Annotated in this window: 100 protein-coding genes, 2 tRNA genes, 3 rRNA genes and 2 pseudogenes (1 of these 107 cut by a window edge); 54 read left to right on the plus strand and 53 right to left on the minus strand. The window is 66.5% G+C overall.

Annotated elements, in window-relative coordinates:
* From FAZ98_RS28570 to FAZ98_RS28580, 3 genes and pseudogenes are all read left to right on the plus strand, one after another.
* On the plus strand, window positions 1–1,335 hold the full coding sequence (locus FAZ98_RS28570) for a sensor histidine kinase (protein ID WP_158956619.1): 1,335 nt from the start codon (window positions 1–3) through the stop codon (window positions 1,333–1,335).
* A 58-nt stretch (window positions 1,336–1,393) separates the two neighbouring features.
* Window positions 1,394–1,795 (plus strand): annotated as a pseudogene (locus tag FAZ98_RS28575) (response regulator); the annotation flags it as partial.
* A gap of 38 nt (window positions 1,796–1,833) precedes the next feature.
* Window positions 1,834–2,835, plus strand: a complete 1,002-nt coding sequence (locus FAZ98_RS28580; protein WP_158956623.1) for a response regulator — start codon at window positions 1,834–1,836, stop codon at window positions 2,833–2,835.
* A gap of 65 nt (window positions 2,836–2,900) precedes the next feature.
* Here the strand turns inward: FAZ98_RS28580 and FAZ98_RS28585 are convergent, their stop codons facing one another.
* From FAZ98_RS28585 to FAZ98_RS28605, 5 genes are all read right to left on the minus strand, one after another.
* The gene (locus tag FAZ98_RS28585; protein ID WP_158956625.1) at window positions 2,901–5,501 is read right to left on the minus strand and encodes a hypothetical protein; all 2,601 of its coding nucleotides are present in this window, start codon (window positions 5,499–5,501) and stop codon (window positions 2,901–2,903) included.
* Window positions 5,502–5,564: 63 nt separating this feature from the next.
* Entirely contained in the window at window positions 5,565–6,038 is a 474-nt protein-coding gene (locus tag FAZ98_RS28590) for an HrpB1 family type III secretion system apparatus protein (RefSeq protein ID WP_233272998.1), read from the minus strand.
* Between the two features lie 13 nt (window positions 6,039–6,051).
* Window positions 6,052–6,324 (minus strand): hypothetical protein, encoded by a 273-nt coding sequence (locus tag FAZ98_RS28595; RefSeq protein ID WP_158956627.1) that lies wholly within the window; start codon window positions 6,322–6,324, stop codon window positions 6,052–6,054.
* 97 nt (window positions 6,325–6,421) lie between these two features.
* Entirely contained in the window at window positions 6,422–7,132 is a 711-nt protein-coding gene (locus tag FAZ98_RS28600) for a hypothetical protein (protein ID WP_158956629.1), read from the minus strand.
* A 174-nt stretch (window positions 7,133–7,306) separates the two neighbouring features.
* Window positions 7,307–7,543: a hypothetical protein gene (locus FAZ98_RS28605; protein ID WP_158956631.1), complete on the minus strand. Its 237-nt coding sequence runs from the start codon at window positions 7,541–7,543 to the stop codon at window positions 7,307–7,309.
* On the opposite strand from FAZ98_RS28605, the gene FAZ98_RS28610 reads away from it, so the two are divergent.
* The 3 genes from FAZ98_RS28610 (at window position 7,542) to FAZ98_RS35475 (ending at window position 10,281) form a co-directional block, all read left to right on the plus strand.
* Complete coding sequence (locus FAZ98_RS28610; protein ID WP_158956633.1) at window positions 7,542–7,982, plus strand: HrpB1 family type III secretion system apparatus protein; 441 nt, start codon at window positions 7,542–7,544, stop codon at window positions 7,980–7,982. The genes FAZ98_RS28605 and FAZ98_RS28610 overlap by 2 nt on opposite strands.
* An 11-nt stretch (window positions 7,983–7,993) precedes the next feature.
* Window positions 7,994–8,791 carry a DUF3455 domain-containing protein gene (locus FAZ98_RS28615; protein WP_158956635.1) on the plus strand — a complete coding sequence of 266 codons (798 nt, stop codon included), beginning with the start codon at window positions 7,994–7,996 and terminating at the stop codon, window positions 8,789–8,791.
* A gap of 425 nt (window positions 8,792–9,216) precedes the next feature.
* Window positions 9,217–10,281: a response regulator transcription factor gene (locus FAZ98_RS35475; RefSeq protein WP_199272474.1), complete on the plus strand. Its 1,065-nt coding sequence runs from the start codon at window positions 9,217–9,219 to the stop codon at window positions 10,279–10,281.
* Between the two features lie 73 nt (window positions 10,282–10,354).
* On the opposite strand, the gene sctC is transcribed toward FAZ98_RS35475, so the two are convergent.
* The 10 genes from sctC to FAZ98_RS28670 form a co-directional block, all read right to left on the minus strand.
* The gene (gene sctC, locus FAZ98_RS28625) at window positions 10,355–12,208 is read right to left on the minus strand and encodes a type III secretion system outer membrane ring subunit SctC (RefSeq protein WP_199272475.1); all 1,854 of its coding nucleotides are present in this window, start codon (window positions 12,206–12,208) and stop codon (window positions 10,355–10,357) included.
* 41 nt (window positions 12,209–12,249) lie between these two features.
* On the minus strand, window positions 12,250–13,713 hold the full coding sequence (locus FAZ98_RS28630; protein ID WP_158956639.1) for a helix-turn-helix transcriptional regulator: 1,464 nt from the start codon (window positions 13,711–13,713) through the stop codon (window positions 12,250–12,252).
* A 147-nt stretch (window positions 13,714–13,860) separates the two neighbouring features.
* The gene (sctT, locus tag FAZ98_RS28635; RefSeq protein WP_233272999.1) at window positions 13,861–14,727 is read right to left on the minus strand and encodes a type III secretion system export apparatus subunit SctT; all 867 of its coding nucleotides are present in this window, start codon (window positions 14,725–14,727) and stop codon (window positions 13,861–13,863) included.
* On the minus strand, window positions 14,724–15,221 hold the full coding sequence (locus FAZ98_RS28640) for a type III secretion protein (RefSeq protein WP_158956641.1): 498 nt from the start codon (window positions 15,219–15,221) through the stop codon (window positions 14,724–14,726). Before FAZ98_RS28640 ends, sctT begins: the two co-directional genes overlap by 4 nt.
* 7 nt (window positions 15,222–15,228) lie before the next feature.
* Entirely contained in the window at window positions 15,229–16,617 is a 1,389-nt protein-coding gene (gene sctN, locus FAZ98_RS28645) for a type III secretion system ATPase SctN (RefSeq protein WP_158956643.1), read from the minus strand.
* Window positions 16,614–17,465: a type III secretion system stator protein SctL gene (gene sctL, locus FAZ98_RS28650; protein ID WP_158956645.1), complete on the minus strand. Its 852-nt coding sequence runs from the start codon at window positions 17,463–17,465 to the stop codon at window positions 16,614–16,616. Before sctL ends, sctN begins: the two co-directional genes overlap by 4 nt.
* Window positions 17,450–18,226, minus strand: coding sequence for a type III secretion protein HrpB4 (locus tag FAZ98_RS28655; RefSeq protein WP_158956647.1), 777 nt, complete (start codon window positions 18,224–18,226; stop codon window positions 17,450–17,452). The genes sctL and FAZ98_RS28655 overlap by 16 nt, the downstream gene beginning before the upstream one ends.
* Window positions 18,227–18,234: 8 nt before the next feature.
* Complete coding sequence (gene sctJ / locus FAZ98_RS28660; RefSeq protein WP_158956649.1) at window positions 18,235–19,059, minus strand: type III secretion system inner membrane ring lipoprotein SctJ; 825 nt, start codon at window positions 19,057–19,059, stop codon at window positions 18,235–18,237.
* Between the two features lie 8 nt (window positions 19,060–19,067).
* Window positions 19,068–19,457 (minus strand): type III secretion protein HrpB2, encoded by a 390-nt coding sequence (locus FAZ98_RS28665; RefSeq protein WP_158956651.1) that lies wholly within the window; start codon window positions 19,455–19,457, stop codon window positions 19,068–19,070.
* A 13-nt stretch (window positions 19,458–19,470) separates the two neighbouring features.
* On the minus strand, window positions 19,471–20,130 hold the full coding sequence (locus tag FAZ98_RS28670) for an HrpB1 family type III secretion system apparatus protein (RefSeq protein ID WP_158956653.1): 660 nt from the start codon (window positions 20,128–20,130) through the stop codon (window positions 19,471–19,473).
* 460 nt (window positions 20,131–20,590) lie between these two features.
* Here FAZ98_RS28670 and sctU point away from each other — a divergent pair, with 460 nt between their 5' ends.
* From sctU to FAZ98_RS28735, 13 genes are all read left to right on the plus strand, one after another.
* A complete protein-coding gene (gene sctU, locus FAZ98_RS28675) occupies window positions 20,591–21,664 on the plus strand; it encodes a type III secretion system export apparatus subunit SctU (protein WP_158956655.1) in 1,074 nt (357 codons plus the stop codon).
* A gap of 13 nt (window positions 21,665–21,677) precedes the next feature.
* A complete protein-coding gene (sctV, locus tag FAZ98_RS28680) occupies window positions 21,678–23,810 on the plus strand; it encodes a type III secretion system export apparatus subunit SctV (protein ID WP_158956656.1) in 2,133 nt (710 codons plus the stop codon).
* Window positions 23,811–23,820: 10 nt separating this feature from the next.
* The gene (gene sctP, locus FAZ98_RS28685) at window positions 23,821–24,432 is read left to right on the plus strand and encodes a type III secretion system protein SctP (protein ID WP_158956658.1); all 612 of its coding nucleotides are present in this window, start codon (window positions 23,821–23,823) and stop codon (window positions 24,430–24,432) included.
* A 31-nt stretch (window positions 24,433–24,463) separates the two neighbouring features.
* Window positions 24,464–25,630, plus strand: a complete 1,167-nt coding sequence (sctQ, locus tag FAZ98_RS28690) for a type III secretion system cytoplasmic ring protein SctQ (protein ID WP_158956660.1) — start codon at window positions 24,464–24,466, stop codon at window positions 25,628–25,630.
* Window positions 25,614–26,267, plus strand: coding sequence for a type III secretion system export apparatus subunit SctR (sctR, locus tag FAZ98_RS28695; protein WP_158956662.1), 654 nt, complete (start codon window positions 25,614–25,616; stop codon window positions 26,265–26,267). Before sctQ ends, sctR begins: the two co-directional genes overlap by 17 nt.
* Window positions 26,268–26,277: 10 nt before the next feature.
* Entirely contained in the window at window positions 26,278–26,541 is a 264-nt protein-coding gene (gene sctS / locus FAZ98_RS28700) for a type III secretion system export apparatus subunit SctS (protein ID WP_158956664.1), read from the plus strand.
* Between the two features lie 46 nt (window positions 26,542–26,587).
* Window positions 26,588–27,613: a hypothetical protein gene (locus FAZ98_RS35480; RefSeq protein WP_199272476.1), complete on the plus strand. Its 1,026-nt coding sequence runs from the start codon at window positions 26,588–26,590 to the stop codon at window positions 27,611–27,613.
* A 115-nt stretch (window positions 27,614–27,728) separates the two neighbouring features.
* On the plus strand, window positions 27,729–29,045 hold the full coding sequence (locus tag FAZ98_RS28710; RefSeq protein ID WP_158956666.1) for a secretion protein: 1,317 nt from the start codon (window positions 27,729–27,731) through the stop codon (window positions 29,043–29,045).
* A 14-nt stretch (window positions 29,046–29,059) separates the two neighbouring features.
* A complete protein-coding gene (locus tag FAZ98_RS28715) occupies window positions 29,060–29,308 on the plus strand; it encodes a type III secretion protein (protein ID WP_158956668.1) in 249 nt (82 codons plus the stop codon).
* A 174-nt stretch (window positions 29,309–29,482) separates the two neighbouring features.
* Window positions 29,483–29,704, plus strand: a complete 222-nt coding sequence (locus FAZ98_RS28720) for a hypothetical protein (protein WP_158956670.1) — start codon at window positions 29,483–29,485, stop codon at window positions 29,702–29,704.
* Window positions 29,705–29,807: 103 nt separating this feature from the next.
* Window positions 29,808–30,263, plus strand: a complete 456-nt coding sequence (locus tag FAZ98_RS28725) for a CesT family type III secretion system chaperone (protein WP_158956672.1) — start codon at window positions 29,808–29,810, stop codon at window positions 30,261–30,263.
* Between the two features lie 261 nt (window positions 30,264–30,524).
* Complete coding sequence (locus tag FAZ98_RS28730; protein ID WP_158956674.1) at window positions 30,525–33,386, plus strand: winged helix-turn-helix domain-containing protein; 2,862 nt, start codon at window positions 30,525–30,527, stop codon at window positions 33,384–33,386.
* Between the two features lie 102 nt (window positions 33,387–33,488).
* The gene (locus tag FAZ98_RS28735) at window positions 33,489–33,974 is read left to right on the plus strand and encodes a RidA family protein (RefSeq protein ID WP_199272477.1); all 486 of its coding nucleotides are present in this window, start codon (window positions 33,489–33,491) and stop codon (window positions 33,972–33,974) included.
* Between the two features lie 57 nt (window positions 33,975–34,031).
* Here FAZ98_RS28735 and FAZ98_RS28740 read toward each other — a convergent pair whose 3' ends face one another.
* Both FAZ98_RS28740 and FAZ98_RS28745 read right to left on the minus strand, forming a co-directional pair.
* On the minus strand, window positions 34,032–34,841 hold the full coding sequence (locus FAZ98_RS28740; protein WP_158956676.1) for a peptidoglycan DD-metalloendopeptidase family protein: 810 nt from the start codon (window positions 34,839–34,841) through the stop codon (window positions 34,032–34,034).
* A gap of 192 nt (window positions 34,842–35,033) precedes the next feature.
* Complete coding sequence (locus FAZ98_RS28745) at window positions 35,034–36,773, minus strand: IlvD/Edd family dehydratase (protein ID WP_158956678.1); 1,740 nt, start codon at window positions 36,771–36,773, stop codon at window positions 35,034–35,036.
* A gap of 285 nt (window positions 36,774–37,058) precedes the next feature.
* On the opposite strand from FAZ98_RS28745, the gene FAZ98_RS28750 reads away from it, so the two are divergent.
* From FAZ98_RS28750 to FAZ98_RS28790, 9 genes and pseudogenes are all read left to right on the plus strand, one after another.
* Window positions 37,059–38,009, plus strand: a complete 951-nt coding sequence (locus FAZ98_RS28750) for an ABC transporter substrate-binding protein (protein WP_407672175.1) — start codon at window positions 37,059–37,061, stop codon at window positions 38,007–38,009.
* An 84-nt stretch (window positions 38,010–38,093) separates the two neighbouring features.
* Window positions 38,094–39,608: a sugar ABC transporter ATP-binding protein gene (locus FAZ98_RS28755; protein WP_158956682.1), complete on the plus strand. Its 1,515-nt coding sequence runs from the start codon at window positions 38,094–38,096 to the stop codon at window positions 39,606–39,608.
* A pseudogene (locus tag FAZ98_RS28760) lies at window positions 39,605–40,677 on the plus strand (ABC transporter permease); the annotation flags it as partial. The gene FAZ98_RS28755 and the pseudogene FAZ98_RS28760, both read left to right, overlap by 4 nt.
* An 18-nt stretch (window positions 40,678–40,695) precedes the next feature.
* Window positions 40,696–41,841, plus strand: a complete 1,146-nt coding sequence (yjfF, locus tag FAZ98_RS28765; protein ID WP_158956686.1) for a galactofuranose ABC transporter, permease protein YjfF — start codon at window positions 40,696–40,698, stop codon at window positions 41,839–41,841.
* Window positions 41,842–42,071: 230 nt separating this feature from the next.
* Window positions 42,072–43,178, plus strand: a complete 1,107-nt coding sequence (locus FAZ98_RS28770; protein WP_158956688.1) for a sugar ABC transporter substrate-binding protein — start codon at window positions 42,072–42,074, stop codon at window positions 43,176–43,178.
* 88 nt (window positions 43,179–43,266) lie between these two features.
* The gene (locus FAZ98_RS28775) at window positions 43,267–44,277 is read left to right on the plus strand and encodes an ABC transporter permease (RefSeq protein ID WP_158956690.1); all 1,011 of its coding nucleotides are present in this window, start codon (window positions 43,267–43,269) and stop codon (window positions 44,275–44,277) included.
* Entirely contained in the window at window positions 44,277–45,110 is an 834-nt protein-coding gene (locus FAZ98_RS28780; protein WP_158956692.1) for an ATP-binding cassette domain-containing protein, read from the plus strand. Before FAZ98_RS28775 ends, FAZ98_RS28780 begins: the two co-directional genes overlap by 1 nt.
* 54 nt (window positions 45,111–45,164) lie before the next feature.
* Entirely contained in the window at window positions 45,165–45,890 is a 726-nt protein-coding gene (locus FAZ98_RS28785) for a FadR/GntR family transcriptional regulator (protein ID WP_158956695.1), read from the plus strand.
* A gap of 83 nt (window positions 45,891–45,973) precedes the next feature.
* A complete protein-coding gene (locus FAZ98_RS28790; protein WP_158956698.1) occupies window positions 45,974–46,342 on the plus strand; it encodes a DUF1493 family protein in 369 nt (122 codons plus the stop codon).
* A gap of 52 nt (window positions 46,343–46,394) precedes the next feature.
* On the opposite strand, the gene araH is transcribed toward FAZ98_RS28790, so the two are convergent.
* The 7 genes from araH to FAZ98_RS28825 all read right to left on the minus strand — a co-directional run bounded on the left by araH (window position 46,395) and on the right by FAZ98_RS28825 (window position 55,361).
* Complete coding sequence (araH, locus tag FAZ98_RS28795; RefSeq protein ID WP_158956700.1) at window positions 46,395–47,414, minus strand: L-arabinose ABC transporter permease AraH; 1,020 nt, start codon at window positions 47,412–47,414, stop codon at window positions 46,395–46,397.
* Window positions 47,415–47,482: 68 nt separating this feature from the next.
* The gene (gene araG / locus FAZ98_RS28800; RefSeq protein WP_233273000.1) at window positions 47,483–49,051 is read right to left on the minus strand and encodes an L-arabinose ABC transporter ATP-binding protein AraG; all 1,569 of its coding nucleotides are present in this window, start codon (window positions 49,049–49,051) and stop codon (window positions 47,483–47,485) included.
* A gap of 49 nt (window positions 49,052–49,100) precedes the next feature.
* Complete coding sequence (locus FAZ98_RS28805) at window positions 49,101–50,105, minus strand: arabinose ABC transporter substrate-binding protein (RefSeq protein WP_158956702.1); 1,005 nt, start codon at window positions 50,103–50,105, stop codon at window positions 49,101–49,103.
* Window positions 50,106–50,156: 51 nt separating this feature from the next.
* On the minus strand, window positions 50,157–51,086 hold the full coding sequence (locus FAZ98_RS28810; protein ID WP_158956704.1) for a Gfo/Idh/MocA family protein: 930 nt from the start codon (window positions 51,084–51,086) through the stop codon (window positions 50,157–50,159).
* A 20-nt stretch (window positions 51,087–51,106) separates the two neighbouring features.
* The gene (locus FAZ98_RS28815; RefSeq protein WP_158956714.1) at window positions 51,107–52,036 is read right to left on the minus strand and encodes a dihydrodipicolinate synthase family protein; all 930 of its coding nucleotides are present in this window, start codon (window positions 52,034–52,036) and stop codon (window positions 51,107–51,109) included.
* 101 nt (window positions 52,037–52,137) lie between these two features.
* Complete coding sequence (locus tag FAZ98_RS28820) at window positions 52,138–53,517, minus strand: MFS transporter (RefSeq protein WP_158956716.1); 1,380 nt, start codon at window positions 53,515–53,517, stop codon at window positions 52,138–52,140.
* Between the two features lie 92 nt (window positions 53,518–53,609).
* Window positions 53,610–55,361 carry an IlvD/Edd family dehydratase gene (locus FAZ98_RS28825; RefSeq protein WP_158956718.1) on the minus strand — a complete coding sequence of 584 codons (1,752 nt, stop codon included), beginning with the start codon at window positions 55,359–55,361 and terminating at the stop codon, window positions 53,610–53,612.
* A gap of 146 nt (window positions 55,362–55,507) precedes the next feature.
* Here FAZ98_RS28825 and FAZ98_RS28830 point away from each other — a divergent pair, with 146 nt between their 5' ends.
* The 4 genes from FAZ98_RS28830 to FAZ98_RS28845 all read left to right on the plus strand — a co-directional run bounded on the left by FAZ98_RS28830 (window position 55,508) and on the right by FAZ98_RS28845 (window position 59,130).
* Window positions 55,508–56,479, plus strand: a complete 972-nt coding sequence (locus FAZ98_RS28830; RefSeq protein WP_158956720.1) for a LysR substrate-binding domain-containing protein — start codon at window positions 55,508–55,510, stop codon at window positions 56,477–56,479.
* Between the two features lie 81 nt (window positions 56,480–56,560).
* Window positions 56,561–57,412, plus strand: a complete 852-nt coding sequence (locus FAZ98_RS28835) for a class I SAM-dependent methyltransferase (protein ID WP_158956722.1) — start codon at window positions 56,561–56,563, stop codon at window positions 57,410–57,412.
* Window positions 57,413–57,462: 50 nt separating this feature from the next.
* Window positions 57,463–57,855, plus strand: a complete 393-nt coding sequence (locus FAZ98_RS28840) for a VOC family protein (protein ID WP_158956724.1) — start codon at window positions 57,463–57,465, stop codon at window positions 57,853–57,855.
* 84 nt (window positions 57,856–57,939) lie between these two features.
* Window positions 57,940–59,130 carry a tyrosine-type recombinase/integrase gene (locus FAZ98_RS28845; RefSeq protein ID WP_158956726.1) on the plus strand — a complete coding sequence of 397 codons (1,191 nt, stop codon included), beginning with the start codon at window positions 57,940–57,942 and terminating at the stop codon, window positions 59,128–59,130.
* A gap of 340 nt (window positions 59,131–59,470) precedes the next feature.
* On the opposite strand, the gene FAZ98_RS28850 is transcribed toward FAZ98_RS28845, so the two are convergent.
* The 6 genes from FAZ98_RS28850 to FAZ98_RS28875 all read right to left on the minus strand — a co-directional run bounded on the left by FAZ98_RS28850 (window position 59,471) and on the right by FAZ98_RS28875 (window position 64,884).
* Window positions 59,471–60,211: a 3-ketoacyl-ACP reductase gene (locus FAZ98_RS28850; protein ID WP_158956728.1), complete on the minus strand. Its 741-nt coding sequence runs from the start codon at window positions 60,209–60,211 to the stop codon at window positions 59,471–59,473.
* Window positions 60,212–60,709: 498 nt separating this feature from the next.
* On the minus strand, window positions 60,710–60,970 hold the full coding sequence (locus FAZ98_RS28855) for a hypothetical protein (protein WP_233273001.1): 261 nt from the start codon (window positions 60,968–60,970) through the stop codon (window positions 60,710–60,712).
* A 105-nt stretch (window positions 60,971–61,075) separates the two neighbouring features.
* Complete coding sequence (locus FAZ98_RS28860) at window positions 61,076–63,040, minus strand: AI-2E family transporter (protein ID WP_199272478.1); 1,965 nt, start codon at window positions 63,038–63,040, stop codon at window positions 61,076–61,078.
* 196 nt (window positions 63,041–63,236) lie between these two features.
* Window positions 63,237–63,389: a hypothetical protein gene (locus tag FAZ98_RS28865; RefSeq protein WP_158956730.1), complete on the minus strand. Its 153-nt coding sequence runs from the start codon at window positions 63,387–63,389 to the stop codon at window positions 63,237–63,239.
* A 10-nt stretch (window positions 63,390–63,399) separates the two neighbouring features.
* On the minus strand, window positions 63,400–64,044 hold the full coding sequence (locus tag FAZ98_RS28870; RefSeq protein WP_158956732.1) for an MlaC/ttg2D family ABC transporter substrate-binding protein: 645 nt from the start codon (window positions 64,042–64,044) through the stop codon (window positions 63,400–63,402).
* Window positions 64,045–64,374: 330 nt separating this feature from the next.
* The gene (locus tag FAZ98_RS28875) at window positions 64,375–64,884 is read right to left on the minus strand and encodes a hypothetical protein (protein WP_158956734.1); all 510 of its coding nucleotides are present in this window, start codon (window positions 64,882–64,884) and stop codon (window positions 64,375–64,377) included.
* 123 nt (window positions 64,885–65,007) lie between these two features.
* Between FAZ98_RS28875 and FAZ98_RS28880 the strand changes: the two genes are divergently transcribed.
* From FAZ98_RS28880 to FAZ98_RS28905, 6 genes are read left to right on the plus strand one after another with little or no spacing between them, the layout of a single operon-like run.
* Window positions 65,008–65,874 carry an STAS domain-containing protein gene (locus FAZ98_RS28880; protein ID WP_158956736.1) on the plus strand — a complete coding sequence of 289 codons (867 nt, stop codon included), beginning with the start codon at window positions 65,008–65,010 and terminating at the stop codon, window positions 65,872–65,874.
* A 23-nt stretch (window positions 65,875–65,897) separates the two neighbouring features.
* A complete protein-coding gene (locus tag FAZ98_RS28885; RefSeq protein ID WP_158956738.1) occupies window positions 65,898–66,260 on the plus strand; it encodes an STAS domain-containing protein in 363 nt (120 codons plus the stop codon).
* 19 nt (window positions 66,261–66,279) lie between these two features.
* Window positions 66,280–66,705, plus strand: coding sequence for an anti-sigma regulatory factor (locus FAZ98_RS28890; RefSeq protein WP_158956740.1), 426 nt, complete (start codon window positions 66,280–66,282; stop codon window positions 66,703–66,705).
* Window positions 66,690–67,859 carry an ATP-binding protein gene (locus FAZ98_RS28895; RefSeq protein ID WP_158956742.1) on the plus strand — a complete coding sequence of 390 codons (1,170 nt, stop codon included), beginning with the start codon at window positions 66,690–66,692 and terminating at the stop codon, window positions 67,857–67,859. The genes FAZ98_RS28890 and FAZ98_RS28895 overlap by 16 nt, the downstream gene beginning before the upstream one ends.
* Window positions 67,828–69,216, plus strand: a complete 1,389-nt coding sequence (locus FAZ98_RS28900) for a sensor histidine kinase (protein WP_158956744.1) — start codon at window positions 67,828–67,830, stop codon at window positions 69,214–69,216. The genes FAZ98_RS28895 and FAZ98_RS28900 overlap by 32 nt, the downstream gene beginning before the upstream one ends.
* Window positions 69,213–70,745, plus strand: coding sequence for an ATP-binding response regulator (locus FAZ98_RS28905; RefSeq protein WP_158956746.1), 1,533 nt, complete (start codon window positions 69,213–69,215; stop codon window positions 70,743–70,745). The genes FAZ98_RS28900 and FAZ98_RS28905 overlap by 4 nt, the downstream gene beginning before the upstream one ends.
* Window positions 70,746–70,887: 142 nt before the next feature.
* On the opposite strand, the gene FAZ98_RS28910 is transcribed toward FAZ98_RS28905, so the two are convergent.
* Together FAZ98_RS28910 and FAZ98_RS28915 are read right to left on the minus strand one after the other, a co-directional pair.
* Window positions 70,888–71,853 (minus strand): chemotaxis protein, encoded by a 966-nt coding sequence (locus tag FAZ98_RS28910; protein WP_158956747.1) that lies wholly within the window; start codon window positions 71,851–71,853, stop codon window positions 70,888–70,890.
* Window positions 71,854–72,003: 150 nt separating this feature from the next.
* Entirely contained in the window at window positions 72,004–74,322 is a 2,319-nt protein-coding gene (locus tag FAZ98_RS28915) for a putative bifunctional diguanylate cyclase/phosphodiesterase (RefSeq protein WP_158956749.1), read from the minus strand.
* 348 nt (window positions 74,323–74,670) lie between these two features.
* Between FAZ98_RS28915 and FAZ98_RS28920 the strand changes: the two genes are divergently transcribed.
* From FAZ98_RS28920 to FAZ98_RS28950, 7 genes are all read left to right on the plus strand, one after another.
* Window positions 74,671–75,378 carry a hypothetical protein gene (locus FAZ98_RS28920; RefSeq protein ID WP_158956751.1) on the plus strand — a complete coding sequence of 236 codons (708 nt, stop codon included), beginning with the start codon at window positions 74,671–74,673 and terminating at the stop codon, window positions 75,376–75,378.
* Between the two features lie 342 nt (window positions 75,379–75,720).
* Window positions 75,721–76,896 carry an HPP family protein gene (locus tag FAZ98_RS28925; RefSeq protein WP_158956753.1) on the plus strand — a complete coding sequence of 392 codons (1,176 nt, stop codon included), beginning with the start codon at window positions 75,721–75,723 and terminating at the stop codon, window positions 76,894–76,896.
* Between the two features lie 95 nt (window positions 76,897–76,991).
* Window positions 76,992–77,405 (plus strand): MarR family winged helix-turn-helix transcriptional regulator, encoded by a 414-nt coding sequence (locus FAZ98_RS28930; RefSeq protein WP_158956755.1) that lies wholly within the window; start codon window positions 76,992–76,994, stop codon window positions 77,403–77,405.
* A gap of 13 nt (window positions 77,406–77,418) precedes the next feature.
* On the plus strand, window positions 77,419–79,290 hold the full coding sequence (locus tag FAZ98_RS28935; protein WP_158956757.1) for a chloride channel protein: 1,872 nt from the start codon (window positions 77,419–77,421) through the stop codon (window positions 79,288–79,290).
* A gap of 332 nt (window positions 79,291–79,622) precedes the next feature.
* Window positions 79,623–80,234, plus strand: coding sequence for an ANTAR domain-containing response regulator (locus FAZ98_RS28940; RefSeq protein WP_158956759.1), 612 nt, complete (start codon window positions 79,623–79,625; stop codon window positions 80,232–80,234).
* A 91-nt stretch (window positions 80,235–80,325) separates the two neighbouring features.
* A complete protein-coding gene (locus FAZ98_RS28945; protein WP_158956761.1) occupies window positions 80,326–81,462 on the plus strand; it encodes a CmpA/NrtA family ABC transporter substrate-binding protein in 1,137 nt (378 codons plus the stop codon).
* Between the two features lie 169 nt (window positions 81,463–81,631).
* Entirely contained in the window at window positions 81,632–82,510 is an 879-nt protein-coding gene (locus tag FAZ98_RS28950; protein ID WP_158956763.1) for a LysR substrate-binding domain-containing protein, read from the plus strand.
* A gap of 76 nt (window positions 82,511–82,586) precedes the next feature.
* Here the strand turns inward: FAZ98_RS28950 and FAZ98_RS28955 are convergent, their stop codons facing one another.
* From FAZ98_RS28955 to FAZ98_RS29000, 10 genes are all read right to left on the minus strand, one after another.
* Window positions 82,587–84,002: an MFS transporter gene (locus FAZ98_RS28955; protein WP_158956765.1), complete on the minus strand. Its 1,416-nt coding sequence runs from the start codon at window positions 84,000–84,002 to the stop codon at window positions 82,587–82,589.
* Between the two features lie 104 nt (window positions 84,003–84,106).
* Complete coding sequence (locus FAZ98_RS28960) at window positions 84,107–85,546, minus strand: NAD-dependent succinate-semialdehyde dehydrogenase (RefSeq protein WP_158956767.1); 1,440 nt, start codon at window positions 85,544–85,546, stop codon at window positions 84,107–84,109.
* Entirely contained in the window at window positions 85,543–86,577 is a 1,035-nt protein-coding gene (locus FAZ98_RS28965; protein ID WP_158956769.1) for an aldo/keto reductase, read from the minus strand. The genes FAZ98_RS28960 and FAZ98_RS28965 overlap by 4 nt, the downstream gene beginning before the upstream one ends.
* Before the next feature lie 13 nt (window positions 86,578–86,590).
* Complete coding sequence (gene fae / locus FAZ98_RS28970) at window positions 86,591–87,100, minus strand: formaldehyde-activating enzyme (RefSeq protein WP_158956771.1); 510 nt, start codon at window positions 87,098–87,100, stop codon at window positions 86,591–86,593.
* 248 nt (window positions 87,101–87,348) lie between these two features.
* Window positions 87,349–87,642: an antibiotic biosynthesis monooxygenase family protein gene (locus FAZ98_RS28975; protein ID WP_158956773.1), complete on the minus strand. Its 294-nt coding sequence runs from the start codon at window positions 87,640–87,642 to the stop codon at window positions 87,349–87,351.
* An 85-nt stretch (window positions 87,643–87,727) separates the two neighbouring features.
* A complete protein-coding gene (locus FAZ98_RS28980) occupies window positions 87,728–88,846 on the minus strand; it encodes an NAD(P)/FAD-dependent oxidoreductase (protein ID WP_158956775.1) in 1,119 nt (372 codons plus the stop codon).
* 142 nt (window positions 88,847–88,988) lie between these two features.
* Window positions 88,989–90,104, minus strand: a complete 1,116-nt coding sequence (locus FAZ98_RS28985) for a porin (protein WP_233273002.1) — start codon at window positions 90,102–90,104, stop codon at window positions 88,989–88,991.
* Window positions 90,105–90,254: 150 nt separating this feature from the next.
* Window positions 90,255–91,598 carry an MFS transporter gene (locus FAZ98_RS28990; protein WP_158956777.1) on the minus strand — a complete coding sequence of 448 codons (1,344 nt, stop codon included), beginning with the start codon at window positions 91,596–91,598 and terminating at the stop codon, window positions 90,255–90,257.
* Between the two features lie 113 nt (window positions 91,599–91,711).
* Window positions 91,712–92,071 (minus strand): protocatechuate 3,4-dioxygenase, encoded by a 360-nt coding sequence (locus FAZ98_RS28995; protein WP_158956779.1) that lies wholly within the window; start codon window positions 92,069–92,071, stop codon window positions 91,712–91,714.
* Window positions 92,068–92,922 carry a gallate dioxygenase gene (locus FAZ98_RS29000; protein ID WP_158956781.1) on the minus strand — a complete coding sequence of 285 codons (855 nt, stop codon included), beginning with the start codon at window positions 92,920–92,922 and terminating at the stop codon, window positions 92,068–92,070. Before FAZ98_RS29000 ends, FAZ98_RS28995 begins: the two co-directional genes overlap by 4 nt.
* A 440-nt stretch (window positions 92,923–93,362) precedes the next feature.
* Between FAZ98_RS29000 and FAZ98_RS29005 the strand changes: the two genes are divergently transcribed.
* Window positions 93,363–94,064 (plus strand): GntR family transcriptional regulator, encoded by a 702-nt coding sequence (locus tag FAZ98_RS29005; RefSeq protein ID WP_158956783.1) that lies wholly within the window; start codon window positions 93,363–93,365, stop codon window positions 94,062–94,064.
* A 40-nt stretch (window positions 94,065–94,104) separates the two neighbouring features.
* Window positions 94,105–95,364 carry a LysR family transcriptional regulator gene (locus FAZ98_RS29010; protein WP_158956785.1) on the plus strand — a complete coding sequence of 420 codons (1,260 nt, stop codon included), beginning with the start codon at window positions 94,105–94,107 and terminating at the stop codon, window positions 95,362–95,364.
* A gap of 171 nt (window positions 95,365–95,535) precedes the next feature.
* Here FAZ98_RS29010 and FAZ98_RS29015 read toward each other — a convergent pair whose 3' ends face one another.
* On the minus strand, window positions 95,536–96,204 hold the full coding sequence (locus tag FAZ98_RS29015; protein ID WP_158956787.1) for an O-methyltransferase: 669 nt from the start codon (window positions 96,202–96,204) through the stop codon (window positions 95,536–95,538).
* Between the two features lie 197 nt (window positions 96,205–96,401).
* On the opposite strand from FAZ98_RS29015, the gene FAZ98_RS29020 reads away from it, so the two are divergent.
* Entirely contained in the window at window positions 96,402–97,121 is a 720-nt protein-coding gene (locus FAZ98_RS29020) for a TetR/AcrR family transcriptional regulator (RefSeq protein ID WP_158956789.1), read from the plus strand.
* Between the two features lie 70 nt (window positions 97,122–97,191).
* On the opposite strand, the gene FAZ98_RS29025 is transcribed toward FAZ98_RS29020, so the two are convergent.
* The 3 genes from FAZ98_RS29025 to FAZ98_RS29035 all read right to left on the minus strand — a co-directional run bounded on the left by FAZ98_RS29025 (window position 97,192) and on the right by FAZ98_RS29035 (window position 100,626).
* On the minus strand, window positions 97,192–99,396 hold the full coding sequence (locus FAZ98_RS29025) for a tetratricopeptide repeat protein (protein ID WP_158956791.1): 2,205 nt from the start codon (window positions 99,394–99,396) through the stop codon (window positions 97,192–97,194).
* Between the two features lie 155 nt (window positions 99,397–99,551).
* Entirely contained in the window at window positions 99,552–99,797 is a 246-nt protein-coding gene (locus FAZ98_RS29030) for a hypothetical protein (RefSeq protein WP_158956793.1), read from the minus strand.
* Entirely contained in the window at window positions 99,745–100,626 is an 882-nt protein-coding gene (locus tag FAZ98_RS29035) for a hypothetical protein (protein WP_158956795.1), read from the minus strand. Before FAZ98_RS29035 ends, FAZ98_RS29030 begins: the two co-directional genes overlap by 53 nt.
* A 79-nt stretch (window positions 100,627–100,705) precedes the next feature.
* On the opposite strand from FAZ98_RS29035, the gene FAZ98_RS29040 reads away from it, so the two are divergent.
* The 4 genes from FAZ98_RS29040 (at window position 100,706) to rpoD (ending at window position 104,861) form a co-directional block, all read left to right on the plus strand.
* Window positions 100,706–101,056 (plus strand): XRE family transcriptional regulator, encoded by a 351-nt coding sequence (locus FAZ98_RS29040; RefSeq protein WP_158956797.1) that lies wholly within the window; start codon window positions 100,706–100,708, stop codon window positions 101,054–101,056.
* 352 nt (window positions 101,057–101,408) lie between these two features.
* Window positions 101,409–101,846, plus strand: a complete 438-nt coding sequence (locus FAZ98_RS29045; RefSeq protein ID WP_158956799.1) for a GFA family protein — start codon at window positions 101,409–101,411, stop codon at window positions 101,844–101,846.
* A gap of 23 nt (window positions 101,847–101,869) precedes the next feature.
* Window positions 101,870–102,457: a class I SAM-dependent methyltransferase gene (locus FAZ98_RS29050; RefSeq protein WP_158958564.1), complete on the plus strand. Its 588-nt coding sequence runs from the start codon at window positions 101,870–101,872 to the stop codon at window positions 102,455–102,457.
* 424 nt (window positions 102,458–102,881) lie between these two features.
* A complete protein-coding gene (gene rpoD / locus FAZ98_RS29055; protein WP_158958566.1) occupies window positions 102,882–104,861 on the plus strand; it encodes an RNA polymerase sigma factor RpoD in 1,980 nt (659 codons plus the stop codon).
* Between the two features lie 502 nt (window positions 104,862–105,363).
* On the opposite strand, the gene rrf is transcribed toward rpoD, so the two are convergent.
* The 5 genes from rrf to FAZ98_RS29080 all read right to left on the minus strand — a co-directional run bounded on the left by rrf (window position 105,364) and on the right by FAZ98_RS29080 (window position 110,665).
* A 5S ribosomal RNA gene (rrf, locus tag FAZ98_RS29060) occupies window positions 105,364–105,477 on the minus strand.
* A gap of 203 nt (window positions 105,478–105,680) precedes the next feature.
* Window positions 105,681–108,558, minus strand: a 23S ribosomal RNA gene (locus FAZ98_RS29065).
* 310 nt (window positions 108,559–108,868) lie between these two features.
* A tRNA-Ala gene (locus FAZ98_RS29070) sits at window positions 108,869–108,944 on the minus strand.
* Between the two features lie 46 nt (window positions 108,945–108,990).
* Window positions 108,991–109,067, minus strand: a tRNA-Ile gene (locus FAZ98_RS29075).
* Window positions 109,068–109,133: 66 nt separating this feature from the next.
* A 16S ribosomal RNA gene (locus tag FAZ98_RS29080) occupies window positions 109,134–110,665 on the minus strand.
* The 16S, 23S and 5S rRNA genes sit together here with 2 tRNA genes alongside, the layout of an rRNA operon.
* A gap of 60 nt (window positions 110,666–110,725) precedes the next feature.
* Between FAZ98_RS29080 and FAZ98_RS29085 the strand changes: the two genes are divergently transcribed.
* Window positions 110,726–111,034, plus strand: coding sequence for a hypothetical protein (locus tag FAZ98_RS29085; protein WP_158956801.1), 309 nt, complete (start codon window positions 110,726–110,728; stop codon window positions 111,032–111,034).
* A gap of 165 nt (window positions 111,035–111,199) precedes the next feature.
* On the opposite strand, the gene FAZ98_RS29090 is transcribed toward FAZ98_RS29085, so the two are convergent.
* The gene (locus tag FAZ98_RS29090; RefSeq protein ID WP_407672156.1) at window positions 111,200–111,448 is read right to left on the minus strand and encodes a hypothetical protein; all 249 of its coding nucleotides are present in this window, start codon (window positions 111,446–111,448) and stop codon (window positions 111,200–111,202) included.
* Window positions 111,449–111,567: 119 nt separating this feature from the next.
* On the opposite strand from FAZ98_RS29090, the gene FAZ98_RS29095 reads away from it, so the two are divergent.
* Window positions 111,568–112,005, plus strand: coding sequence for a hypothetical protein (locus FAZ98_RS29095; protein ID WP_158956803.1), 438 nt, complete (start codon window positions 111,568–111,570; stop codon window positions 112,003–112,005).
* 12 nt (window positions 112,006–112,017) lie between these two features.
* Here FAZ98_RS29095 and FAZ98_RS29100 read toward each other — a convergent pair whose 3' ends face one another.
* On the minus strand, window positions 112,018–112,999 hold the 3' portion of the coding sequence (locus FAZ98_RS29100) for an ABC transporter permease (protein ID WP_233273003.1). The gene runs 62 nt beyond the window's last position; the window shows 982 of its 1,044 coding nt (coding positions 63–1,044); the start codon falls outside the window, past its right edge — the gene reads right to left on this strand; its stop codon occupies window positions 112,018–112,020.

The following is a 112,999-nucleotide window of genomic DNA, read 5'->3' on the forward strand; positions in this document are numbered from 1 at the left end:
ATGAGTACGAGTCAACTGCAGTCTGGCTATCAAACCGAGCTGGCGGATTTTCGCGTCACGTTCAGCCGTGGCGGCGCCTATACCGCCATCGTGCTCGTGCTGCTCGGCGTGGGGCTCGACTACGCGCAGTATCCGGAGTGGCTCACGCCGTTCGCGGCCGCGCGCTTCGTGGTGTCGCTGCTGATCGGCGGGATCGTGCTCATGCTCAACGGCGACTCGGGGCGGCGGCTCGCGCCCTGGCTCACGCTCTCGTGGCTGCTGCTGCCGCAGATCATGATCTCGTGGATGATCTGGCAAACCGACGGCGTGCTGTCGCCCTATTACATGGGCCTCACGCTCGCCATTTTCGCTTCGGGCATCGCGTTGCCATTCGGCTTGTGGCAGAACCTCGTGTTCGGCGTGCTGTCCTGCTTCTTCTACCTGCTCGCCTGCGTGTTCCATCCAGGCGGCATCGCTTCGATCGGCACGATGACCGTCAATCTTCTGCTCCTGCTGTTCGCCGCCGCCGCCAGCGCCGTGTACACGTTCTTCAACGAGCGGGTGCGCTTCATGCTGTTTCGCCTGAAGGCGGAAGTCTCGGCGAAAAACACCGAACTCGAAGTCATCAACCAGCGGCTGCTCGACATCAAGGGCCAGCTGTTGCAGCAGGAAAAGATGGCGGCGATCGGTACGCTCGCCGCGGGCCTGCTGCACGAGGTCAATAACCCGGTCAACTTCTGCCTGATGGCGATCGAAGTGGCCATGGAAGAACCCGTCGCCAAGACCGAGGCCGGCATTCAGGAATGTCTCGTCGATGCGCGCCAGGGCATGCAGCGCATCCAGCACATCGTTTCGGACCTGAAGACCTTCGCCTACCGCAAGCCCGGCGCCGACGCCGAAGTGGGCACGCCGTTCCTGTTCGAGAAGGCGCTCGATTCGGCGGTGCGGCTGGTCGGCCACGAGCTGCGCGGCGTCGCGGTCACGCGCGAGCTGCCCGACGACACGCTGGTGCTCGGCGACGAAGCCGCCATCATCGGCGTGCTGATCAATCTGCTCTCCAACGCCGTGCTCGCCATGCGCAAGGCGGGCACGCCGAAGCCGGCCATCCACGTGTCCGTGAAGTGGGTCGACGAGCGTCTGCACGTGAACGTGCGCGACAACGGCCCCGGCATCGCCGACGAGCATCTCGCGCGCGTGTTCGAGCCGTTCTTCACGACGCGCGACGTGGGCCAGGGCCTGGGCCTCGGGCTGTCGATCAGCTATGCCGTGATCGAGCGTCACGGCGGCCTGCTGTTCGCCGAGAGCGAGCTGGGAAGCTGGGCCGCGTTCAGCTTCGACCTCTCGCGCGCAACCTGATGCCACCGTATGCGCCCATGACTGCGCCGATGAACCGACGCGCGAATCGAGATCCCTCATGAACCCGTCCAGCGACGCCACCCCAACCGCCCGGCCCACCGTGCTCTACGTCGACGACGAAGCGCTCGCGGGCAAGTATTTCGCGCGCGCGGTCGGCGCCGAGTACGACGTCCTGCTCGCCACGAGCTGCGACGAAGCCATTGCCGTTCTGCACGACAACGCGCAGGTCGCCGTGCTGCTCACCGACTTCCGCATGCCCGGCCGCGACGGCGGCGAGCTGCTGGAAGCGGTCGCGCACGACTACCCGCGCATCGTGCGCATTCTCGTCACCGCCTATACCGACATCGACGTGCTGCAAGAAAAACTCAAATCCGGTGCGGTGTTCCGCATCCTCGAAAAGCCGCTCAGGCCCGCCTCCGTGCGCGATACGCTGCAACTGGCGTTCGAGCGCTACCACGAATCCCCCCCTATCCAGGGTCAAACGCACAGGAGTTGTTGATGAACGAAGCGAAAGCCACCCAGGAGTCGGCACCGGCGATCATCTTCGTCGATGACGAGGCCACGGCCGTGAAGTATTTCCAGCGTGCGATCGGAAGCCTGGCGCCGGTACTGACCGGCAGCTCGGTGGAAGAAGGCAAGGCGCTGCTGGACGCGCACGGCGACAAGGTGGGGGTCCTTGTCTCCGACCAGCGCATGCCGGGCGAATTCGGCAACGAATTGCTGCGTTACGCGAGCGAGCGTTATCCGCATGTCGTGCGGATTCTGACCACCGCCTATTCGGAAATCGATCAGACCGTCGCGGCCGTCAACCTCGGCCACATCCATCGCTACATCAAGAAGCCGTGGGACATCACGGCGCTGCGCATGGAGCTGAAGCAGGCGCTCGAACTCGCCGACCTGCGCAAGGAACGCGACCAGTTGCTGCGCGAAAAGCTCGGCGTGCTGCAAAAGCAGACGCTCGCCACGCGCATCGGCCTCGTGCGCACGCTCGCCGCCGCGCTGATCGGCCCGGAACGCTTTCAGCCGGTGGAGACGTACCTCGCCGCCGCCGTGCTCGCCGACGTGCAGGGCAGCGAGCCCGACTGGCTGGTGCTCGACTATTCCGATCTGGTCGCCGCCGAAAGCGCGCGCAACGGTTCGTTCGGCCATCTGATCGCCGAAAATCTGGCGGCGCTGCGCAACCGTCACGTGGGATCGACGGTCGGCAACGCGGTCGCGGCCGTGGCCGACACGCTCGAAGCCGCGGGCCTCAAGGTGCGCCGCGAAGGCGACGGCATCGTGCTCGAGGAACGCACCGCGTTCGCGGAGTTCCTGGGCGAGCCGGCCAGCAAGGCGGTCTCGGTGCAGCACGCGGTGTGGCTCGCGAGCCTGCTCTGGCTCGACGGTCTCGACTTCGCGCTGGAGCCGGTGCGCAAGGGCGAAGCCATTGCGTTGCTGCCCGCGCAGCACAAGACCGAATTCCCCGTGGATCGCCTCGCCACCTGGATCGAGCAGTTCTAGGCGGAGCGCGTCGCACCGCCAGCCGCGATGGCCGCCGCTGCATAACGGCGGCCATCTTGCATTTCTCAGTGCCGGCGCAGCACCGCGCGCATGTCGCGGATGTCGCCCGCCTCGGGCTTGCCGTCGTACTTCTGCGCCGCCACGGTGGCCGCGCCCGTGCGATTGGGATCTTGCGCGATCTCCGTATCGATCTTGCGGCGGATCAGCGCGTGGATCGCCACGTTCGCCTCGCTGCGGCGCATGCCCACGTCGCGCATCAGGTCGTAGGCGCTGCGCAGCGAAGGATCTTCCTTGACCGAACTCGCGAGCCGTTTGGTCTTGTCGCGCTGCGAAAGCCCCGGCTCGGTCAGATTGCGATGGAACGCTTCGAGGTTGCCCTCCTTCTCCGTGGCGAACTCGTTCACGTGATAGTCGACCACCTCGTAGGCGTGCTTCGCGGCAATATCGGCGCGGCCCTTTTTCGCTTCCGTCGATTTGGTTTCGTCGATGTGCTTGCCCGTGAGCAGGCTGCGGAACAGCACTTCGTCGGCCTCGCTCTTCGCGTTGGCCTTGAGCGCGGCCTGCGCGCCGTCGATGGCTTCCTGCGGCGTCGAAGACGAATAGGCCACGTCCTTCATGTCCATGCGCTTCGTCAAGAAGCGATCGTTGATGTCGCGTTCCTTGTCGTCGCGCATGCGCTGCTTGAGGCCGCGCACGCCCTTCGCCAGGTCGAGCGCATTCGCGAAGCCGAGCGAGAGACCCGCGCTTTTCGCGCCGATAGCCGCCGCCGCGCCGGGCGCCGCCGCGATGCCGAGCGTGCCGCCGAGCACCGCGCCCGCCGAGGCGAAGCCCACGGTGTTGCGCGTGAGTTCGTAGGTCGCGCGGTTGCGCCGCTTGCCCGCCACTTCGTCCTTGATATAGGCGGTGAGGAACACGTTCTTCGCGTGCGCGGCCGCTTCCTTGTGCTCGGGCTTGTCGCTCGCCGCGAGCTTCGCGACCTTGTCCATGTCGTACACGAACTTGCCCTTCTTGTCCTTCGTGAGGATCAGCGTGTCGAGCTGCGGGTCTTTCTGGAAACGCTCGACGTCTTTCGCGAGCATGCTGTCGAGCTGCTTTTCATAGCGCTTGCCCTTTTGCACCGAAGCCGCCAGCGCGTGGCCGTTCATCGCGCCGAGCATGGCGTCGTGAATGCCGCCCACGCCCGCGCCCGTGCCGAGCAGCGCCGCATTGGCCTCGCCGTGAATGCCCGCCGCCGTGGCGTTGAACAGATTGCCGAACGGCCGGATACCGACCGCTTCGATCGCGGTGAAGCCCGGCTTGCTGCGGTCGTACGCCTGACCGATATCGCGCTTGCGCGGCGGCACGACGAATTTCGGATCGGCCGGGTCCTTGAGTTTGGACGCGTCCTTGACGGCTTTATCGGTGTCCTTGGCCCAGTCTTTGGTGTCGGTCTTGAAGTCGAATTCGGCGAGCTGATACGACTCGGTGGCCTTGGCCGCGGGCTTCGTGCTCGCGCCCGGCCGCCATTTGCCGATGGAAGCGAGCTTCGCGAACGGCGCGGAGCCGGTTTTCTCGGCGCTCGGGGTCGCGGTCCCGGCGGTTTTGTGGTTCGTGGGCGGGGGGCTCGCGGGGGGCTGCGTGCTGGCGCGAGTGCCGGTGGCGGTTTTCGTTTCCACCGCTGACGTTTTGGGCGCGGCGGTTTCCGTCGATGGGGCTTTCGGCGCGGCCGCGCGCACCGACTCGAAATGCCCGTGCTGATCCCACACCACGCCGCGATGTGTCGGCGGTTTGGCGGCGGCGTCGTCGGCGCGCAGCGTGGCGATCTGCGTAACGGGGTGTTGGTCGTCGATACCGGCCTGCACCACGCCCACCTGCAGATCCACGCCGTACTTCTTGTTGACGAGCGAGACCAGGTCGCGGCCGTGGCCGCCGTTGCCCATGTCGAGCAGCAGCATCTTGCCCGCTTCGTCGGGACGCTTGCTGTCGAAGGCGGCGCGAATCTCGCGCGCGGCCTGATGGCGCTCACCTTGATCGAGCTTCGGCGCGGCAATGTCGAGCAGCGAATAGATCGCGCAATTGTTGCTGCGGCCCGAGTTGTGCACGACTTCGAGCCCGAGCCCTTGCAGATGCGACTCGAACTTCTGGTTCAGCGAGGCCGTGGCGCGATACTGTGCGTCGCGCTGCTCGGGCGTCACGTCGGGAACGACCACGTCGTCGGACTTCGTGGTTTTCGCCGCGGAGTCCTTCCCGGCGTCCTCGCCAGTTTCTTTGCTGCTTTTCTTGCCGATCGCCTCGCCCGTTTCATCGTCGACAAGGATTTTGACCGGCGGTTTCGTCACGCCGAGGCTGGTCCCGGACGCATGGCTGTGCGTGGAGGCCGTGCTCGACGTACGCGCGAGGCTCGCGCGCGGCGACGTAGGCGCGCCCTCGAAACCGAGCTTCGCGAAGGCTTCCGAAGACGCCGTGCGCGGCGTGCCCGCGCTCGCCTTGTGGCCACCGGGCAGATGACTCGCGAGCTTGTGGCGCGCCTTCGCGAACGAGCCGATCTGCAACCCCGAAGCCGGCATCGCCGTGGGCGCCGTCTTCTGCTGCGGGGTTTTTTGCGGCGAAGACTTCGCGGTGTCGTCGGTCTTGACGGAGGTCGTCGCGGTCTGCACCTGCGTGTGGCCGCTGCCGAGTTTGAACATGGTGTGCTCCTTTGCAGCCTGGGGTTGCAGCCCGAATCACGCGCCGTCGCGTGAACCGCGCGCTCAGACGGAATGGGGCTCGTGCGATGCGGCTTCGCGGCTATCGTCGGCCGGCTCGTCGCTTTCGTGGCCCAGCAGTTGGCGCATGGCCTTGCGCACCCACGGATCGGCGCTATCCACATGCGCGCTCGCGTAGGCGTGCCAGAGCGGATCGCCGAGCATGCGCAGGCACAGCGCCTTGAGGTCGGGGCATTGCTCGTCGGGCAAGCCGTTCACGAGCTGCCACGCCTCGTGCGCGCGGCCGCGCTGCAACGCGATCATCACGGGGAACGCGAGCACGTCGCGGCTCGCGGGGCAGCGCTCGTGCAGTTGCGCGAGCACGCCTTCGGCTTCGTCGAGGCGGCCCCCGCAGATATGCGCGACGACCTCGCGCGCGAGCGCCGTGGCATCGGGTTCGGCCACGGCCGGGTTCACGTTCGCGCCCGCGGCTTCGCTTGTTCGAGCGAGCGCGTTCGCATCCATCGTCGCCAGGCTCATCGCGCGCCGCTCCTTACGCCACCGTGGACAACGCCTGCACGGCCGCGACGCCGCCGTTCATCATCGTCGTGGCCGCGAGACCTTCGGGCGTGAGCGTGGCCGCGCCACCCGCCGCCTGCGCCGCGCTGCCCGCGATCTGCTCGACGCTTTCCAGCGCTTTCTGCGGGTTCAGCGTGAGCAGCGACTCGCCGAGCTTGCCCGCGCCTTCCACCGCGTGCAGCGCGCCGCCCACCACGTCCTTGGCGGCATTGCCGATGTCGTGAAACAGACTGCCGATCGGATTCATCTGGATTCCTTATGAAGTCGTCATGAAAACAGGGCGATACCGCGAGCGCGACGCCATCCAGGCGAGTGGCGCGGCGCGCTCGTGCGTCACGCCATCGTCAGAAGTCGTTCTGCTGATTCAGGTCGCCCGCGCTCACCGTGACTTGCGCCGACGAGAACGTGACGTTGCCGCCGTCGCCGGTTTCGGGCTTCACGCCGCTCATCATCGCGCCGAGCGCGCCCTTGCCGCCGTCTTCGAGGCGCTGGATTTCCTTGGTCGCGCCCGAGTTGAACGACACCGAGCCGTCCTTGTTGATCTGGCCGACGGAGTCGCCGCTGCCGTTGTAGAGCGTGCCGTTCGAGTCGGCTTGCAGATGCAGCGCCTCGCCGCCCGCGCCCGTGTTGAGCTTGACGTCGTGCAGGCCCTGACCTTGACCCGTGCCGCCCACGCCGCCGCCGACACCGCCCGCGCCACCCGTGCCGCCACCGACACCGCCCGTGCCGCCGCCCGCGCCGCCGCCGTAGTTGCCGGCCGTCTGACCGCCGCCTTGCGAGCCGCCGCCTTGTTCGAGCGACTGGATGTCTTGCAGCAATTGCTGGACGCCGCCGAGTTGACCGGCGTCGGCCGAGCCCTGGCCCGCGCCGCCCGTGCCGCCGCTACCCTGGCCGCCGCTGCCCGAGTTCTGGCCGCCGGTCAGCAGCTGCTCGATGTCCTGCAGGATCTTGGCGATCGAGCTGCCGTCGTCGCCGCCGACGTTGCCGCTGCCTTGCGTAAAGCCCGAGACGCCGCTCGACGAATCCAGGTAGGCCGATGAAATCGAGTTGCTCATGCTGATTGCTCCCGCTGAAGAGTGTTGGATCGAATGCTGAATCGAAACGAACCGTCGACACGGGTCGAGCGCGCGTCAGTTCAACGCACAGCGTAGAAGCGCGTCGCGACGAACAGTGCCGCCGACGCGAAGCGAAGTCGCGCGAGCCGAATCCGCATGACCGCAATGCCAGTTTCAGGGCGCGGCACGCGATGGCGCGGGCGCGGCACGGGCATGGCACGCGCTCGCGAGGTTCGCGGGCCTGGCCGTGGCTTCGCGCGGCGCAGGCGGCGCGCGCCGGGCTTCATCGACAATCGACGGCGTTCGGGCTTGCGGCCGGGGCGCGTAGCCCGAGGCGCGTAGCCCGCCGCGCGCCACCAGAATGTCGTGCCATCCCGCGCCTTTCGCGCATTGCGCTTTCGGAGCCATCATGTCGAATCAACTGCTCGTGTCGAACGCTCTACTCGCGGTGTTTTCCTGGGGCGTGCGTTGCGGCGCGCGCGCCGAACTCGAAGAGATGCTGCAAGCGGTGCGCGTGCTGCAACCGCGCGGCGCGATTGGCGACGTGTGCGAGGCGCGCATGGAGATCGGCGCGCGCAACTGGCTCGCCGCCTCGCGCATCCTGCGCGAAGCCGACGCGCGCGGCGACGGCGGCCCGATCGTATGGGCGCTGCACAGCTGGTGCCTGCATGCGCTCGGCGACGTCGAATGGCAGCGTCTCGCGCATGCCGTGCTCGACAGCGGCGACGCCACCGCGATGGCCATCGTCGACCGCTTCCTGCCGCATGCGCAGGACGACGCGCACGAGGGTTATCGGCATGACGATGCGCGCGCACGCATCAACGAGGCGCTGAGCGTGGGCGCGCTTTGAGCGCGTCCGGCGTGGGAGCGAAGGTCGTTGGCTCGAAACGGGGATCGCAGAGCGCGTGGCACCCGGTTTCCAGCAAGACTTCGTATCGCGCCGCGCATGCGCTCCCCGATACGGCGACTCACGCGGCTTCGCCCGCCGCCGCTTTTTCGCACGGCCTGACCCGCCTGCACGCCGCCGCGCTCGCGTTCGTTTGCGCGAGCCTCGCCGCCTGTGCGAGCGCGCCGCGCCCCGTGACCGACTACAGCCTGCCGGACATGCTGCGCGCCGGCCCCGAGCAGCATCTCGACGACGTGCTCACCGCGCACGGCCAGACCGTGTACGAGTGCCGCGGCTCCGGCACCGAGCGTTACTGGATCCGCGAAGGCGATCTGGCAACGCTCGTGGATACGGGACGCCGCAGCGTGGGCACCGTCGCGCCGGGCGGCTATTTCCTCGCCTACGACGGCAGCCAGGTGCGCGTGCGCCGCGACGCGCATACGCAGGTCACGGCGGGCACGCTGCCGTGGGCGCGCCTGATCGCCCAGGACAACGCGCGGCGCCGCTTCAACGCCGCCGCGCACGGCCGCTTCGCGCGCACCGACGTGGTCGCGCGCCTGCACACCACCGGCGGCCTGCCGCCCGACCCGCTCTGCGACCGCGAAGGCGGCACGCTGCTCGTGCCCTATTCCGCCGATTACCTCGTCTACAGCCCCGCCTACGTGCCGCGTTCCGCGCCGCACTTTGCCCCGCCACTTCGCCCTCGTTCCTCGCAGCATTCCCGCCCGATCCGTCCCTCGACGGTTCCTGACGTTCTGCCCGCACAACGGTAACAGCCACCTCCACGATCCTCAAATTGTGTAAGCGGTTGGATTACATCGTGTAAGACTTTGTAGGAAAGCCAAGCCCAGCATGGGGCGGCGGCCTACGAGCGCCACACGTTGGCTCGTCGTATGAACATTTGCCCGTATGTGGGACGGGGTCGAAACGGTGAAACTCCCGGCAACTTCCGCCAATTTCCGCGCTATCCCGGTTTCTTCACACGATTGCAGCGCAGCAAACGCGCCGTGCAAAACACTCTTCAATGCGTATTTAACAAAATGTTACGTACCTGACCGGGGAGTCCTCATACCTTTCGTCTGCCGGGGCGCATTTCGCTCCGGCCTCACAGCGACCGTGAGACAAGACCATGAGCAACGGAAGGTTCAGCTTGCCGAGGACACTATTGAAAGTCGCACTATTCACTCATGACCCGCGCATGGTTCAACTCGTGGAGTCGTCGCTTGCCGCCGAGGGCGTCGAGTGCGCGCGTTACGGCGAGGAAGTCGATCTCGCCCGCGCGCTCCACCGCGAAGAATTCGGCGCGATCGTGTTCGACGCCAGCGCCGGCCTCGATCCGTCGCATCCGGTGCTGGCGCGCCGCGCGTGCTACGGCGACCGGCGCGCGCCGCTGGTGGCGATCGGCGACTTCTGCGCGCGCGACGACATGCACGCGGCGCTCAGCGCGGGCGCCGACGACTTCGTGCTGATGCCCGTCGATCCGCGCGAGTTGCGGCTGCGCGTGCTGCTCGCGGCGCGTCGCTTCAGCACGCGCGGCGTTGCCGCCGACCTGGCCCGCGACGAGGACGACGAACTCGAAACCGGCGTGTACCGCTTCAGCCGCCGCGACGGCCGCGTGCATATCGACGGCCGTGCCGTGCATCTGACCGCGCGCGAATTCGCCATCGCCTGGGTGCTGTTTTCGCAGCAGGGCAGCTATGTCACGCGGCGCGCGCTGGCCGCCGCCGTGTGGGGCAGTTCGGAGGAAATCGCGGGACGCACGCTCGAGCAGCACATCTACAAGCTGCGCAAGAAGCTCGCGCTCGACGGCGCGCACGGCGTGGTGTTGCGCACGATGTACGCGCACGGGTATCGCATCGAACGCGTGTTGCAGGAGCCGGTGAAGCTGTCGGCGAGGGTGCCGGCGAACTTGTCGCCGAACTTGTCTCCGAACGTGCCCGCGAGCGTCCCGGCGCCCTCGCCTGTGACGGCGCGCGCAGAGGAGCGCGGCAAAGAGCCCGCGTGCGTAGCGACGCCCGGCGTAGCGACGCCCGGCGCACCGACGCCCCGCACCCCCACACCCGCCACGGGCCACGCGAGCACGCCGCCGCGTGTGGAGCGCGAACTCACGCGCGCGTCGTGCCTCAACGCCGCGGGCACGATCAAGCTGCACGCGAGCAGCAGCGAAACCGCGCGCAACGCTCAGCCGTGGCCGCCGCAAAACGAAGCCTGCGACGCGTGGCCCGCGCTCGTCGCCCATACGCCGCGCCGGCGCAGCGCCTGATTCGGGCACTGCGCCGGCGTTATCGGCACATCGACAGCCAGCGACGTTCAGCGGATTCGCCTCCGCCTCGACATCAGTACTCGATCACGTGCGGCGACAGCAGAACGAGCCGCTCCATATGGCTGTTCTGGTTCTCGCGATAGCGAAACAGCCCGCCCACCAGCGGAATCTTCGAGAGCACCGGCACGCCGCTCTGGCCGTTCGACGAACTGTCCACGCGATAACCGGCGATCAGCAGGCTCTGCCCTTCGTTGATGACCGCTTCCGTGTTGATCGTGCTCGTGGTGATGACGGGAATGTTGTCCACCTGCTGATCGGTGGTCTGACCGTCTTCCACATGCACCTGGAGCTTGATCTGCGTCTGGCCGTTTTCGTCGACGACCATCGGCAGCACACGCAGCGACGTGCCCGTCGAGATCGCATAGAGATCGCCCGACGTGTAGCCCTGCACGCGCACGTAGAACTTCTTCTTGTTGTCCATGATCGCTTCGACGTTGTCGAGCGTCGCGACTTTCGGGCTGGCGTCGATGCGCGCGAGGTTGTTGTCTTCGAGCGCGTTCACGCGCGCCATCAGATAGCGCCCCGCGTCGCCGAGCACCGCCGTGAGCGAGATGCCCGCGGGCGTGGTGTTGACGATCGTGTTGCCGCTCGAATCCGTGCTGCTGAACGTGGGGTTCAACTGGCCGTTCGCGTAGCTGTTGGCCGTGGTGCTGCCGGTGCCGGTTTGCAGGTCCACGTGACTGTTATGCGCGCGCCAGTCCACGCCGAGCTGCTTGAGCGCGGAATCGTCGATCTCGATGATGTGCGCTTCGATCTCCACGAGCTTGCGGCGCACGTCGAGTTGGTCGATCAGCGTTCGATACTGGCCAATGCGCTGCGGCAGGTCGCGAATCAGCACGGAGTTCGTGCGCGGGTCCGCCTTGATCACGGGCAGCACGCTCGCGCCCGTGGGCATCGCGCCGGTGCCGTAGCTCGCGTTGCTCATGCCGCCGTAACCGTAAGCACCGCCATAACCACCGCCGTAACCGCCGCCGCGCCCGCGCCCTTGCGCCGCCGCCTGGCCGCCCGCGCCCATCATGGCGGGCGGCAAGGGCGGCTGGATCACGTCGCCGCCACCGCCGCCGCTGCCCGCATCGGCGAACGGCGAGCCGCCGCCATTGCCGCCCGAGGCGTCGGTCATGGGCGTCTGGCGCTCCATGCCCGGCGTGACGTTGTTGGGGCCGTCCGCGCCGCCGTCGCCGCTGTCCTTGCCGGGGTGGTACATGCCCGCGAGCACGCGCGCCACGCCCGGCACCGTCACGGTCTTGCCGTCGATCACCACGTTGTGGTCGTCGGCCCAGCCATGCTTGAGCTGGAACACGCGCACCTCGGTGCCGGTGCGGCGGTTCGCGTTCTGGTCGAGCCGCGAGGCGAGATCGGCCACCAGCGCCACGTACTGCTTCGGCCCGGTGATGAGCGCCGCGCCCGAGGAGGGATCGTAGATCACCGGGAAGCGCGGATTGTCGAGGCCCATCTGCGTGAGCGTCGCGCGCAACTCGCGCGTGCCCGCGAAGTCGAGATGGATCATCTGGCGCGTCATGTCGTTGGCGCTGCTGATCGTCAGCACGCTGCCGTCGTAGAACCAGACAAAGCCGAAGGTGGCCGCGAGCGTGTCGAGAAAGCGTTGCGGCGACATGTCGAAGTTGCCCGACACGGCGCCCGTCACGTCGGGCGCGACCGCCGCCGCGATGCCCTGGCTCGCGGCGAAGTCGCGCAGCACGTCCTTGAGTTCCTTGCCGTCCACGGCAATGTGCACGGTCGCGGTGCGGAACGGCACTCGCATGGCCCACGCGTTCGCGCCGCAAGTGGCGAGCGCGAGGCAGAGGCACAGTCTGAAACAGGCGAGGAGATGCACTCCCCGCCGCTTTCGAAGCGCGGTGTCTATCATGGGTTCGTCGTCGATGCGGTTGAGAAAGGAACGCGCCGGCTTCAGCGCTTGAGCGTGTCGGAAGGCGCTTCGTTGAACTGGCGCCGATACCCGTTCACGAGCGTCGAACGGTTCTGCACGCCCCAGCGGTTGGCCGCCGCGAGCACGTCGTGCTCGCCGTGCGCGGCGTTGCGCTGCAAGTCGCGGCGAATGCGCTCCATGCGCTTTTCGCGGATGATTTCCGTGGGCGTCGAGCCAAGGCTGTTGCGAAACGCGCTCTGCAACGCGCGCTCCGTCACGCCGATCTCGGCGGCCACTTCGCGCACGGAGAGATCGCTGCGATCGAGGTTGTCCATCAGATAGCGATACGCGCGCCGGTATTTCGCGGGCAAACGCGCGCCCACGTCGTCGAGTTGCGGCGTCTGGCGTTGCGCGCGATGCGCGAGCGAGGCGAGCATCGTGGCCGACTCGCGCAGGCATTGCATGGCCGCGAGCGCGTAGCGCCGGTACAGTTGCGCCGCTTCCTCGTCGCGGCCTTGCGCGCCGCGCGCCTTCGCGAGGCAATACAGATACTCCAGATGCCGGTGATCCTGCGCCGCGCGCAGGTCGGCGGCGATGGGCGCGAGCATGGTTTCGGCGAGTTGCGGCGTGCCGCTCGCGAGACTCGCGAGCGCGATTTCGAGGCGCACCGCGTACTGATACGCGTGCAGGCCGTTCGCGGCGCTCCAGTTCAGATGCGCGAGCGCGGCGGCTTCCGCGCCGGGTTGCCCGAGCGCGAGGCGGCGCAGCGCGTCGAGATACGTAATACGCGCGCGCAGCAGCGGCGAACGCGTGCGCTGTGCGCGGCGCGCCAATGCGTCCGTGCCCACGAAGCCGGATTCGCGCACGGCGCGTAGCGCGAACGCGCCGGTCGCGCCGGACTGCCAGTACACGTGGTCGGAGAGTTGCGCGGCCGTGCGCAGGTCGTGCTGGCTCGCGAGGTCGTAGCGCAACGTGTCGATGATGTCGCGCCAGACTTCGGCGCGATCCGCCTCGTCGCGATGGTCGCGATCGTCGGCATCGTCGGCCGCCGCCTGGATCAGCGTGTCGAGTTCGTCGAGCCACTGCACGGCTTCGCCGTGCTGGCCCGTTTCCAGCAGCACGCAGAGCGCGCCGAAGCGCCCTTCCAGCGCCTGGGCGGGCGTGAGCCGTTCGTCGTCCACGAGACGCATGAAGCACGACATCGCCGTGCCGAAACGCTGGCGGAAAAACGCCTGCCAGCCCGCGTTGCGGCACGAGGCGGCGCGCATGTCGCGGCGCGAGCCGCGCATGAGCTTTTGCGCTTCGCGGTAGGAATCTTCGGCGTCCACTTCGATGCCGAGCAGGGTCTGCAAGTCGGCCTGAAGCTGCAGGCAGGGCGCGGCGCAATGGTGCGCATGCGCGACGGCTTCGGCAATGCGTCCTTCGTGCAGCATGTCGAGCTGGCCGCGCGGCGCGCTCGTGGACGACAACGCGGAAACAAGCGGGAAATACAGGCTGGAAAACATTCAGGACTCCGTGTTGACCGCATGCGGATGCGCGCAATCGCGAACGCCCGGGCTCGTGCCTGAACGAACGCAAACGATTGCATCGCGACGGAGTCAATGTAGCCGGAGAACTGCGTTGAGATTCTCAACAAAGCGCACAGTCACGCTTCATTTGAGCAATGTTGAAGAAGCCGCATCCTCATGCGCGCCGGGTCGCGGTGGCGCCTTGTGCGTGCCCTGGATGCCGGACGCCTCGCGCATCTGCGCGGCGAACATGCGCAGGTCGAGATGATCGCGCACCTCGTTCACGAAGATGCCCGCGAACAGCGCGAGCAGCACCACGGCCACCGCGCCCTTGATCGGCTGGCTCAGCGCGCCGAGTTCGAGTTTTTGCGCCGATTTCGCCGCGATATTCACGCCCAGGTCGATCAGCACCATCACGAACAGCAGCGGCGCGGCGAGCTTGGCGATCATTTCCATTAGCGTGTCGGTCTGGCGCAGCACGAACACTTCGAGGAAGTCGGTGTCGAGCGGTCCCGGCGAGGCCACGGGCCACCACTGGTACGACTCGTAGAGCGCCTGCAGCATGAAGTTCATGCCGCCGAGCGTCCAGAACGCGACGATCGCGAGCTGGCTCATCAAGGTGCCCGAGGGCGTGGACTTCTCCGAGCGCAGCGGGTTGGTGATCTGCGCGTTGTTGTAGCCCGTGAGGCTGTCGAGATACATGCCCGCGCTTTCCGCCACCCAGAACACCGTGGAAGCCGCAAAGCCCATCACCGTGCCGATCAGCGCCTCGCGCAAGCCCGTGATGAGCAGCGTCGTGCCCGTGAGCGTGCTCGCGAAATCCGCGGGCTGCGCGAGCGCGATATAGAAGCTGAAAATGAGCGCGACGCCGTTGCGCACCGGCCCTTGCAGCGTGCCGTCTGCCGTGGGCGGAAAGAGCGTCATGATGACGAACAGGCGAATCGAGCACACGCCCAGCACCATCAGGTCCTGGACCAGCATCGGGCCGTAGAGCAGAAACGCGTCGTTCATGCGTGGCGGCGCCTCGCGAGCATCTGTTCTTCGGCGGCTTCGTCCTCGGCGTCGAGCGCGGCGGCTTCGAGCACGCCGGCGAGCGTCTTCGCGCGCTCGCGGCACACGTCGATCCGGCCGCGATTGAGCGCGATGGCGCGCCGCGCCGCGTCGGCTTCGGCGTCTTTCGCGGCCACGGCGGCGCGTTGCGCTTCGAGGTCGGCGAGCGCCTGCGCGGTCTGCGCGTCGAGGCTTTCCAGATAGCGGCGGCACGCCTCGAAGTCGTCGAGCGAAAAGCGCGTCTCGCCCGTCATCATGCGCGCGATGCGCATACGGTGATCGGCGGCCACGGCTTCGAGTTGCGCCACGCGCGCGGCGGTCTCGTCGGCCTGCGCCTGCGCTTCCCCGCGCTCGCGGCGGCGCGCCTCCAGCGCCGCGCGCAGGTCCGGCTCCTTGCGCTCGCGGCGCTGGCTCGCGCGTTCGAGCGCGACGATGCGGCGTTTCGTCGTGTTCATGCGCGCGTCACGAAGGTTGCGCGAGTTCCGCCAGCCGGTCGGCGGTTTCCTGCGGATCGGCGTAGGCATCGGTGGGCTGGCACAGGAACGCGATGATCGCGTCGATCTTCGCGATGGCCTCGTCGGCGAGCGGATTCGAGCCCGCCTGATATTCGCCCACCTGCAACAGCATTTCCACGTCGCGATGCTGCGCGAGCAGCGAGCGCAGCCGCGTGGACGCCGCGAGGTAGTCGCGCGTCACCACTTGCGGCATCACGCGCGAGAGGCTGCCGAGCACGTCGATGGCAGGATAGCGGTTCTTCGCGGCAATCTCGCGCGAGAGAATCAAATGGCCGTCGAGCACGCCGCGCACTTCCTCGGCGATCGGGTCGCTGCCGCTCTCGTCTTCGGCAAGCACGGTGTAGAGCGCCGTGATCGAACCGGTTTCGCCCATGCCCGCGCGTTCGAGCAGGCGCGGCAACTCCGCGAAAATCGACGGCGGAAACCCGCGCCGCGCGGGCGGCTCGCCCGCCGCCAGCCCGATCTCGCGCCCGGCGCGCGCAAAGCGCGTGAGCGAATCCATCATCAGCAGCACGCGCTTGCCTTCGTCGCGAAAGTGCTCGGCGATCGCCGTGGCCACGTAGGCCGCCTTGGCGCGCTCGATCGACGACCGGTCCGAGGTCGCGCATACGATCACGGTGCGCGCCATGCCTTCCGGGCCCATGATCAGTTCGACGAATTCGCGCACTTCGCGCCCGCGCTCGCCAATCAGCGCGATCACGTTGACGTCGCATTGCGCGCCGCGCGCGAGCATGCCGAGCAAGGTGCTCTTGCCCACGCCCGCGGGCGCGAAAATGCCGATGCGCTGGCCCTCAGCGAAGGTGGTGAGCGCGTCGATCACGCGCACGCCCGTGGGCATCGGGTGTTCGATCATGCGGCGCGTCATGGGGCTGGGCGGATCGGCGAGAATCGGGCGGCGGCAGGCCTCGTCGATGTCGAGTTCGCCGAGTCCGTCGATGGGCTCGCCCAGACTGTCGATCACGCGCCCGAGCAGCGCGTCGCCCACTTTCACGCTCATCGGACGGCCGAGCCCGACCACGCGCGTGGCGCGCGAAACCTGTTCGAGCCGCGCGAACGGCGAAACCAGCGCGTAGTCGCGCGTGAAGCCGATCACTTCGCCGTGCTGGAGCAGCGTGCCGTCGGGCGCGCGCAGCTCGCAGAGTTCGCCGAGTTGCAGATCGAGGCCGCCCACCTTGATGAGCGTGCCGATCACTTCGAGGATCTTGCCGCTCTGGCGCACGCGCGTGCTCGCGCGCAATTCGCGGTCGATGGCGTCGGTGAGGCGCGTGAGGTCGGCCTGGGCGCGATCGGGCGCCGGGTCCGGCTCGCGCGGTGGGAAACGATCGGGCGCGTTCATGCGGCGGGTTCGGGTTCAAACGCGGGGTCAACCGCGGATTCAGAAGCGGGTTCAGAAGCGGGCCCGGCGGCGTCACGTGCCGCGGCGGCTTCGTGCGCCGCGTTCGGATCTTGCGGCGCGTGCGCCTCGTCGCGCACGGAGGCCTTCAACGCCCGCGCGATGGCCGCGCGCATGGTGCGCAACTGCGTGGTCACGCCCGCGTCCACGAGACCGAGATCGGACTCGCACAGGCAACTGCCAGGTGCGAGTTTCGCGTCGGCGACCACGCGCAGCGGCAGCGGCCGGCCGAGTTCGCGCCAGCGGCTGCCGAACGCCTCGAACGCGGCGCGCGCGTCGTCCAGATCGTCGGGATGCACGGCCACATGCAGATACGTCGAACCTTCCACGATACCGTCCACGGCCGCCAGCGCGCGCTCGAACAACGCGCCCGCGCGTTCGCTGCGCACGATCTGCTCGACCGCCATCGCCACGATCTCGGCCATGCGCGCGCGCATGGGTTCCTGCGCCGCGCGCGCCTCGCCGGCCGCGTGCGCGATGCCCGCGAGCCATTCGGCCGCGCCCTGCGCCACGCCTTCTTCGTAGCCGCGTTGCGCGGCCCGTTCGTAGTCGTCGCGTGCCGCTTCGATCAGCGCCTCGGCTTGCGCGCGCCCCGCTTCGACAATGCGCGCGGCTTCCGCGTGCGCCGCTTCGAGCCGCTGCTGCGCGTCGTGTTCCGCCTGCGCATAGGCGTCGCTCAATTCCACCAGCGCGCCGAAGGTCTCGCGCGGCACGATGTCGCCGTGCACGCCGAAGCGCGGCGCCGCGGTATCGACGGATGCTTCGTCATGACGGCTCAGCCAAATAACCATGCCCACTCCGGCAACAGTTCGGGAAGCTGCGCAATGAGCGCGCGCGTGCCGTTCGCATCGATCTCGCGCGGCACCTGCGCGACCCAGCGCGGCGCAATGGCGGGCGTGCGCGGCAAGGCGAGGCGCAATAGCGGGCACGCGGGTGCACGCGTGTCGCCGGCCACATCACCCGTGCCGCCCGCACCACGCCCATCGCGCTCGATCAGCGCGAGGCCTTCGAACGCGAGCGCATCGGCGTCCAGCGTGGCGAGCGGCGCCATCGCGAGACGCGCGATGTCGGGCGCGCTCGCGCGTTCTTGCGGCGTCTCGCGCGCGAGACGTTCGAGCGCCACGCCGGTCCATTCCTGCACGCTCGCGCGCGCCCGTTTATCGACGATCCGGCGCAGCTCCGCGCGGCGAAACCGCAGCGCCCGCAAGCGCAGCACGTTCAGCCCCGCCGACGCGGGCAGCGCGTCGAAGCACGCGGCATGCTGCGCGCGGCCGAGCGCGTCGAGATCGGGCAGCGCATAGCCCGCGTTGTCGATCAGCGCGAGTCCGCACGCGCCAGCGCGTTCGCGCGGAATCGCTCGCGCCAGCGCCACGGCCTCGGCTTCGGCGAGCCCGAGACCGTGCGCGAGCCACGCGGGATGCATCCACGCGAGCGCGTCGCGCGCGTTTCGCTCCCACGCGCGCAACGCTTGCGCGAGCCGCCTAGCGGGCGTCATCTGCGTGGAAAGCGGCGCGGACTGCGCGAATGCCGATGCGGACGCGGCGTACGACATCGGCTAACTCACGCTTGCTCGCCGCGCTTCTTGCGCAGCGACGTGAGATCGGCGAAACGGCCGCCCAGCACTTCCACGGCGGGCCGCAAGCCATCGGACAGGCGTTGCTTGAGCGTATGGCGGCGCACCAGCAGACCCACGCCCGCGGCGAGCGCGAGAGCCAGCGCCATGCCGCCGCCCGCGAGCCACGGCACGAGGCCGCGTGCGTTGTGCGTGGGCGCGATGCTCGCCACGTCGACGGGCTCCGCCGGAATGGCCGTCACGCTCACCTGATCGTACGACAGCCCCTCCACGCTATGCACCACGAGGTTCTTGATCTGCGGCGTGAGCGCGCCAATGTCGGATTCCGGCCGGTATTTGATGAACACCGCCGCCGAAGAAGGCTTCACGTGCTCGGCCAGCGGATCGTTGTTCGGCAGCACGATCTGCACGCGCGCGTAGAGCACGCCGTCGATGTTCGAAAGCGTGCCCGAGAGTTCCTGCGAGAGCCCGTAGATGAAGCGCACGCGCTCCTCGGTGGGCGTGGAAACGAGACCGTCCTTCTTGAACAGATTGCCGAGATCGTCGAAGCGGCTGTGCGGCAGGCCGCGCTGCGTGAGGATCTGCATGGCGCGCACCATGTCGGCGTCCTCCACTTCGAGCGTGAAGGTCTTGCCGCCGTCGGGCGTGGTCTTGTCGGCACGCACGCCATGCTCGATCAGCGCGACCGTCATCTCGTTGACGTCCTGCTCGCTGAGCTTCGCGTACAGCTCCTTCTTGCACGAGCAAAGCAGCGCGCAGATCGCACACAGCAGCACATGGCGCAGACGCAAGCGCGGCATCGTCACTGTCATGGCGCGCGTTACTGGTTCTTCATCAGCGTTTCCGCCGACGATTTCGACGACGACACCACGCTCATCTTCGCCTGGAAGTCGAACTGGACCTGGTACATCTCCATCGCGGCCCGCGCCGACTCGGCGATCACCTGCTTCACGTCCATGGTGCCGGCCTGCTGCGAGAACTCGGTGATGTGCGCCATGGCCTGTTGCGCCGCCACGTCGTGCGTGGCCACCATCTGCGTGAACACGCTCCCCTCGCTGCCGTTCGCGTTCGCGCTGGGCGGCGCGAGTTGGGGCGCGTCCATCATCGCCTGGAACTTTTGCGCGGCCGCTTCGTGCGCGGCGTCGTTGCCCGTTTCGTTCATGCCGGACAGCGCTTCGCCAATCATGTGATTGCTGATCGCGTCGTTCATCGCGGTGGTCTCCTCAGGCGCGCAGAAAGGCGAATTGCGCGTCGAACGCGACATCGGCTTTCGGGGTTTGCGGGGCAGTTTGCGTACAGCCGATGGCGTCCTGCTTGCGCGCTTCGGCTTCGCGCGCTTCCTCGGCGAGCGACTGGCACGACTCGGGAATCACGAACTCGCCGCCGCGATAGTCGCGCATGGCGTGCTGCAAATCCTCGCGCGCTTCGAGGGCGCGCACGAGCGCCAGCGTCTGCGCATTCGGGTTCGCCTCGAGCGCGCTATGCGCCCACTGGCGCCAGCCGGGCTCGCCGCGCGAGGCGAGGCAGTAGGCCATCATCGCCTTCGCGTAGGCGAAGTCGGGCGCCTGGTCGATCACGGCGCGCAGCGCGTGCGCCGCGTCGTCCCAACGGCCATGGACGATATGCAGCACGCCGTCGAGCATGCCGATCTCGGTGACCTTCGGGCGGAACACGCGCAGCGCGTCGAGCACGAGTTCGACGTCGAGCGTGTCGCCAACCGCCTTCGGGAAATGGGAGAACAGCGCGGCGGAGGCCGTCTCGATCAGACCGCACACGACCTCGTGGCTGCACTGGAGATAGGCGGGAAGCGCGCCGGCATCGGCGCCCTGGTCGGAACGGGTGAGCGGGCTCGCGCTGGACCGCGCGGACTGGCCTGGGAGCATGGCGTAAGACCTCCGGGTTGGGATGGCCGCGGCGCTTCACATCGTCGCTTCGCATCGTCGTCGAGCCACGTTCGAGCGGCGTTCGCCGGCTCGATCGTGCAGGAAGGCCGCGAATCGGGCGCCGCGCGGCACTCGTGAACCTTAGCAACGCCAACCGTGCGCGCTTTGCCGCCATGCGAAGCGGAACGCGCGCAAACGAAGCGGCGGCTTGGCGTCGCGCTTGCGGCAAATTTGTGGCGCATTCGCGGCGCATTTGTGGCAAGCCGATGTCGATGCCGCCCGCGGCGCGGCCCAACACGGCTTCGCCTGCGCGCTCGGCGCTTCGCCTCGCCGCGGCGCCCCGTCGTACCGCGCGCCTAACATCGAGCGAGCCTGTCACGGCAATACCGCGCGGGCGTCACGCCGCACGGCGCCCGCGCGGCGCCTTCCATCACCGCAACCGAGACCGCCAGCGCCCGCGATGAGCGACGAAAAGACCGAGCAGCCAACCGACAAAAAGCTGCGCGACGCGCGGCGCGACGGCGAAGTGTCGAAGAGCACCGACCTCGTCGACGGCGTGCTGCTCGCAGCCGGCGTGATCGCGCTCGCGGCGGGCGGCGGCGCGCTCGTGGATGCCGCGCGCTCCTCGCTGCAAATCGCGCTGCGCTTCGTGGGCGGCGATCACGACATGGTCACGCTCGCCGTGGCCTTGCAGCAGATCGGCTCGCGCGTGATCGGCGCCGTGGCCGTGCCGGTGGGCGTGGGCATGCTCGCCATCCTGCTCGCGCTCATGCCGCAGGTGGGCTTTCAGATTTCGATGAAGCCGGTCTCGTTCAACCTGCAGGCCGTGAGCCCGATGGCGGGCTTCAAGAAGATCTTCTCGGTGCGCGCGCTGATCGACCTCGCGAAGATGCTCATCAAGGGCGCGACCGTCGCGCTCGTCATGTGGCAGACCGTGAAAGGCTTGATGCCGATGGTGGTCGGCTCGCTCTATCAGCCCTTGCCCGAACTCGCGCGGCTCTTTTCGCAGATGGTGCTCAAGCTGTTCGGCGTGGCCGCCGTGGTGTTCGTGATCCTCGCCGCCGCCGACATCAAGCTGCAAAAGTGGCTCTTCATCCGCAGCAAGAAAATGAGCAAGGACGAAGTCAAGCGCGAGCACAAGCAGGACGAAGGCGACCCGATGATCAAGGGCGAGCGCCGCCGGCTCGCGCGCGAACTGGCCGCGAGCGCGCCGCGTGCGCGCGTGGGCGCGGCGAGCGTGATGGTGGTGAATCCCACGCATTACGCCGTGGCGATTCGCTACGCGCCCGCCGAAAACCCGCTGCCCGTGGTGATCGCCAAGGGTTACGACCTTGAAGCCGCCGCGCTGCGCCGCGAAGCGCAACTCGCCGACGTGCCCATCGTCGGCAATCCGCCCGTGGCGCGCGCGCTCTACAAAGTCGAGCTGGGCGCGCCCATTCCCGAGGAGCTGTTCGAAACGGTCGCGGCCATTCTGCGCTGGGTCGAATCGCTCGGCGGGAAGGCGAACACCGCCGCCAACGCTGTCACGTCCTAACCGAGGTCCGACGATGCTCAAGACGCTCAAACTGCCCGCAGGCGGCGAAATCGCGCTGCTCGCCTTGATTGTCGCGATGATCTCGCTGATGATCCTGCCGCTGCCCACGCTGCTCATCGACATCCTGCTGAGCTTCAATCTCGCCATCAGCGTGACGCTGTTGATGATCACGCTCTACGTGCCGAGCATCGTCTCGCTCTCCACGTTTCCCACGCTGCTGCTGTTCACCACGCTGTACCGGCTCTCGCTCAACATCGCCTCGACGAAATCCATTCTGCTGCACGCCGAGGCGGGCGACATCATCGACAGCTTCGGTCAGCTCGTGGTGGGCGGCAACCTCGTGGTGGGCATCGTGGTGTTCACGATCATCACCGTGGTGCAGTTCATCGTGATCGCCAAGGGCTCGGAGCGCGTGGCCGAAGTGGGCGCGCGTTTCACGCTGGACGCGCTGCCCGGCAAGCAGATGAGCATCGACGCCGACCTGCGCGCCAACAATCTCACGCCCGAGGAGGCGCGCCGCCGCCGCGCGACGCTCGCGCTCGAAAGCGCGCTGCACGGCGGCATGGACGGCGCGATGAAGTTCGTGAAAGGCGACGCCATTGCCGGGCTCATCATCACCGTGGTCAACATCGTGGCCGGGCTCGCGGTGGGCGTGGCGTATCACGGCATGACGGCGGGCGAGGCCGCGAACCGCTTCTCGATCCTCTCGATCGGCGACGCCATGGTCTCGCAGATTCCCTCGCTGCTGCTCTCGGTCGCGGCGGGCGTGATGATCACGCGCGTGGCCGACGAACGCGACGACAAACATCTCTCGCTCGGTGCGGAGATCGGCCGCCAGCTCACCGGCAACCCGCGCGCGCTGGTGTTCGCCTCGCTCATGCTGCTCGCGTTCGCCGCCGTGCCGGGCTTTCCGTGGCCGCTGTTTCTGCTGCTCTCGGGCGCGCTCGGCTTCACCGCGTATCGCCTGAGCAAACGCAAGCCCAATAGCGGCGCGCCCGTGAGCGAAAGCCTCCAGTCGATGCAGCGCGCGGGCGCGAAAACGGGGGCGCCCGCGATCCTGCCGCACGCGCCCGCCTTCGCCGCGCCGCTGGGCGTGCGGCTCGCGCCCGATCTGGTCGCGCGCATCAATCCCGCGGCGCTCGACCGCGCGTTCGAAAGCGAGCGCGCGCACTTGCAGGAAGAGCTGGGCGTGCCGTTCCCCGGCGTGACGATGTGGGTGTCCGACCGGCTCGAAGCGGCCACCTGCGAATTCCTCATGCACGACGTGCCGCAACTCACGCTGCGGCTCGAAGCGGGCAAGGTCGTGCTGCCCGACGTGGGCGCACAAGCGGCGGCTGCGGCGGCTGCGGCGGGAAATGCGGCGCCGCCGGCGGCTTCCGTGGATGGCGAAGCGAGCGCGAATTCCACCGCGCTCATCGAGCAATGCGACGTGGGTGTGCCGCTCGTCGCGAACGGCGCGGCCACTTACTGGATCGACGAAAAAGCCGCGCCCGCGAATGCGCGCGTGTGGCGCGCGGAACAACTGATCGCGCATGCGTCCGTCGCGCTGCTGCGGCAGAACGCGATGCAGTTCGTCGGCGTGCAGGAGGTGCAGTACATCCTCGAACAACTCGGCGCGGATTATCCGGGGCTCGTGGCGGAAGTGCAGAAGGTGCTGCCGCCGCAGCGGATCGCCGACGTCCTGCGCCGTCTGCTCGAAGAACAGGTGTCGATCCGCAACGCGCGCAACATCATGGAAAGCCTGATCGCGTGGGGCCCGAAGGAAAAGGACATGCTGATGCTCACGGAGTACGTGCGCGGCGACCTCTCGCGCTTTCTCGCGCATCGCGCGGCCAACGGCGCGAAGCAGTTGCCCGTGGTGCTGCTCGACGTGCCCGTGGAGCAGCACATTCGCCAGGCGATCAAGCAGACGCCCACCGGCAACTATCTCGCGCTGCCGCCCGACCAGGCGAAGTTCCTCGTGGAGAGCATTGCGTCGTATGCGGGCGCGGCGCCGCGCGCGGGCATCGCGCTGGTCACGTCGATGGACATTCGCCGCTACGTGCGCCGCATGATCGAGGCGCAGCTCGGCTGGCTCGCGGTGTATTCGTACCAGGAGCTGGGCGCGCATCTGGAGTTGCAGCCGCTCGGCCGCGTGACGATGTGAGCGCCGGGCGATGACGAAGCTGCACCGCCCCGCGCGCATCATCGCGCCGCTGCCCGGCGAGCAGGAAGGCGCGCCGCCGCCGCGCGCGCGTCGCGTGGACTACGCCGCGCTGCTGCGGCGCGCGCGCGTGCCGGACCCCGCTCACGACGACGCGCCCACGCACGACCGGCACGACCCGGACGACGAGGCCTTCGGCGCCCCCGAAGACGACGACGCGCGCCACGACACCGCGAGCGAGCGCGGCGGCAAGCCGCGCGAAGCCGCCATGGCGGAACGCATCGGGTCCGTGTGTTCGCCTATCGTCGATGCGGTGTATCGGCAGCAGGCGCGCTTCATCGACCTGACCGGTCGTATCGCGCGCGAAGTGGCCGCGTTCTGCGCTAATCGTGCGATCAGCGGCGCGGGCAACTGGGAGATGAGTCTCGCGCTCGACCCGCGCATTCTGCCCGCCACCACGCTGCATCTCGCGCTTTCGCCCCGCTGTTTGCAGCTTCGTTTCGAGACCCAGGACACGTCGAGCCGGCAGTTACTCTTGCAGCACACTCGCCTGCTCGAGCGCGAACTCACGACGCTGCTCGACGCGTGGGGCGAGCCGCGCGAACTCGATATCGGCATTCACTGACTCCGCTTCCTCACCCGCATTCACATCGCTCATGGCCCTTGCGTTCACCGACACCGTCTCGCCCGAATCGCCCCGCGCCGCGCCGCAGCGGCCGCGCGAGCCGAAGGGCGGCGCGCTGGCGCGCGGCCTCGCGCAGGTCAGCGCGGCGCAGGCGCAAGGCGCGCGCGTGCTGTTCGACGCGCGGCTCGACGCGCTCGCGGCACGCATCGGCGGCGTACAAACGTGGCACGCGGAACCCGCGGCCGCCACGCCGGCGGATTTCGCCGCGCCCGGCCGCATCGTGCTCGCGCATGTCGCGGGCACGCTCGCCATCGACATCGATCTGCAACGTTACCCCGCGCTACGCATCGCCGCGGCGGCGCAAGCCGCGCAACCGCTCCGGCAAGCCGTGGCGGCGGCCCTGCTCGCGCCGCTCGCCGAAGCGCTCACGGCCGCCGGTTGCGGCGCGTGGCGCGTGCAGAGCCTCGAAACGGGCGCGCCCCGCATCGACGACAAAGACTGTCTCGCCGCGCGCGTGAGCGTCACGTTCGCGGAGCATCGGCATGAAGCGCGCCTGCATGCGCATCCGGCCATGCTCGCGTTGTTCGCGCGCCGTCTTGAACAAACCGCCGTAGTCACGCCCGAACACGCGCCCGCGGCGAGTTGGCGCGTGCCGGGACGCATCGCCATCGGTGCGCGCCGCGTCGCCATTGCCGCGCTCGAAAAGCTGCGCCCCGGCGACGTGCTGCTGCGCACGATGCCCGCCGCGACCGAACGCGCGCTCGCCGAAGGCCGCGCGTTCGACGTGCGCGCCGCCTGGGGCACGGCGGGCCTCGTGCGGCTCGCCGCGCGCGCCCAACTCCACGAATCCACGCTCGCCATTACCGGAACTCCCACCATGAACGACGAAGCCCAGCAGGCCGACTACGACGCGGCGCCATCCGCCGATTTTTCCAGCGACATGCGGGGCGAACCGATCGAGATCGGCGAGCTCGATCTGCCGGTGCAGTTCGAACTGGACAGCGTGGCGCTGCCGCTCGCGCAACTCTCTTCGCTGCGGCCCGGCTACGTGATCGAGCTGGACACGCCCGTGACCGACGCGCAGATCCGTCTCGTCGCGCACGGCCAGACCATCGGTTACGGCGAACTGATCGCCGTAGCCGAGCATCTGGGCATTCGCATTGTCAGCATGGCGCACGGCGATGGTTCAGTTCGGTGACCTCACGGGGCTGCTGCTCGTCGTTCTGGCGATCAGCATTCTCCCGTTCGTGGCGATGGTGGTGACGTCCTACATGAAGATCGTGGTCGTGCTCGGGCTGCTGCGCAACGCGCTGGGCGTGCAGCAGGTACCGCCGAACATGGTGCTCAACGGCGTGGCGATCCTGGTCTCCGCGTACGTGATGGCGCCCGTGGCGATCGCGGCCACGCATAATCTGCAGGGCACCAACACGCAAGGCCAGTCGAGTTCGCAGGCGGTCATGGATGCGTTCAGCGCCGCGCGCGAGCCATTTCGCCAGTTCCTCGCCAATCACGCGAACGAACGCGAAAAGCGCTTCTTCCTGCGCTCGGCCTCGCTCGTGTGGCCCAAGGAACAGGCGAGCCAGCTGAAGGAAACCGACCTCTTCGTGCTCGCGCCGTCGTTCACGCTCAGCGAATTGACCGACGCGTTCAAGATCGGCTTTCTGCTCTACATCGCGTTCATCGTGGTGGATCTCATCATCGCGAACGTGCTGCTCGCCATGGGGCTGAACCAGGTGCAGCCCACCAACGTCGCGATCCCGTTCAAGCTGCTGCTGTTCGTGGTGATGGACGGCTGGTCCACGCTCATTCACGGACTCGTGCTGACCTACAAGTGAGGGACCGCTCATGGATCTCGATTCGCTCACCGGCGCCACGGCGCAAGGCATGCTGCTGTGTCTCTATTGCTCGCTGCCGGTCGTGATCGTCGCGGCGCTCGCGGGGCTCGCGGTGTCCTTCATCCAGGCGATCACGTCGATGCAGGACCAGACGCTGCCGCACGGCGTGAAGCTCATCGCGGTCGTGGTCACGATCATCATCGCGGGACCGTTCGCGGCGGCGGCCGTGCTGCACTTCGCGAACCAGATGATGCGCACCGCCCTGCCGATATGAGCGCACTCGCGGCTGCCGGGCTTCCCGCTTTCGCTGCGAACCGCCTGTGAGCGGCGTGGGCAACGCCGCGGCCGCCGCGCGCACCGAAGCGCTCGCGCAGACCGAGCGCACCCGCGAGGACCGCGCGCAGGACACGAAGCACGCCGACCACCAGGCTTCGCTGTATCGCGGGCAAACGACTTTCGCGCACGCGCACCAGGCGCACGCGAAACTGCTGGCCAACAAGGCCCGCGCGAACAAACTACGCGCGAAGCTCGCGCAGGCGCGCAAGCAGCAGGCCGCGAAACGCGGCAAGTTCGCCGCGCCGCGCAAGACCACCGCGCAGGCGCTGCGCCCCATCCGCATGCAGGCCACCTTGCTGCGCGGCATGCAGCCGCGCACGCACGGCCAGCGCGTGACGCGCGACGGCGGGCGCGGCGGACAAGGCGGCAGCGGCGGTCATGGCGGACAGGACGGCCAGCAGCGGCAAGGCCAGGGCCGCGGCCAACGCGACGGGCGCGACCGCCGCGACGGCGTGGCGCGCTTCGCGGAGCAGACGCGTGGCGTACCGACGCCCGGCGTAGCGACGGTCGCTTCCCCGGCAACGCGTGCCGCCCACGTCACGCAAGCCATGCAAGTCACCCAGGCCACGAATGCCGCGCAACCCGGCTCGCACCTGCCGGCGCACGCGGGCCACGACGCCCATGCTTTCGCCGATGCCTGCTGCGACGCGCTGCTGAATCTGCGCGCGCAACTCGCCGCGCAACCGCAAGCGAGCCTCGACACCGCCTTGCTGCATCTCGCGCGCGACGCGCTCGCCACGCGGCTCGCGCACGGCGCACTCGCGATGCCGGCCGAGGCGATGTTCGCGCGCCTCGCCGAATTATCGGCACAACGAAACGCTGCCGCGCAATCCCGAACGACCGCACCCGCACCGGCGCGCGCCGACTCGACCGATCGCCTCGGCCGCTTCCATTTGCTCGCGGGTCTGCATCTGCTGATGATGACGCGGCCGCTGCGCGAAAGCGCCGCCGCGCGCACGGACAGCACGCTGGCCGCGCTCGATCTGCGCACGCGCGCACGCGATGCGTGATGAAACGTACGCTTCGCGTGCCCGCTGCCCGCTTCGCGTCGCCGCCAGTTGGGCCCAATTACGCTCGCTACAGTGAAAGCATCGAAAGTGAGCGCCACGCGCAACACGATCCGCCATGAAACTGCTACGCATCCTCACGGGCCATCACGCCGGCGCGCAAGTGGTCCTCACGCCGGGCACGTACAGGATCGGCACCGACGACGATGCCGACATCCAGCTCACCGACTGGCGCGGCGCCGACGCGCGGCTCACGATGGACGAGAGCGGCGCGGTGTGCAGCGAACGGCTCGAAGCCGAGCCGCTCGCGCCAGCGGCTGACGACGCGCAAGGCGCGGAGGCCACGGCCAGCGCCGCGCCGCCCACGCTGGACCCGTGCAAGACCTGGATGATCGACTTCGTGCCGATGCAGTTCGACGACACGGTGTTGTGCATCGGCTGGGCCGACGCCGAATGGCCGAGCGATCTCGCGCTGCTCTCGACGCTGCTCAACGCGCCGGTGCAAGCGCAGCGCGAAGCCGAAGACGCGCAACGCGGCGCGCAGCGTGCGAGGCGCCGCCGCTATGCGGGCATCGCGGCCGCGTGCGTGGCCGTGAGCGTCGCGGCGGGCGGTATCGCGTTCGCGCTCACGACCAATGTGAGCCGCGCCGCGCTCGCGCCCGCCGACGTCCTGCTCGGCCAGCGCCTGAATCGCGAGTTGGCGCAGGCGCACCTGAGCGAACTGCACGCGGTGCCCGACGGTGTTGCCAACGGCGACGGCGCGCCGCGCGTGATCGCCACCGGCATGGTGCGCTCGGCGAGCGAGGACTACATCGCGCGCCAGCTGTTCGAGCGCATGAAGCCCGGCGTCGTCGCGCCGCGCTACGGCATTGCCGACGAAACCGCGCACGGTATCAGCGACGCGCTCGGCATGGACGGCGTGAAGGTGAGCTACGACGGCAATGGCGTGTACACGCTCTCGGGCGCGGTGGCCGACCGGCCGCGCGTGGAGGCGGCGCTCGCCCGCGTGCGCGGCGACTTCGGCAAGCGCGTGAAGACGATCCGCGTGGCGCTGACCGAGGTGAAGCCGAGCGCGCCGGCCACGGCCAAAGGCACGTATATCGCGCTCGTGTCGTCGGGCGACGTGCAGTACGCGCAAACGCCCGATGGCGTGAAGCATATCTACGTCGCACCGGATGCGGCGAGCGATGCCGAAGCGGCGTCCGCGCCGGTGGCCAATGCCGGTCAGAACACGGCGTCGGCGGTGGCATCGACATCGGCAGAAACAGCGACATCGACATCGACGAACGCCATGAACGACGCAGCACCCGCAACGAACGCAGCGACGAACGCAGCAATGAACGCAGCGACGAACGCAGCAACGAACGCCGCCGGCGCGCAAGCCGCGCCGCCGCCCCCGCCGAGCCAGGACGCCTTCGTGCCCCTGCCGCATTGAACCGGAGAAACCGCATGTACCAAGCGATCGAACGTCACGCCGACGACTTCAACAACCTCCAGGCGCTGCTCGCCGATCCCGCCGCGTTCGAGCGTCTCGTGGCGCTGGAGCGCGCGCTCAAGGAGAGCGCGCAGGCGGTGGGCGACGCCCAGGGTGGAACCGATCTCGACCGCAGCAATCGCGCGAAGATTTATCAGGGCTTGCTGGCCGCGAGCCGCGTGATCGCGCAACTGCGCGAGCAGGATCCGACGCAGCCGAACTGAGCGCGCGCTTTGCGCGCCGGACCGGCTTCATCCCATTTCGCGCTTTCGTGGCGCGGAAAACCACGGCGCGGGCAGCCTCGCTCCGCCGCGGTCTGCAAGGCGAGGTTCAGCGGCCGGCCGGGCGAGCGGCCAGCAGCGAACCGCCATTCTTTCTCAACTGAACTGGAGCACACCATGGGTGACATTTCCTCGACGACGGGCAACGTTGCAGCCAGCGGCGGCGGTGCGGCAAGCAGCGGCATCAGCACCGACGCCATCACGGGCCAGATCGCCGCTCAGGCACAACAAAGCCTGGAGATCGCACAGGCTCAGGCGCAAGCCAGCGTCAAGCAGGCCGCCGGCGAAGCGCTCAAGAGCGGCGCGTCGGGTCTGAAGGACGCGGCCAAGGCGTCGTAACCGGCGTCGTTGCGGCGGCAAACCTGCTCCGCAACCGCATGTAATTGCCCTCTGGCATGCGCCGGCCGCTTCGCGGCTGGCGCGCATTTTTTTGGCGGTGCCAATGAGTTCGGACCTCTATGCCGCGCTGGTCGGCGAACTGTGCGCCGCGGTCGGCCTGCCCGACGCCGATCATGTGCTGGACACGCGCTCGATCGAGGTCGAAGGCTTCGACGTGCGTCTCGACCACTTCGACACCGACGAAACCGCGCTCTACGTCACCTTCCAGTACGGCGCCGTCACCGCGGGCCGCGCGCTCACCGTATTCCGCCTGATGCTCGAGGCGAACCTGCTGATCTACGCGCAGGACCAGGCGCAACTGGGCATGGACAGCGACACGGGCGGCGTCGTGCTGATCGTGCGCGTGTCGTTCGCCGACGACCTCGACGGCGAAGCGCTCGCCGACATGCTGTCCCACTATGCGGACCACGGCCGCTACTGGCGGCAAAACATCATCGAAGCCAGCGACGAGCGCTTCGAAGGCATCGCGGCGGGCGAGTTCGTCTGGCTGCGCGCGTAAGCCCCGCCCGCAAGCCCGCCAGCGCCACTGCGCATGACATTTTGATGACCTTCCACGAGGCCGTGCCCGGCGCGCACGGTTTCGAAACATGTTCGCTTCCAATATGCGATAGTCATGGCGCTCTCGCCAGCGAACGTGCCACACAGCTGCATGAAAGAACGAACAACGATGCCAGGGAACGCGCAACGGATCACGCGATTCGCCCGCTTTGCGGTCGACCACGCGCAACGCGCGCTATATATCGAAGGACAACTTGCAGCCGTGAGCGACCGGGCGATCGGCGTGCTGATCGCGCTCATCGACGCGCACGGCAAGATCGTGCCCGTCGGCGACCTGTTGCGCGACCACGGCGCGCTGCCCGCGATGGAAGCGACCACGGCGCAGGCGCTCGTCTCGCAACTGCGGCGCGTGCTGGGCGACGACCGCGACCTGATCGAAACGGTGCCGCGCCGCGGTTACCGGCTCGCCACCGAGTGGTACGAGATTCGCGACGGATTCGGGCTGCAAACCGAAGTCGCGGACGCGCTCGCCGCGCCCGCCGAACCGCCGCCCGCCGCACCGTCTTCCCCCGCCGCGCTCGCGAATGTCACGGGTATCACGCACCTCACGCATTTCGCGGAGCGTGCGAACGGCCTGAGCGATAGAAGCGGCGTTAGAAGCGTCGAGACAAACGAGCGAAGCGGTACGAGCGGCGAACGGGGCGAAAGCGCCGCAGCCCGCCTGTTGCCGCTGATCGGCCGCGACGCCGAACTGTCCGAACTGCTCATGCGCGTGCAGCAGCACCGCATCGTCACCTTGCTCGGCGCGCGCGGCGCGGGCAAGACGCGGCTCGCGCGCGAGGCGTTGCCGCGCACGGCCTCGCGGTTCGGCGAGCACGTGTACCGCGTCGATCTGGGCGGCCTGATTCTGCCCGGCCGCGTCGCGCAAACGCTCGCCGCGCAACTCACGCAGCGCGCCGACCTCGCACATGCCGTGGAAACGTTCGCGCATACGCCCGCGCTCATCGCCATCGACAATGCCGACGCCGTCGCGCCCGAACTGGCCGGCGTGATCGAAACCCTGCTCGCGGGCACGCGCGCGCACTTCATCGTGTGCGCGGAGGCGCCGCTGTTCGCGACCGGCGAATACCTGCTGCCGCTCGCGCCTTTGCGCTTCGCTTCGTATCACGGCGACGCGTTCGCCGATACGTCCGCGCCATCGGATGCCGGCAAGGTGTTCGCACTGCAATTGCGCGCGCCGGAACCGCCGCAGGCGTCGGGACACACGTATGCCGATACCCATGCGTTCGGCGACAGCCACGCGCCCGCTTTCGCGCAGACGGAAGCGATCGGCCGCGCGCTGTCAGGCAATCCGCTCGCCACGCAACTCGCCGCCGCGCAGATCGTGGCGCGCGTGCGCAGCGGCGTGACGCTTGCGGCCGCGCTCGCCGACTGGTCCGCGCAGTTCCGCGCCATGCTGTTGCGCCGCAACGGCGCGCCCGACGCCGCGTTACGTCCGGCCGAAGCCGTGCGCGCCGTGATCGCGTTCGCCTACGACGCGCTCGACGCGAACGCGCAGGCGGCCGTGCGCTACCTGAGCCTGTATGCGCAACCGGTGGCGGCCGCGTGGATTCAGGCACGCATGACGGCCTCGGAAATTCGTTTGGACTTCGAAGCGTTCGAGGCGGCCGTGCAGGCGGGTCTCGTCATCGAAACGCAAGAAACGCTGCGCGCTCATGACGCCGCTCATCACGCCGCACCCGCAAGCGCCGGGCTCGCGTTCGATCTGCACGACGCCGTGCGCGACTTCGCGCTCGCGCAGTGCGCCGCGCGTTCCGCGCACGACGATTACGCGAGCGCCGCGCTGCTGCACGCCGAATGGCTGTGCGTGCGGCTCGCCGCGCGCGATGGCGAGGCGCCGCTGGTCGGTCAGTTGCGGCGCGCGCTCGCCTGGTCGTTCGAAACCGGCCGGCTCGATCTCGCGGCACGGCTCCTGCAAGCTTCGCCGCGCGCGTGGCGCGAAGCCGGCCTGTTCGGCGAGCAGGCCTGGTGGATCCAGCGCCTGCTCGATCACGCGCATGCGCGTACGGTGCTGCGCGTGCGCGATCACATGCATCTCGCGCTGGCGTTGGCGCAAACGCGCCAGTACGAACGCCCCTCGCAAACCTCCACGGAAGCGGCGGCGGACTGGTGGCGCGTCTACGATCTCGCGACCGCGTGCGCCGACGACGACACGCGCCTGCTCGCGCTCTCCGTGCTGTTGCAGCGCACACTGCTGTCGGGTTTCGGCGACGAACGCCCCGACCTGCTCGCGCCCGTACGCGAACGTATCGCGCGCGAATGCGAAGGCGCGTCCACGCACCCCGGATTCACGCTGATGCGCGGCGCACTCATGACGCTCGAAGGCCGTCACAAGGACGCCATCGCCATGCTCGCGCCCGCCTCGCGCGACGCGCCGGGCCACGACCTGCTGAGTTACGGCGACGCCTCGCACGGCGCGCACTACATTACGTCGATCGCGCACAACGCACTCGCGATTTCGTTGTGGCTCACGGGCGCGCGGCCGCAATCGCATCCGGTGTTGCGCGAGGCCATGACGAGCGCGCGACGCCAGTCCGATCCGTTCGCGCGCTGCGCGGCGGCGGCACTCGGTTGCGTGCTCTCGCTGGTGGAAGACAATCATGCGCGCCTCACGCAGCAATCGCGCGTGCTCATGACCGTCGCGAAGGAAAACCGCTTCGCCGCGTGGGAAGCGCTGGGCCGCAGCTTCTATCTGTGGACACAAGCGGTCTCCGAGGCATCGGGCTCGGGCGCCGCCGCGAAAACGCTGATCGACTGCGCGCTGCGCAATCTCGAACACGCGCACGCGACGCTCGTCGACCTGCTCGTACTGGAACGTTTCTCGGCGATCGCCGTGCGCGAGCTGGGCGCGAACGCGCTGCTGCGCCTTTATGAACGCATGGTGGCGGGGCTCGACAGCGCGGGCCGGCGCTGGCTCATGCCAAACGCGCTGCGCGTGGAGGCACGCTTGCGTCATTGCGCGGGGCTGCCCAAACAGGATGTGGACGAAGCACTCGGCCGCGCCCACGACGAGGCGCTGCGGCAAGGCATCGCGCGCGACGCGCGCAACAACACCGGGCCGTGACGCGCGCGTTTGCGATTGCTGGGGCGTGAGATCTCGCGCGGCATCGGTCGCTGCATCGGCTACACTTTCCAGCACATTTCCTTCTTCTTTACGGACCCGCCCGTGACCCACCCGACCCGTGACCACACCCTGCGCGCCATCGCCGCCGAGTTCGGCTACGACCCGGACGCCGCGATCCAGATCGGCGGGCACTACGCGCCCATCGTGATCGACGGCGACCTCGCCTGGATCTCCGGCCAGATTCCCCGCGTGGGCGACGTGGTGCGCTTCACGGGCGTCGTTGGCGCGGAGCTTTCCGTGGACGACGCGCGCCGCGCCGCCGCGATCTCCACGCTGCGCGCGCTCTCGCTCGTGTTGCAGCGCTGCGGCACGCTCGACGTGATCGCCGCGGTGCCGCGCATCACTGTCTACGTGCGCAGCGCCGCCGATTTCACGCAGCAAAGCGAAGTTGCCGATGGCGCGTCCGACCTGCTCTTCGCCGTGCTCGGCGAGGTGGGCGTGCACACGCGCACCTCGGTCGGCGTCGTGCAGTTGCCGAAGGGCGCGGCGGTGGAAATCGACTTCACGTTCCGGCTTGGGGCCACGTAGAAAGTCGGCATCGGCATCGGCATCGGCGTCGGCGTCGGGATTGATTCGGATATCGAATCAATTCACCCACGGCGTAAGTGGTCCCGAATCGGCGGGCAGATACGCGAGCGGGTCCACTGCCTGGCCGTTTTCGCGCATCTCGAACTGAAGCCGCCCTTCGCCCTTGTCGTCCGGGTCTTTGCCGTGCACACCCATTTCGGCGAGCGGCGCGCCGCGCGCGACCGTCGCGCCTTCCGCAACCAGCAGGCGGCGGTTGTTGCCGTAAGCCGTCACGAAATGATCGTCGTGCTTGACGATCACCATCAGGCCGTAATCCTTGATCTTGTCGCCCGCGTAGACCACGCGGCCGGCCGCCACGGCCTTGACCGGCGTGCCCGCGCGCGCTTCGATTTCGATGCCGCGCGCACCGTGCGTGTCGAACTCGCGCACCACCGTGCCGCTCACGGGCCAGATGAAGCGTTTCGATGGGTCGGCGTTGGCCTTTGCGTTCGCCGCGGTTTTCGTTTCGATCGTCGCATTCTTCGAACCGGCCACTGCGCTTGCCGCTTTCGAGCCGTTGCCCGCAAGCGGCCCCACGCGCAGCATCTGGCCAGCAAGCAAGGGCTCCGAGGTCGTCATGCCGTTCCACTGCGCGAGGTCCGCCTCGCGCCGGCCGAACGCACCCGCGACGCTGGCGAGCGAGTCGCCGGGTTGCACGCAGTAGTACCCGGCCGACGCGCTCACGCACGCGTGCGCCTGGTAGGTCGGCAGGTTGAAGGAATTGTCGGTGGCGCAACCGCTGGCGAGCAGCGCCGCGAGCGCGGCGGCAACCAAAAAGCCCGGGAAGCCGAGGCCGCTCTGGCCCCGAGGCAGGCATCGTCGTGTCATGGCGAATCTCCGCGATCCAGAATGAGTCAAGAGGAATCGCCGGCCTTCCGGCCGGCAAAACCCGCTTAACGCAGACCATAGTCGCGCGTTGACCGCCTGACTCGCTTCCTGACAATGCTTGACACACGCCCACGCCGAGCGCGAAACCCAGAGCCAGCCTTCGCGAGAATACCCGTAGGAATACGTCGAAAATCAGTGCGAGTGACTCGGTACGTCGGCACCGCGACAGCCCACGAGAAAGTCGAAATCGCAGCCTTCGTCCGCTTGCAGCACGTGCTCGACGTAGAGCTTGCGATAACCGCTTTGATCGGCGGGATTCGCCTGTTGCGCGGCCTTCCATGCGTCGAGCCGCGCGCGCATCTCGTCGTCGCCGATCTCCAGATGCAACGTGCCGCGTTCGCAATCGAGTTCGATCCAGTCGCCGTCACGCACGATCGCGAGCGGGCCGCCCGCGCGCGCTTCGGGCGCCACGTGCAGCACCACTGTGCCGTACGCCGTGCCGCTCATGCGCGCGTCGGAAATGCGCACCATGTCGGTCACGCCTTCGCGCAACAGCTTGGGCGGCAAACCCATATTGCCGACCTCGGCCATGCCCGGATAACCCTTCGGTCCGCAGTTCTTCATCACGAGCACCGAGTCGGCGCTCACGTCCAGATCGGGGTCGCCGATGCGCGCCTTGTAGTCGTCGAAATTTTCGAACACCACGGCGCGGCCACGATGCTTGAGCAACGTTTGCGTGGCCGCGGACGGCTTCAGCACCGCGCCGTTGGGCGCGAGATTGCCGCGCAGCACGCACAAGCCGCCGTCGGCCACGAGCGGCGTGTCGAGCGGGCGAATCACCTCGGCGTTGTGAATGGGCGCCTCGCGCACGTTCTCCCAGAGCGTCTTGCCGTTGACGGTGAGCGCGTCCGGATGCGGCAGCAGGTTCGCTTCGCCCAGGCGCCGCAGCACCGCCGGCAAACCGCCCGCGTAATAGAACTCCTCCATGAGGAAACGCCCCGACGGTTGCAGGTCGACTAGTGTGGGCGTGCCGCGCCCGATGCGCGTCCAGTCGTCGAGTTCGAGCTTCACGCCGATACGGCCCGCGATCGCTTTCAAATGGATCGCCGCATTGGTCGAACCGCCGATGGCCGCATTGGTGCGGATGGCGTTTTCGAACGCCGCGCGCGTGAGGATCTTCGAGAGCTTGAGATCCTCGAGCGCCATCTGCACGATGCGCATGCCCGACATGTGCGCGAGCACGTAGCGGCGTGCATCCACGGCGGGAATGGCCGCGTTGTGCGGCAACGAAACGCCGAGCGACTCGGCCATGCACGCCATGGTCGAGGCGGTGCCCATGGTGTTGCAGGTGCCCGCCGAGCGCGACATGCCCGCTTCCGCGGACATGAATTCGTGTATCGAGATCTTGCCCGCCTTCACCTGTTCGCTCAGTTGCCACACCACCGTGCCCGAGCCAATGTCGCGGCCTTCGTGCTTGCCGTTGAGCATCGGGCCGCCCGTCACGACGATCGCGGGCACGTCGCAGCTTGCCGCGCCCATCAGCAAGGCGGGCGTGGTCTTGTCGCAGCCCACGAGCAGCACGACCGCATCCACGGGATTGCCTCGTATGGATTCCTCAACATCCATGGAAGCCAGATTGCGCGTGAACATCGCCGTGGGCCGCAGATTCGATTCGCCATTGGAAAACACGGGGAATTCGACCGGAAAGCCCCCGGCCTCGAACACGCCCCGCTTCACGTGTTCCGCGATCTTGCGGAAATGCGCGTTGCACGGCGTGAGTTCCGACCACGTATTACAGATGCCGATGATCGGTTTGCCGTCGAACTCGTGATCGGGAATGCCCTGGTTCTTCATCCAGCTCCGGTACATGAAGCCGTTCTTGTCCGCGGTGCCGAACCACGCAGCCGAGCGAAGCCTCTTGCGGGTGTTCATGGCGTATGCCCACTTAGTGAGAAAGATTAATAAATAGCATGACTATTAACACGCGAATGATCGGGAAAACGCTAATCGCGACCCCGCTTTCGCTTGCATATAGTTTGGCTATTGAACCAGGCAAGCAGAGGTTCGCCGCGTGCTGAGAGGCGCGGTGCGAACCCATGGATGGCGCGATTTCCCGTGCTACTGTCCAGCCGTGATGGACGCGAGATCAGCGCCGTGAATGACAGAAATACAACGCGCATAGCGACATCGGAGACACGCATGAAACTGGCAACTCGCATGGTAAGCGGATTCGTCGCCGCGGCGGCCGCTTTTTCCCTGGCCGCGGGCGTCGCCCACGCCGACGATAAACAGATCACGCTGGGCTTCGCGCAGGTGGGCGCCGAAAGCGCCTGGCGCACGGCCAACACCGTGTCTGTGAAGGCGGCCGCCAAGGACGCCGGCATCAACCTCAAGTTCTCGGACGCGCAGCAGAAACAGGAAAACCAGATCAAGGCGATCCGCTCGTATATCGCGCAAAAAGTGGACGTGATCGCGTTCTCGCCCGTGGTGGAATCGGGCTGGGAACCGGTGCTCCAAGAAGCGAAGCGCGCGAAGATTCCCGTGATTCTCACGGACCGCAACATCGACGTGAAAGATCAGTCGCTCTACGTGACGATGATCGGCTCCGACTTCATGGAAGAAGGCCGTCGCGCGGGCAAATGGCTCGAAGCGCACTACAAGAACAATCCGGGCCCCATCAATATCGTCGAGCTGCAAGGCACCGTGGGCTCCGCGCCCGCCAACGACCGCCACGGCGGTCTGATGGAAGTGATCAAGAACGATCCGAAGTTCAAGATCATCGCGTCGCAAAGCGGCGACTTCACGCTCGCGGGCGGCAAGCAGGTGATGGAAGCGTTCGCCAAGACGTATGGCAACAAGATCAACGTGGTCTACGCGCATAACGACGACATGGCGCTCGGCGCGATCCAGGCCATGGAGGAAGCAGGCATGAAGCCCGGCAAGGACGTGAGCGTGGTGTCGTTCGACGCCACCAAGGGCGGCTTCGAGGCGATGATCGCGGGCAAGATGAATGTCGACGTGGAATGCAGCCCGCTGCTCGGGCCGCAGCTCATGAGTGCCGTGAAGGACGTGGTCGCGGGCAAACAGCTGCCCAAGCGCATCGTGACCAACGAAACCGTGTTCCCGATGGACGTGGCGGCGCAAACGCTGCCCTCGCGCAAGTACTGAGTTCGATTCGCTTCCGCCCGCGCGCTGTTTCGCATTCCTGATCGACAGGAGCCTGCGGGCGGCGCGCCACTTTCACGGTTGCTCATGAGCGCTGCTCCCTTACTCGAAACTGTCGGGCTGTCCCGAACCTTTCCCGGCGTGCGCGCGCTCGACCGGGTCGATTTTCGTCTGTTCCCCGGCGAGGTGCACACGCTGATGGGTCAGAACGGCGCGGGCAAGTCGACGCTCATCAACGTGCTCACCGGCGTGCATGCGCCCGAGGCCGGCGAGATTCGCCTCGCGGGCGCTGCGGTGCACTTTTCCACGCCGCAGGACGCCGAAGCCGCCGGTATCCAGACGCTTTATCAGGAAGTCAATCTCTGCCCGAATCTCTCGGTGGCCGAGAATATCTTCGCGGGCCGCCAGCCGCGCAAGCGCGGTTTGATCGACTGGAAGACGATTCACCGGCGCGCCGAAGCCGCGCTCGCGCAGCTCAATCTCGCGCTGGACGTCACGCAGTCGCTCGACACCTACCCGATTGCAATGCAGCAAATGGTGGCGATTGCGCGCGCCGTTTCTGTCGATGCGCGCATTCTCATTCTCGACGAACCCACCTCGAGCCTCGACGAAGGCGAGGTCGCGCGCCTGTTCGAGGTGCTGCGCAAGCTCAAGGCGTCGGGTATCGCCATTCTGTTCGTCACGCATTTTCTGGAGCAAACCTACGCGATCTCCGACCGCATCACCGTGATGCGCAACGGCGAACGCGAGGGCGAATATCTCGCCGCCGAGTTGCCCGTGCAGACGCTGGTCGCGAAGATGGTCGGCCTGAACGCGAGCGAGCGGCTCGCGCAACAGGACGACGTGCAGACGAATACAAACATTTCGGACGCCGAACCGTTTTTGAGCGCACACGGCGTCGCGCGCCGCGGCGTGCTCGCCCCGCTCGATCTCGACGTGCGGCCGGGCCAGATTCTCGGCCTCGCCGGTCTGCTCGGCTCGGGCCGCACGGAAACGGCGCGCCTCCTGTTCGGCGCCGACCGCGCCGACGCGGGGGCCATGCGCATCAACGGCAAAACCGTGAAGCTCGCCTCGCCGCGCGACGCGGTACGCCACGGCATGGCGTATTGTCCCGAGGACCGCAAGAAGGAAGGCATCGTCGCGGAGCTGTCGATCCGCGAGAACATCGTGCTCGCGCTACAGGCGCAACGCGGCTGGTGGCGCATGATCCGGCGCGCGAAGCAGCGCGAACTCGCCAATGCCTACATCGAACAACTCGGCATCAAGGCGCGCGACGCCGAACAACCCATCGGCCTGCTCTCCGGCGGCAATCAGCAAAAGGTGCTGCTCGCGCGCTGGCTCGCCACCGAACCGCGCCTGCTGATACTCGACGAACCCACGCGCGGTATCGACGTGGCCGCGAAGTTCGAGATCATGGACCGCGTGCGCGCGCTCTGCGCGAAAGGCCTCGGTATCCTGTTCATCTCTTCCGAGATCAGCGAGGTGGTACGCGTGAGCGACCGCATCGCCGTGCTGCGCGACCGCCGCAAGGTCGCCGAACTCTCGGGCGCGGCGCGCAGCGAGCACGAAGTCTATGACCTCATCGCCGGAGATCGCCGATGAATCGATCGAACCGTCCCGCGCTGCCGGCCTTGCCCCGGTGGCTCGCGCTCGTCATCAAACATCCGCTCGTGTGGCCCGCGCTCACGCTGATCGTGCTGTTCGCCGTGGACGTCGCGCATCGCGCCAATTTTCTGTCGATCACGCTGCTCGGCGGTCACCTGTTCGGCGCGCCCATCGACATCCTGATGCGCGCCGCGCCGCTCGTGGTGGTCTCGCTCGGCATGACGCTCGTGATCGCCACGCGCGGCATCGACATCTCCGTGGGCGCCGTGGTGGCGATCGCGGGCGCGGCGGCCGCCACGGTGCTCGCCGACGATCCCTCGCGCGTGGGTCTCGCGTTCGGCGCGGCACTCGCCGTGGGTCTGCTCGCGGGCGCGTGGAACGGCTTGCTGGTGGCCTTCGTGGGCATGCAGCCGATCATCGCCACGCTCATCCTGATGGTGGCCGGGCGCGGCGTCGCGCAACTGCTCACGGGCGGGCAGATCATCCCCATCGGCGCAACCGGCTATCTGTTCGCGGGCGGCGGCTATCTGGCGCTCGTGCCGTGCGCCGTGTGGATCGCGCTGGCCGTGACGCTGCTCACCGCGCTCATCGTCAATCGCACCGCGCTCGGTTTGTTCATCCGCTCGATCGGCGTGAATCCGGTGGCCGCGCGGCTCGCCGGTTTGTCGTCGCAAGCGGTGGTGTTCGGCGCCTACGTGTTTTGCGGCGTGACCGCCGCGATCGCGGGCATCCTGATCAGCTCGAACGTGCGCAGCGCCGACGGCAACAACGCGGGTCTGCTGCTCGAACTCGACGCGATCCTCGCCGTGACGCTCGGCGGCACCTCGCTGCTGGGCGGGCGCTTCAGTCTCGCGGGCACGGTGCTCGGCGCGCTCATCATCCAGACGCTCACCTACACCACGTATTCGATCGGCGTGCCGCCCGAAGCGACGCTCGTCGTCAAGGCCGTGGTCGTGTTGCTGGTCTGCCTGATCCAGTCGCCGGCCGCGCGCGCGTTCGCGCTCGCGCAACTGAAACGCCTCGCGCTCGCTCGCCGCGCGCGGGCTTAACCTCCGGGTCAACACCCTGTGAACGGGAATCGAGCATGACTGATCCTGCGGCTTCCTCTTCCGGCGCACGCGCGGCCTTGCGGCGCGCCTTGCGTCCCGCCGCGCGTTTCGTCGATCCGCGCGTGCTGCCCATCGTCGTGACCGTCGTGCTGTTCGTCGCGCTGTTCGGCTTCGGCTCGGTCATGTATCGCGGCTTCTTCTCGTTGCAGGTGCTGTTCGGCCTGCTCGTGGATAACGCGTTTTTGCTCATCGTCGCCATCGGCATGACGTTCGTGATCGTTTCGGGCGGCATCGATCTCTCGGTGGGCGCCGTGGTCGCGCTCACCACCATTCTGTGCGCCGTGGGCACCGAGAAGCTGCACTGGCCCGTGTTCGTGGTCGTGCCGCTGGTGCTGCTGTGCGGCGCGCTCTACGGCGCGGCCATGGGGGCGCTGATCCACTTCTTCCGCCTGCAACCGTTCATCATCACGCTCGCGGGCATGTTCCTCGCGCGCGGCACCTGCTTTCTCATCACCACGCAATCGATACAGATCAACGACGCGGGCTTTCACGCGCTCTCCGAATTCACGATTCCCGTGGGCAGCGGCTCGCTCACCACGGGTTCGCTCACGGCCATCGCCATGCTGATCGCGGGCATCGTGATCGCGCATTTCACGCGTTTCGGCCGCAATGTGTATGCGATCGGCGGCAACGAGCGTTCCGCGCTGCTGATGGGCTTGCCGGTCGCGCGCACCAAGATCGGCGTGTATGCGCTCTCGGGGTTCTGCTCGGCGCTCGGCGGCGTGGTGTTCACGCTCTACGTGCTCTCGGGCTACGGCTTGCAGGCGCAAGGCATGGAACTCGACGCGATCGCCGCCACCGTGATCGGCGGCACGCTGCTCACGGGCGGCGTGGGCTACGTGATCGGCTCGGTGTTCGGCGTGGGCATACTCGGCACGATCCAGACGCTCATCACGTTCGACGGCACGCTCAGTTCGTGGTGGACGCGCATCGTGATCGGCGCCCTGCTCTGCGCGTTCTGCCTCATGCAGCGCGCGACCGAGCGCCACGCCGCGCGGCGCAAGTCCACCGGCACGGGACGCGGCGCGCCGCGCGCGCATTCGCGTGCGCAAACGGCGCCCGGCGACGAAGTCAAACTCGCCGCGCCGCCGCCGGGACTGCACGAAGCGAAAGGTGCTTAAGTGGCGCGAGTAAGCTCGTTGTCATCGAGGTTTGATGACGATGTTTTCGTTACGGGTATACATGGATTAGGAGCCCTGAACGCCCTGCACTAAGATTTTTGCGGTACCGCTCCGGCGCCAGGTTTTCATACGTCCGCCATCCACCGGTACTGTCCACTATCTGCACATCTGCACACGCTTCGACATTTAAGTCGTACCCATCGACCACGAAGAGAAGACCGGAGGAAGACATGGCGCAGGATCGGGATGACGCAAAAGACAACAAAGGCAGCTTGATCGACACGGGCCGGCGCGGCCTCATGCAGGGCGCGGGCCTCGGCGCCGCGCTCTCGCTGATGGGCGCGGTGGGCGGCGGCGGACTCATTTCGCAGGCGCAAGCCGCCGAAGCGGCATTTCCCGCGCACAAGAAATGGAAGATCGTGTTCGTGAATCACGTGACCACGAATCCGTTCTTCGTGCCCACGCAATACGGCATTCAGGACGCCTGCTCGCTGCTCGGCATGGACTACCAGTGGACCGGCTCGGCCACTTCCGACGCGGGCGAAATGGTGCGCGCCGTGAACGCCGCGATCGCCGCGAAAGCCGACGCCATCGCCGTGCCCATCGTCGATCCCACTGCGTTCGACAAACCCATCCAGGCGGCGCTCGACGCGGGCATTCCGGTCTTCGCCTACAACGCCGACGCGCCGCGCGGCAAGACCAGCCCGCGCCTCGCCTATATCGGCCAGGATCTGTATCTCTCGGGCTATCAGATGGGCGAGCGCATCGTCAGTCTGATCGACAGCGGCATGGTGGCGCTCTTCATCGCCACGCCGGGACAGCTCAACATCCAGCCGCGCCTCGACGGCGCGAGCGACGCCATCAAGAAGTCGGGCAAGAAAATCGACATTCAGACCGTGGCCACGGGCGCGACCGTCAACGAAGAACTTTCGAAGATCAAGTCGTTCTACCTCGGCCATCAGGACCTCAAAGGCATGTTTGCCGTCGATGCCGGCAGCACGCAGGGTGTCGCGCAGGTCATGAAGGAATCGAACCTGCCTTCGAAGGGCGTGCACGGCGGCGGCTTCGACCTGCTGCCGCAAACCATCCAGTTGATCCACGAAGGCTTCCTCGACTTCACCATCGACCAGCAGCCGTACGTGCAGGGCTTTTACACGGTGGTGGAAGCGTTCACGTTCCTCGCCTCGGGCGGTCTCGTGGGTCCGGCCAACATCAACACGGGCCTGAAGTTCGTGACGAAGGACACGGTCGAGCCGTATCTGAACACGTCCACGCGTTACGAAGGCAAGACCACCAAGCCGCAGATCGTGCCGATGAAAGGCGCGATCAAGTCGTAACCGGCCGTTCGATTCGTCGCGCCCGCCAACCGGGCGCGATCCCCAGCGTGACTAACCGCGCGATTGACCGCGCGACCAACCGGGCGTCATGAACACAGTGAACGAAACCAGCAAGGCAGACGTTGCCGCGCGGGCCCAGCGCCCGCGCGGGCAATGGCTTTCGGCATGGGCGCCCGAGTTGCGCATCCTGCTCGTGGCGGTGCTGCTCGCCGCCTACTTCGAGTTCCTCAACCACGACTTCCTGCTCACCAACGCGAGCCTCGTCAATCTTTCGCAGTTCATCGCGCCGGTGGCGATCATCGCGTTCGGCGAGATCATGCTGATGATCGGCGGCGACATCGACCTCTCGGCGGGCATGGTGTTCGCGTTCGCGCCGTTCATCATGGTGTTCGCGAACGACGCGGGCGCGCCGATGTGGCTCGCCGTGATCGCGGGACTCGTGGCCGCCGCCGTGATCGGCTTCGTGAACGGCGCGGTGACCGTGTGGCTGCGGCTGCCCTCGTTCGTCACCACGCTCGGCACGCTCTTTCTCATCAACGGCATCACGCTCACGCTTTCGCGCGGCACGCCGGCCGCGACGCCGGGCTCGCCCGAGTTCGCCGCCGTGATGGGCGCGTGGGGCTATAGCGAGATCATCTGGACCGTGGCGCTCGCCGTGGTCATGCACGTGCTGCTGCGCGACACGCGCTGGGGCCTGCACACCCAGGCGGCAGGCGCGAACCCGCTGGGCGCGAGCGAAGCCGGTATTCACGTGAACCGGCTGCGGCTCGGCAATTTCGTGCTCGCGGCCGTGCTCGCGGGTTTGACCGGCATTCTCGAAGGCTTTCGCATCACCTCGATCGACCCGCAGGCGGGCGGCAACCAGATCATGTTCCTCGCGGTGGCGGCGGCCGTGATCGGCGGCACCCCGCTCACGGGCGGCTCGGGCACGATCGTGGGCGGGCTGATCGGCGCGGCCGTGCTCGGCATTCTCAACGACGGCTTCACGCTCATCGGCATCAACGCCTTCACATTCAACATCATCCTGGGCGCCGCGATTCTCGCCGCGATGGTCTTCAACATTCACGTGGGGCGCATTCGCCGCCGGGGAGCCCGCTGATGGACGAATCGCAAGCTTCCACGCCCGACGGCGCGGCACCGGTATCGGCCGCGGCCACCGCCGACGCGCCGCTCGCGCTGCGCGGCGACAAGCTGGTCAAGCGCTTCGGCGCGGTCACGGCGCTCGACGGCGTCTCGCTCACGCTCGGGCGCGGCGAAATTCTCGGCATACTCGGCGACAACGGCGCGGGCAAGTCCACGCTCGTGAAAATCCTCACGGGCTTTCATCAGCAGACGGGCGGCACGCTCAGCATCGACGGCGAGGAAACGCTGCTCAAATCCGTCGATCACGCGCGCGCGCTCGGCATCGAATGCGTTTATCAGGATCTCGCGCTGGCGAATTCGCTGTCGATCTACCACAACATGTTTCTGAACCGCGAGATCGTGCGCGGCGGCCCGTTGCGCCTGTTCGTCGATCACAAGCAGATGCGCGAGCGCGCGGCGCAGTTGCTCGAAGACATCGGCGTGCACGTGCCTTCGGTGGATCTGCCCGTGGAGCGGCTTTCCGGCGGGCAGCGCCAGGCGATCGCCGTGGCGCGCGCCGTGCATTCGAACGCGAAGATCCTTCTGCTCGACGAGCCGCTGGCCGCGATGGGCGCACGCGAAGCGGGCCTCATCATCGATCTCGTGATGCGGCTGAAGGAAAAGGGCGGGCTATCGATTATCATGATCATGCACAACTATGCGCAGACGCTCGATATCGCGGATCGCATCATGTTGATGCAGCGTGGCCGCGTGACGTACGAGCAGCGCAGCGCCAATACTTCGGTGGCGGAGCTGATGGACATCGTGCGGCGGGAATATCGGGCGATGCGCGCCACGAGCGCGTCCTAGCCAGTCCTATCATCGGGAGAGGCCCTCCCCGGGATGACACCCGGCCGGGCCATCATGGATTACCGCAATCTAGAGAAACGCAAGAGCATGCACGCGCGCATCGTGCAGGAGCTCGGCATGCAGATCGTGGGCGGCACGCTGGCGCCGGGCCAGCGCCTGCCGCCCGAGCCCAGCCTGTGCGAAACCTATGGCGTGAGCCGGCCCGTGCTGCGCGAAGCCACGCGCGTGCTCGTGGCCAAGGGCCTGGTGGTGTCCAAGCCGCGTGTGGGCAGCGTGGTGCGCCCGCGCGAAGAGTGGCACATGCTCGACCCCGACGTGCTGTTCTGGACCGTCAACAGCATTCCCGAGGGTGAGTTCTTTCGCTCGCTCATGACGGTGCGGCAGATCATCGAGCCGGCCGCGGCGGCGCTCGCCGCCATTTCCGCCACCGACGAAGACATCGCGCGCATCGGCGCCGCGTATGCGCGCATGGAAGACGCGACCACGGCGCAGGCCCTGCTCGAACCCGACCTCGAATTCCACCGCGCGATCATGGGCGCCACGCACAACGACATGCTCGCGTACATCGGCAACATGCTCTCGCTCGCGCTTTCCGAGTCGATCAAGCTCACGAGCCGGCACCCGAACACGCATGCGCTTTCGCTGCCGCGTCATAAGGCGATTTACACGGCGATCGCGCATCGCGACGCGCTGGCCGCGCGGCAAGCGAGCGTGGTGCAGCTCGATAACGCCAAAGCCGACGCGAACTCCATTTTGGGTGGGGCGGCGTTGGAGACTTGAGCGTCGGTTATTCTGCGCGAGATCATGGATTCGAGTGCCCAGCAATCCTAAGCTTTCGATCTTTCATTGAAGGGGAAAGCGAAATGGCCAGTGTTGAACCCGTGGTAACGCCCGAATGGACGCATCTCGAGGCATTCCTCGCCGAAGCGCCCATCGACGCTCTCGTCGGTCAGCGCGACGTGCGGCCGCAGGCCGACCTCTATCGCGACCTCGACATGGATCACGAAGACATCGCACGGTTCCTTGCGCTCTGGGCGGAACGGTTTTCGATCGACATGTCGGAGTTCGACTTCGACGCCTACTATCCCGCGGCAAAACTCACTACGCCCGCCTATTTCGGCATGGTGATGAAGGCGTCGTTCAGCCGCAACGCGCGCGCCTGTCTCGGGGGACGCCCGCTCACCTTGGGTGCGCTCGAATCCGCCATGCGCGCGCAGCGCTGGAATCACTGAAACGTAAAAAAAGCGCGCGGCCCCACCGCTCCGTCGGGCCGCGCGAACACCCTCACACCGCCCGCTTGCTGCGCCGGAACTGATCGAACAGCACGGCCAGCAACAGGATCCCGCCGCGAATCAGGTACTGATAAAACGTTGGCACGTTCATGAGGCTCATGGCGTCCTGCACGGCGCCCATGATGAGCACGCCCACCAGCACGCCCGAGATGGTCGCCACGCCGCCCGTGAGCGACACGCCGCCCAGCACGCACGCCGAAATCACGCCCAGTTCGAGCCCCACCGAAGTCTTCGGGTCGCCGAGGCTCATGCGCGAGGCCAGCATCACGCCCGCGAAGCCGGTCACCAGCCCTTGCAGCACGAACACCGTGATCTTGATGCGCGTGACGGGCAACCCGGCGAGGCGCGCCGCTTCGCTGTTGCCGCCCACCGCCAGCACGTTCTTGCCGAACACGGTTTTCTTCAGCAGAAAGCCGAACAGCACGAAGCCGACGATATTGCTCCAGATCGGGAACGAAATGCCGAGAAACGAGCCGCCGCCCAGATCGAAGAAGCGCTCTTCCGAGATCATCACGGCGTCGCCGTTCGAGGTGAGGAAGGCAAGACCGCGCACCGCTTCCATCATCGCGAGCGTGGCGATCAGCGAGTTGATCCTGAAGCGCGCGATCAGCACGCCGTTGACGAGCCCGACCGCGCCGCCCGCGAGCACGCCCGCGCCAATGCCGAGCAGCACGCTATGCGATTGCGTGATGACGGTCGACGCCACCACGCCCGCGAACGCCACGATCGAGGCGACCGAAAGATCGACCTCGCCGAGCGCGAGCACGAACATCATGGTCACGGCAATCGAGCCGATCAGCGTGACCGAGAGCAGCAGGCCCTGAATGTTGCGGGTCGTGAGGAAGTCGGGCACCGTCGCAGAAAGCACCGCGAACAGCACCACGAACACCACCACGATGCCCGACTTGTTGATCATGTCCCACGCGCGGGCGCGCTGGGGCGTCATGGCGCCCGCGGGCGCGGTGGCTTCGTTCACGGCAGGCGTGCCTTGTGGCTGCATGGCTTCACTCATCTCGGGTTCGTCGTTACGGGTTAGCCGCGCAACGGCATGCGCGCGCGGCCGCACAACATAAAAGGGGCTCAGCGCGGCAGCGCCATCTTGATCAACTGGTCGGGCGTGGCGTCGGCCTTCTGCACGCTGCCCGCCAGGCGGCCTTCGCGCATGACGATGATGCGGTCGGCCACGCCGATCACCTCGGCGAGATCGCTCGACACCATGATCACGGTCTTGCCCGCTTCGGCCAGTTCGTAGAGCAGGTTGTAGATTTCGGCGCGAGCGCCCACGTCGATACCGCGCGTGGGCTCGTCCATCAGAAACACTTCGATACGCTCCGCCAGCCAGCGCGACAGGATCACCTTCTGCTGATTGCCGCCCGAAAGCGTGCCGATCGCCGTGTCGCCATTGCGCGTCTTGATCGCGAGCTTCTGGATATAGTCGTGCGCCAGCGCCTTCTCGCGTTTCGCGTCCAGCAGAAAACGCGCGGGGCTGAAATGGCGCCGTGCGCTGATATTGAGGTTGTCGGCCACCGAGGCGATCGCGACGATGCCTTCCTGCTTGCGATCTTCGGGGCACAGCGCGAGGCCCGCGCGCACGGCATCGCGCGGACTCCGGAACTGCACGCGCTTGCCGTTCAGTTCCACGTGCCCGGCGCTCGCGCGCGTCGCGCCGTAAATCAGCTTCATCAACTCGGAACGCCCCGCGCCCACGAGCCCGAAGAAGCCGACGATCTCGCCGCGCCGCGCCGCGAACGACACCGGTTCGGCGAGTCCCGGCCCGAGCAGGCCTTTCGCTTCGAGCAACACGTCGCCCGCTGCACGCGCACGATAGCCGTACACGTCTTCGATCGAGCGCCCGACCATCGCCGCGATGAGCCGGTTGCGGTCGAGATCGGCGACCGACTCGAATGTCTCGATGCGCTTGCCGTCGCGAAACACCGTCACGCGGTCGCACAGCGCGTCGACTTCGTCCATGCGATGCGTGACGTAGACGATGGCGCGGCCGTCCGCCCGCAGCGCGTCGATAATGCGAAAGAGGTTCTCGGTCTCGCGCGCCGAAAGCGAACTCGTGGGCTCGTCGAAAGCGATTACACGCGCGTCGCGCATCAGCGCCTTGCCGATTTCGATCATCTGACGCTGGCCGATCGACAGATTCTTCACGGGCGTGCGCGGGTCGATGCGTTCGCCGAGGCGCTGCAACTCGTCCATCGCGCGCTGCACGAGCGTGGTTTCGTCGAGCACGCCGAGGCGATTGGGCAGTTGCCCGAGCATCAGGTTTTCCGCCACCGTGAGCTCGGGCACGAGATGCAATTCCTGATAGATGATCGCGATGCCCGCATCGAGCGCCGCCTTCGTGGTCGTGAAGCGATGCTCCACGCCGTTCAGGTGCAGCGTGCCTTCCTGCGGCTGATTTACGCCCGAGAGCACCTTGAGCAGCGTGGACTTGCCCGCGCCGTTCTCGCCCATCAGGCCATGCACTTCTCCCGCGCGCACGTCGAGCGAGACACGATCGAGCGCGCGCACGCCCGGAAAACTCACGGTGATGCCCTCGAGTTCCAGGTACGCGCGCTTCCCCTGTTGTGCCTGCGCATTTGCGCTCGTGTTCGCGTTCGCCTGCGTGGGCGCGCTCGCGTGAGTCATGGTGTCAGTCATTGCATCCGTGCCTTTTACCCATACCGGTCTTCGAACTGGTTAGCTATCCTTAGATACCCAGTTCGCTGCGCACGGCCGTCCAGTTGTCGCGCGTCATGAGCTTGCCCGTGGTCTGCGTGTCCGCAGGCGGCGCTTTGCCGTTGCGGATCCAGTCGACGAGATTCTCGGCGCTGTCCTTGCCGTGATTCGTCGAACTCACCGCGATCGTGCCGTAAAAGCCCGTGGGCTGCTTCTTCTGGAACTCGGCGAACGCTTCGCCCGCGCCGTTGATACCCACGCCGATCACGTCGGCCGAAGGAATATGCAACTGCTCGGTCGCGCGCACGGCGCCCAGCACGCTTTCCTCGTTGAGCGCGAACACCACCCATTTCTTGATGTTCGGATGCTGCGCGAGCACCGGCGAGGCCGCGTTGAAGCCGCCTTCGTCGTCGGTGGTCTTTTGCGGCGCGTCGAAGATGTTTTCCTTCTTGAAGCCGCCCGCGAGCAGCGACTGCGTGGCGCCGTCGGTGCGCAGTTTGGCGGTAGGCAGTTCGTAGTCCGTAATACGCAGCGCGCCCACTTCTTCCGGCTTCCAGCCGCGCTTCTTCATTTCGTCGCTGATCGCCTGACCGACCTGATTGCCGATCTTGAACGCCGACATGCCCAGATGCGGCACGTTGCCGAGCGGCTTGCCCGACGAATCGACGAGCTGGTCGTCGACGGTCACGAACTTCATGTTGTAGCGTTTCGCGCGCGCCTGGATCGCCGGTCCGAGACGCACGTCGGGCGCGCAGATCACGAAGCCCTGCGCGCCTTGGGCGCCGAGATTGTCGATGGCGGCGAGCACCTTCTCGCCGTCCGGCGTGCCGATGTTGACGACCGAGAAGTTCTCCTTCTGGCCGAGCGCCGTCGCGGCTTTCTGCTCGTTGATGAACCATGCCTGTTCCGGCATCTTCACGAGAAAGCCGATCTTCACGGGCGAGTCGGCATGCGCCGCCACGTTCATGCCGAGCGGGGCGACGCACATCGCCGCGAACGCGGCGCGAAGGGTCAGGCGGCGGATCTTGCTGGTCATGCTGTTGTCTCCTCTGGTGTGATTTGTGGTGTTGCGTGGGTGTTGCGATGTCTAGTGTCCGAACGCCTCGACTTCGACGTGACGGCCGAGCAGGAACGCGTCCGCCACGAGGCGCAGCGGGCGCACGTCCACGTCGTCGGTGCCATGCGCGATAAGCCAGTGGAAGCGCTCGTAGAGCGCCGCGTATTCGCGCTCCGCCTCGAGCGTGACGGCTTCGCCCGCGATCTTCAGCGTCTTGCCGCCTTCGGCGATCGAGAGCAGACCGTCGGTGGTTTCCACGTCGATTTCCCATTGCTCGACGGGGCCGTGACGCCAGTCGAATTCGGCACGCACCGGCACGCCGTCCGTATCGACGCAATCGAGTTCCGCCGCGATGGGCGTCGAGCAATCGCTCGGCACATGCAGCGTCGCGCCTTGCAGCAGCACTTCGCGCGGCAGGATGCGCGTGACGATGGAGAGCGCGTTGATGCCCGGGTCGAACACGCCCAGGCCGCCCGGTTCCCAGATCCACGCCTGGCCCGGATGCCAGCGCCGCACGTCTTCCTTCCAGCGCACGTGCACGGCACGCAGGGTGCGATCGGCAAGCCACGCGCGCGCGGGTTCGACGGCGCTTGCACAGCGCGAATGCCACGTGGCGAACAGCGTGCGGCCGCGTTGCTGCGCCAGTTCACGCAGCGCTTCCACTTCGCTCACGCTCGCGCCGGGCGGCTTTTCGAGCATCACGTGCTTGCCCGCTTCGAGCGCGGCGCGCGCCTGCGCGTAACGCACCTGCGGCGGCGCGCACAGCGAGACCGCGTCGAGATCCGGTTCGGCCGCGAGCAGCGCGCCGATGTCCTTGTAATTGCGCACGTGCTCGACTTGCGCGTTGCGGCTCGCGCTCGCCACGAGCTCGAAACCGGGATTGGCGGCAATGGCCGGCAGATGCTGGTCGCGCGCGATCTTGCCCACGCCGACGATGCCCAACGTATAGGACGCTTTCATGCGATGTCTCCCGGAATGGTTTACTTGCCCCAGCGCAGCACGAGCGGATCGAGACGGCGCGCGATGTCGATCAATTCGGCGCGCGTCTCGGGGTGCATCGCCGGCAGCGGGTGACGCGGCTTCTCGCACGCGATCACGCCGCCTTCCTGCATCAGCGACTTGCAGGCGAGCAACCCGGCCTGACGGTTCTCGTGATTGATGAGCGGCAGCCACTTCTGGTAGAGCGCGAACGCCTCGTCGATGCGGCCTTCGCGGTGCGCCTCGATGATCGGGCGGATACCGTCGGGGAAACCGCCGCCCGTCATCGAGCCGGTCGCGCCCGCGTTGAGATCGGCGAACAGCGTGATGCCTTCTTCGCCGTCCCACGGCCCTTCGGCGGCGGCGCCCGCGAGACGGATCAGCTCGCGCAGCTTGTTGGCCGCGCCCGGCGTTTCGATCTTGAAGTACGCGACCTGTTCGATCTCGCGCGCCATGCGGGCGAGGAACGCGGCGGACAGCACCGTGCCGCTCGCGGGCGCGTCCTGGATCATGATTGGAATGTCGATGGCGTCCGAGACGCGCGCGTAGAAGTCGTAGATGTTCGGCTCGGGCACGCGGAACGTCGCGCCGTGATACGGCGGCATCAGCATTACCATGGCCGCGCCCTGCTCCTGCGCGCGACGGCTGCGCGCGGCCGCGACCTGGGTGCCGTAATGCGTGGTCGTGACGATCACGGGCACGCGGCCCGCCACGTGTTCGAGCACGGTGCGCGTGATGACTTCGCGTTCGTCGTCGGTGAGCGAGAACTGCTCGGAGAAGTTCGCGAGAATGCACAGGCCGTCCGAGCCCGCGTCGATCATGAAATCGACCGCGCGCTTCTGGCTCGCCAGATCGAGTTCGCCGGTCTCGGTAAAGGTGGTCGGCACCACGGGGAAAATGCCCCGGTAGCGGGGCGTGCTGCTCGTCGTCATGTCGTCAGTCCTGCTTCGAAAAGAGTGGAGGCCGGGCCTTCATCGTTCAACGCGTGGCGGTCGCTCGTGTCGCGCATGTCGCTCGTCTGGTCAGGCGCGCTTCAGCGCGCTTCGCCAGCGAGATCGCCCGCGCGACGCGGCGGCGTGCGCAAGGCCGCGCGCACCGCGAACGTCACGAGCGCCGCGAACACGAGCGTGGCCGCGAGAAAGTAAAGTCCGGCTGCGAGGCTGCCCGTCGCATCCTTGATGATCCCGATACCGTAGGGGCCCAGATAGCCGCCGAGGTTCGCGAGCGAGTTGATCGCCGCGATGCCCACGGCCGCGCTCGCGCCCGTGAGGAATTCGCCGGGCAGCGCCCAGACCACGGCCTGGATCGAGTAGATCGAGAATGCGGTGAGGCAGATGAACAGCAATTGCAGCGCCGGCGCGTGCACCCACGCGCTCGCGGCCATCGTCAGCGCCGCGACGCCCGAGACCACGACGATGTGGCCGTAACGCTCGCGATGCCGGTCCGAATGGCGCGGCACGATCAGCAAACCCGCCACCGCGAACAGATACGGCACCGCGGAGAGCAGGCCCGCCGTGGCATCGCTCACGCCGAACGCCTTGATAATGGTAGGCAACCAGAGCGACAAACCATAGATGCACAGCGGAAACGGCAGGAACAGCAGCGCCAGCAGCAGCACGCGGCGATCCTTGAGTACGCTGAACGGGTTGCGATGCGTATCGGGTTGCGCATCCAGCCGATACGCATGCTGGTCGCGGGCGAGTTCGCGTTCGATCCAGCGGCGTTCGGCGGCGCCGAGCCAAGGCGCATGTGCAGGCGCTTCGGGCAGCAGGCGCAGCGTGGGCACGCAGAGCAGCACGGCCGGCAGGCCGCTCACCACAAACAGCGTCTGCCAGTTCGAGAGACCGAAAAAACCGTGCGTTTCGAGCAGCGCGCCCGCGATCGGACCGGTGACAATGCCCGCGATTGGCTGCGCGAGCACGAGCAGCCCGATCACGCGCGCGCGATGGCGCAGGGGAAACCAGTGCGTGAGGAAGTACAGAATGCCGGGATACAAACCGGCTTCGGCGGCGCCCAGCAGGAAGCGCAGCGCGTAGAAGCTCTTCGGGCCGCTCACGAGCGCCATCGCCATGGTGATCGCGCCCCACGTGAACAGGATGCGCGCGAACCACACGCGCGCGCCGAAGCGCGACAGCGCGAGATTGCTCGGCACTTCGCAGAGGAAATAGCCGACGAAGAACAAGCCCGCGCCGAGTCCGTACGCCGCATCCGACAAACCGATCGCCGCGTTCATGTGCAGCTTCGCGAAGCCGACCACGGTGCGATCCACGTAGGCGACCACGTAGATCAGCGCGAGGAACGGCACGAGCCGCCGCGCGATCAGGCCGACGATGCGCTGGTCTTCGGTGCTATCACTGACGTTCTTGCTGGCGCTTTCGCCTGGCGCGTGGCTTGACGCGTGCGGGGTCGTCATCGTGTGTTGTCTCCTGTCGATCAGCGTTGGCGCTTCGGCGCTCACCCTGATCTCATGCAAAGCTTTTTTTGCGCGTGAGCCGAAGCGTCACGTCAATGCGAATGCCGCGGCACCGCCGCGCCGCGCGAGCCGACGAGAAAGTCCAGGTCGCAACCCTCGTCGGCTTGCAGCACGTGATCGACGTAAAGACGCGCGTAGCCGCCTTTGCCCAGTTGCTCCGCCACGCCCGGCGCGGCCGCCGGATCGACGTCGCTCAAGCGGCGCGCGAGTTCCTCCTCGCCGATCTCGAGATGCAGGCGCCCGTTCTCGCAATCCAGCTCGATCCAGTCGCCGTTACGCACGGCCGCGAGCGGGCCGCCCGCCGCCGCCTCGGGCGCCACGTGCAGCACCACCGTGCCGTACGCCGTGCCACTCATGCGCGCGTCCGAAATCCGCACCATGTCTTTCACGCCCTGGCGCAGCAGCTTGGGCGGCAGGCCCATGTTGCCGACCTCGGCCATGCCCGGATAGCCGCGCGGGCCGCAGTTCTTCATCACCAGAATGGAGTCTTTGTCGACGTCGAGCGACTCGTCGTTGATCGTCGCCTTGTAGTGGTCGAAGTTTTCGAACACCACGGCGCGACCGCGATGCTTGAGCAGTTCGGGCGTGGCCGCCGAAGGCTTCAGCACCGCGCCGCGCGGCGCGAGATTGCCGCGCAGGATGCAGATGCCGCCGTCGGCGATGAGCGGATTGTCGATCTGGCGAATCACCTCGTCGTTGTAGTTCGGCGCCTCGCGCACGTTGTCCCAGAGCGTCTTGCCGTTGACGGTGAGCGCGTCGGGATGCGGCAGCAGGTTCGCTTCGCCCAGGCGCCGCAGCACCGCCGGCAAACCGCCCGCGTAATAGAACTCCTCCATCAGGAAGCGCCCCGACGGTTGCAGGTCGACGAGCGTGGGCGTGTTGCGGCCAATGCGCTGCCAGTCCTCCAGTTCGAGCGGCACGCCAATGCGCCCCGCGATCGCCTTCAGGTGGATCACGGCATTGGTCGAGCCGCCGATAGCCGCGTTGGTGCGAATGGCGTTTTCGAACGCCGCGCGCGTGAGGATCTTCGAGAGCTTGAGATCCTCGAGCGCCATCTGCACGATGCGCATGCCCGACATGTGCGCGAGCACGTAGCGGCGCGCGTCCACGGCGGGAATGGCCGCGTTGTGCGGCAACGAAACGCCGAGCGACTCGGCCATGCACGCCATGGTCGAGGCGGTGCCCATGGTGTTGCAGGTGCCCGCCGAGCGCGACATGCCCGCTTCGGCCGAAAGAAAATGATGCAGGTCGATCTCACCCGCCTTCAGCGACTCGTGCAGTTGCCACACGGCCGTGCCCGAACCGATGTCGCGGCCTTCGAGCTTGCCGTTGAGCATCGGGCCGCCCGTCACGACGATGGCGGGCACATCCACGCTCGCCGCGCCCATCAGCAACGCGGGCGTGGTCTTGTCGCAGCCGCACAGCAGCACGACGGCGTCGATCGGATTGCCGCGAATCGCCTCTTCCACGTCCATGGAGGCGAGATTGCGCGTGAGCATTGCCGAGGGACGCAGGTTCGACTCGCCGTTGGAGAACACCGGAAACTCCACGGGAAAGCCGCCCGCTTCGTAGATGCCGCGCTTCACGTGCTCGGCGAGCTTCCGGAAATGCGCGTTGCACGGCGTGAGTTCCGACCACGTATTGCAGATGCCGATGACCGGCCGGCCGTCGAATTCGTGATCGGGAATGCCCTGATTCTTCATCCAGCTCCGGTACATGAAGCCGTTCTTGTCCGTGGTGCCGAACCACTGTTGCGAGCGCAGTTTGGGTTTGTTAGCCGACATCGTGTGCGTATTGGGGAGCTAGGAATTCCGGCACAGTCTAGGGACATCTCTGATAACCTTCTAATGAAAAAATGGACGCTTCCGATATCGAAATCGGCATTGGTATAAACGCTAAGAACTATTTGGGAAACATGCTGGAGATGAGCATGCTGGAGACAAGTCCCTGGTACGTGCGCTCGCGTCTGAAGACGCGCCAGTTGCTGCTGGTGGTGGCGCTGGCCGAAGAGGGCAACATCCATCGCGCCGCCGCGGCGCTCAACATGACGCAGCCCGCCGCGTCCAAGCTGCTGCGCGAACTCGAAGACACGCTCGGCGCGGTGCTGTTCGAGCGCATGCCGCGCGGCATGAAGCCCACGCTCTACGGCGACGCGCTCATCCGTCACGCGCGCGCCGTGCTCGGCAGTCTCGACCAGGCACAGGAAGAACTCAGCGCGCTCAAGGCGGGGCGGCTCGGCCACGTGGCGGTGGGCGCGATCACCTCGCCGGGCGTGCGCGTGTTGCCGGCGGCCGTCGCGGCGGTCAAGCGCAGCCACGCGAACCTGCGCGTGAGCGTGGAGATCGACGCGAGCAACGTGCTGCTCGAACATCTCGCGCAGGACAAGCTCGACATCGTGCTCGGCCGCCTTTCCGCCGAACACGACAAGCTGCAACTCAGTTACGCGCCGCTCGCGGGCGAACCCGTGTGCGCGGTGGTACGCCCCGGCCATCCGCTGCTCGCCGCCGATGCCCCCGCCGCTTCCATCACACTGGCCGACATCGCGCGCGCCGCGTGGGTCGTGCCGCCCGTGGGCAGCGTGCTGCGCCATCGCTTCGAACTCATGTTCCAGCGCGCGAGCCTCGCACCGCCCTCGAACGTGGTGGAAACGCCAGCGCTGCTGTTCATCACGCGCGTGCTGGAACAAAGCGACATGATCGCCGTGCTCACCGAGGACGTGGCGCGCTACTACGCCGCGCACGGCATGGTGGCGATCCTGCCCGTGCCGATGGATTGCCAGATGGACGACTTCGGCGTCATCACGCGCGCCGACCGCTTGCTCACGCCCGCTGCGAGCGTGATGATCGCGGCGGTGCGCGAAGTGAGCGCGGGACTCTACGGCACGGCGCCCGGCGCGCGATAATCGTCGGCACGCCACGAACCCTCGACGCAACCGCATCGACGAACCGACATCGACACATCGGCACGACGCCCGGGAGGAGATATGTCAGCAGGCCAACCCGACAGCACCGCGATCCGCACCGCGCTCTGGCGCGCGCTGCACGTGCAGGTGGACGACGCGCCGCCCGTGCTCGCCGACGAAATCGGCATGCAGATCGCCGCACCCGAAACGCTCTGGCGCGAACGCCCCGACATGCATCCGGAAGGCACGCGCGGCTATCGCGCGGCCATCGTCGGGCGCGCGCGCTTCGTCGAGGATCTGGTGGCCGAGCGGGTCGCGCAACACGGCGTGACGCAATACGCGATACTCGGCGCGGGTCTCGACACCTTCGCGCAGCGCCGCCCCGAGATCGCTTCGCGCATTCACGTGTACGAGGTCGATCAACCGGCCACGCAAAACTGGAAGCGCGAGCGGCTCATGGTGCTCGGTTTTCGCGAGCAGACGTGGCAGGTGTTCGTGCCCGTCGATTTCGAAGCGGGCGAAGCGTGGTGGGAACGCCTGCGCTGGGCGGGTTTCGACGCGCGGCAGCCGGCCGTGATCGCGTCCACCGGTGTATCGATGTATCTCACGCGCGCGGCGAATCTCGCCACGCTGCGCCAGATCGCGTCACTCGCGCCCGGCACCACGCTCGCCATGACGTTCCTGCTGCCGCTCGACCTCATCGCGGAGCCGGAGCGTTCGCGGCACGCGGCCGTGTACGAACGCGCGCGCGCCGCGGGCACGCCGTTCGTGAGCTTCTTCGCCCCCGACGAGATGATCGCGCTCGCGCGCGAAGCGGGCCTGAGCACGGCGCACGTGGTGTCCACCGCCGACCTCACCGCGCGTTATTTCGCAGGCCGAAGCGACGGTCTGCGGCCGGCGAGCGGCGAGTCGATCCTGGTGGCGACGGTGTAAAGCGCCGCGCGCGTACAATGGCGTGTTTTCGCTTCACCGGGAGCCTCAAAATGCGACGCGAAGGCGTGACCTATACGCTGCATCACATCGGCATTCCGACCACGCAAACGCTCCCCGGCGAGCGCTACGCGGCCAAAGCCGGCATGTACACCACCGACGATCTCAGCGGTCCCGTGCCGATCCAGTGGCATCGTTTCGAGGCCAATTCGCCGCTGCATCCGCTCATGCGCGCGCAACCGCACGTGTGCTTCAAGGTGAACGACCTCGCGGCGGCCATCGCCGGCCACACGGTGATACTCGGTCCGTACGAGCCCATCGACGATTACCACGTGGCCGTGATCGACAATGCGGGCGTGCCCGTGGAACTGATCGAGACCACGCTCACCGACGCCGAAATCTGGGGCCGCGCGAGAAGCGGCCAGCACGCCAGCCTCTATCGTTGAGCGGCCACCCCGCCGCTTTCTGAATCCGCTTTATCGACGTGCCGCGCGGCATCACTCGCGCGCCGCGCCTGCCGCTTTATCGCCATGCACACTGCCCTGCTCGCGCCGCGTCCGATCGAGACGCTCGAACTTCCCGCCGATCTCGACGGCCACGACGGCGCGAATCGCGCGAACGGCCGCATGCAGATCGCCGCCGCCAACGACCTCGACGCCGTGCGCGCGTGGCTCGCGCGCGTTGCCGACTCGAAATCGACCTTCGAGAACTATCGCAAGGAGGCCGAGCGGCTGATGCTCTGGTCGATCGCGCAACTCGGCAGGCCGCTCTCCTCGCTCACGCACGAAGACCTGCTCGCGTACCAGCGTTTTCTCGCCGATCCGCAACCGGCCGAGCGCTGGGTCGCGGGCGGCGGCCGCAAGCACGCGCGCGGCGACGTGCGCTGGCGCCCGTTCTACGGACCGCTCTCGGCCGCCAGCCAGCGTCAGGCGATGGTGATCCTCAACGCGCTGTTTTCGTGGCTCGTGAGCGCGGGGTATCTCGCGGGCAATCCGCTTTCGCTCTCCCGCCAGCGCGCGCGACGCGCCCCGCCGCGCATCACGCGCTATCTCGAACGCGACCTGTGGGGCGAGGTGAAGGCCTACGTGGAAAGTCTGCCGCGCGAGCGCGCCCGCGAACGCGAGCAGCACGGCCGCGCGCGCTGGCTGCTCACGCTGCTGTATCTCGGCGGCCTGCGCATTTCCGAAGTGAGCGTGAACACCATGGGCGACTTCTTTTGCCGCCGCGACGCCGCGGGCAAGGAGCGCTGGTGGCTCGACGTGCTCGGCAAGGGCGAGCGCCGCCGTCTCGTGCCCGCGACCGCCGAACTCATGGAAGAACTCATGCGCTACCGGCGCGAGCGCGGTCTGCCCGCGCTGCCTTCCGCCGACGAAACCACGCCGCTCGTGTTGCCGCTCGGGCGCAAGCTCGATGCGCCGATCAAACCGCTCACGCGCGCCGCGCTGCACACCGTCGTGAAGGGCATTTTCGCGGGCGCGGCACAGCGTCTGCGCGAGAGCGCCGCGAGCGACCACGAAGCGCGCGCGGCGCAACTCGAACGCGCGTCGGCGCACTGGCTGCGCCACAGCGCGGGCTCGCACATGGCCGACGGCAATCTCGACCTGCGGCTCGTGCGCGACAATCTCGGCCACGCCTCGCTGTCCACCACGAGCCTGTACCTGCACAGCGACGACGACCGCCGCCATAGCGAAACCGACCAGCGTCATCGCATCGACTGGTGACAGGCGCGTGAAGCCGTGCGAAATAAACCTGTAAAACAGGGGTTTTTCCGCACTAAACGATTCGCCCAACCCGCCGTTAACTCACTTATGGAGCACGGCGGCGAGTCCCAAACGACTTGCGGAAGCGTTGGCGGGCCCCATACCCTGTCCCTCATTGCAGGGACCACGCAGAGTCGAACTTGGGCGCCGGAAAGCATGCTTCCCGGCGCATTTTTCTTTGGGCTGCCGTTTTCGTGCGCAAAAAATGAAACGCGGGAGCCGGCATGCCGCCGCTCCCGCGTGTGAACGCTCGTTGTGCGCGCAATCGTCTGCACCATGCAGGCGAGCGGCGCGAAGCGCGTCAGCTCATGTGCAGACCGCCGTTGAGCGAGAAGTCGGCGCCCGTGGAGAAGCCCGCTTCTTCCGACGCCAGCCACGCGACGATCGACGCGATCTCGTACGGCTCGCCGAGGCGGCGCACCGGAATGCTGTCGACGATCTTGGAGAGCACTTCGGGCTTCACCGCTTTCACCATGTCGGTGCCGATGTAACCCGGCGACACCGTGTTGACGGTCACGCCCTTGGTGGCCACTTCCTGCGCGAGCGCCATGGTGAAGCCGTGAATGCCGGCCTTGGCGGTGGAGTAATTCGTCTGACCGAACTGGCCTTTCTGACCGTTCACCGACGAAATGTTGACGATACGCCCCCAGCCCCGCTCGATCATGCCGTCGATCACCTGCTTCGTGACGTTGAAGAGGCTCGTGAGATTGGTGTCGATCACGGCCGTCCAGTCTTCGTGCGTCATCTTGCGGAACACGACGTCGCGCGTGATGCCCGCGTTGTTGACCAGCACGTCGATCTCGCCGACGTCCTTCTTCACCTTCTCGAAAGCAGCCGCGGTGGAATCCCAGTCCGCCACGTTGCCTTCCGACGCGATGAATTCGTAGCCGAGCGCTTTTTGCTCGTCGAGCCAGCGCGCGCGGCGCTGCGAGTTCGGGCCGCAGCCCGCGACCACCGTGTAGCCGTCTTTGCAAAGACGCTGGCAGATGGCAGTTCCGATGCCGCCCATGCCGCCGGTCACGTAGGCGATACGCTTTGCCATAGATCCTCCTGTTTGCTTGAAGGGGGTAGGGAGATGCAAGGGACTCTGGAGGATGAGTCAGTTTGACGACCGCCAACTGGCCGAGCGATGGGGATTAACCCTTAACGCGCATAACGCCGCAATTTGGGCCACATCGCCGCCGTTGGAACGTTGCAGCGTAGCAGCGGGCCGTGACGGACACAAGGCGGTCACACGCACGACGCATAGGCTTTTATGTTTACCGCCGGTTACCCGCGCATTACCTGGCATACCTCAACATTTCTCAAATCGGCCGGCGTGTGACGCGCGCGATTCATGCCGCATCGAGCAGCACGACCGTGCGGCGCTTTCCCGTGAAGGAAGCCGCGTGTCGGGTTCATGGCGAGCGCGAAGCAAGCCGTAAGAAAGCGAGCCGCCGATGTGAAACGGCCCGCATCGAACGACGATGCGGGCCGTTTGTATGTTGTGTGCCCGTAAGCGATCAGACCGGGCTTGCCGGATTGGCAAAACGCGTGCGCCTCACAGTCCGGCGGCGAGCCGGTCGCCGAAGGGGTCGGCGAAACTCGACGACAAACCCGCGCCGAAGTCGAGCCGGCCCATCGCTTCCAGCAGCGAGCGGCCGGCCGTGGTCAGCGCGAGCTTGCGATGACCTTCCTTCCATTGTTCGAGCGCGACGAGCTGGCGCTCGAGCAGCGTGTCCAGTTCTTCGCGGTTCATGTCGATCTGGTCCGGCGAATGGCGGACCAGCATCAACGTGGCAAATTCATGCGGGCTAAGCAACGTTCTCTCCCAGTAACTCTCAATGCCGCAACCAGGGGCGATGGGCCGTCGATGGGTCGCAAAGGCCGCACATCATGGGGCGCCAATGTGACGCCGTCGTGACTGTCACAATTTCACCCTGGCCCTGGTCTGGCCGGTAATTTGTCCGCGCGTGACTTCCAGTTTCGGCGCCACGGCGCCGCTCGCGACGGCGAGCGCCGCCGCGCAATCGTCCACGAGGTCGCGCAGCGAGGCCGGAAACATCGTTTCGGGGTCGTCGGCGATGCCAGCGCCGTCATCGCGCTCGGCCGCGCCCACGCCAACCACGATGGTCGCTTCCTCCGCGCGCTCGCGCAGCCGCCGCACGAGATTGCGCATATACGGCGGCGATTCGGGCGCGTCGAGCGACACCACGCAGATGGCCGGCGAACGCTGAGCATTCACCATGCCCGCCCGTGTCGCGCGGACTTCGTCGTAGGTCGTCGCGCTGTTCGGCACATTGCGGCGCGCGAGCAACTGCCCGACGATCGCCACCGCCACTTCGTCGAACGCGCCGCGGCCGGGCACGCACAGCACCTCGCCCGCGTCGGGCGCGAGCGCGAATTCCTCGGCTTTCGCGCCGCCCTTGCGCTTCGCGGCTTCGTTGGCCCTGCGCGCCTGCTCCTCCTCGGGCGTGGCGTGCCGCGAGTCGTCGACGGATTCGAGGTCTTCGATGATGTCGAGCAGCGCCTGATTGATCCGCGCGATCTGTTCGGCGGGCAGCACGCCGCGCAGCGCGTCGTTGCGCGCGAAACGCAGGCCCTCGAACACGACCTGCTCGTAATAGTCGATGAGCGGCATTTCCGTGAGCAGACGGTCCGCTTGCAGCAGCGCCTCGTGCGGATCGTCGGCGAGCAGACGCTGATAGCAGGTTTGCGCGGGCGTGAGCGCGGGCTGGTCGCCGAGCAGGATCGTCAGAAAATTCAATCGATCCACGTAACGGCCGAGCGTGACGATGCACAGCGTGAGCGGCGTCGAGAGCACGAGCCCGATCGGCCCCCACAGCCAGCTCCAGAAGATCGCCGCCACCACCACGGCGAGCGGCGAAAGCCCGGAGCGGCGGCCGTACAGCATCGGCTCGGCGAACTGCCCGGCCACCACGTCGACGACGATGAAGAAGATCAGCGTCCACACCGCCATGGTCCATTGCGGCTGGATCGCGGCGGCGAGCAGCGTGGCCATGATCGCGGCGATCCAGATGCCGATATACGGCACGAAGCGCATGAGCGCCGCCACCGCGCCGAACAGCAGCGCGCCCGGCACGCCGATGCCCGCCAGCCCCACCGCGATCACCGCGCCCACCGTCACGTTCACGCCGAGCTGCGCGACGAAGTAGCGCGACAACCGCTCCGAGGCGTCGTTGATGGCCGTGGTCGTGCGGTGCAGATCGTCGGAGCCGAACACGCTGATGAGCCGGTCGCGCAAATCCTCGCGCTGAAACAGGATGAAGATCGTCACCACCAGCACGATGAAGCCGGTTTCGAGCGGCGCGACGGCCGGCGCGAGCGCGCGCTGCGCGAGTTGCAGCGGCGTGGGCGCGGGCGTGTGCACCTCCACGGGCATCGGCTGCTGCGGCTGATTGCGCGCCGCGCGCCCGCGCGGCTGCGGCGGCGCGGGCGGCGACGTGGGCGTCACGCGCTGCAGGGCGGTGGCGGCGCGCGTCATCAGCGAGTCGGCGCGGCCCACGGTTTTTTCCTGCACGGTCTGCACTTTCTGCTCGATTTCCTGCTGATACTGCGGCAGATCGGCGGAAAGCTGGTAGATCTGCGCGGCGATCAGCGCGCCCACGCCAGCGAGCGCGAGCACCGTGACGAGCACGGCCACGCAGATCGCCAGAAATTGCGGCACGTGAATCCGCCGCAGCGTGGTGACGAGCGGCGCGAGCAGAAAGCTCAGCAGCACCGAGAGCGTGATGGGAATCAGCACCGCGCGGCCGAAATACAGCCCGCTCACCACGATCACGCCCGTGATGATGGAGGCGAGACTGTGCAGCGTGGGCGGGCTCGGCGGAAACACCCGGTTGCGGCGGCCCTGCGGCGGCAGGAAATTCATGTCGATGGTCGATAAGAGGAAGGGAAACCGCGCCCGCGCGGCACAGGCGCCTGCGCGCGCGAAGGATCGGGCAAAGGAATGACAGACAACGCCACGGACGCCACAGCGCGCTCAAGCAGGCCGCGCGCCTGGAAGATCCGGTCAATGGTAACTGCGAGCCTACCGCGTGCGCGGTTTCGAATCGCCGCCAGAAAGGTCACACCTGTAACGGAATGCTTCCGCGGACGAAATTGGCGAACAAATCGGCAGATGAATCGGCAGATGAATTGGCAAACAAATCGGCAGACGAATGCGGCGCACGAAGGCTGTTATCCGCGCGCGCCGCTTTCCATTCGCGATCGAGGCGCATGGCGCCGCGCTTACTGCGGTTTGCCGCCGCTGAGTTCCTGATTGCGTGAGGTCAGGAACTGGATCAGGCCGTCCACGCCGCCCTCCTGAATTTTTTCGTTGAACTGCGCGCGATAGGTCTGGATCAGCCACGCGCCGAGCACGTTGAGGTCGTAGAGCCGCCAGCCGTCCGGCGTCTTGTACAGGCGATAGTCGATCTCGACGGGCTTGCCGCTGGTTTGCGCGAGCGTGCGCACGACCACGTCGGTGTCGCCGGGCTGGTTGCGCATCGGCTGGTAGTCGATCTGCTGGTCGGGCCGGAGCTGGGCGAGCGCGCCCGCGTAGAGATGGATCAGCAGCAACTGGAACTGCTGCTCGATCTGCTGTTGCTGCGCGGGCGTGGCGGTGCGCCAGTGGCGGCCCATCGAAAGCTGGGTCGTGCGCTTGAAGTCGACGTACGGCAGGATGTCGCGATCGACAATGCCGCGAATGCGCGGAATGTCGTCGGGCGCGATCGACTGGGTGCGCACCTCGTCGAGCACCTGCTGCGTCGCGCTCTTGATGAGCGCCTGCGGGTCCGCCTGATCCACGTTCGCGGCGAAGGTCGTGGCGGCCCCGAACGACAGGCAGCCGGCGATGAATGCGGTGAGCACGGTCGAGCGAAGGAGCCTGGTCATCGATCTGTCCTGTTCAAGCGGTGGCAAGGGGAATAAACGAAAGCGGCAATCGCGAAAGCGCGGTCCCGGCGGGGCTTTGGGCGGGAACGTAACGTAATGCGCGTGACGTAACGTGGGGTGACGCGAAACAGCGGTCAGTCTAGCGTCTGAGGATAAAACGGGCGTTCGGGTCGACATGCCGAAGCGGCGCGCGGGCGGCTTCCCACGCGCCGTGTGGCGAGTGGCGCACGGCTAGTGGCGCACGGCGAGTGGCGCACGGCAAATGGCGCGCGCCGCGCCCTCGTCGCCGCCCTCGCCGCGATAGCGCCAAACCCACCAAACGCCTGGCCGTTACTGGCGCGGCAGCTGCGAACGGCCGCGCGTCTCCGTGCTGGAAGCGCCGCCGGCCGGCTCGGCGAAGAACGCCTCCAGGCCGAACAGCCACGCGATGCAGAACGACAGCCCCGAGAGCGCAGCCGCGCCCCAGTGAGCGCGCCCGGTTTCTTCCGGCCTGTCGTCGTAGGCGGCGGGCGACAAAAACGCACTCGCGACCGAGACGGGCGTCGCCGCGTTCAGCGTCGAATCCTGTCCCGTCATGACAGCGGAAGTAGCCTTGGAATCCATCATTGATCTCCCCGGATTTTTCACCGTTTGTTTTTTGGTGCAAACCTTAGAGCAAGGTACGTACCAGCTGTTCGCACCGCCTTCCGTGCGCTTGCGCACGCAGCTCAAACCGGCTTGCCTCAACGCGAACATGTAAAAACTACAAGCGCGCCTGGAAAAAGCGGCAAAGCCCCAAGACAACGCGCTTTGCGCCGATCGACAAAAGCCTCGCCCGGGGGTTTCGGCGCCCTTCGCCATCGCAAACTTTTTTCCCGTGAGTAATAGCTTCAATCCGGTCGATGGTGTAAGGTGCAGCGGTTCATCTCGAAACGAGAAACGCCACACGCCTGTGAACCGTCCAGGACACGCTCAGGAGCTCGCATGAAAACACCCGAACAGGCCCGCCTCGTGGAAGTCCTCGGTCAGCATCGCGACACGCTGCTCACCGAATGGCTGCGCCTGCACCTGCCGATCGCGCTGCGCCGCGGCCTCGCGATGGAAAGCGAGATCCGCGAGCAGTTCGCGGCTTTTCTCAACGTGTTCGTCGACACGTTGCACAAGTCCGACACGCTCGACGCCACCCGGCCCGAATGGGAAGCGGTGCGTGCGTTCCTCGCGGAAATGTCGGCGCATCGTGCGCGTCAGGGCTACACGCCCGCCGAAACCGCGACCTTCGTGTTCTCGCTGAAGGAGCCGCTCTATGCGCGCCTGCGCGAGGCGTTCGCGGGCGAACCCGCCGCCCTCGCCGACGTGAGCTGGCAAACCAATCAGCTGCTCGACGGGCTCGGTCTCTACACGACCGAAGTGTTCCAGAAGAGCCGCGAGGCGATCATCGCGCGCCAGCAGGAAGAACTGCTCGAGCTCTCCACGCCGGTCGTGCAGTTGTGGGACGGCATCCTCGCGCTGCCGCTGATCGGCACGCTCGATTCGTCGCGCACCCAGGTGGTGATGGAAAGCCTGCTGCAGAAGATCGTCGATACCGGCGCGGGCCTCGCGATCATCGACATCACGGGCGTGCCGACCGTCGACACGCTGGTCGCCCAGCATCTGCTCAAGACCGTGGCCGCCGCGCGCCTGATGGGCGCCGACTGCATCATCAGCGGCATTCGTCCGCAGATCGCGCAGACCATCGTGCATCTGGGCGTCGATCTCACCAACGTCACCACCAAGGCCACGCTCGCCGACGCGTTCGTGATCGCGCTGCATCGCACCGGCGCGAGCATCGTTTCGCCGAAGACCACCGCCTGACGCCCACGCGAGGACCGCGCACGATGGACCGTATTCCAATTTTGCGCCTCGGCGACTGCCTGATCGTCACGATTCAGGTGGACATGCACGACCGGCTGGCAATCGCGCTGCAGGACGACCTCACCGAGCGCATCGTCAAGGAGTCGGCGAAGGGCGTGCTGATCGACATCTCGGCGCTCGACGTGGTGGACTCTTTTATCGGCCGCATGATCAGCAACACGGCCGCGATGGCGCGGGTGCTCGACGCGCAGACGGTGGTCGTCGGCATGCAGCCTTCCGTGGCGATCACGCTCGTCGAACTCGGCCTCACGCTCGACGGCGTGCGCACCGCGCTCGACGTCGAAAAGGGCATGGCGCTGCTCAAGCAACGCCAGCGTCTGCGCTAGCACGGCTCTTGCATTCGCCATGAATAGCTACGACACGACAGGGCGGCTCGCGGCGCAAGTGAGCCTGCGCTCCGACCAGGAGATCGTCCGCCTGCGGCAGGTCGTGCGCGACGCGGCCATCGCCCAGGGCTTTTCGCTGATCGAGCAGACCAAGTTCGTGACGGCGGCGAGCGAGATCGCGCGCAACACGCTGCAATACGGCGGCGGCGGCGACGCGCGTCTGGACGTGCTCACGAACGGCGTGCGCGTGGGCCTGCGGCTTACCTTCATGGACCAGGGGCCGGGCATCGCCGACATCCCGCGCGCGCTCACGGACGGTTTCACGAGCGGCGGCGGCCTGGGTTTGGGCCTCGGCGGCTCGCGGCGCCTGTGCGACGAGTTCGCCATCGACTCCGCGCCGGGCAGCGGTACCACGGTCACCATCACAAAATGGAAAGTACGCTAGACGGCGCCTCCGGTTCGGCCGGAGGCACCCACCGCTCCTTCGAGATCGGCGACGCCAGCAGCGTCGCCTATGCCCGCCGCGGCGCGGCTGAAGCCGCGCGCGTGGCCGCGCTCAACGAAACCGACGCGGGCCGCGTGGCGATCGTGCTGACCGAGGCCGCCACCAATCTTCTCAAGCACGCGGGCCACGGCGAATTGCTGGTGCGCGCGCTCGACGGCGGCGTGGAAATCATCGCGCTCGATCGCGGCCCCGGCATGGCCGACGTGCGCGCCGCGCTCGCCGACGGTCATTCCACCGCCGGCACGCCCGGCACGGGACTCGGCGCGATCCAGCGCCTTTCCAATCAACTCGCCATCTACTCGCAGCCGGGCGCGGGCACCGTGCTGCGCGCGCTCGTGCAAAAGGGCGGCATGCACCCGATGCTGCCGCGCGCGGCGGTGGCGCAGACCGGCCCGGAAATCGGCGCCGTTTGCGTGCCCTACCCCGGCGAGGAAGTCTCCGGCGACGGCTGGCAGGCCGAAGCCGACGCGAGCGGCATTTCGCTCGCCGTCGCCGACGGTCTCGGCCATGGCGCGGAAGCGCACGCGGCCGCCGTGGCCGCGCTCGACGTGCTGCGCCGCCGCGCCGGCCTTCCGCCCGCCGAGTTGATGGAACTCTCGCACGCGGCCCTGCGCGCCACGCGCGGCGCGGCGCTCGCACTCGTGCGCCTCGACCTCGCGCGCGCCACGCTCGCGTTCTGCGGCACCGGCAATATCTCGGCGGTCGCCTACGGCATGGGCAAACCGAATCTCGCCCAGCTCAACGCAAACGCGAGCGAATCGCGCCTCGCCCCGCCCGCGCACGGCCCGAGCGAGCGCGACAGCTATCAGATCGTGTCGCGCAACGGCATCGTCGGACACACGATGCGCGGCACCCAGGAGTTCGAGCTGACGTGGAGCGCCAACGCGCTCCTGATCCTGCACTCGGACGGTATCGGCACGCGCTGGGATCTCAGCGCGTGGCCGGGCCTCGCCAACCAGCCCGCCGTGGTGATCGCGGCCGTCCTTTACCGCGACTTCGCGCGCCGCCGCGACGACGCCACCGTCGTCGTCGTGCGCGCCCGCCCGGGAGTACAGTTGAATCATGAACACGCCTTTGCTGCGCATCCGGCTTGACTCCGCAGAGGACGTCGTCGCCGCTCGCCGCCGCGCGCGCGAACTGGCGGCCGGCTTCGGTTTCTCGCGCCTCGACCAAACTCGCATTGCCAGCGCCGTCTCCGAAATCGCCCGCAACGCCCATGAATACGCGGGCGGCGGCGAAGTGATGTTCGCGCTCGAAGGCGAGCGGCCGCGTCTCGCGCTGGCCGTCGAAGTGCGCGACCGCGGTCCCGGCATGCGTCATCTGCAGAGCGTGCTGGACGGCACCTACCGCTCGCCGCACGGCATGGGCGTGGGCATCACCGGCAGCCGCCGTTTGATGGAGCGCTTCGAGATCCGCTCGCAGCCCGGCGCGGGCACCACCGTGAGCATGGCGCGCGCGCTGCCCGCCGATCGCGGCGACGTGTCCGGCCCCGAGGTCGAGCGCATCGTGGGCGAGATCGCCACGCGCACCTTGCGCTCCGACTCGCTCGACGAAGTGCAGCAGCAGAATCGCGAACTCGTTTCCACGCTCGAGGAGTTGCGCGTGCGTCAGGACGAACTCGCGCGCCTCACGCAGGAACTCGAGGCGACCAATCGCGGCGTGGTCGCGCTTTACGCCGAACTCGACGAACGCGCCGAGGAACTGCGCCGCGCCGACCTCATGAAAACGCGCTTTCTGTCGAACATGAGCCACGAGCTGCGCACGCCGCTCAGTTCGATCCGCGCGCTCGCGAATCTCCTGCTCAACCGGCTGGACGGCGATCTGGGCGTCGAGCAGGAGCGCCAGGTCAAGCTGATTCTGGCTTCGGCGGAAACGCTCGGCGAAACCGTCGACGACCTGCTCGACCTCGCCAAGATCGAGGCGGGCAAAACCGACGTCGTGCCCGCGTGGTTCGATCCCGCCGACCTGTTCGCGGCGCTGCGCACCATGCTCACGCCGCTTTTGAATACGCCGCACGTCTCGCTCGAATTCGCCGCCACCGCGGCATTGCCGCGCCTTTACACCGACGAGCCGAAGCTCACGCAGATCCTGCGCAACTTCGTCTCGAATGCGCTCAAGTACACCGAGCGCGGCCACATCCGGGTGGGCGCGCGATGCGACGCGCAAGGCGAACGCATCACGTTCTTCGTTGCCGACACGGGCATCGGAATTGCTGCCGAGCACCACCAGATCATTTTCGAGGAGTTCGGCCAGGTGCAGAACCGTCTTCAGCAGCGCGTGAAGGGAACGGGCCTCGGCCTGCCGCTGTGCCGCAAACTGGCCGCGCTGCTCGGCGGCGAAGTGAGCGTGGACAGCGAACTGGGCGTGGGTTCCACGTTCCAGTTGGACCTGCCCGTGCGTTTCACGGCCAATGAAGACGACGCGCGCGCGACCTCGGGAGACGCCGCATGAGCGCGCTCGCCACCCTCATCCTCAATGTCGACGACAACGAAGGCGCGCGTTACGTGAAGTCGCGCGTGCTGCGCCACGCCGGTTTCGCCGTGATCGAAGCCGCGACCGGCCAGGGCGCGCTCGACGCGGTACGCGAACACGCGCCCGCGCTCGTGCTGCTCGACGTGAAGCTGCCCGACATCAGCGGCATCGAAGTGTGCCGCATGATCAAGGGCGACGCGCAGACCAACTCCACGCTCGTGCTGCAAACCTCGGCCGCGGCCGTGGAAACGCGCGACAAGATTCTCGCGCTCGACGGCGGCGCCGACAGTTATTTGACCGAGCCCGTCGAGCCGGCCGAACTGATCGCCAACGTGCGCGCGCTGCTGCGCCTCTATGCCGCCGAAAAAGCGCTGCGCGACGCCGACCGCCGCAAGGACCGCTTTCTCGCCACGCTCGCGCACGAATTGCGCAACCCGCTCGCCCCGATCCGCAACGCCATCGAACTGCTCGATCCGCGCCACGGCGCGAACGATCACGTGCGCGCCGACGCGCGTCAGATCGCGAGCCGCCAGGTCGAGCACCTGGGCCGTCTCGTCGACGATCTGCTCGACGTGTCGCGCATTTCGCACGGCAAGATCGCGCTGCAGATGGACACGCTCGACTTGCGCCACATCGTCGAAATGGCGGTGGAAACGAGCCGGCCGTTTCTGGAAGCGAAGGCGCAGCATCTGTCCGTCGAAATCGACTGCGAGCCTTGCCATGTAATGGGCGACGCGATTCGCGTGGCGCAGATCATCAGCAACCTGCTGTCGAACGCGGCGAAATACACCACGGAAGGCGGCCAGATCGCGCTGCGGCTCGACTCGAACGAAGGCGAAGTGGCCATACGCGTGCGCGACAACGGCATCGGCATCGCCCCCGACGAACTGCCTTATGTGTTCGATCTCTTCATGCAGTCGCGCGAGGCGATCAAGCGCGCGGACGGTGGGCTCGGCATCGGTCTCGCGCTCGTGCGCGAACTCGCGGAACTGCACGGCGGCACCGTGGGCGCGCATTCGGACGGTCTGGATCGCGGTTCGGAATTCACGGTGCGGCTGCCCCTCGCGCTCGCGCCGCACGGCGTGGCATCGTCCACGCCGGTCGACGGCGCCGCCGCGCAGCCCGGACCCGCCGCGCCGCCGCGCCGCCGCGTGCTGATCGCCGACGACAATATCGACTCGGCGGCTTCGCTGCTCATGCTGCTCGAACTCGAAGGCCACGATGTGCGCGTGGCGCACGACGGCCCCGGCGCGCTCGCGCTCGCGCGCGAATTCCTGCCGCACGTGGCGATTCTCGATATCGGTTTGCCGGGCATGGACGGCCATGCCGTGGCGAAGGCGCTGCGCGCGCAACCGGACACGGCACGCGCGCAACTGATCGCGCTCACGGGCTACGGCCAGGACCGCGACCGCCAGGCGACGACCGAGGCGGGGTTCGACCGCCACCTCGTGAAGCCGGCGCCGTTCGACGAAATCCTGCGGGAAATCGAAAGCGCGCCGCTGGACTGAGCGGCCGCGCCCGCGAAGAACGCACGCGGCGCGGCGTGGGCTTGCCCCACGCCGCGCCGCGGATTGCGCGCAAATTGCGCACGCGCTTCGAGCAAGACAACGGCAATAACGCGGGCAATACCGCGTCCTTGCGCCCTCAGCGTCAGGCGTACGCCGACTTCCCCGTCAACGCCTTGCGGATCGCGCCCGCGAGATCGCCGGCCGCGAACTTCGCGACGTAGCCGCTCGCGCCCGCGTTCTTCACATGCGCCTCGTTCGCCGTGCCCGAGAGCGACGAGTGGATCACCACCGGAATGTCGGCCGTGCGCGGGTCCGCCTTGATCTTGCGCGTGAGCGTGAAGCCGTCCATCTCCGGCATTTCCAGGTCGGTCAGCACCAGCGCCACGCGGTCCTTCGCGCGTACGCCGTCGCGCTCCGCGGATCGGGCGATCGCGTCGAGCTGGTTCCAGGCCTCGAGCCCCGTCTTCGCGATCGAATACTCCAGCCCGAGCGCCGTGAGGCTCTGGCCGATCAGTTCGCGCGCGAAGCCCGAATCGTCGGCGGCCAGCACCTTCGCGCCCGCCGGCATGATGGCCTTCTCGCCCACTTCCTCGGGCTCGACGCTCTTGTGCTGGGCCGGGAACACGTCGCGCAACACCTGCTCCACGTCCACGACCTGCACGAGCTGCTTGCTCTCCGGGTCGGCCTCGAGCCGCGCGATACTCGTCACGCGGTTGCCGAGCGTGACGTCGGCGGCGAGCACCTGGCTCCATTCGAGCCGCACGATCTCGTCCACGCTTTCCAGCGCGAAGCCTTGCGTGGTGCGCGCGAATTCGGTCACGAGCAGGATGTTCAGGCCCGTGGCGGGCTCGCAGCCCATCAGTTTCGGCAGGTTGATGACGGGCATCACCTGACCGCGAATATTGGCCGCGCCGAGCACGTATTCGGACGACGCCGCGATGGGCGTGATCGTCGGCATGCTGAGAATCTCGCGCACCTTGAACACGTTGATACCGAACGCCTCGCCGACACTGCTGCCGGGCGCCGCGCCCAGGCGAAACAGCAACAGCTCGAACTGGTTCGTGCTCGTGAGGCGGGTTCGTTCGTCGATTGCGAATCCGCTTTCCATGGTTTCCTCGTGTCGCGTTGCGTGGGTCAAGGTGAAGTCGTCGGTCGTGTCGCGGCAGGGCGCGCCGCGCGCCGCCGCGCCGCTCATGCGCGGCGCGTCTCCTGCCCGGGTTCTACGGCCCGGCGCGGGAAATCTTGAGGCGGCGGCGCATCAGCCGTCCTCGCGCGACCAGCGCGGCGCGCGTTCTCGCAGCATTGCCGCGCACGCCTGCGCGCTCACCGGCTTGCCGAACAGATAGCCCTGCTGGCGCTCGCAGGCGAGCGAGCGCAAGAACGACGACTGCTCGGGCGTTTCCACGCCCTCGGCCGTCACGCGCATGCCGAGCGAATGCGCCATCGCCACCACGGCCTGGGTGATGGCCACGGAATCGCGGTTGCCGGGCAAGCCCGCCACGAAGGTGCGGTCGACCTTGAGATGGCGCAGCGGAAAACGCGTGAGATAGGAGAGCGACGAATAACCGGTGCCGAAGTCGTCGACGGAAATCCGCACGCCGATCTCGTCGAGCGCGCGCAGGATCGGCAGCACGCTCTGGCTGTCGCTCATCAGAATGCCTTCGGTGATCTCCACTTCGAGCCCGTCGGGCGCGAGGCCGCTGCGCGCGAGGCAGTTCTGGATGCGCTCGACCAGCCCTTCGCCGATCTGGCGCGGCGAAAAGTTCACGGCCATCACGAAGTCGGGCGCGAACAGCCGCCGCCACTGCGCGGCCTGGCGGCACGCGTGTTCGAGCACCCATTGGCCGATCGGCACGATCATGCCGGTGTCCTCGGCCACGGGAATGAACTCGACCGGCGAGACCGCGCCCAGTTCCTCGCTTTCCCAGCGCAGCAGCGCCTCGGCGCCGATCATGAGACCGCTCTGGCCGTCGACGATCGGCTGGTACGCGAGCCGCAACTCGCCCGAAGCCAGCGCGCGGCGCAGCCCGCGCTCGACCTGGAAGCGCCGTTGCAGGCGCTGGCGCAATTCGTTCGTGAAGAACTGGAAGTGGTTGGTGCCGCGCTGCTTGGCCGCGTACATGGCGGAATCGGCGTTGCGCATGAGCGCGGCGGCGGTGCGGCCGTCTTCGGGATAGCGCGCCACGCCGATCGAGGCGCCGAGGTAGTACTCGTTGCCCGCCACCGCGAACGGCGCGCCGATGGCGTCGAGCACGCGCTGCGCGAGCGCGCGCAGTTCGTCTTCGCCGTGAAAATGGCACACGGCGATCACGAACTCGTCGCCGCCCACGCGCGCGAGCGTGTCGCCCTCGCCCACGCAGGCGGCGAGGCGGCGGCCCACGTCGCGCAGCAGCGTGTCGCCGGCTTCGTGGCCGCCCGTGTCGTTGACCTTCTTGAAGCCGTCGAGATCCACGAACAGCAGCGCCGGGCGCGCCGCGTCGCTCGCGCGGTCGAGCAGCGCGTGCATGCGGTCGGCGAGAAACGCGCGGTTGTAGAGGCCCGTGAGCGGGTCGCGCGTGGCGAGGTAGCGCAACTGCTGCTGCGCTTCGCGCACCGGGCCGATGTCGGTGAACGACACGACCACGGAAACCGCCACGGTTTCGCCGGGGCGAAAGATCGGCAACACGTTCTCGCTGACCCAGACGATCTCGCCGCCGGCGAGTTCGAGCCCGACGCTCTGGCCGATCACGGGCTGGCCCGTTTCCAGCGAAACGATGCTCGGCCGCCTCGCGAGCGGCAGCGGCGCGCCGTTCTCGTCGAGCACGAACGGGATCACGTTCATGATGTTGCGGCCGATGGCGTCGTCGGGCAGCCGCAGGATGCGCTGCGCGCTGCGGTTGCAGGCGAGCACGGTGCCGTCGCGCGCCTGCATCACGATGCCTTCGTTGAGGTGATCGACCACGAGGCGGTGATGTTCCTCGCTCGACTTGAGCCGTCCGGCGATGGTGTTCTGGTTCAGCAGCGCCGCGACGCTTTCAGCGATGTCGCCCAGCAAGGCCGCTTCGGCGCAGTTCGGCCGCCACGGCGCGTCGTGATAGACGGCGAGCACGCCGAGCATGCCGCCCGCGTCGTCGCGCAGCGGCGTGCTCCAGCATGCGCGCAGGCCGTTGTCGAGCGCGATGCGGCGGGCCTCGCCCCATTCGTGCGCGGTTGCGAAGTCCTCGACGAGCACCGTGCGGCGCTCCTGGATGGCGGTAAGCGACGGGCTCGGACCGCCGCCGCCCACGCGCGTGCGGTCCACGGTCGCGTGATAGGCGGGCGGCAACGACGGCGCGGCGCCAATGCGCAATTGCTGCCCGTCGGTGTCGAGCAGCAGGATGGAGCAGGTCGCGCCCGCGCCGAGCAAACGCTCCGCGCGGCAACATAGCTCCGCCAGCAGTTCGGGCAGCGGCAGGCTGCGCGACACGAGCCGCAATACGCTGCGCTCGGAGGCGAGCACTTCGTCCGCTCCGCGCGTGCCGTTCGCGAGTTGCGATCCGGCCTGGCTTCCCCGTGATCCCGCTGCGTCGATAGCGTCCGCCGCTTCGGAATAGGCCATACTCTCGTCCCCTCTTGTCGCAACGGCGGCGCTGGCCGCGCCCGTGGCGGTTGGATCGCATGTGTGGTCGTACGTGCCGCCCGCCGGAAGATTGCGGGGCGACAACGATGCCCCTGCGTTAACGGCATGCGGCAAGGGTTCTGAAGATAAGAAACGTCTGCGGATTCAAGGTGATGCGAGGCGCATGGCGCGCCGCGAAGGTGCCTCGGCCGGCTCGATGTCGGCAGGGTGAAACGTCGCGTAAAAGCGGGCATCGCGCCGCGCCGATAAAGCGCTCAAGCCCCATTAGTTTCGCGCCGTTAACGTGGTCAGGATTTGTCTTTACGCCACTACCCGACGGAGCCCCGTTTGAACGCGACCGCCCGCACGCTTTCCCATCGCCTCACTTCGCGTTTCTCCCAACGTTTCGCCCAACGTTTCGCCCCGCTTTTTGCTCTCTCGGGCCTCGTGCTGCTCGCCGGTTGCGTCACCAGCGCCCGCGTCGCCACCGCGCCCGCGCATCCCGCGACCGTCGTGGTCGCGCCGCCGCCGCCGCCCGCCGTGATCGTGCAACCCGCGTACGTGCCGCAGCAAAACGACGCCTATGTGTCGGTCGTGCTCGACCGCGACGTGGTCTACGTGGGCGGCTATACGTATTTGTGGATCGTGGGCGCGGATGGGCATCGCCATCGGCATCTGTACGGACGCGGCGATCTGCGCGGCGAAGTCCTGCATCGGCGCACGGAACTGCATGCGGTGATGGCGCGCAACGACGGTCATCTGCCGATGCAGCATCCGCACTCGGTCGCGCCCGGCCAGCGCGTGCACGTGACGATGGACCCGCACGCGATGCCGCCACGCGGCGCGCACGCGCAGCCGCATCGGCCGGTGGTTGCTTCGGCTTCCGCGCACGGCGCCGGTCGTCCGCCAGCGCACGACACGCACGACGCACACGGCGGCCCGCACCACGCCGCGCCCACGCGCAACGCCAGCGCGAACGGTCATCGCCATCCCGAGACGTCGCCGAAGGCGCCCGCCTCGCCGCGCTTCGCCGGTTCGCCGCCGCACGCGGGCTGAGCGCGCGTAATCGAGCGGGTTCGCGCACGCTTTCCCGCGTCCCCTCTCTCGTCGCGCAACCACCATCGCCGGATAGCTGTTTTCCGGCGATGCGTCTTCTGCTCGCGCCTTCGCCGCCGCACTCGCCGCCGCACTCGCCGGTATAGCGGCACTTCCCACGCCCACGCAGCGCGCAGCGCTTCGGTTGCGGCTCGCCGTCGCGATATATATCACGTTGCGATATAATTCCGGTTTCGCCGGACGGCCACGCGCCGTCCTTGTTCGCTGGCGCGCCCTCGCAAACGGCCGCGCCGCGGCCGCCGCCAGGCGTGCCGCCTCGCCCCGAAACCTGCGTTCCCGACCGTGTCCCGTTTCAACCTCCTCCGCTGGCTCAGCCGTTTCGCCCCCTCGCGCGCCACCGTCACCTGGCGCGAACGTCTGCGCGCGGGCGCGGGCGCGCTCGTCGGCATCGCCATTACCGGGCTGGTGGCGCACCGCTGGCTCGGCGCCTCGAGCGTGCCGTTCCTGATCGCGCCGATGGGTGCCTCCGCCGTGCTCCTGTTCGGCGTGCCGTCGAGCCCGCTCGCGCAGCCGTGGTCGATCATCGGCGGCAATCTGGTTTCGGCGACGGTGGGCGTCACCGCCGCACTGTGGATCGCCGACCCGGTCACGGCCGCCGCCGTCGCGGTTGGCGTGGCGATCTGCGTCATGTTCACGCTGCGCTGCGTGCATCCGCCCTCGGGCGCGGTCGCGCTCACGGCCGTGCTCGGCGGCCCCGCCGTGCATGCGCTCGGCTACGGCTTCGTGCTCGCGCCGGTCGCGCTGCAATCGTTCCTGCTGCTCGGCAGCGCCCTGCTCTGGCACGCGGTGAACGACCATCGCTATCCGCACGCGGCGCGCGCGCCTCAGGCGGCCGCCCGCGCCGAAGCCGCGCCCGCGCAATCCGGCTTCGCGCGCGCCGACCTCGAAGCCGTGCTGCGCGATCGCGACGAACTGCTCGACATCGACACCGACGATCTCGAAACCATCCTGCGCGACGCCGAAATTCGTGCCTACGCGCGCAGCTTCGGCGAACTCACCTGCGCCGACGTGATGTCGAGCCACGTGGTCAGCATCGCGCCATCGACCACTGTGGAAGAAGCGCGCGCGCTCCTCAAGCAACACGACGTGAAGGCGCTGCCCGTGGTCGACGCCGAGCGTCGCGTCAAAGGCATCGTCACGCGCGCCGATCTCGCCGACCACGGCGCGGACCGCCATCCGCTGCGCGTCGCGCTGCATGCGCTCCTACCCACGCTGCGCCCCCACGCGGACAGCGTGAAGGTCGCGCTGCTGATGTCCACGCACGTGCGCACGGTGCAGGTCACCACGCCGATCGTGGAACTCGTGCGGCTCTACGCGGGGCGCGGGCATCATCACGTGCCGGTGGTCGACGGCGAACGGCGGCTCGCGGGCATCGTCACGCAGGCCGACCTGATTTCGGGCCTGTATCAGCAGTCGCGCGCGGCGCAACGCGCGAGCGTGTCGCCCAGCGTCGGATAAAAACGGGCAGGACGCAAGCCCGCGCTACGGGCATCTCCGTCCATTCATATCATGTTGTGATATATTCGGCGACAGTCAAGGACCATGGACTTCCGATGAAAAAACCCGCACGCGACCTCGTGAAAGCCGACTTCGAACAGCTCTCCGAATTCCGCTATCAGATGCGGCGCTTCGAGCGCTTTTCCGAGCAGGCCGCGCAAGGCGAAGGCATCACGCCGCTGCAATACCTGTTGCTGCTGCATATCAAGGGCTATCCGCTGCGCGAGTGGGCGACCATCGGCGAACTGGCCGAGCGGCTGCAGGCCCAGCATCACGGCGTGGTCGCGCTGGTCTCGCGCTGCGAGGCGCTCGAACTCGTGGCCCGGCGCGTGAGCGAACGCGACCGCCGCCAGGTGGAGGTGCATCTGCTGCCCGCGGGCGAAAAGCTGCTCGCGCGCCTCGCCGAACTGCATCGCGCCGAACTCAAATCGCTCGACGGCGCCTTCACCATTCCGCAAATCGATCTCTGACGATCCCACGACCATGCATTCCGACGATTCCCACAAGCGCGACTTTTCCGCGAATGCGCGACTGCCCGGCATCAGCGCGCTCGCTGCGTTGATCGGCGCACTCGCCACGCTCGCCGCGTTCGTGCTGCTGAGCCTGATCCACGGCTTCACGAACCTGTTCTTCTTCGGCCAGTTGTCGTTGGCCGACCGCTCGCCCGCGCTCAACACGCTCGGCGCGTGGGTGATCGTGGTGCCGGTCGCGGGCGGCTTGATCGTCGGGATGATGGCGCGTTACGGCTCCGAGAAGATTCGCGGCCACGGCATTCCCGAAGCCATCGAGGCCATTCTGTTCGGCAAGAGCCGGATGTCGCCGAAAGTGGCCGTGCTCAAGCCGCTTTCCTCGGGCATCGTGATCGGCAGCGGCGGGCCGTTCGGCGCGGAAGGCCCGATCATCATGACGGGCGGCGCGATCGGCTCGCTCATCGCGCAGTGCGTGCGCCTCACCGCGGCCGAGCGCAAGACGCTGCTCGTGGCGGGCGCGGCCGCGGGCATGACGGCCGTGTTCGGCACGCCGGTCGCGGCGGTGCTGCTCGCGGTGGAACTGCTGCTGTTCGAATGGCGTCCGCGCAGCTTCCTGCCGGTCGCGCTCGCGTGCGCCGTGGCGGGCTTCGCGCGCGCGATCTTCTTCGGCACGGAGCCGCTGTTCGCGTTGCAAACGAGCCCGCCGCACGCCACGGCGCTGGTCGCCTGCCTGATCGCCGGGCTGCTCTCGGGCGCGCTGGCCTCGGGTTTGTCGGCGGCGCTCTACAAGGTCGAGGACGCGTTCGGCCATCTGCCGCTGCACTGGTCGTGGTGGCCCGCTATCGGCGGTCTCGTGGTGGGCATCGGCGGTTTCATCGAGCCGCGCGCGCTCGGCGTGGGCTACGACGTGATCGGCGACCTGCTGCATCAACATCTCGTGCTGCAGGTGGCGCTCGCCATCCTGGTGGTGAAGGCCGTGATCTGGGTCGTCGCGCTCGGCTCGGGCACCTCGGGCGGCGTGCTCGCGCCGCTGCTCATGCTCGGCGCGGGCCTCGGCTCCGTGCTCAGTCATGTGTTCGGCCACGTGCTGCCCGGCAGCGATCCCGCGCTGTGGCCGCTCGTGTGCATGGCGGCCACGCTGGGCGCCACGCTCGGTGCGCCGCTCACGGCCATCGTGTTCGCGTTCGGCCTCACACACGACGGCAATGCGCTCTTGCCGCTGCTCGCGGCCACGCTCGTCGCGCACGGCTTCGCGACCATCGTCATGAAGCGCTCGATCATGACCGAGAAGATCGCGCGGCGCGGCTATCACATCTATCGCGAATACGGCGTCGATCCGCTGGAACGCCATTATGTCGACGAGGTGATGACGCGCGACGTCGACACCATCGACGCCAGCGTGAGCGTGCGCGACGCGCTCGCGCAGTATTTCGGTCCGGCGCAGCGGCATCGCGCATGGCCGGTGGTGCGCGACGGCGCGCTGGTCGGCGTGATCGACCGCGAAACGCTCGACGCCGTGCGCGCGGGCAACGCAGTCGGTCATTCGGGCGCTGAGTTGGCCGGTGATTCGGCCAGCGATCCGGCTGAAGCCCTCGATCGACGGCTGGACACGCCGCTCGGCACGCTGCTCGCGCCGCGCTCGCCCGACGTGGCGCTGCGCGAGGAAACCTGCCGCCAGATCGCCACGCGTCTCGCCGTGCACGGTCTCGAACGCCTGCCCGTGGTCACCGACCGCAAGACGCGGCAACTCGTGGGTATCGTGTCGCGCAGCGACCTCGTGCAACTCTCGCTCTCGCACTTCGAGGAAGAGCACAAGAAAGAGCGCTTCCGGCGCATCGCGATCGGCGGCAAGCGGCGTTTCCCGCCGGTCGGCAAGCCGGGCTGAAGCGCGGCCCGGATTTCGTCGACGACAAACCGCGCCCGCGCGCCCGCTCGCGGGCGCCGCCATCGCCATACCCATTGCCTTCGCGGCCCGCCCTGCGCCAATCCGGTGCGGCGCGTTTTGGCGCGTGCACTGCTGCAGTGCGTCAAATCCCCTGCTGGACCGCCCATCCGCCGCGCCGCCGCCCGAACCGCCGCGCGCCACGCCCCAACGTGCGCTGGCACGCACCTTGCAGATACCTCTCGCGTCCACGATGGCGCGCGCTGCACCGCTTTGCCCCACGCTACGAAAACCTTAACCGTCGAAGCCTTCATGCCGTCGACCGAAGACTCCCCATGCTGCGCGTATTGCTCGTAACCGACACCGACAAGCCGATCGGCGACCTGCGCGACGCGCTCGCGAAGCTCGGCTACGACATGCTGCCGGAGCCCGCCACGCCGCAGGCGCTGCATCGCGTCGTCGAACGCGAGCGCCCCGACGTCATCATCATCGACACCGAATCGCCCGCCCGCGACACGCTCGAACAGCTCGCGGTGATGAACGCCACCGCGCCGCGTCCCGTGCTGATGTTCAGCCACGACGCGAACCAGCAATTGATCCGCTCGGCCGTGAACGCGGGCGTGACCGCCTACCTCGTGGAAGGTCTCGCGAGCGAGCGCCTCGCGCCGATCCTTGAAGTCGCGCTCGCGCGCTTCGCGCAGGAAGCGCAACTGCGCGAGCGGCTCACGCAGGCCGAGAACGAGCTCGCCGAGCGCAAGCTGATCGACCGCGCGAAACGCCTCCTGATGGAACAGCAGAAGATGACCGAGCCCGCCGCCTACGCGCTGCTGCGCAAGCGCGCCATGAACCAGAGCCTGAAGCTCGCCGAAGTCGCGCGCCAGCTCGTGGACTCGGCCTCGTCGTCGCCATCGTTCCCGTCTTCCGACAAGCCGCGCGAGCCACGATGAGCGCGCCCCGCCCCCTCGCACCGCCATCCGCACCGAACGCGCCGCAACCCGCAGGACCGCGCACGCCGCGCGCCGCCGCAACGAGCCGCCCATGAACGCCCACACCGCACCGCAATCCGCGCCTTTCGGCGCGCCCGAGAAAACCCATCTGAAGATCGGCTTCGTGCCGCTCGCCGACGCCGCGCCGCTCGTCGCCGCCAAGCTGCTCGAATTCGGCCACGCGCACGGCCTCACGCTCGAACTCTCGCGCCAGCCTTCGTGGGCCGCGCTGCGCGACAAGCTGCTCGCGGGCGAACTCGACGCCGCGCATTCGCTCTACGGCCTCGTCTACGGCGTGCAGCTCGGGCTCGGCGGCCCGCAAACGGACATGGCCGTGCTGATGGTGCTCAACCGCAACGGTCAGGCGATCGCGCTCTCCAACCGCGTCGCCGACGCGCTCGACGAGCACGGCACGCTGCCGCGCGCGCTCGCCACCCTCGGCCGCAAGCCAGCGTTCGCGCAAACCTTCCCGACCGGCACGCACGCGATGTGGCTGTACTACTGGCTGGCCGCGCAAGGCGTGCATCCGCTGCGCGACATCGACAGCGTGGTGATTCCGCCGCCGCAAATGGCCTCCGCGCTCGACGACGAAGGACTCGACGGCCTGTGCGTGGGCGAACCGTGGCCGCTGCTCGCGCAGGCGCGCGGCGTGGGCCGCACCGTGATCCGCAGCGGCGAAATCTGGCCCGACCATCCCGAGAAAGTGCTCGCGTGCCGGCGCGATTTCGTCGCGCGCTATCCGAACACGGCGCGCGCGCTCGTGAGCGCGATGCTCGAAGCGTGCCGCTGGCTCGACGGCGCCGGGCATCGCACGGAAATCGCGCAATGGCTCGCGCGCCCGGAAATGCTCGATGTCGATGCCGGGCTGATCGCGACCGGTCTTTGCGCCGACGCCATGCATCGACCCGCGGCCATGCGCTTCTTCGACGAAGGCCGCGTGAACTATCCGCACGAGGCGGAAGGCGTCTGGTTCCTGACGCAATTCGAACGATGGGGCATGCTCGCGCGCCGCGACGACTATCGCGACATCGCCCGGGCGCTGAACCAGACCGCGCTCTATCGCGAAGCGGCTGAGGCGCTTCACGTCGCGGTGCCGCCAGCCGCCGCGACCGCGCCGTTCGTCGACGGCCGCGTCTGGAACGGCGAGAACGCCGCCCGCTACGTGGACAGCTTCGACGTGCGCGCCTGAGCCTCGGCGCGAGCCACGCCAGGGCGGCCCCCAGGCGACGCAGGTCGTCCCAGGGCTTCGCATAGCTTGACGATCACCGGCTTCCGGCGTACGTTGCGCGTCGCCGGCGCGCAGCCTCGCTGCGCCTCGTGAGGGCGCCTGCGGCGCCGGCATTGAGCGTGTGAAGCCTATGCGACGTCTTCCTTCCCTGATTGCGCTGCGTTTCTTCGAAGAAACCGCGCAGCACCTGAGTTTCAACCGCGCCGCGGCGTCGCTGTGCGTGACGCAAGGCGCCGTGAGCCGCCAGATCCGTATTCTCGAGGAGTCGCTCGGCGAAAAGCTGTTCGAGCGCGACCATCGCGGCATCAAGCTCACGGCCGCGGGCGCGCGCCTGCTGCCTTGCGTGAGCGAGGCGTTCGACACGCTGGAGCGCGGCACGCGCGCGCTGTCGTCGGCGAAAAAAGCCCGCCGGCGGCTCGTGCTCGCGCTGCCGCCCACCTTCGCCACGCAATGGTTTTCGCCGCGTCTGCCGCTGCTGTCCGCCGCGCTGCCCGACGCCGATCTCTCCGTGCGCACCTCGCCGCACGCCGACGCCGACTGCACGATCCGCTTCGGCCGCGAACCGCTCTCCGGCGCGTATTCCGAACTGATGGCCGTGGAGCGCCACACGCTCGTGGGTTCGCCGCGGCTCGCGGGCGCGCCGCTCGAAACCATGCTGCACACACTGCCGCATCTGCATGTGCTGCACGACGGCGAGCGCCTCAATCTGTGGCCCGACTGGCTCGCGAGCGCGGGCATTCCGTTCGACGACGACGAAGCGCGCGAAGGCATCGAGTTCTCCACACTGGAACAGGCGATCCATGCCGCGCGCAAAGGCGCGGGCCTCGCCATCGTCGATCGCAACATGATCACCGAGGAACTGGCCGAGGGCACGCTCGTGTCCTACTCCGACGTGCAGGTGGACGGCCCCTACGGCTACTGGCTCGACATCGCCCGCGAGGACGTGCAGCTCGCGCACGTGCAGGCGTTCGCCGACTGGCTGCGCCAGCAGATTCTGGTCGCCGAATAGCGTTCCGTATCCACGCGAAAAAGCGCCGCCCGCTTCCGCGGGACGGCGCTTTTTTATCGCGGCCGGTCGTTATCGTTTAACCGTGGCTCGCCTGGTTCAGCGTGAGATGCTTCGTTTCCGGCGCCCACAGGATCGACACGATCATGCCGACGATCAGCACGGCCGCGAGCGCCATCATCGTCGCGTGAAAGCCGAGTTGCGCGATGCCGAGCGGCAGCAGGAACGTGCCGATGGCCGAGCCGAGCCGGCTGCACGCGATCGCCACGCCCACGCCGCAGGCACGCACCGAGGTCGGGAAACACTCCGGCGGATACACGCCCACGAGATTCGAGAACGCCGACATCGTCACCGTGAACACGGCGAACGCGACGATCATGCCGACGCGCGCCGAATCGGGCAGCCAGCTCAACATGGCCAGCGAGGCGGCGCAGATCGCGAACGAGCCGATCAGGAACGTGCGGCGCGGCAGACGCACCATCAGCCAGATGCCGAGCAGCGCGCCGAAGATCAGGAAGCCGTTGAGCAGGAAGTCGGCGCCCGAACCTTCGTTCAGATGCACGGCCTTGAGCACGGAAGGCAGGAACGTGTAGATCGCGAAGTACGGAATCACGAGGCACACGAAGAACGTGCAGTTGAACACAGTGCGGCGCAGCATGTCGGGCTTGAAGAGCCGCGCGAAGCCGTCGTTGGCGTGTTTCGGCGTGTCGGCCGGTTGATCGAGCACGACGTTCGCGCCGAGGTACTTGTGCACGATCGCGTTGGCTTCGGCGTGACGGCCCTTGCTTTGCAGCCAGCGCGGCGACTCCGGCGTGCCCATGCGCGCGAGCAGCACGAGCAGCGCGGGCACGCCCGCCGAGGCCAGCAGCCAGCGCCACGCGTCCGGCGCGGCATCGGCGTAATAGATGCCCAGCACGCTCGCGACCACGTAGCCGATCGTCCAGATCACGCTGAACGAACCGAGCAGCGTGCCGCGATGCTTGCGCGGCGAGAATTCGGCGAGGAACGTGTGGCCCACGGCGAAGTCGCCGCCCATGCCGACGCCAATCAGCACGCGCAACGCGCACAGCATGGCGGGCGACGTCACGTAGAACTGCGCGAACGCCGCGATCGTGATGATGAAGAAGCTCAACATGAAAATGCGCTGGCGGCCCATGCGGTCCGACAGCCGGCCGAACACGAGGCTGCCGAGAAACACGCCGATCAGCGCGGCGCTGCCCACCATGCCGGTCCAGAACGTATCGAGCGGCATCTGCTTGTTGAGCGACGCGAGCGCGTAGCCGATGGTGCCGAGCGCGTAGCCCTCGGTGAAGTGCGCGCCGAAGGTCAGGCCCGCGATCTTGACGTGAAAGCGGTTGACGGGAACGTCGTCGAACGCGACGCCCGCGCCGTGCCGCGCGTCGCGCGCGAGGTCCGCTTCGGGCGCGCGCGGCGGGGCATCGACGCTCGCGCCCGCTTCGTCGAGCGTCGACGAAAGAATCTGAGGTTGGCTCATGCTGTCTCCCTGCTGTGTTCTTGTCGGCCGCATGCGCGAGACGCGCGGGCCGTAACGGAAAGCGCGCCGCCCCGCGCGAAAGCACGGGGCGGCGCGCGCGACGGCTAGCGGTCGAGGCCGGCCATCAGCACGTACTTCAGTTCGACGTATTCGTCGAGGCCGTACTTCGAGCCTTCGCGGCCGAGGCCCGACTGCTTCACGCCGCCGAACGGCGCGACTTCGGTCGAGATGATGCCGTCGTTGACGCCCACCATGCCCGACTCCAGCGCTTCCGAGACGCGCCACGCGCGGCCGAGATCGCGCGTATAGAAGTAGGCCGACAAACCGTACGGCGTGTCGTTGGCGAGCGCGATCACTTCCTGTTCCGTGGCGAAGCGGAAGCACGCGGCCACCGGGCCGAAGGTTTCCTCGTCGGCGACCAGCATTTCGCGCTTCGCGTTGCCGAGCACCGTGGGCTCGTAGAACGTGCCGCCGAGCGTATGGCGCTTGCCGCCCGTGAGCACCTGCGCGCCGTGGCGCTGCGCGTCGGCGACATGCGCTTCGACCTTGGCGAGCGCGGCGTCGTTGATGAGCGGTCCCTGGTCGAAGTCGCCCTTGAGCGCGTTGCCCACGCGCAGCTCGCGCACGGCCTTCGTGAGCGCCTGCGTGAAGGCGTCGTAAATGCCGTCCTGCACGTAGAAGCGGTTCACGCACACGCAGGTCTGGCCCGTGTTGCGGAACTTCGAGGCCATGGCGCCTTGCACGGCCGCGTCGAGATCGGCGTCGTCGAACACGATGAACGGCGCGTTGCCGCCGAGTTCGAGCGAGAGCTTCTTGAGCGTATCCGCTGACTGGCGCGCGAGCAGTTTGCCCACGCGCGTCGAGCCCGTGAACGAGAGCTTGCGCACGACCGGCGACTCGGTGAGCGTGTTGCCGATCGCGACCGCGTCGCCCGACACCACGTTGAACACGCCCGCGGGCACGCCGGCCTGTTCCGCCAGCACCGCCAGCGCGAACGCGGACAGCGGCGTTTCCTCGGACGGCTTGAGCACCATCGTGCAACCCGCCGCCAGCGCCGGGCCCGCCTTACGCGTGATCATCGCGAGCGGGAAATTCCACGGCGTGATCGCGGCCACGACGCCCACCGGCTCGCGCGTCACGACGATGCGCGAGTTGGGCTTCGGGCTGGGAATCACGTCGCCGTAGCTGCGCTTGGCTTCTTCGGCGAACCACTCGAGGAAGCTCGCCGCATAGGCCACTTCGCCGCGCGCTTCGGCAAGCGGCTTGCCTTGTTCGCGCGAGAGCAGTTCGCCGAGCGCGTCGCGATGCTCGAGCATCAGCTCGCCCCAACGCTTCACGCGCACGCTGCGCTCTTTCGCCGTGAGCGCGCGCCAGGCCGGAAACGCGCGTTCGGCGGCGGCGATGGCTTCGCGCGTTTCTTCCGCGCCGCCCTTCGCGACTTGCGCGATCACGTCGCCCGTCGCCGGATTGCGAACCGCGTAGGTCTGCGCGCCCGTGCGCCAGGCGCCGTCGATGTAATGTCCGGTACGCAGGAAATCGCTCATGCCGCCTCCATGCCGACTTCGGCCAGCGTTTGCGCCGGACGCGGCTCGCGCGGCACGCGGCGGCCCGCCGTGTAGTCGTTGATGAGATCGCACGGCGTGTAGTTGCGGTCGATCTCGAAGCGCTCGTCGTCGGTGAGCTTCGTTTCGAGCGCCGCGAGCGCGCTGTCGAATTGCGCCGGGGTATCCGCGCCCACCAGCATGCTCGACACGCCCGCGCGGTCCAGCACCCACGCCTGCGCGATCTGCGCGGGCGTCACGCCGCGCGCACGCGCCACGCGCGCCACCGAAGCGGCGATCTCGCGCGAAGCCGTGTCGCCATACATTTGCGCGGTGAAGAAGTCGGTCTGGTTACGCGTCGAGTTGGGATCGCTCGAGAGCAGGCCGCGCGCGAGCGGGCTGAACACCGAAACGCCCACGCCCTGATCCACGCAATACGGCACCATCTCGCGCTCTTCCTCGCGGTAGGCGGCGTTCAGTTGCAGCTGCATGTTGATCGGCTTGTGCCAGCCGTTCTTCTCGCAGGCCTGCATGATCTTCGCGAACTGCCACGTGTACATGGTCGACACGCCGATGTAGCGCGCCTTGCCCGCGCGCACGATGTCGTCGAGCGCGCCCATGGTTTCTTCCACCGGCGTGTTCACGTCGAAGTAATGGAGCATGAAGATGTCGACGTATTCCATGCCGAGGCGCTTGAGCGAGCCGTCGATGCCGTCCATCACGTGCTTGCGCGAATGGCCGCCCGCGTTCTGGTACGCGCCCATGTCGTAGCCGACCTTGGTCGTGACGACGAGCTCTTCGCGGCGCGCGAGGCGCTTGAGGATGCGGCCGACGACTTCTTCGCCCACGCCGGTCGAGTAGAAGTCGGCGAGGTCGATGAAGTTCACGCCCGCTTCGAGCGCGTGGCGCACGATCGGCTCGCTTTGCGCTTCGTCGAAAATCCAGGGCTTCCAGTCGGGCGTGCCCATGTTCATCGTGCCGAGGCACAGACGCGAAACTTTCAGGCCCGATTGGCCGAGACGCACGTATTCCATTTTTAGCGTCTCCTTACTTCTTCGGCGTGTAGAACGGGTTCGAGACTTCGCGCGCGGCGGCGAACACATCCGCCTTGCGCGGCAGGCCTTCCATTGCGGCGATGATCGCGTTCTTGCAGGCGCGGTAGTTGTTCTCGAACACGGCGTCGAGGTCGTCGGTTTTCGGATTGACCCAGTTCGCGGAGACGACGACCCAGTCGTTCTCGGCTTCGGGCGGCAGCGTGCCGTTTTCGAGCGATTCGGCGACGGCCCTGGCGATGCCGGCCTGCGAGGCGCCCCACGTGGCGTTGCCGTGGAAGTCGCCGTCGATCTGCGCCTTGTTGACGTAGAGCGTGAGCGGCTTGGTCGGCACGCCCGGCTGGGCGATCACGACGAACGGCGCATGTCCGGCCGAAGGCGTGGCGAGCGCGGTGGCGAACGCTTGACCGGCCGGGCCGTTACGCGGGCCGACCAGCACGTTGATGTGGGCGAGATTCACGCCCGGGCCTTCGAATCCTTCGCCGATGAAAAGCTGCTTGTCCATCCGTTTCGCTCCTGTCCACTTTCTTTTGGGGAAAAATCGTGGACGGATTGTGCCTGGGCGCTGAACGGCGGATGAATCGATGATTTCTCGGCGGGGACGGAGGTTAACTCATATCCGGGTTTGTGCTGATGAGGTGCGCCCGCGCGCCGGATCCGGACGGGGTCGGCCGGCTCGAACCGGCGGCGGGCGACGGTGCCTGACGGGTCGCGCTCAGGGCTTGCGGCCAGTTCGGGACTGGCCGCGGCGGCTTACTTCACCACGACTTCGGTGTGCCCGACGACCGGCGGCTTCTCGAAGAACGGCCCGACCAGCGCGCGCCATTCCTGGAAGTCGGCCGACTCGCGGAAGTGGACCATGTGGTCTTCCACGGTGTCCCACTGCACGACGAGCACGTACTGGTTCGGCTCCTCCACGCTGCGTTGCAGCTCCACGGCGCGGCAGCCGCGCGCGCGGTGGAAGAGCGGCAGCGCACGGGTGACGTTCGCTTCGAAGTCGGCGTTCTTGCCCGCGCTCACGGTGATGTGCGCCATTTCGTAGACCATCTGCGTTCCTTTCGATGTGTTGCTGCGTTGTGTATCGGATTATTCCGCTTGATCCGACTGCTGGGGTGTATCGGATGTATCGGGTTCAGGCTTGCTGGAGCCGCTCGACGACTTCGTCGGCGATGGCGAGCGAGGCGGTCAGCCCCGGCGATTCGATGCCGTACAGGTTCACAAGCCCGGTCACGCCATGCTCGCCGGCGTCCTGGATCATGAAGTCGCCGTCCTTTGCCGGGATCGCCAGCTTGGGGCGGATGCCAGCATAACCCGGCTGGAGCGCGTCGTCAGGCAGCGCGGGCCAGTAGGCGCGGATCGCGGCGTAGAAACTCGCGGCGCGGCGCGGGTCGACGGTGTAATCGATCGTGTCGATCCATTCGACGTCGGGCCCGAAACGCGCCTGGCCGCCGAGGTCGAGCGTGAGATGCACGCCCAGCCCGCCCGGCTCCGGCACGGGATACACGAGCCGCGAGAACGGCGCCGCGCCCGCGAGCGAATAGTAGTTGCCCTTCGCGTAACGCCACGGCGCAATGGCTTCGGGACGCATGCCGCGGATCGTGTGCGCGACCTGCTGCGCGTACAGGCCCGCGCTGTTCACGACGCGTTTCGCGAGCAGCGGCATGGGCTCCGTGCCGCCGATGTCGAGCTGGATCGGCTGATCGACCCGGCTGGCGTTCACGCTCCCGCCGACAACCGGCGAGCAGAACGCGAGCATGCCGCCCGCCGCCTCGAAGTCGCCTTGCAGCGCGAGCATGAGGCCGTGACTGTCGAGAATGCCCGTGGACGGCGATTCGAGCGCCGCCACGCAGTGCAGCGCGGGTTCTTTGGCGAGCGCCTCCTCGCGCGTGAGCCACACGAGATCGTCGACACCGTTGGCGGCGGCCGCCGCGCGAATCGCGCGCAGCTTGTCGAGTTGCGACTCGCTGGTCGCGACGATGAGCTTGCCGCATCGGCGATAGGCCACGCCTTTTTCCTCGCAATACGCGTAGAGCTTGCGTTTGCCTTCCACGCACAGGCGCGCCTTGAGCGAACCCTGCGCATAGTAGATGCCGGCGTGGATCACCTCGCTGTTGCGCGAGCTGGTGCCCGTGCCGATGGCGTTCTCCGCCTCGACGAGAACCGTCTCCCAGCCTTGTTGCGCGCACGCGCGCGCCACCGCGAGCCCGACCACGCCCGCGCCGATCACGACGCAATCGATCGTGTCCGTCATGTTGGTTCCTGTTGGGGGAATGGGGGTATTGTGCCGGGTTTGTGAGACGTCTTTCGCGCAAAAGCGCAAATCGTCGATCCATAAAAAAAACGCCGCCCCGAAGGACGGCGTCTCCACCTGCTCAAAGTGCATCGATCGTCGCTCAGAACCGCGTATGCAGCCCCACCCGCGCCACGGCCTGGGTTTGCCCGCTCGACGCGCCATCGGAAGAATTCATCCCGTTGATCTGCGCGAGGCCGCCCGAACTGGCACGCTGATACACCGCGAGCGCGTACACGCTGGTGCGCTTCGAGAGCGCGTAATCGACAATCGCCGCCACTTGATGCGCGTGGTTGTTGTCGACCACGTCGTTGCCCTTCATGTACATGTACGACGCACCCGCGCTCAACGCCGGCGTGAAGTTGTAGTGCGCGCCCACTGATCCTTCGTACACCGAACCGCCGTTGTACGAGTTATGCACCGTTGTGAACAGCGCATTCGTGAGCCAGCCGCCGAAGCGATAATGCGCGCCAATGCCCCAGTTGCGCACGCTCACGTCGCCCTCGCCCGTCACCACGGTCTTGAGGTTCGTGTATGCCGCGTTCACGCCGAAGTTCTGCATCGCGTAGTTGAGCGCGAAACTCGTGCCGTTGCCCGTGCCGATCGAACCGGCCACGCCGCCGAACTCGTACATCGCGCCCGCGCTGAAGCCGTTGAAGGTCGGCGTGACGTACTTCACAGAGTTGTTGACGGTTTCTCCGGCCATGCGGTCCCAGTCGAACGCGCCCGTCGGGTTGCCCGGCAGCGCGAGCTTCTGGAACGGACCCGCGCGGAAATCGTAGAAGTGACCCGACGCCTCCGCGGGATCGTCGCCGCCAAAGTACAGCGAGTCCGTCATGAAGTCGTACTGATTGCCGAGCGAAAGCTTGCCAAAGCGGTCGTTGCTCAGGCCGACGATCGAGGTACGGCTGAACAGGCTCTTGCCGTTCATGAAGCTGCCGTTGTCGATCTGAAACTGGTTGACGAGCTGGAAGAAGGCCTTGGTGCCGCCGCCCAGATCCTCGGTGCCGGTCATGCCCCAGAGGTTCGGGCCGTTCACGCCATCGTCCATCTTGAGGTTATGTTTGCCGCCCTGGTTGCTCACGTACGTGATGCCGGTGTCCATCATGCCGTAGAGCGTGATGCTGCTTTGCGCGAACGCGCTCGACGCGCCGAGCAGCGTGCTCATCGCACCGGCCACCGCCAGCGTCATCGTTTTGTAGTGCTGATGATTTTTCATTCTCCAAGTCTCCTGTACGGGTCAAACCTGTTATTCGTTCGATGATGATCCGGTCCGCTGCGCCGGGCATGGGCGGACCGTCACGCCGCGAAGGGCGGGCATGGCGCCCGCGCATTCGCTAATCGTGGGGATACGTCGTAGGGGTAAGAATCAGGCGTCCACAGCGGGCGCCGTGATGAAGCGCAGCGCGAAGCGGTTCAGGATGATCGCGAAGGCCGCGATGATCGCCGGCACCGCGAGCACCGAGAACACGGTCGAGAAACTGAAGCCGAGCGAGAGCAGCACACCGCCCACGAAGGAGCCCAGAATGCCGCCGAGCCGGCCGAAGCCGAGCATCCAGCTCACCCCGGTTGCGCGGGCCCGCGTGGGGTAGCAACTCGGCGCGAGCGCGTTGAGACCGGTTTGCGCGCCGCTCATGAAGAAGCCCGCGCAAGTCACGAGCACCGTGAGCAAGCCCGACTGCAGCGTGCCCATGCCGAGCGCGAAGATGAACACGCCACCGAGCAGATACGCCACGCCGATCACGGCGTTGCGGTCGAGCCGGTCCATCGCGAACCCCACGACGATCGCGCCCACTGTGCCGCCCAGCTGGAACATCCCGGTAATCGCGGCCGCGCGCTCCACGGGCAGGCCCGCGTCCTTGATGAGCGTGGGCAGCCAGCCCGTGAGCAGATAAATGATCAGCAGTCCCATGAAATACGTGACCCACAGCATCAGCGTGCTCATGGCATAGCCGTCGGCGAACAGCATGCGCACGGGCGCTTTTGTCACGACGGTCGGCTCCGGCGCGGTGAAGCGCGCGTGAGCGTCGAAGCGATGCCCCGTCACGCGGCCGAGCGTGGCGGCAATGCGCTCCACGGTCGCGCGGCGCACGAGCAGGAAGCGCGCCGACTCGGGCAGCAACGCCATCAGCACCGGCACGAACAGGATCGGCAGCACGCCGCCGAACACGAACACGCCGCGCCAGCCGAAGTGCGGGATCAGCGAAGCAGCGACGAAGCCGCCCGCGCCCGAGCCGAAGTTGAAGCCCGTGAACATGATCGTGAGCAGCAGCGAGCGGCGCTTCGAGGGCACGTATTCGGAGAGCAGCGTGGTCGAATTCGGCATCGCCGCGCCGAGGCCAAGGCCCGTGAGGAAGCGCAGCCCGACGAGTTGGCCCGGCGTGCTCGCGAACGCGCAGAGCAGGCTGAACAGGCCGAAGCACAGCACGGAGCCGAGCAGCACCTTCTTGCGGCCCACGCGGTCGGCAGCCGGGCCGGCCACGATCGCGCCCACGGCGAGGCCCACCATCGCCGCACTCATCACGGGGCCGAACGCGGCGCGCGCGATGCTCCATTCCTTCATGACGACGGGCGCGACGAAGCCCATGATCGCGGTGTCGAGGCCGTCGAGCGTCACGATCAGAAAGCACAGGCCGAGTACGAGCCATTGATAGCCCGACATGCGCCGTCCGTCGATAAAGCCCTTGATATCCACTGCGTCAGCAGGTTTCATGCGTGTCTCCAGATAGTGTGTCCCGCGCCCTCGCTTCGTCGGCGAAGGCGGTTTGTGACTTGCTGCTTGCGATGACTGCGTGTAACTACGTCTACGTTGGCGGTACTGCGAAATCAGACGGCGTCGGGCACGCGGCGCGTCTTGAGGAACGCTTCCAGCGTCTCGCCGCGCATGCTCGCGTACATGCCGAGATTCGTGATCTTCACCACGCGCGCGAATTTTTCGAGCACGAAAAAGCACACGCCGTATTGAATGAGGCCGAGCCAGTCGGTGGCATCGACGAGCGCACGTTCTTCGCCGCTGAGCGCGGCGGCGTCGTAGGCGGCCTGGCGGTCGGCGAGCCACAGTTCGCGCGCGGCCGGTTCGCGCATCTGCCAGAAGAAGCGGTTCAGGCGCATCGCCTTCATGCTCTGCCGAATGTCGAACGGGTAGGTGCCGGTCAGCGCTTCGATGCCTTCGAGTTGCGGATTCATCGCGCGCCCTCCGCCCCGGCCGGCTCGTACACCGTGACGGCCATCGCCGTGCTGGTCGCGAGGTAATAGTTGCGATGCACTTCTTGCACCGTCTCGCCGAGCGCGCCGCGCATGGCGAGCCACATGATCGTCTCCACGCTTTCCGCGCCGCCGAGCCGTACGTAATCGACATGCTTCATGCGCGCGAGCCGTTCAGGATCACTGACGATCAGGTCGAGAAACTCCATGTCCCACTCGGTGTTGTTGAAGCCGCTGCGCTCGCCGTGCACCTGGTGCGAGAGGCCGCCCGTGCCGACCACCACCACGTCGAGATCCTGCTCGAAAGATTCGATCGCGCGGCGCAGCGCCTGGCCGAGCCGATAGCAGCGGTTCGCCGTGGGCAACGGATACTGGAGCACGTTCACCTCGAAGGGCACGAGCGTCGTCGGCCAGCCGCCCGCGTGCGGCAGCATCAGCGAAAGCGGCGAATTGCAGCCGTGATCGAGCGGCTTGTCCTGGAAGATCGTGAGGTCGAACTCGTCGTTCACCAGTTGCTCGGCGATATGGATGGCCAGGTCGGGATGACCGTCGATATCGGGCAGCGGACGCTTGCCCGCGCCTTCGTCGGCGAATTCGTGACGCCCCGACACGCCCAGCGCGAAGGTCGGGTAATTGTCGAAGAAGAAGCTGTTCGCGTGATCGTTATAAAACATCACCAGCGCGTCGGGCTTGCGCTCGGCGAGCCATTGCGCCACGGGTTCGTATCCCGCGAAGAGCGGCGCCCATGCGGGCTCGTTCTGCTTGCCCTTGTCGTACGCCAAACCGATCGTCGGCACGTGCGATGTGCCGATACCGCCCACTATCCTTGCCATGCTGTTGCCCTCGATGCCGCTATTTATGCGATACGCATAGTGATCGCTCGGGATCTGGCGCCTCTTCCAATCGCGCCAATCCGTCAATTGGGATACGAAATTACAAAAACCCGGCGTTTGAGGTAAGTCAGGGTTAACCACCAATATTTACTATTTTCCCCTTGAAATAAGGTCTTGAAAGAATTTTTCTCGAGCGCTTCCTGCGTGCAAACCCACGTGCCGCAATGGTTTTTGGTATCCTGAAACCCTTCCGCCGAGCAGCGCGTCCGTTTCGCGCCGTCCGCTCGACATAAAGGAAACAGATAGGAAAAGAACAAACTCGCAAGCCGGGCTGTGGCACGCTTGCCACGCGCCGTGTCGCCGCGCCCCTGGCACGGCAGCCATTCGCGCGCGAATCAGGCGCAGCCATCGCCCGGAACCGAGACCCAAGCAGGCAGGAGATGAACGAAACCACCCAGCAGACCATCGTGCAGGCGCTACGCACGCGCATTCTTTCGGGCGAACTCGCGCCCGGCGAACGGCTCGTGGAAGCGCAGCTCGCCGAACGCCTCGGCATTTCGCGCACGCCGCTGCGCTATGCGCTTTCCGTGCTCGCCACCGAAGGTCTGGTCGAGCGCACGGGCGCGCGCGGCTATATCGTGCGGCGCTTTTCGGTAACCGACGTGCTCAACGCCATCGACGTGCGCGGTGTGCTCGAAGGCCTCGCTGCGCGCTCGCTCGCCGAACGCGGCGTGGACACGGCGCTCGCGCGCGCGCTCGAAGACTGCCTGCGCGAAGGCGACACGATCTTCGCGGCCGGCGCGCTCGACAGCGACGCCGAAACGCGTTACGCCGACATGAACGGCCGTTTTCACACGCTGATCGTGGAAGCGGCGCAAAATCTGGCCGTGAGCGCGGCGCTCGGACTCAACGACAAGATTCCATTCGTCTCGCCGGGCACGGTGGTGTTCGACAAGAAGGCGCGCGAGCGTCAGTTCATGATGCTGTCTTATGCGCACCGCCAGCACCACGCAATCGTAGGCGCGCTGGTCAACGGCGAAGGCGCGCGCGTCGAGGCGCTCATGAAAGAACACACGCATATCTCGAAGGAAAGCCTCAATCTCTCCGTCGATCGACTGCATCTGATCGCGGGCGCTGCGTGAGCGCCGGCACGACTTCACTCCAGAACGACATCATCGCGCCGTGAGCCAGCCCGAACTTCTCAACCTCGCGCATCTGCGCGCCTTTCGACTCGTCGCCGACACGGGCAGCGCCACGCGCGCCGCGTCGGCGCTTTATCGTGCGCAGTCCGCGGTCACGCGCTCGGTGCAGGAACTCGAGACCGCGCTCGGCGCGCCGCTCTTCGAGCGCAAGCCTTCGGGCATGCTGCCCACGGCCGTGGGCCGCGTCGTGCTCGATCGTTGCGCGCGCATCTTCGGCGAACTCGAGGAACTCGCGCAATGGTGCGCCGCGCGTCAGGCACGGCGGCGCGCGCTCGGCGAAGGCACGCTGCCCGCCTATCTGCTCAACACGCGGCGCCTGCAACTGTTCGTCGCGCTCGCGCGGCATCGTCACATGCCGAGCACGGCCAACGCCTTCGGCATCAGTCAGCCCGCCGTGAGCAGTGCCATGCGCGTGCTGGAAAGCGGCTCGGGCATCACGCTGTTCCACCGCGGGCCGCGCGGCGTGCTGCTCACGGCCGAAGGCGAGACCTTCCTGCTGCACGTGCGCCGCGCGCTCAACGAACTGCGCCACGTGCCCGACGATATCGCCGCCTTGCACGGCAACATTCAGGGTTCGGTGACGGTGGGCGCGCTGCCGCTCGGCCGCACACTGATCCTGCCCGCGGCGATCGCGCGGCTCTCGGCGCAGCATCCGGGCGTACGCGTCGTCACCGACGAAAGCGCCTACGATCTGCTCGTCGCGGGCCTGCGCGCGGGCGATATCGACTTCGTGCTGGGCGCGCTGCGCGAAAACGATGCGGCGAGCGGCCTCGCCAACGAGCGCCTGATGTCGGAAGACATGGTCGTGCTCGCGCGCCGCGATCATCCGCTCGCGAAGGCGCACGGTCTCACGCTCAACGACCTGCGCAACGCGCAATGGATTCTCTCGCGCGCGAATTCCCCGCAACGCGGGTTGCTCGAAGCCCAGTTCCGGCGCTTCAAGCTCAAGCCGCCGATGCCCACGGTGGAAACCGCCGATCTCGCCGTGATTCGCGGCCTGCTGCTCGGCACCGACATGGTCGCCGCGCTCTCCGCGCAGCAATTGCACTACGAGATCGAGTCGGGGCAACTGACGATACTCGACGTGCCCTTGCAGCACACGCGGCGCGACATCGGCCTGACACTGCGCGCGCAAGGCGCGCCGTCGCCGGCGGCGCGCGCGTTGATCGACGCATTGCGGCTCGCCGTGGCCGACGTCGCGCCCATGACGCGGGTGATCGAAGGCCGGCTGGCGAGCTGAGGGCGGCGCACCAGGCTGGCCGCACCACGCTGGTCTTGCCACGCTCTGGTCTTGCCAACTCCGCGCCGGCCACAGACAGCCGCTCCGCCAACCCGCATCACCGGTCAGGAGACCCGGCCGCTCACGCAGCCGGGCCTTGGCTTTTGTGCCGATGAAAAACCGGCGTACGCCTCACGCGCCCACGATCGTGATCGAAAAACCGTCCCAGCCCTTGCTGCCCACGGTCTGCAACGCCGTGCTGTCGAGCCGTTCGTTCGCTTGCAACCGCTCGACATAGCCGCGCACGCCAATCACGTCTTCGTCGCCGAGCGTGGCGTCGATCACGCGGCCATGGCGCACGACATTGTCGGCGACGATCACGGTGCCCGCGCGTGACAGTTTCAGCACGCGTTCGAGGTAATGCGGATAGTTGTTTTTGTCCGCGTCGATGAAAACGAAATCGAACGGCGCCACGCCTTGCGCGATCATCGCATCAAGAGAATCGATAGCCGCGCCGGTGATGACTTCGACCTGCGCGTCGAGCCCCGCGCGCGCGAGGTTGGCGCGCGCCGTGCTGGCATTCTCCGGCGCGTATTCGAGTGAGATCATGCGGCCGTCCGCGGGCAACGCGCGCGCGAGCCAGATCGCGCTATAACCGCCCAGCGTGCCGATTTCGAGAATGCGCCGCGCACCGCTCATACGTGCGAGCAGGTGCAGGAATTTGCCTTGATTCGGCGCCACATTGATCGCGCGCAGCCCCGCTTTCGCGCTCGCCGCGAGCGCGTCGTCGAGGGCTTTGTCGGGACCGATCAAGCGATCGGAGAACCAGTCGTCTACGGCCTGCCACGTTACCTCGTTCATCGTCCTGCTCCTGGTCGAAAAAGCGTCGGACCCAGCTTAACGCAGCCGCCGCGCGCGACGCAGGTTCGCCGCCGTGCCGCCTGGCGCGGTTTCGTGCCACGTTACACACCTGTCACGTAGCCGATAACCATTTTTGATAGTATGAGTGCGCTGGCTTTTCGTTCGCGCGAACGGCCGCTCCCCGCTCAAGGTGCCTTTTGGATTCCTCTACGCCGACCGACCCCGAAACCGCTTGCGATACCCATCGCGAGATCGATCGCGACCCGCAACGCGAATCCGGTCACACGCCCGCGCCCGTCGCACGCGGCCGCGGCCGCGGCCGGCCCGTCACCGTCTCGCGTGAAGTGCGCCGCGAGCAAATCCTGAGCGCCGCCGAACGTCTCTTCAGCGAGACCGGCTACGCGGACACGAGCATGGCCGACATCGCGCGCGTATGCGAAACGTCGAAGCGCACGCTCTACGAACTCTTTCCCACCAAGGAAGACCTGTTTCGCTCGCTCGTCGGGAACATGGAAACGTTCGCGGGCCTGCCGCACGAGATCGACGCCGCCGCGAGCACGCACGACGCGCTCGAAGCCGCGCTGGACGCCATCGCGCACTACGTGCTCGACGTACGCCACGTGACTCTGGCACGCCTCGTGATTGCGGAATCGCATCGGTTTCCCGAGCTTCGTCAGCGGTATTACGAGCAAGGCGTCGAGCACTGCAAGCGGTGGCTCGAAGCGCGCATCGCGGCGCTCGTCGCGTGCCGGCGTCTCGCGCCCGTCAACGAGAACCGCCTCGCTGGCATGCTGTTCGGCGCGGTGATCGGCACGCCGCTGATCGCGGCCATCGCCGATCGTCGTTTGCCCGAGATGGCCGAGGTCGCCGCGCACGCGCGCGAAGCGGTGGCGAGTTTCGTGGCCACGCCACGGTGAATCGCGGCGCGCCGTTCAGCCGATAAGCCCGCTCCCCAACGCGCCGCGCAGCGAGAATCGCCCGCTTAGCTCAGCACGGCGCTTCCGCGCACCACGCGCTCCACATCTGCCGATACGCGGCTTCCATGTTGCGTGCGAAACGCGCGCCGTCCATGAGCGGCGAGGCTGCCATGCGCGCGCGCAGACCCGCGCGCAACGCGGCGAGGCGCGGCAGGTCGCGCGCCAATGCGACGACGGCAGCGACGTATCCAGCGTTGCTGGCCGCCGCCAGTTCCGGCAAGCCGAGGTTCGCGAGCAGACACAGTCCGGCGCGGCTCACGGCCGAGCGCCCGTAGCGCGTGGGCACGGGCACGCCCATCCACAGGGCGTCGAGGCTCGTGGTGTGGCCGTTGGCGGGAAACGTGTCGAGCGCGATGTCGATCTGCCGGTACGTGCGCAAATACGCCTCGCGCGGCTGAAAACCGCTGAAGCGCACGCGCGCCGCGTCGATGCCGTGCGCGGCGAGCCGCTGCGTCAAGCGCTCGCGCGCGCTGCCCTCGGGCGCCATCAGCATAAGTTGCGCGCCGGGCAATGCGGCGAACACGCCGGACCAGAGCGCGAGCGTGGTGTCCGTGAGCTTGCACGGATTGTTCAGGCATCCGAACGTGATGTGACCCGCAGCGAGTGCGGGCAACGCGTTCGGTTCCAGATCGTGCGCCAGCGAGTCGTAGCACCAGAACGTGTCCGGCAGGCGCAGCGAGCGCTCGGTGTATTGCGCGTCGATCTCCGGCGCGTTCGCGGGGTCGAGCCACGGGTCGGTGAGGCGCCAGCCGATCGCCGGGCTGCCCGTCGTGCCCGGATACGCGAGCCACGCCACCTGCACCGGCGCGGGCCGCCGGGCGAACAGCAGGCGCCGCGCGCCGTCCATATGCATCGTGAGATCGACCAGCACGTCGATGCCGTCGTCGCGAATCTGCTGCGCGAGACGCGCGTCGTCGAGTTCGCCCACGTCGCGCCAGACATCGGCATGACGCTCGAGCTGGGCGGTCACCGCGTCGCGGCGCGTGCCCAGCGCGTAACAGACGATCTCGAACGCGGCGTGATCGTGATGACGCAGCAGCGGCGTCATGAACAGCGACTGGCAATGGTTGCGGAAGTCCGGCGACACATAACCGATACGCAGGCGCCGTCTGGCGTCGCGCGGGTTCGCGTGACGCTGCGCCGCGCTCGCGGCCAGCAGCGGCGCTTCGTGCCGCGTTGCGAAGCGCTCGGCTTCGGCGCGCAGCGCGAGAGCGTCGTCCCCGGCAAACATCAGCGACCAGAGCAGATTGCTGTGCGCGCCGATGTGCGTGGGATTCGCCGCCAACGCCCGGCGATAGCAGGCAATGGCTTCCTCGATGCTGCCGGCCTTGCTGTGCGCGTTGCCGAGATTGAGGAGCGCGTCGGCGAAATCGGGCTTGAGTTCGATTGCGCGCATGAACGCGGCGCGCGCTTCATCAAGGCGGCCGACCTGCATCAGCAGATTGCCGAGGTTGTTCCAGGCCGAGACGCGGCCCGGCTCGCGCTGCAAGGCGCGTTCGAGCGCGGCGCGCGCTTCGTCGATCCGGCCCGCGTCCAGCAGCACGCAGCCGAGATTCGTGAGCACGTCGGCGGAATCGGGCGCGAGCGTGTACGCGTGTTCGAGCGCGGCCAGCGCCTCGGTGTGCCGATGGGTGGCGAGCAGCACCTGCGCGAGATTGTTCCACGCGTCGACATGCGCGGGCGAGAGTTCGAGCGTGCGGCGCAAGACCGTTTCCGCGCGAGCGAATTCGCGCGCCTTGAACAACATCGTCCCGTAGTTGAAGTGAATGGCGGCGTGCGCGGGCGCCAGCGCGATCGCGCGCTCGAAACACGGCGTGGCCTGGGCGCAATCGCCCGCTTCGCCATGGAGATGGCCGAGATTGTTGAGCGCGACGGGATCGTGCGGCCGCAGCTCGATCGCGCGCTGCAACGCGCGGATGGCGAAGTCGCGGTCGGCGGCGCTGTGGCAGGTCGTGGCGAGGTTGACGAGGAATCCCGGATCCTCGCGCACGGCGAGCGCGCGGCCGAAGAACGCGCGGGCGGCGAGCCGGTCGCGCGGGCCTTCGATAAGGCCGGCGAGATTCAACGCGTTGGCGTCGCGCGGATCAGCGGTGATCAGGCGCTCGCACAGCGCACGCGCCGTTGCCGTGTCGCCGCGCTGCCAGGCGGCCAGGGCATCGACAAAGGTCGGCTGCGCGCCGGGGGCGGCGGCTTCGGGAACAGGGGAATCGGACATGGACGGGGACGCTGCCACGGCGCGACATCGCGTGAAGATTCACGCGCGTGCGTGGGCGAGGCGATAAACGCATAACAACCGATTATCGCGCCGTCTCAAAACGAGGCAATGGATGCGCGCCCGTCTGTCTCCAAGGGCGGGACGGAGCGGAAACCTCAATGGTCCCGATGCCCGGCATCGGCACGCGCCTGCCCATCCGTGACCGAATCGAACCAGGCCTGTGCGTGCGCGAGCTCGTCGAGCGCACGATCGAGCCGCGATTGCGCGACGCCATGCGTCAACGCCGCGGGCAACTCGCGGGATTCGCCGCGCAACGCGCGAAACGCGCGCTCGACGTTGCGGCTGGCCTCAAAAAAGCGTTGCGCAGCCTCGGCTTCGCGCGAAGGGGTGGGAATCGCCATGCAGGAGTTCCATCGTGAGCTGGGTCCAGTCTCCGGCGAAGGAGACCTTGCGTGCGCCAAGCCGCGACGAAGCGTGGTCGGCCGGCGGCACGTCGAAGAGATCGCGCGTGTAGCCGCGGCTATGCAGCGTGAGCGGCTTGCTGCGCTGACGGCGGGTGAGGTCGGCGTAGGTCTCGAAGTCGCCCATGCGCGACGCCTCGTTGATGGCCGCGAGTTCGCGCGCTTTCACGAGCGTGGGCTGCGTGAGACGCACGAAATACGGCGCCTCGAGTTCCGCCGTGAAGACGAGCGGATGATGCTTGCCGCCCGCCTCGCCCGCCCGCTCGATGCAGTCGACCACCACGGTGCCCTGCGAGGGGCTCGGCGCCTTGCCCGTGCTCACGCTGCGCAAGCGCTCCGGATGCACGCGCAGCGAACTGCCGACGCTCAGCTCCGTGGGCGACACGCACACGAGCGCGTAGTGTTGCTCGCGCGCCGCCCCGGAGGGCAGCGTAGCCGCACTCGTGACGAACACGTGCTGCGGCAGTTGCCGCACCTGACCGCCCGCGTCGACCCACGCGTTCCACACCAGCACGTCCGGCTTCTGGCCGCGCCGACCCTCGCCGCGCGCACGACTGGCCGCCGCCGAAAACAACGCGAGCAGCGAACCGGTACGCAGCGCAGCGACTTGCGCGCTGCTGCCGAGCGACTGACCGATCCCCCACAGGAAACGCCCGCCGCCCTGCCGGCGCTCCCACTCCTTGCGCAGGACGAGCGTAGGGAGATCAGCGCCTGCCTCGGCCCCGATGCGGGACCAGCAAAACGTGGGCGGTAGGTGTTTCAGTGCCATCGACTTCCTCGGGAATGCTGCCGCCCGCGAGTTTCGCGAGCAATTCAATAACCGTTACTGTATATGTATAATGCATGACATGGAAGCCCCTGACACTCATTTATCGGCTCATTTTCCCGTTGAGGAATTGCTGCGAAGACTCACGGCAGATGCGCGCTCTGCCAGCGAAATCGCGCGTCTTTCGGGAGTAAGTCAACCTACCGTTTCGCGTTTGCGTGCCTCTAGCGGGCGGCGTGTGCGGCGCAGTGCGTCATTCAATAAGCTATGCATTTTCTACAACGTCAGGGCGCCGTCGTCCGGGAGGGCAGCCGCTTATAACGATTTGCTGCGCAACGCGATCGTGGAGGCGTGGGACGGCTCGGAGGAGCACGGGCGGGCGCTGCTCGTCGTCATCAACGGATTGAAGGAATTGCGCGAGCGCCCGGGGTAACCCGCTGCGGGAGAAGCGGGCGCGAAAGGTAACCATGTATGGGAGCCTTTCGGCGCATCAAAGGCCGGGAGCGGCTTGCGCGCGCCTCGGCACGGGCTTTCAGGTGGCTTTTGAACCGATTTTGAAGGCACCGGACCGGTCAGATTCCCATAGGCGGTGACCTTTCGGATTCGCGGCGCCCGAAGCGGGCCTTGCGTAAGATGGGCGCTCACGGCGCGAAACCGTAGGCGCGTGCGGTTCACGTCAATGGGTTCCGGTTGACGTAGGCGCGTTTGCGTTCGTCACTGCCGCCTGTTTGCGCTTCTTGTTCATCGCGCCGACCTTCCTACGCCCGGCTTTTCGCGCCCATCTCATGTCAGACGATATTCACACCACGCGGGCCTCGTCCGAAACCGCTTTACGCGGGCAATGCCTGTGCGGCGCCGTGCGCTACGTCGTGGCGAACGCATTCCGCTACGCCTTCAACTGTCATTGCTCGAATTGCCGCCGGGCCACGGGTTCGGCGTTCAAGCCGTTCGCGGGCATCGAGCGCGCCGCGCTGCGCTTCACGCAAGGCGAAGCCGACCTGCACTGCTACGGCGACCCGCAAGCCGCCCACGACGCGACCTGCCGCGTGTGCGGTTCGCGGCTCTATTCGGTGGTGCGCGAAGGAAAGTGGTTACATGTGACGCTCGGCACGCTCGTCGATACCCCGGACATCCGGCCGGCGGCGCATATCTTCGTCGGTTCGAAAGCGCCGTGGTTCACGATCACCGATACACTGCCGCAATACGACGAATTTCCACCGTGACCCCGCAGCGACGACCACCGGACATGGATCGCACCACCATCGACACCTATACGGGAAGCGCCGCGGCCTACGCGGACGAATGGGCAGGCCAGCCGTCGCCCGACGACCTCTACGCGCATCTCGGCCGTTTCTTTCACCGCGGCGGCCGCACGGCCGATATTGGCTGCGGATCGGGACGCGACGTCGCGTGGCTCAACGCCCACGGCTATCCCGCCGAGGGCTACGACGCCTCCGAGGGTCTGATCGCCGAAGCCCGCTTCCGTTATCCGGCCTGGCACTTCGGGCTCGCCACGCTGCCCGATCTGGAAGGCGTGACGCGCACGTTCGACAACGTGCTGTGCGAAACCGTCGTCATGCATTTGCCGGTCGAAGCGATCGCGGCGGCCTGCAAGCGTCTGGTGACGCTTCTGGCGCCTCGTGGCGTGCTGTACCTCAGTTGGCGCACCTCCGGGGCCGAAAGCGCACGCGACGCCGCTGGGCGGCTTTACAGCGCGTTTGAGCCCGCACTGGTCGTTGATGCACTGGCGGGCACGACCATCGCGCTACGCGAGGACACGGTCAACCAATCGTCGGGCAAACGCGTTCAACGGATAGTCGCCATTCGCGCCTGAGCGCGATCCACGCCTTATCCGCGCGCGACATCGACCGGGGAAGTATTGAAGGCGGGGCCTCCCGCCACCATATCGAAAAAGACAGGTTTTACGCGAACCAATGCGCGCGTGAGACGTCCAAATGGCCTCGCAGAAAGTACGCTTAGTGTTTTGAGTCGTAACGGCTTGTGGTCTGACCCTGATGACGGCGCCAATGTGCCGCAAACACCACGATTCAGGTTGCCTCGCATGCCGTAACGCACTACCATACGCGGTCTTTCTGCATTGCACGAAAATCCAGGCTGCCGCTCGTGCGGCGCTCGCTTGGCGGGACCAACGCGCGTCCCCGCCCACTCCCCTGCAATTTCGTCATCGCCAGGACGCCACGCCACTGGCGCGTGACCTATTTTTGCCCTTGTCGGGCTATCCCTTCGAGGAGATTGTATTGACAAGCCATGACCGGGACGACGTGCTGACTTCGTCTGCCCGCCCCGCACGCCGCTCGGCGAAAGACAAGAACAGCGACACGACTCAATTGGACGCAGGTTCGCAACTCGAAAAGCGCCAGCATCAAATGCGCGCGCTCATCAAGCTCGGCCGTGAACGCGGCTATTTGACGCACGCCGACATCAACGACCACCTGCCCGACAACTTCGCGCAGACGGCCGCGCTCGAAACCATCGTCGCGACGTTCAACGACATGGGCGTGCAGGTGTACGAACAGGCGCCCGACGCCGACACCCTGCTCCTGAACGAAGATTCGCGCGCCGACCAGCAAGCCGACGACGAAGCCGACGAAGAAGTCGAAGTCGCGCTCTCGACCGTCGACTCTGAATTCGGCCGCACGACCGACCCCGTGCGCATGTACATGCGTGAAATGGGTTCGAGCGAGCTGCTCACGCGCGCGGGCGAAATCGAAGTCGCCAAGCGCATCGAAGACGGCCTCCAGGAAATGATCCAGGCGATCGCGGCATGCCCGTCGATCGTCGCGACCATTCTTGCCGACGCCGACCGCGTGGCCGCTGAGGAAATGCGTATCGACGAACTCGTCGACGGCATCGGCAGCGACGAAGCCGCACAGGAACCCGCTTCGGCCGACGCCGACGCGGACGAGGAAGTCGAAGCGCAAGCCTCGGACGAAGAAGAATCGGACGATTCCGACGACGAAGACACCAGCGAAGCCGACAACGCCAAGGCGAACGAAGCGCTGCTGGCCCAGCTGAAAGCCGACAGTCTCGCGATTTTCGCGCGCGTGCGCACGCTGTTCGAGCAGATGAACTGCACGACGGACGCCAACGCGCGCGCGTCGGCCGCTGAAATGAAGATCTGCGCCGACATCCAGAAGGAACTGGCGCCGATCCGCTTCACGGCTCGCACCATCGACCGTCTGTGCGCGCTGCTGCAGGCGCAGGTCGCGCAGATTCGCGCGATCGAGCGCAATGTGCTGCACATCGTCGTCGACCGTTGCGGCATGCCGCGCGATGCGTTCGTCGCACAGTTCCCGGGTCATGAAACGGACCTCGAGTGGGGCGTGCGCGCCGCGGCGGCGTCGAACAAGTACGGTCCGTCGCTCGAACGCGCCCTGCCGGCGGTTCAGGCCGAGCAGCGCAAGCTCGCCGAGATCGAAGCGGCGGCCTCGCTGTCGCTGCAGCAGATCAAGGCGATCAATCGCCGCATGACGGCTGCCGAATCGAAGATGCGTCAGGCGAAGGGCGAGATGGTCAAGGCGAACCTGCGTCTCGTGATTTCGATCGCGAAGAAGTATGTGAACCGCGGCATGCAGTTCCTCGATCTGATCCAGGAAGGCAACATCGGCCTGATGAAGGCGGTGGACAAGTTCGAATACCGTCGTGGCTGGAAGTTCTCGACGTACGCGACGTGGTGGGTGCGTCAGGCGGTGACGCGTGCGCTGGCCGACCAGGCCCGTACGATCCGCGTGCCGGTGCACATGATCGAAACGATCAACAAGCTCAACCGCATCTCGCGCGAGATCCTGCAACAGACTGGCATGGAAGCGCATCCGGCCGATCTGGCTGCGCGCATGGGCATGACCGAAGAGAAGGTGCGCGGCATCCTCAAGATCGCCAAGCAACCGGTTTCGCTCGAAAGCCCGGTGGGCGACGACGGGGACGCGACGCTCGGCGACATGATCGAGGACGCAGGTTCGGCATCGCCGGCCGACGCCGCGATCCACGCCAACATGCGCGCTGCCATCGACGAAGCGCTCAAGGCGCTCTCGCCGCGCGAAGCGAAGGTGCTGCGTATGCGTTACGGCATCGACACGACGTCGGATCACACGCTCGAAGAAGTGGGCAAGCAATTCGACGTGACGCGCGAGCGGATTCGCCAGATCGAAAGCAAGGCAATGCGCAAGCTGATGCACCCGAGCCGCGCCGACAAGCTGCGGCCGTTCCTGGAGCGTTGATTCGCCGGGTTCGTTGTAGTTTTAGTGCGTAGTTGATGAAACAGCCGTCCTTTGGGGCGGCTGTTTTTTTATGTGTGCGATTTACGCGATTTCGAGCGTGGTTGGGATGCGTTTGTTATTGGCTTGTGCGTGCCAATATGGCAATTCGATATCGGCGGCAAACTTGTTGAATACCATGCGTCTGAATGCGGGTAAGCGCACCGGCATGAGGTATTGCCGTGCGGCGATTCGAGCGATGGGAGCGCGATAAGGAATTGAATTGCCGATGGATTGAAGTCAGTATCAATCCCGGTATCAGTGTGAGTTGTGAAAGCGGGATATTGAGACGCCATTGAAGAAATGGCTCGGTGTTGGGTTAGTCGGAAAAGCAAAAAAGCCGCCTCACCGGGCGGCTTTTTTGTATTCGTGCCGACGCTTGGATCGTGCACATTTCAGCGCCGTAAACACCGAAACCCCGGCACTCTTTCGGAGTTACCGGGGTTTCGACTTTACAGCATAAGGAGCCTGACGATTACCTACTTTCACACGGGCAATCCGCACTATCATCGGCGTGGAGTTGTTTCACGGTCCTGTTCGGGATGGGAAGGGGTGGGACCAACTCGCTATGGTCATCAGGCATGACGGGTTGCTGCGTCGCATTTATGGTGCGCCACAGCCAATCGGGAAGAAGCGTAAAGAGGTGCTGCTTAATTGGGGTTGTGTTGTTTCAGGCACAACAACGATCTCAACCGTGCGTGTTCTCCAAGATCCTGCACCTTGTGCAGGATGGGGCACCCTTCCGTGCTAACGCACTGGCGGCTGCCGGCACACACCTGTTATAGGATCAAGCCTTACGGGCAATTAGTATCAGTTAGCTTAACGCATTACTGCGCTTCCACACCTGACCTATCAACGTCCTGGTCTCGAACGACCCTTCAAGGGGATCTAGTCCCCGGGGAAGTCTCATCTTGAGGCGAGTTTCCCGCTTAGATGCTTTCAGCGGTTATCTCTTCCGAACATAGCTACCCGGCGATGCCACTGGCGTGACAACCGGTACACCAGAGGTTCGTCCACTCCGGTCCTCTCGTACTAGGAGCAGGCCCCCTCAAACTTCCAGCGCCCACGGCAGATAGGGACCAAACTGTCTCACGACGTTTTAAACCCAGCTCACGTACCTCTTTAAATGGCGAACAGCCATACCCTTGGGACCGGCTACAGCCCCAGGATGAGATGAGCCGACATCGAGGTGCCAAACACCGCCGTCGATATGAACTCTTGGGCGGTATCAGCCTGTTATCCCCAGAGTACCTTTTATCCGTTGAGCGATGGCCCTTCCATACAGAACCACCGGATCACTATGACCTGCTTTCGCACCTGTTCGACTTGTGGGTCTCACAGTCAAGCACGCTTATGCCATTGCACTATCAGCACGATTTCCGACCGTACCTAGCGTACCTTCGTACTCCTCCGTTACCCTTTGGGAGGAGACCGCCCCAGTCAAACTGCCTACCATGCACTGTCCCCGACCCGGATCACGGGCCAAGGTTAGAACCTCAAACAGATCAGGGTGGTATTTCAAGGACGGCTCCATGCAGACTAGCGTCCACACTTCACAGCCTCCCACCTATCCTACACAAACCGGTTCAAAGTCCAATGCAAAGCTACAGTAAAGGTTCATGGGGTCTTTCCGTCTAGCCGCGGGGAGATTGCATCATCACAAACACTTCAACTTCGCTGAGTCTCGGGAGGAGACAGTGTGGCCATCGTTACGCCATTCGTGCAGGTCGGAACTTACCCGACAAGGAATTTCGCTACCTTAGGACCGTTATAGTTACGGCCGCCGTTTACCGGGACTTCAATCAAGAGCTTGCACCCCATCATTTAATCTTCCGGCACCGGGCAGGCGTCACACCCTATACGTCCACTTTCGTGTTTGCAGAGTGCTGTGTTTTTATTAAACAGTCGCAGCCACCAGTTTATTGCAACCCCTTCACCCTCTGCGCGCAGGCGCATCAAGCTACAGGGGCGTACCTTATCCCGAAGTTACGGTACCAATTTGCCGAGTTCCTTCTCCCGAGTTCTCTCAAGCGCCTTAGAATACTCATCTCGCCCACCTGTGTCGGTTTGCGGTACGGTCAATGTGAAACTGAAGCTTAGAGGCTTTTCCTGGAACCCCTTCCGATTGCTTCGCAGCTCGAGGCCGCTCGCGCCACACCCTTGAATTGCGCACCCGGATTTGCCAAAGTGCCTTCTTCGATGCAGCGACCGGGACTTCCAACACCGGACAACCTTCCGCGATCCGTCCCCATCGCATTTCACACTGGTACAGGAATATTGACCTGTTTCCCATCAGCTACGCATTTCTGCCTCGCCTTAGGGGCCGACTCACCCTACGCCGATGAACGTTGCGTAGGAAACCTTGGGCTTACGGCGAGGGGGCCTTTCACCCCCTTTATCGCTACTCATGTCAGCATTCGCACTTCTGATACCTCCAGCGCACTTTCCAATGCACCTTCGCAGGCTTACAGAACGCTCTCCTACCATGCACATAAATGTGCATCCGCAGCTTCGGTATATGGCTTAGCCCCGTTACATCTTCCGCGCAGGACGACTCGATCAGTGAGCTATTACGCTTTCTTTAAAGGGTGGCTGCTTCTAAGCCAACCTCCTGACTGTTTTAGCCTTCCCACTTCGTTTCCCACTTAGCCATATTTGGGGACCTTAGCTGGCGGTCTGGGTTGTTTCCCTCTTGACACCGGACGTTAGCACCCGATGTCTGTCTCCCGTGATTGCACTCTTCGGTATTCGGAGTTTGCTATGGCGAAGTAATCCGCAATGGACCCTTCAACCATGACAGTGCTCTACCCCCGAAGGTGATACACGAGGCACTACCTAAATAGTTTTCGGAGAGAACCAGCTATTTCCAGGTTTGTTTAGCCTTTCACCCCTATCCACAGCTCATCCCCTAACTTTTCAACGTTAGTGGGTTCGGTCCTCCAGCACGTGTTACCGTGCCTTCAACATGGCCATGGATAGATCACCTGGTTTCGGGTCTACACCCAGCGACTGGACGCCCTGTTCGGACTCGCTTTCGCTACGCCTGCCCTATTCGGTTAAGCTTGCCACTGAATGTAAGTCGCTGACCCATTATACAAAAGGTACGCCGTCACCCCTTGCGAGGCTCCGACTGTTTGTATGCATGCGGTTTCAGGATCTATTTCACTCCCCTCCCGGGGTTCTTTTCGCCTTTCCCTCACGGTACTGGTTCACTATCGGTCGATCACGAGTATTTAGCCTTGGAGGATGGTCCCCCCATCTTCAGACAGGATTTCACGTGTCCCGCCCTACTTGTCGCATACCTAGTTCTTCCATTCCGTCTTCGCCTACGGGGCTATCACCCACTATGGCCGCACTTTCCAGAGCGTTTGGCTGACGGTACAGATAAAGAATGCAGGCTGGTCCCATTTCGCTCGCCACTACTTTGGGAATCTCGGTTGATTTCTTTTCCTGCGGCTACTTAGATGTTTCAGTTCGCCGCGTTCGCTTCGCATGACCTATGTATTCAGTCATGGATACTCCATACGGAGTGGGTTTCCCCATTCGGATATCGGTGGATCAAAGCTTGTTTGCCAGCTCCCCACCGCTTTTCGCAGGCTACCGCGTCCTTCATCGCCTGTGATCGCCAAGGCATCCACCACATGCACTTGTTCGCTTGACCCTATAACGGGTGTGTCTCTGTGTGATTGCTCACAGCGAGTCACGCGTTACAGGTTGAGTATTCGTGTTGCGCCGTATTTCAAGGCGATCTTTCGATCACTTAAAAATACATTGATACAATCACAACCCTGATTCACCTACTCGTGCCCATCTCTAGACACTTTCAGATGAATCTCTTTACTACTTCTTCCTGATTGTTAAAGAACGACAGCCGATATCAACGCATTACTGTGTTGTACCGCTCTGACTGGCTCAATCGCCAATGCTTAATACCCGGCTTGTGTTCAAACCGGACACTAGGCATTGAGGATTGGTGGAGGATGACGGGATCGAACCGACGACCCCCTGCTTGCAAAGCAGGTGCTCTCCCAGCTGAGCTAATCCCCCAGTCACTGCTACAACCCGGGGATCTGTCTCTGCCTTTCAGACAAAGTGGTGGGTCTGGATGGATTCGAACCATCGACCCCCGCCTTATCAAGACGGTGCTCTAACCGACTGAGCTACAGACCCCTGAGTCTGTCTTCTTTACAGCCGACAAGTGTGAGCGCTTAAAACGCAGTGAGCAGAAAGCTCTGGAAAGGAGGTGATCCAGCCGCACCTTCCGATACGGCTACCTTGTTACGACTTCACCCCAGTCATGAATCCTGCCGTGGTGACCGTCCTCCTTGCGGTTAGACTAGCCACTTCTGGCAAAACCCACTCCCATGGTGTGACGGGCGGTGTGTACAAGACCCGGGAACGTATTCACCGCGGCATGCTGATCCGCGATTACTAGCGATTCCAGCTTCACGCAGTCGAGTTGCAGACTGCGATCCGGACTACGATCGGTTTTCTGGGATTGGCTCCACCTCGCGGCTTGGCAACCCTCTGTTCCGACCATTGTATGACGTGTGAAGCCCTACCCATAAGGGCCATGAGGACTTGACGTCATCCCCACCTTCCTCCGGTTTGTCACCGGCAGTCTCCCCGAGTGCTCTTGCGTAGCAACTAGGGACAAGGGTTGCGCTCGTTGCGGGACTTAACCCAACATCTCACGACACGAGCTGACGACAGCCATGCAGCACCTGTGTTACGGCTCCCTTTCGGGCACTCCCGCCTCTCAGCAGGATTCCGTACATGTCAAGGGTAGGTAAGGTTTTCGCGTTGCATCGAATTAATCCACATCATCCACCGCTTGTGCGGGTCCCCGTCAATTCCTTTGAGTTTTAATCTTGCGACCGTACTCCCCAGGCGGTCAACTTCACGCGTTAGCTACGTTACTAAGGAAATGAATCCCCAACAACCAGTTGACATCGTTTAGGGCGTGGACTACCAAGGGTATCTAATCCTGTTTGCTCCCCACGCTTTCGTGCATGAGCGTCAGTATTGGCCCAGGGGGCTGCCTTCGCCATCGGTATTCCTCCACATCTCTACGCATTTCACTGCTACACGTGGAATTCTACCCCCCTCTGCCATACTCCAGCGATGCAGTCACCAATGCAGTTCCCAGGTTAAGCCCGGGGATTTCACATCGGTCTTACATCACCGCCTGCGCACGCTTTACGCCCAGTAATTCCGATTAACGCTTGCACCCTACGTATTACCGCGGCTGCTGGCACGTAGTTAGCCGGTGCTTATTCTTCCGGTACCGTCATCCCACCCGGATATTAGCCAGATGGTTTTCTTTCCGGACAAAAGTGCTTTACAACCCGAAGGCCTTCTTCACACACGCGGCATTGCTGGATCAGGGTTTCCCCCATTGTCCAAAATTCCCCACTGCTGCCTCCCGTAGGAGTCTGGGCCGTGTCTCAGTCCCAGTGTGGCTGGTCGTCCTCTCAGACCAGCTACGGATCGTCGCCTTGGTGGGCCTTTACCCCACCAACTAGCTAATCCGCCATCGGCCGCCCCTATAGCGCGAGGTCCGAAGATCCCCCGCTTTCATCCGTAGATCGTATGCGGTATTAATCCGGCTTTCGCCGGGCTATCCCCCACTACAGGACACGTTCCGATGTATTACTCACCCGTTCGCCACTCGCCACCAGGTGCAAGCACCCGTGCTGCCGTTCGACTTGCATGTGTAAGGCATGCCGCCAGCGTTCAATCTGAGCCAGGATCAAACTCTTCAGTTCAAACCTGTTACTGTTTTTCGGTTCTTTCGAACCGGTCGCTCACTCAAAGCTGACAGGAATTTGAATAAATTCAAAAACCTGACTTACTTTAGTGTGAGACTCTTGATACTTTTGCTTATCCTGAAGCGTTCCGGAGAACGTTTCAGGCCGCCACCGCATCAAGCGCCCACACTTATCGGCTGTAAATTTTTAAAGATCGATTCGCTGAAACCGCTGGCCAGTCGCAAACTGCTGCGCTACTGTCCGGCGTTTTCTGCGTTGCTGCGTCAGCAGCAGAGAAACGAGATTATGAAGAATCTTTTTCGTCTCGTCAACATCTTTTTTCGCTCACCGTTTAAAACCGGTACCTCAAGCGCAAAAATCTGCTGATCCGACCACCGCCCGTTTCGTGGCGGCTTCGCGGTTCCCGCTACGTCTGAACTGCGAAGGGGGCGAATCTTAGCGCCTCCCGCACGTACCTGCAAGCGCTTTCGCACGGCCAATAAAAAAGAGGCGCTGCGCGCCTCTGTCAACCCTACCCAGCCAACTCCGTCATCAAGACGATCCGCCTTTGGGCGGTCGCTTGAACATCGCTTTACATGGCGGCGATAACTCGTCGTAGTGCTGCTTCATGCACGCCGTGATCTTTTCCTTGTTCGGGATTTCGCTCGAGCAATAGTGGATCGCGTCGCCGCGACAGGCATGCTCCTGTTCGTCGCGCGACGCCGCCTGACTCGCCATTGCGAGCGTCAGGCCCACCAGCACTACACCCGCTTTCCCGATGCGTCGAGTCGCGTTCTTCATGGCGTTCGTCCTCGTAAAGTGCGTCGAGTTCGCCACTGCAAACCCTATTCCCGGCACGTCGATTGCAACGCTGCGCTGAATCCACCACGAGGCGCCGCGTCACGCGCGGCGATTACCCCATGAAGTCATCGATCCGATCCGTCATCGCCTTCGGCTGCGCCTGCGCGGCACTCACCGCGCCGCTCGCCGCGCGGGCCGACGACAGCGCCAGTCCATGCGCCGCACTCAAGCGCATCGTCGCGGCGGCGCCGCAGCACTTCGCCTCGCTGAATCCCGCCGATGGCCGCGCCGTCGCTCAACCGTATGGCGACGACGCCCAATGCGCGACCAGCGGGAAATCGTATCAATGCACGTGGAGCGCCCGCGACGCCGGATCGGGCACAAACGCGCTCGAAGGCGTGGGCGCCGACATCGCGTCGTGCCTGCCCGACGCCACGCACGATGGCAACGCGCCGGGTCGCCAGCACTTCTACCTCGGCGAGCGCGGCAGCCGCACCGAAATCACGGCGCAGACCGTCGGGGCGTCACGCGTCAAACTCAGCGTCACGCATCCTTAACCGACCCACGCATCACGACCGCGCAGGCGCCGCGGCGCTCCGTCGCGCCGCCTTGCCGCCACCCGCGCGCGCCGCGCCGCGTCGGCCCGTGAGCACGGTCTGGACGATCACGGCCGCGAGCAGGAACGCGCCGCTCGCGAGGTTCTGGTAATACGGGCTCAACGTGCCGACCTGATTGATGACGTTGTCGATCACGCCGAGCAGCAACACACCCGCGAGCGGCCCGGCCATCGTCCCCACGCCGCCCGTGAGCAACACGCCGCCGATCACCGCCGCGGCGATCGACTGCAATTCGTAGCCCGTCCCCGCCGCCGACAAACCGGAATCGAGGTGCGACGCGAGCAGCGCGCCCGACAGGCCGGCCAGCGCTCCCGACAAGCCGTACGCGAGAACCTTCACGCGCTCAACGCGCACGCCCAGCATGCGCGCCGCCTCCTCGTTGCCGCCAATCGCGAAGATCGCCGCGCCGAAACGCGTGTGATTGAGCAGCACCGCGCCGAGCCCATAGACCACGACCAGCACCCAGATCAGATTGCTGATGCCGAAAATCGAGCCATTGGCGATACGCGTGAAGAAGCCGGGGTTCGCGATCAGCAGATCCTGGCTCGCGAGCACGAGCGCCAAACCCTTGAGCCCGAGCAAGGCCGCGAGCGTGACGATGAACGGCGCCATGCGCGCCCGCGCGATCAGCAGACCATTGCCGATGCCGATGACAAAACCCGCCGCCACCGGCGCGAGCATCGCCGCGCCCCAGCCGTAGGGCGCGGCATAGGCGGCGATCACGGTGCCGAGCCCCACCATCGAGCCGACCGACAGATCGAAGCCGCCCAGAATGATGACGAGACTTTGTCCCACGGCGACGAGCCCGAGGAACGCGCTGTTCGAGACGATATCCGCGAGATTCGAGGGGCGCAGGAAGTCGGGGAACACGCCGCCCGCGATCAGCGCGACGACCACGAGCATCGCGATCGCGCCGCGCGACTGCACGAGCGCG

Origin of the sequence: Paraburkholderia acidisoli, assembly GCF_009789675.1 — a bacterium.
Classification (GTDB): domain Bacteria; phylum Pseudomonadota; class Gammaproteobacteria; order Burkholderiales; family Burkholderiaceae; genus Paraburkholderia; species Paraburkholderia acidisoli.

Excerpts from the sequence above, each read along its gene's own strand:
- FAZ98_RS28570 (WP_158956619.1), top strand. The coding sequence starts at position 1 with ATGAGTACGAGTCAACTGCAGTCTGGCTATCAAACCGAGCTGGCGGAT.
- FAZ98_RS28580 (WP_158956623.1), top strand. The coding sequence starts at position 1,834 with ATGAACGAAGCGAAAGCCACCCAGGAGTCGGCACCGGCGATCATCTTC.
- FAZ98_RS28585 (WP_158956625.1), bottom strand. The coding sequence starts at position 5,501 with ATGTTCAAACTCGGCAGCGGCCACACGCAGGTGCAGACCGCGACGACC.
- FAZ98_RS28590 (WP_233272998.1), bottom strand. The coding sequence starts at position 6,038 with ATGAGCCTGGCGACGATGGATGCGAACGCGCTCGCTCGAACAAGCGAA.
- FAZ98_RS28595 (WP_158956627.1), bottom strand. The coding sequence starts at position 6,324 with ATGAATCCGATCGGCAGTCTGTTTCACGACATCGGCAATGCCGCCAAG.
- FAZ98_RS28600 (WP_158956629.1), bottom strand. The coding sequence starts at position 7,132 with ATGAGCAACTCGATTTCATCGGCCTACCTGGATTCGTCGAGCGGCGTC.
- FAZ98_RS28610 (WP_158956633.1), top strand. The coding sequence starts at position 7,542 with ATGTCGAATCAACTGCTCGTGTCGAACGCTCTACTCGCGGTGTTTTCC.
- FAZ98_RS28605 (WP_158956631.1), bottom strand. The coding sequence starts at position 7,543 with ATGATGGCTCCGAAAGCGCAATGCGCGAAAGGCGCGGGATGGCACGAC.
- FAZ98_RS35475 (WP_199272474.1), top strand. The coding sequence starts at position 9,217 with ATGGTTCAACTCGTGGAGTCGTCGCTTGCCGCCGAGGGCGTCGAGTGC.
- sctC (WP_199272475.1), bottom strand. The coding sequence starts at position 12,208 with ATGATAGACACCGCGCTTCGAAAGCGGCGGGGAGTGCATCTCCTCGCC.
- FAZ98_RS28630 (WP_158956639.1), bottom strand. The coding sequence starts at position 13,713 with ATGTTTTCCAGCCTGTATTTCCCGCTTGTTTCCGCGTTGTCGTCCACG.
- sctT (WP_233272999.1), bottom strand. The coding sequence starts at position 14,727 with ATGAACGACGCGTTTCTGCTCTACGGCCCGATGCTGGTCCAGGACCTG.
- FAZ98_RS28640 (WP_158956641.1), bottom strand. The coding sequence starts at position 15,221 with ATGAACACGACGAAACGCCGCATCGTCGCGCTCGAACGCGCGAGCCAG.
- sctN (WP_158956643.1), bottom strand. The coding sequence starts at position 16,617 with ATGAACGCGCCCGATCGTTTCCCACCGCGCGAGCCGGACCCGGCGCCC.
- sctL (WP_158956645.1), bottom strand. The coding sequence starts at position 17,465 with ATGGTTATTTGGCTGAGCCGTCATGACGAAGCATCCGTCGATACCGCG.
- FAZ98_RS28655 (WP_158956647.1), bottom strand. The coding sequence starts at position 18,226 with ATGTCGTACGCCGCGTCCGCATCGGCATTCGCGCAGTCCGCGCCGCTT.
- sctJ (WP_158956649.1), bottom strand. The coding sequence starts at position 19,059 with ATGACAGTGACGATGCCGCGCTTGCGTCTGCGCCATGTGCTGCTGTGT.
- FAZ98_RS28665 (WP_158956651.1), bottom strand. The coding sequence starts at position 19,457 with ATGAACGACGCGATCAGCAATCACATGATTGGCGAAGCGCTGTCCGGC.
- FAZ98_RS28670 (WP_158956653.1), bottom strand. The coding sequence starts at position 20,130 with ATGCTCCCAGGCCAGTCCGCGCGGTCCAGCGCGAGCCCGCTCACCCGT.
- sctU (WP_158956655.1), top strand. The coding sequence starts at position 20,591 with ATGAGCGACGAAAAGACCGAGCAGCCAACCGACAAAAAGCTGCGCGAC.
- sctV (WP_158956656.1), top strand. The coding sequence starts at position 21,678 with ATGCTCAAGACGCTCAAACTGCCCGCAGGCGGCGAAATCGCGCTGCTC.
- sctP (WP_158956658.1), top strand. The coding sequence starts at position 23,821 with ATGACGAAGCTGCACCGCCCCGCGCGCATCATCGCGCCGCTGCCCGGC.
- sctQ (WP_158956660.1), top strand. The coding sequence starts at position 24,464 with ATGGCCCTTGCGTTCACCGACACCGTCTCGCCCGAATCGCCCCGCGCC.
- sctR (WP_158956662.1), top strand. The coding sequence starts at position 25,614 with ATGGTTCAGTTCGGTGACCTCACGGGGCTGCTGCTCGTCGTTCTGGCG.
- sctS (WP_158956664.1), top strand. The coding sequence starts at position 26,278 with ATGGATCTCGATTCGCTCACCGGCGCCACGGCGCAAGGCATGCTGCTG.
- FAZ98_RS28710 (WP_158956666.1), top strand. The coding sequence starts at position 27,729 with ATGAAACTGCTACGCATCCTCACGGGCCATCACGCCGGCGCGCAAGTG.
- FAZ98_RS28715 (WP_158956668.1), top strand. The coding sequence starts at position 29,060 with ATGTACCAAGCGATCGAACGTCACGCCGACGACTTCAACAACCTCCAG.
- FAZ98_RS28720 (WP_158956670.1), top strand. The coding sequence starts at position 29,483 with ATGGGTGACATTTCCTCGACGACGGGCAACGTTGCAGCCAGCGGCGGC.
- FAZ98_RS28725 (WP_158956672.1), top strand. The coding sequence starts at position 29,808 with ATGAGTTCGGACCTCTATGCCGCGCTGGTCGGCGAACTGTGCGCCGCG.
- FAZ98_RS28740 (WP_158956676.1), bottom strand. The coding sequence starts at position 34,841 with ATGACACGACGATGCCTGCCTCGGGGCCAGAGCGGCCTCGGCTTCCCG.
- FAZ98_RS28745 (WP_158956678.1), bottom strand. The coding sequence starts at position 36,773 with ATGAACACCCGCAAGAGGCTTCGCTCGGCTGCGTGGTTCGGCACCGCG.
- FAZ98_RS28750 (WP_407672175.1), top strand. The coding sequence starts at position 37,059 with ATGGTAAGCGGATTCGTCGCCGCGGCGGCCGCTTTTTCCCTGGCCGCG.
- FAZ98_RS28755 (WP_158956682.1), top strand. The coding sequence starts at position 38,094 with ATGAGCGCTGCTCCCTTACTCGAAACTGTCGGGCTGTCCCGAACCTTT.
- yjfF (WP_158956686.1), top strand. The coding sequence starts at position 40,696 with ATGACTGATCCTGCGGCTTCCTCTTCCGGCGCACGCGCGGCCTTGCGG.
- FAZ98_RS28770 (WP_158956688.1), top strand. The coding sequence starts at position 42,072 with ATGGCGCAGGATCGGGATGACGCAAAAGACAACAAAGGCAGCTTGATC.
- FAZ98_RS28775 (WP_158956690.1), top strand. The coding sequence starts at position 43,267 with ATGAACACAGTGAACGAAACCAGCAAGGCAGACGTTGCCGCGCGGGCC.
- FAZ98_RS28780 (WP_158956692.1), top strand. The coding sequence starts at position 44,277 with ATGGACGAATCGCAAGCTTCCACGCCCGACGGCGCGGCACCGGTATCG.
- FAZ98_RS28785 (WP_158956695.1), top strand. The coding sequence starts at position 45,165 with ATGGATTACCGCAATCTAGAGAAACGCAAGAGCATGCACGCGCGCATC.
- FAZ98_RS28790 (WP_158956698.1), top strand. The coding sequence starts at position 45,974 with ATGGCCAGTGTTGAACCCGTGGTAACGCCCGAATGGACGCATCTCGAG.
- araH (WP_158956700.1), bottom strand. The coding sequence starts at position 47,414 with ATGAGTGAAGCCATGCAGCCACAAGGCACGCCTGCCGTGAACGAAGCC.
- araG (WP_233273000.1), bottom strand. The coding sequence starts at position 49,051 with ATGACTGACACCATGACTCACGCGAGCGCGCCCACGCAGGCGAACGCG.
- FAZ98_RS28805 (WP_158956702.1), bottom strand. The coding sequence starts at position 50,105 with ATGACCAGCAAGATCCGCCGCCTGACCCTTCGCGCCGCGTTCGCGGCG.
- FAZ98_RS28810 (WP_158956704.1), bottom strand. The coding sequence starts at position 51,086 with ATGAAAGCGTCCTATACGTTGGGCATCGTCGGCGTGGGCAAGATCGCG.
- FAZ98_RS28815 (WP_158956714.1), bottom strand. The coding sequence starts at position 52,036 with ATGACGACGAGCAGCACGCCCCGCTACCGGGGCATTTTCCCCGTGGTG.
- FAZ98_RS28820 (WP_158956716.1), bottom strand. The coding sequence starts at position 53,517 with ATGACGACCCCGCACGCGTCAAGCCACGCGCCAGGCGAAAGCGCCAGC.
- FAZ98_RS28825 (WP_158956718.1), bottom strand. The coding sequence starts at position 55,361 with ATGTCGGCTAACAAACCCAAACTGCGCTCGCAACAGTGGTTCGGCACC.
- FAZ98_RS28830 (WP_158956720.1), top strand. The coding sequence starts at position 55,508 with ATGCTGGAGACAAGTCCCTGGTACGTGCGCTCGCGTCTGAAGACGCGC.
- FAZ98_RS28835 (WP_158956722.1), top strand. The coding sequence starts at position 56,561 with ATGTCAGCAGGCCAACCCGACAGCACCGCGATCCGCACCGCGCTCTGG.
- FAZ98_RS28840 (WP_158956724.1), top strand. The coding sequence starts at position 57,463 with ATGCGACGCGAAGGCGTGACCTATACGCTGCATCACATCGGCATTCCG.
- FAZ98_RS28845 (WP_158956726.1), top strand. The coding sequence starts at position 57,940 with ATGCACACTGCCCTGCTCGCGCCGCGTCCGATCGAGACGCTCGAACTT.
- FAZ98_RS28850 (WP_158956728.1), bottom strand. The coding sequence starts at position 60,211 with ATGGCAAAGCGTATCGCCTACGTGACCGGCGGCATGGGCGGCATCGGA.
- FAZ98_RS28860 (WP_199272478.1), bottom strand. The coding sequence starts at position 63,040 with ATGAATTTCCTGCCGCCGCAGGGCCGCCGCAACCGGGTGTTTCCGCCG.
- FAZ98_RS28865 (WP_158956730.1), bottom strand. The coding sequence starts at position 63,389 with ATGCGCCTCGATCGCGAATGGAAAGCGGCGCGCGCGGATAACAGCCTT.
- FAZ98_RS28870 (WP_158956732.1), bottom strand. The coding sequence starts at position 64,044 with ATGACCAGGCTCCTTCGCTCGACCGTGCTCACCGCATTCATCGCCGGC.
- FAZ98_RS28875 (WP_158956734.1), bottom strand. The coding sequence starts at position 64,884 with ATGGCGAAGGGCGCCGAAACCCCCGGGCGAGGCTTTTGTCGATCGGCG.
- FAZ98_RS28880 (WP_158956736.1), top strand. The coding sequence starts at position 65,008 with ATGAAAACACCCGAACAGGCCCGCCTCGTGGAAGTCCTCGGTCAGCAT.
- FAZ98_RS28885 (WP_158956738.1), top strand. The coding sequence starts at position 65,898 with ATGGACCGTATTCCAATTTTGCGCCTCGGCGACTGCCTGATCGTCACG.
- FAZ98_RS28890 (WP_158956740.1), top strand. The coding sequence starts at position 66,280 with ATGAATAGCTACGACACGACAGGGCGGCTCGCGGCGCAAGTGAGCCTG.
- FAZ98_RS28895 (WP_158956742.1), top strand. The coding sequence starts at position 66,690 with ATGGAAAGTACGCTAGACGGCGCCTCCGGTTCGGCCGGAGGCACCCAC.
- FAZ98_RS28900 (WP_158956744.1), top strand. The coding sequence starts at position 67,828 with ATGAACACGCCTTTGCTGCGCATCCGGCTTGACTCCGCAGAGGACGTC.
- FAZ98_RS28905 (WP_158956746.1), top strand. The coding sequence starts at position 69,213 with ATGAGCGCGCTCGCCACCCTCATCCTCAATGTCGACGACAACGAAGGC.
- FAZ98_RS28910 (WP_158956747.1), bottom strand. The coding sequence starts at position 71,853 with ATGGAAAGCGGATTCGCAATCGACGAACGAACCCGCCTCACGAGCACG.
- FAZ98_RS28915 (WP_158956749.1), bottom strand. The coding sequence starts at position 74,322 with ATGGCCTATTCCGAAGCGGCGGACGCTATCGACGCAGCGGGATCACGG.
- FAZ98_RS28930 (WP_158956755.1), top strand. The coding sequence starts at position 76,992 with ATGAAAAAACCCGCACGCGACCTCGTGAAAGCCGACTTCGAACAGCTC.
- FAZ98_RS28935 (WP_158956757.1), top strand. The coding sequence starts at position 77,419 with ATGCATTCCGACGATTCCCACAAGCGCGACTTTTCCGCGAATGCGCGA.
- FAZ98_RS28940 (WP_158956759.1), top strand. The coding sequence starts at position 79,623 with ATGCTGCGCGTATTGCTCGTAACCGACACCGACAAGCCGATCGGCGAC.
- FAZ98_RS28945 (WP_158956761.1), top strand. The coding sequence starts at position 80,326 with ATGAACGCCCACACCGCACCGCAATCCGCGCCTTTCGGCGCGCCCGAG.
- FAZ98_RS28950 (WP_158956763.1), top strand. The coding sequence starts at position 81,632 with ATGCGACGTCTTCCTTCCCTGATTGCGCTGCGTTTCTTCGAAGAAACC.
- FAZ98_RS28955 (WP_158956765.1), bottom strand. The coding sequence starts at position 84,002 with ATGAGCCAACCTCAGATTCTTTCGTCGACGCTCGACGAAGCGGGCGCG.
- FAZ98_RS28960 (WP_158956767.1), bottom strand. The coding sequence starts at position 85,546 with ATGAGCGATTTCCTGCGTACCGGACATTACATCGACGGCGCCTGGCGC.
- FAZ98_RS28965 (WP_158956769.1), bottom strand. The coding sequence starts at position 86,577 with ATGGAATACGTGCGTCTCGGCCAATCGGGCCTGAAAGTTTCGCGTCTG.
- fae (WP_158956771.1), bottom strand. The coding sequence starts at position 87,100 with ATGGACAAGCAGCTTTTCATCGGCGAAGGATTCGAAGGCCCGGGCGTG.
- FAZ98_RS28975 (WP_158956773.1), bottom strand. The coding sequence starts at position 87,642 with ATGGTCTACGAAATGGCGCACATCACCGTGAGCGCGGGCAAGAACGCC.
- FAZ98_RS28980 (WP_158956775.1), bottom strand. The coding sequence starts at position 88,846 with ATGACGGACACGATCGATTGCGTCGTGATCGGCGCGGGCGTGGTCGGG.
- FAZ98_RS28985 (WP_233273002.1), bottom strand. The coding sequence starts at position 90,104 with ATGAAAAATCATCAGCACTACAAAACGATGACGCTGGCGGTGGCCGGT.
- FAZ98_RS28990 (WP_158956777.1), bottom strand. The coding sequence starts at position 91,598 with ATGAAACCTGCTGACGCAGTGGATATCAAGGGCTTTATCGACGGACGG.
- FAZ98_RS28995 (WP_158956779.1), bottom strand. The coding sequence starts at position 92,071 with ATGAATCCGCAACTCGAAGGCATCGAAGCGCTGACCGGCACCTACCCG.
- FAZ98_RS29000 (WP_158956781.1), bottom strand. The coding sequence starts at position 92,922 with ATGGCAAGGATAGTGGGCGGTATCGGCACATCGCACGTGCCGACGATC.
- FAZ98_RS29005 (WP_158956783.1), top strand. The coding sequence starts at position 93,363 with ATGAACGAAACCACCCAGCAGACCATCGTGCAGGCGCTACGCACGCGC.
- FAZ98_RS29015 (WP_158956787.1), bottom strand. The coding sequence starts at position 96,204 with ATGAACGAGGTAACGTGGCAGGCCGTAGACGACTGGTTCTCCGATCGC.
- FAZ98_RS29025 (WP_158956791.1), bottom strand. The coding sequence starts at position 99,396 with ATGTCCGATTCCCCTGTTCCCGAAGCCGCCGCCCCCGGCGCGCAGCCG.
- FAZ98_RS29030 (WP_158956793.1), bottom strand. The coding sequence starts at position 99,797 with ATGGCGATTCCCACCCCTTCGCGCGAAGCCGAGGCTGCGCAACGCTTT.
- FAZ98_RS29035 (WP_158956795.1), bottom strand. The coding sequence starts at position 100,626 with ATGGCACTGAAACACCTACCGCCCACGTTTTGCTGGTCCCGCATCGGG.
- FAZ98_RS29040 (WP_158956797.1), top strand. The coding sequence starts at position 100,706 with ATGGAAGCCCCTGACACTCATTTATCGGCTCATTTTCCCGTTGAGGAA.
- FAZ98_RS29045 (WP_158956799.1), top strand. The coding sequence starts at position 101,409 with ATGTCAGACGATATTCACACCACGCGGGCCTCGTCCGAAACCGCTTTA.
- FAZ98_RS29050 (WP_158958564.1), top strand. The coding sequence starts at position 101,870 with ATGGATCGCACCACCATCGACACCTATACGGGAAGCGCCGCGGCCTAC.
- FAZ98_RS29090 (WP_407672156.1), bottom strand. The coding sequence starts at position 111,448 with ATGAAGAACGCGACTCGACGCATCGGGAAAGCGGGTGTAGTGCTGGTG.
- FAZ98_RS29095 (WP_158956803.1), top strand. The coding sequence starts at position 111,568 with ATGAAGTCATCGATCCGATCCGTCATCGCCTTCGGCTGCGCCTGCGCG.